The sequence below is a fragment of the Paraburkholderia sp. WC7.3g genome (assembly GCF_050436345.1).
In the GTDB taxonomy this organism is placed as follows: Bacteria; Pseudomonadota; Gammaproteobacteria; order Burkholderiales; family Burkholderiaceae; genus Paraburkholderia; species Paraburkholderia podalyriae.
Map to the genome: position 1 here is coordinate 3211450 of NZ_JBNDMA010000002.1, position 115343 is coordinate 3326792.

Here is a 115343-nt window from a genome sequence, read left to right on the forward strand (position 1 = left end):
CGCGTCTCTGTCGGTGGACGCCCGCAATCAGCAATGGCTGTGCCGTGGCGCTAACATTGGCGTGCGGAAACTGACGAACGTCTTGCGGTTCAACGGATTACCGGGATTTAGAATTTTTCGTCGGCGCTCGGGCACGGCGCGCGGGGTACGTTTGTGCGGCTCCCCACTTACACGGTCCCTGCACGTCTTACCCATACTGACTCGCCGAGCTCGAGCTGGGCTTTACACGTCTGCGCAATCAGCGGGGACGGCGGGCCTTTGAAAGCGGGCGCGCGGTTCGACCGGAACCCGCGCCGCTATCAGGCGCTGCCCTTCTTCCGGTAATCGAACCAGAAAGACAGGCCGACGCTGATCAGAATCACGATCGTCGCGATCACCGTCGAGCGCGTGACCGGCTCGCCGAGCAGCAGCGCGCCCAGCGCGACCGCGACGACCGGATTTACGTACATGCAGCTGCTCGCGATGATCGGGCTCGTGTGGCGAATCAGAAAACCGTACGCGACGTACGCGGCCATCGTGCCGATCAGCATCAGATACAGAAACGCGACGAGCGGCAGAAAATGCAGCTCGAGCATCCGCTCGCCCGACACCCACGCGACCAGCGCCGAGATCGCGCCGCCGAGCCCGATCTGCAGTGCGGTCGACACAAACAGGTCCGACGGCAGCTTCAGCCGCCCGGCCAGATGCGCGCCGCCGGCCCAGAACAGCGCGCCGCACAGAATCGCGAGACTGCCGCTCGCCGAGCCCGGCGTGCTGTCGCCGTGACTCAGAATCACGATACCGGCGAGCCCGAGCCCGACCGCGAACCATTCGCCGCGGCCGATCTTGCGTCCGGCGACGACCGCGATCACGGTCGCGAACAGCGGCACGGTCGCGACCATCACGGCGGCGGTGCCGGTGCCGACCGTGCGCATGCCGTACGCGAGCATGCCGCTCGACAGACCGACCAGCATCGTGCCGACGAGGCCCGCATTGCGGATTTCAGCGAGGCCCGGCCAGATCGGCTTGCGGCGCGCGGCGAACACGAACAGACCGATGCCGGCGAACAGGTTGCGCAAGCCCGACATCAGCAGCGGCGGAAACGAGCCGAGCGCGACGTGCACCGCGAGATAGGTCGAGCCCCACACCAGATAAACGACGGCGAGCGCGAGCGCGATCTGCCCGTTGCGCGACTGCGGCAAACGCAGCGGCCAGCCACGCGGAGAAAAAACTGAGCGTTGCGGCGACATGCGTTCAGCCCGCCGTCGCCACTCGACCCGCGCGATGCGCTCGATGCCCGCAAGGCGCCGAGCCTGCGTCGATACCTTTGGGGCGGGATGGCGGGCACCGCATCGGCGATGCGGTCGGACGGGCGAGGCTGGCGGACATGTTGGTGGAACGGTAAGACGATGGGCGGCGCCGGAAGCGCCAGAAACGGCTGTGGCGGCAGCATCGCTCGAAACGACACGACGCGGCGCGGCCGCGATGCGCGGCGGCAAGGCTGGCCAAGCCGCGACGCGCACCGCATTATGCAGTAAGCGCCGAGTACGCCGCGCGACAGAATCGTAACTTTTTGGTGTTCCTGCAACAGAAAAGCCGGGGAGGCATCCCCGGCTTGCATTCAGTTCCGCATCCCTTCGATGCGCGCTCGCGCATCGGCAGGAGCGCTAAGCACCGTGGCCGCGCACTCAGTTGCCCATCGCGCCCGAGGCCTCGTGCTTCATCGCGTCGCCGCCCTTTTTCATCGAGTCGTGCTTCATCGTGTCCTTTTTCATGCCGTCCTTCGACATGCTGTCCTTGGACATCGAATCTTTCGACATCGCATTCTTCGACATCTCATCGTTGGACATCGCGCCGCTCGCCTGCGCGAAGGCCGTGCCGCCGCTTGCCAGCATCAACAACGCGATCGTGGTGATTGCAATCTTCTTCATGGGATGACTCCTTGGTAGTGGATGAATCGAAGCCGGCGACAGCCGGCGTGCTTCCGAAGCCGCTGCCGCAAGCGAGCGTGCGCCCGCATGCGTCAGGAGCCTCCGAACCAGTTGTAGCCCTGGTCGACCCAATAGCCGCCGGGATACGTGTTGGTGACGAATATTTCGACGATGTGCTTCGGATTCTTGTAGCCGAGCTTGGTCGGCATGCGCAGCTTCATCGGGTAGCCGTATTGCGCGGGCAGCCGTTCGCCGTCGTAGGAAAACGTCAGCAGCGTTTGCGGATGCAAAGCGGTCGGCATGTCGATGCTTTCGTAGTAGTCGTCCGCGCATTTGAAGCCGACGTACTTCGCCGTCGTGTCCGCGCCGACGCGCCGCAGAAAATCGCTGAATGGCGTGCCGCCCCAGCGGCCGATCGCGCTCCAGCCTTCCACGCAGATATGTCGCGTGATCTGCTCCGCATGCGGCAGCGCGTACAGCTCGGGCAGCGTCCACACGCGCTGGCCGGTTACGAGGCCGCTCAGCTTCAATTGATAGTCCGAGCCGTCGACGTGCGGCACGTCGTCGATGCCGTAATACGCGTTGAATGGAAACGGCCGCGTGATCTGCGCTTCGGTGTAGGTCGGCGCGAGCTGCTTCGGATCGAACAGCGCAGCCTGCGCGCGATCGTTCAGCCGCGACACCGCGGTGAGAAAACGGTTCACGGAAGCGTCGTCGCTCAACGAGCAGCCGGTCAGCATCGACAGGCCGCCGAGCGTCAATAGCTGCTTGCCGAACAGGCGCCGCGACGGCATCGCCAGTTCGCGCTTCGCGTCGAGCAGGATCGATGCGCGGTCGAGCGTGTGGCTGACTCGCTGCGCGGGTCGGCCCGCCGGCTTGTCAATCGGCTTTTCTATCGGCTTGTCCATGATTCGCTCTCCGTAACGGGTTCGCGTTGCGTTTGGTTGTGCATCAGCAGGATTGGCCGCGGCTCAACGTCCGCGCAGCATCGCGAGCAGCGAACGCGGCACCAGCGCGACCATCGCCAGATGCACGGCAAGAAACGCGGCCAGCAGCGACATCGCGCTGAAGTGCACGACGCGCGCGTTGTCGTAGCCGCCCATCAGTTCGCGCAGCAGCGGAAACTGCACCGACTTCCAGATCGCGAGCCCCGACAGCACGAGCACGATCAGATCGGCGATCACGAACAGATAGGCGAATTTCTGTACCGCGTTGTACACGCGCAGATCGTCGTGCGACAGCTTCCCGCGCAACGCGGCGACGAAATCGCGCAGCACCGTGCGCGGCGTCAGCGGTAGAAACTTGCGCCAGAAACGGCCGCTCGCGAGATTCAGCGCGATATACACGAGGCCGTTGATCACCAGCAGCCACATCCCCGCGAAGTGCCATTGCAGCGCGCCGCCGAGCCAGCCGCCCAGCGTGATCGCGGCCGGAAAGCTGAACGCCGGGAAGATCGGCGACGCGTCGTAGATGCGCCAGCCCGACAGCATCATCACGATCGCGGCGAGCGCGTTCAGCCAATGTGTGATGCGCAGCCACAGCGGGTGAATGACGCCGCGCTTCGGTGCGGCGGGCGCGGCGGGCGCGGCGGGTGCGCTGGGGCGCAACGCGTGGGGCATGGCCATGGGGCTCTCCTCGAGCAGCGGTGGAAAATGCGGCGTGCGCGATGTCGATCAACGGCACGCGGTAAGGTCGGTCGCTTGCAGCACTTCGCCGCTCGCGTCGCTTTCGACGAAGGCGACCACGCCGAAGCGATCGGCGGCGGCGTCGACGTTGGTGATCGGGGCGGCTTTCACGTCGTCCGGCGCATCGTGTACGTCGATATCCTGCCGAATCCGCGCATGACCCGCGACGAGCGGCACGGGCCCGAACCACGCACGCACGACGCGCTCGTGATGCAGCGTCGCGCCGCGGTTTTCGCCCGCGCCGACCTGCGAGGTCAGCGCGTTCTCATAGACCGCGAGATAGGCGCTCAACGGACCCGCGGTGGCTGCGGCCGTGCTGCTGAACTGCGCATCGACATCGAACGCGCCTGGCGCATGCGGGCTCAGCGCGAGCGCGACGCTCGCCTGCGCGGGTTCCGCGACGAGCTCGTCGATGCGGCGCTCGAAACTGTCGCGTCGCGACCAGTCGCGCAGCTCGCGGCCCGCGACGAAGACTTCCGGCGTATAGATCGTGTGCGCGCCCCCGAGATGGGTCAGCGTCTGTTGACGTTCGGTGAAGCGATGCTGTGAAAAGCGGTCGGTCCAGCCGAGGCTGTTCCAGTAGTCGACGTGCAGCGCGAGCGGCACGACGCCGTGCGCGGCGCCCGCGCTTTTCCATTGACCGAGCCAGCGGTCGGCGGGCGGGCAGCTGTCGCAGCCCTCGCTGCTGTACAGCTCGACCAGCGCCATCCTGTGCGCGGGGCTGTGCGTGGCGCACTGGGGACCGGCCGCGTCGGCCGCACTGATGCCAGAACCGCTCAGCAGAAGCAGCGCGAGACCGGCAGCGGGTGCCGAAAAAGACGTAAAGCGCTGAAGTATCGAGCGACTGTGCGCGGTCGACATGACGTGCTCCGATCGTAATGTGCACGTTTGTCGAACCGCGCGGCCGGTTATGACAGGCTCTTTTAATTTTTTCCGGCGTGGGCGGCGTGGGGTGCGCGAGCGAACTCTCGCCGGCGACTCAGTCGTAACTGACCACCACCGTGACGCGCGTGTCGATATTAGTACGCTGCGCGTTCAGCGACAGCAGCCCGCCCGCGCGACCGACCGCGTAGTGGCCGTCGCGGGCCGTCGTGACGTGCCCGGTGGCATCGACGAAACGCGCCGCCACCCGATCGCGCGACTGCGTGTTGCCGTTCACTTCGAGCGCGACGTCGGCCCCGCTGACGACACCCGGTGGCGCGCTGAACGTCACCGTGCGCGAGAAGCGCTCTCCCGCCACGCTCACGCTATCGACAGCGACGCCCGTGGGCGCCGTATCCATGCTGAACTGCATCTGCGGCGCGACGATCCTGCCTACGAAGCGGATCACCCCGCCCGTCACCGTCGATGCCGCCGGCGCCGCCAGCGGCGCGGCGAGCAACGCCGCCACCGCGATCGTGCGACCGACCGTTCGCCACCGCCTTCTTTCCGCTTTCATGTGCACCTCACTCCGGTCAACCGGCGCGAGTCGCCTCGCGCCCTTCATGCGCCATCCCGCGAATCGCTTCGCCGGAGCGCGGCCTTCGCTGCACTTTCTTTAACGGCAATCTTCCGACTGGCTTGAACGCAATGCGGACCCCGTCACTTTCATCTGGCACCGCGCAAAAACGACAAATCGATGGTGCGCGACGCCGCGAACAGAAGTGCGCGAGACAGCGTGCTAACATGAACCTTTCGTCTCGCTGCTGCCGCGCGACCTCCGGTTTTGTCGCGCGACACCTCCGCGACACCTCCGATTCGCTCTTCTGTCGACACCTGGTTGTTTTGCCCGTGACTTCTCTGCGCCGTCCGACTTTTCGTGCTCTCGCCCGCTTGCGCCCACGCCGCGCAGGCGGCTGCGCGCGCGCGAGCGGCGCCCCGCACAGCGCCGGCGAGACGTCCCCAACGCTCCCGCTTCACGCCGCCCGGCGCCCTCGCTGATGTAGCCCGCTGACACCCAGGGCCGCGTCGCCGGGCTCCGGGCTTTCCCATTCGCTCACTGATCCGCCAACCACCCCGGTTGGGTCGTTGCATGCGGCCTTTCTTCACCGGTCTTATCTGGAGTTCTGATGATGAAGAAGATCAAAACCTGCTATCTGACCGAACTCGACGTGACCCGCCTCGAGAAACTCGCGGCCGCCGACGCCAAGCTGCAGCACATGCTCGACGACGTGCTCGAACGCGCGGTGATCGTCGACTCGCACGACATCCCCGCCGACGTCGTCACGATGAACTCGCAAGCGACGCTGATCGACACGGCGAGCGGCGAGCAGATGACGTGGACCGTCGTCTATCCGCCGAACGCGGATTTCGCGCAAGGACGCCTGAACGTGTTCTCGCCGGCAGGCCTCGCGCTGCTCGGCGCGCGCCGCGGCGAGAGCATCCGCTTCACGCCACCCAGCGGCGATCAGAAAGTGCTCAAGCTCCACAAGATCCTGTATCAGCCCGAAGCCGCCGACGATTTTTCGCTGTAAGCCGGCTGTTCTGCCACTGTAAGTTGCCCTGTCCGATGCGTTCTCAAATTAAGAATAAGGGGCGTGTGACGTCGTCTGGATCAATCTTTTGATCCATTCGGACAGGTTGCCAAACCGTGCGCGGGCGGTGTATCGTGTGCGCTGCTAACGCGGGGGTCCTGCGTAGCGCGGAGCTGGAGGTCCGTGTTGCGTGGGTGAGAAATACCCTTTGAACCTGATCTGGATAATGCCAGCGCAGGGAAGCGTACGGATTTCGCACCCAGCCTCGACGGCCTCACCTCTGCGCGATTTCCGACCACTTCCATCTCAGTCTCCTGCTTAGCCGCCCCACTTTGTACGGAGACTTACATGAACGCCAATCCGAAGTTTATTTCCGCCGAAGCCCACGTGGACGAGGCGGCCGTCGCGCCGTTGCCGAATTCGCGCAAGGTCTACGTGAGCGGCTCGCGCCCGGACATCCGCGTGCCGATGCGCGAAATCTCGCAGGCCGACACGCCCGACAGCTTCGGCGGCGAAAAGAATCCGCCGATCTACGTGTACGACACGTCGGGCCCGTACTCCGACCCGGACGCGAAGATCGACATCCGCGCGGGCTTGCCCGCGCTGCGTCAGGCGTGGATCGAGGAGCGCGGCGATACCGAGCCGCTGAGCGGTCTGTCGAGCAGCTTCAGCCGCGAGCGCGCCGCCGATCCGGCCACCGCGCAGCTGCGTTTTCCGGGACTGCATCGCACGCCGCGCCGCGCGATCGCCGGCGCGAACGTGACGCAGATGCACTACGCGAAACAAGGCATCGTCACGCCGGAAATGGAATACATCGCGATTCGCGAAAACCAGCGCCGCGCCGAGTATCTGGAGAGCCTGAAGACGAGCGGCCCGAACGGCGCGAAGCTCGCCGCGATGATGGGCCGCCAGCACCCTGGACAGGCATTCGGCGCGAGCGCGTTCGGTCCGAACGGCCTCACCGAAATCACCGCGGAGTTCGTGCGCGAGGAGATCGCGCGCGGCCGGGCGATCATCCCGAACAACATCAATCACCCGGAAAGCGAGCCGATGATCATCGGCCGCAACTTCCTCGTGAAGGTCAATGCGAACATCGGCAACTCGGCGGTGACGTCGTCGATTGGCGAGGAAGTCGACAAGATGACGTGGGCGATCCGCTGGGGCGGCGACACGGTGATGGATCTGTCGACCGGCAAGCACATTCATGAAACGCGCGAATGGATCATCCGCAACAGCCCGGTGCCGATCGGCACGGTGCCGATTTATCAGGCGCTCGAAAAGGTCAACGGCAAGGCTGAAGATCTGACGTGGGAAATCTTCCGCGACACGCTGATCGAGCAGGCCGAGCAAGGGGTCGACTACTTCACGATCCACGCGGGTGTGCGTCTGCAATACGTGCCGCTCACGGCGAACCGGATGACCGGCATCGTGTCGCGCGGCGGCTCGATCATGGCGAAGTGGTGTCTCGCGCATCACAAGGAAAGCTTCCTGTACGAGCATTTCGAAGATATCTGCGAAATCATGAAGGCGTACGACGTGGCCTTCTCGCTCGGCGACGGCCTGCGCCCGGGCTCGATCTACGACGCGAACGATGAAGCGCAACTGGGCGAGCTGAAGACGCTCGGCGAGCTCACGCAGATCGCGTGGAAGCACGACGTGCAGGTGATGATCGAAGGTCCGGGCCATGTGCCGATGCAGTTGATCAAGGAGAACATGGACCTGCAACTCGACTGGTGCGACGAAGCACCGTTCTACACGCTCGGGCCGCTGACCACCGACATCGCGCCGGGCTACGACCACATCACGTCGGGCATTGGCGCTGCGATGATCGGCTGGTTCGGCACCGCGATGCTGTGCTACGTGACGCCGAAGGAACACCTCGGTCTGCCGAACAAGGACGACGTGAAGACCGGCATCATCACGTACAAGCTCGCCGCGCATGCCGCGGACCTCGCGAAGGGTCATCCGGGCTCGCAAGTGCGGGACAACGCTCTGTCGAAGGCACGCTTCGAATTCCGCTGGGAAGATCAGTTCAATCTCGGTCTCGACCCGGACAAGGCGCGCGAATTCCACGACGAAACGTTGCCGAAGGATTCGGCCAAGGTCGCGCATTTCTGCTCGATGTGCGGCCCGCACTTCTGCTCGATGAAGATCACCCAGGACGTGCGCGAGTTCGCCGCGCAGCAAGGCGTGACCGACGACGAAGCGCTCAGGAAAGGCATGGAAGTGAAGTCCATCGAATTCATCAGGCAAGGCGCTGAGATTTATCAGCGGCAATAAGCGCGAATAGTGCGAATAAGCGGCTTGCGTGATTCGCGCGAGCCCGCGCAGCCGTATCGAAGCCCGCCCACATGGCGGGCTTTTTTTATTCCGCCGGATCGAGCAGGCACGTTGCGTGCTGCGAGAAAGAGACACCCGTTTCCAACAACGAACGGAGGCAGCATCATGAATTCGATCCGTCAACTCGGTACTTGTCTTGGCACGGTCGCAACCGCCATTTCACTGGTCGCGGGCCTCGCGGCATGCGGCGACATGTCCCCGCGTACACGCGACACCGCGATCGGCGCGGGCGTCGGCGGCGCCGCTGGCGCGGCGATCGGCGGCAATGGCTGGTCGACGCTGGGCGGCGCCGCGGTCGGCGGTGTCATCGGTAATCAGGTCGGTAAGTGAGCGTACGTCCGGTGAGCGTGGAAACAGACTGAAATATGCGGTTGCGGTTTTGCCACAGCTTGCCGCGGCAAGAGCGTAAGCTCCTCACAACGATGTCGCGCGAAGCGGCGTCGGTTCATCCGGGAGCGCGCCATGAAGTCCCGCATCGTCATCCATCTTTGCGCGGTGCGCCTCTCGACGCCACGCGCTTCGTCCCCTCGTTCCGCGAGGTTCGCGCGGTCCGCCGCCGCAATTTCAACGCTCGCGTCGAGCCTCTTTTTGGCAGGCTGTTATTACCCCGTCGGCTACTATCCCGCCGCCTATTACCCGTCGTACTACTCGACCGCGCCCGCGACCGCAGCCGACCAAACCGCACCGGCGGTCGATCCACAGCAGGCAGCTCAAGCCCAGCCGCAAATGCAAGTCGCGCCGCAGGATCAGCCGCCCGCTTATGCGGTGTCCCCGCCCGTGTATGCGGCACCACCGGTCTATCCCGCCTACTATCCGCCGCCGGTTTATCCTTACCCCGCTTACTACGGCTACCCCGCCTATTACGGACCGTCGATCGCGATCGGCGTCGGCGGTTATTGGGGCGGGCACTGGGGCGGTCATTGGGGCGGACACCGGCATTGACGCGTCCTCTGTCGTCGTGAAGCGTGCTCGCGCCGGCACTGCAGTTGCCGGCACGCGCATTTCTTCGTAAGCCGTTTTTCCGCGCGCTTCGCCTGCCAGCGCGCCCACCCCGCCCGTACTTTCCCGGCTTGACGCGCCGGTATGGCGCCCTATGCTTGGAAAGCTTCGCGCAGCACCCGCTTAACTCAGGCGACGCCGCTTTGCCGAGGCCACTTGCGAGCGTCCGCCGTGCCACAGCGACGCGCCGTCATGCGCAGTCCCCCCGCGTCGAATTACACAACAACGAAGGAGACGTGATGTTTCATCAACTACTCACTCCGGTTGGCAATTCGCTTTTTCCGTCGTTCATCGTCGCCGCGCTGCCGATCATCGCCGTGCTCGCGCTGCTCGGCTGGGCGCGCAGGCCCGCGTGGCAAGCGTCGCTCGCGGGACTGATCATCGGTTTGATCGTGGCGATTTTCGTCTGGCAGTTTCCGGTCGGGCTCGCGCTCAACTCGGTCGCAGCCGGCGTCGTGTTCGCATGCTGGCCGGTGATGTGGATCGTGTTTACCGCGATCCTGCTGTACAACATCGCGCAGCGCTCGGGACGCTTCGCGGCCTTCCGCCTGTGGATGATCGACAACCTGCCGAACGACCGGCGCATCGTGCTCGTCGTGGTCGGCTTTTCGTTCGGCGCGCTGCTCGAGGGCATTTCCGGATTCGGCACGCCGGTCGCGATCACGAGTTCGCTGCTGATCATGCTCGGCTTTCCAACGCTCGAAGCGCTGACCTTCTCGCTGATCTTCAACACCGCGCCGGTCGCGTTCGGCGCGCTCGGTGTACCGATCACGGTGCTCGGCGCGGTCACGCATCTGCCGTCCGACACGCTCGCGAAAATGGTCGGGCGTCAATTGCCTTTCTTTGCGGTCCTGCTGCCCTTCTATGTGATCGGCGTGTACGCGGGCTTTCGCAACATGCTGCGGATCTGGCCGGTGCTGCTGGTGTCGGGCGTGAGTTTCGCGCTGACCCAGTTCGTCGTGTCGAACTTCGTGAACTACAGTCTGACCGACGTGCTGTCTTCGCTAATTTCGCTGATTCTCACGGTCGCGTTCCTGCGCGTCTGGAAGCCCGCCGCCGATCCGAAATTCGCGATCAACGTCGATCGCATCAACGACGTGCGCGGCAAGATCGGCGGCGTGCAAGGCTGGTATCCGTGGATCATCGTGTCGGTCGTCGTGATCATCTGGACGCTCGCGAGGATCTTCACGATCGGCGACATCAAGGTGCCGTGGCCGGGTCTCGACAAGGCCGTGTTCATCACGCTGTACAACACGCCGTACGGCGCGATCTGGGACTTCCAGCCGCTCGCGACCGGCACCGCCATCCTCGTCGCGGCGCTCATCACCGCGTTCGTCGTGCGGCTCTCGCCCGCCGAGTTCGGCAAGTCGATCTCCGATACGTGGGTGCAGACGCGCATCGCCATTCTGACCGTGGCAACGATCGTCGGCCTCGCGTATCTGATGAACTACTCGGGACTCAACTACACGCTCGGTCTCGGCGTTGCGTCGGTCGGGCCGCTGTTTCCGCTCGTGTCGGCGTTCCTCGGCTGGGTCGCGGTGTTCCTGTCGGGCAGCGATACGTCGGGCAACGCACTGTTCGGCAATCTGCAGGTGGTCGCGGCCAATCAGCTCAACCTGAATCCGGTGCTGATGGCGGCGACCAACTCGTCGGGCGGCGTGATGGGCAAGATGATCTCGCCACAGAACATTTCGACCGGCGTCGCGACCACCGAGTTGAAGGGCAAGGAAGGCATCGTGTTCGCCAGGACCTTCAAGCATTCGATCCTGCTGACGGTGCTGCTCGGCGTGCTCGTCTGGGCGCAGCAGAACTTCCTGCAGTGGATGATTCCGCACTGAGGCCGCACCGATAACGGCGCAATGCCATTCACATTGTTTCGCACGGCCGCCCGCGCCTCGCGGGCGCTGTTTGAAATCCCGTTTGAAATCCCGTCCTCATTGGAGCTCCGCCGGAGCGTATTTTTTCTCACATATCGGTGAGAATTGCTCGTTTGGCGTGTGTCCTCGCGGCGCTTACCATCGGCCTCATCGGACCCGGCCGTCTCCCGGATCTTGCCGTTTCATCCCGCAATGAAACGATTTGCGCGATCGCGCTGTTACGATGCGCTGACGTCCCGACTCAACTGCGCGCGGCGCCATTCCAATGAAAGCCAGAAACCTGCTGCAACTGCTGATCCTCGCCGCCCTGTGGGGCGCGTCGTTCCTGTTCATCCGCGTCGGCGTCACCGACTTCGGCGTCGCGCCGCTGATGGCGCTGCGCGTCGGCATCGGCGCCCTCTTTCTCGCGATCGTGCTGATCGCGCGACGGCCGCTGCAACAGTCCGCCACGGTGTTGCGCGAGCGCGCGCTGCCGCTGCTGGTGGTCGGCGTCCTCAATTCGGCGGCACCGTTCTGCCTGTTCGCGTATGCGGAGCTGACGCTGTCGGCGGGCGTCACGTCGGTGATCAATGCGTGCGCGCCGCTGTGGGGCGCGCTGGTCGCCTTCCTGTGGTTGCGCGACCGGCTCAGCGCGTTGCGCACGCTTGGTCTCGTGATCGGTTTTCTCGGCGTGCTGATGCTCGTGTGGGATCAGATCGCGGCGCCGGCCGGCTCGGCCGCCTCGCCGCTGACCATCGCGCTCGCGGCCGGCGCCGCGCTCGGTGCCACGCTGCTCTATGGCATCGCCGCCAACTACACGAAGCGTCACCTGACCGGCGTCGACGCGCTGACCGTCGCGACCGGCACGATGATCGGCGCGACGATCGTGCTGCTGCCGCTCGCGATCATCTACTGGCCCACCGCGTCGATCTCGCTACGCGCGTGGGGCGCGGTGATCGCGCTCGGCGTCGCCTGTACCGGTGTCGCGTACATGCTGTTCTTCCACCTGATCGCGGTCGCCGGGCCGACACGCGCGATCACCGTGACCTTCGTGATTCCGATCTTCGGCATTCTATGGGGCGCGTTGTTTCTCGGCGAGACGGTGTCGCCCGGGATGCTCGAAGGTTGCGCGGTGATTCTCGTCGGCACCGCGTTGGCGACCGGCGTGGTCAAGCGCCTGCCGTGGGTGGGGACGCGGCGCGCGGATACCTGAGTGCCCGTCGCGACGAAATGCCTGGCCGTAAAAAAACCGCCCGGATTTCTCCGGACGGTTTTGTCGAACCGGCGGCGTCGGCCGCAAGGCTCTCTTATCAGTGCAACTGGTCGACCATCAGGCTCATGATCTGCCTGGCCTGCGAGCTTTCGTCGAGCTGCCCCTTGTCGTCTACCACGGCTACGCGGGTCTGGTTCGGCGTCACCGCGCGCACGTTCACGCGGTATTGTTTGGCGACCTTCTCCTTCTTGCCGTGGAAGATCTGGCTCCAGAAGCCCTGCTCGGCCGACGACATATCCTTCGGATCGACATAGCGCACGAAATACAGGCCGCGGCTCACGTCGCGGTCGTCGACCGTGAAGTTGCTGCGATCGAGCGCGAGGCCCACGCGCAGCCACGCGCGGTCATACGGCTCGCCGAGTGTGAGTTCGCTCGACGAGATCTGCGCCGACGTGTTCGCCGAATCCGCGTCCGGCACCGGCTGCTGGGCCGACAGCGCGACATTCTGCGCGGCGACCGCGGCCGCCGCCGACTTCGCACCCGCCGTCGCCGCATTCGGCGCGATCTGCGTGCCCGCAGGCGACAGCTCGGCGTTCTGCGCGCCAGCCGCGCTGGTACCCGCGTTGGCACCTGAATCGGCCCGCGCAAGCGAGGCCATCAGACGCTTCAGATATTCCTGCTCGAGTGCCGGGTCGTTCGGCTTGGGCTGCCACTGCGTCGATTCGCTGTTCGTGCCGGTGATCGCCTCACGCATGCCTTTCTGGCTCACGAACACATAGGTGCCGCCGTTCGGCGCCGCTTCGAGGCGCGTGCGGTACTTGTTGCGCTCCGAGTTCACGTAGCTGTTGCCCATCGCCTTAGACAGCGTGTTGCGGATAAAGCCGTCGTTGATCTGCGCGTGGGTTTCGTTCCAGTCGGTTTCCATCACGCCCTTGTCGCGCTGGTCGACGACGAGCAGGAAGCCCTGCTCTTGCCAGAAGCGGCGGATTTGCGGCCAGGCCTGATCGGGCGTTTTGTTGTCGAGCACGAGCCAGCTCTCGGTGCCGTCGCGCTGGATGTGGATGCCCTGCACGGGCGGCACGACCGCGACCGCGTCGCCGGCCGGCGCCTTGGCCTGCACCTGTTTCAGCGTGGACAGCGAGGTTTCGCCGCCCTGCGGCGGCAGCGAACGTTGATCGGCCGTCTCGTCGATCATGTTCGGCGGTACGGCAAGCGATACCTGCTTCGAACGGGAGTCGCTCTTGTAGTCGATTTTGGTCGGCGACGAGGTGCCGCAGCCGGCGACCAGCCCGCCTGCCACGACCATTACTGCAAACCGCTTGGTGAGACGAAGATCAGTCATGTTCGGGGAATCCTTCCGCAACGCCACGGCAAGTTTCCGTGGATCAACCCAACATTTTACCGGTCCGGGCGAGGCGTGTGCAAAAACTGGGGTTTGCCCGCAAATCGCCCGTTATGCTATTTACCTTCTTATGAGGTAAATTTAACACTCAATAACGCTTTCGAGTTGACATCTGGAGTGTTCCCACGATCTCGCCGGATACCTGCCGAATAAGGGCTTCCGGTCTGCATGCGGCTCATTTTTGCGACCGCGGGCGGCCGTGTCCGCAGCGGTTTGCAAAGAACACCAAAAACCGGTGCTAGGTTAAACGATCTGTCTCAATAAAATCCGGCGCCAACGAGGAAGGCCACATATACAGTCGCGTCTCAATCCATCCGCGATCGCATCGGCGATCGCCGTCGTCGCGTGCTGCGCGAGCGTCGGCGCCCATGCCGAATTAGGTGGCACGATGCCGAGTCAGGCGGTGTCGGGCGCGAGCGCGCCGCGCACGCTGCTCAATGGCGCACTGCGCGAGCGCACATGGACCGACGCCGGCAATACGACCATCAACGAATATGCGACCAGCACCGGCCTGATCGTCGCGTATTCATGGCAAGGCCCGACGATGCCGGATCTGCATGCGCTGCTCGGCAAATACGGCGACTCGTACAAGACGGGCGCCTCGGCGGCGGCCAGTAGCGGCAATCTGCACGCGTCGCGGGTCACGCGCCCGGACGTGATCGTCGAGTCGGGCGGACCGATGCGTGGCTACGTCGGACGCGCGTGGCTGCCGGCGGCTTTACCCGCCGGCGTCACCGCCGACGATATCCAGTAACGCGTGCGCCCGCACGCGTCGCTCGCACACCCCTTCACGCCTGAGTTCCGTCCGTCGGACCGCCACGCCATGAAATCCGCCCTGCGTTTCCATGCCCTGCTCGTCATCGTCTGCGCGGCCCTCGTCGGCTGCGGCGGCGGAGGCGGCAGTTCGTCGTCCAGCCCGTCGGGCTCGTCCGGCTCGGGCTCGACGCCGTCCGCGAGCACGCCGAGCTCGTCGACCGGTTCGACGAGCGCGTCGAACACCACGCAGAGCGCGAACGTCCCGCAATCGACCACACCCAACGTGCAGCCGGTCACGGTCGGCGTCTCGCCCGGCAATACGCGCAACATGCTGACGACAAGCGTCACCGTCTGCCAGGCCGGCACCAGCAACTGCGCGACGATCGACGACATCCAGGTCGACACCGGCTCGAACGGCCTGCGCATCCTCGCCTCCGCGTTGCCGACGACCCTGGCGCTGCCGACCATCGCCGCGGGCAGCGGCGTGAGCGCCGAATGCGCGGTGTTCGGCAGCGGCTACGCGTGGGGCTCGCTGCGCAACGCGGACGTGCGTATGGCCGGCCAACAGGCATCATCGATTCCGATCCAGGTGATCGCCGATACCGCGCTGCCCGCCGCGCCCATCGACTGCGCCAACTCCGGCGCGTCGCTGCTGACGGTGTCGAGCCTGCACGCGAACGGCATCCTCGGCGTGGGTCTGTTCCCGGTCGACTGCGGCAGCGGCTGCTCGAATTCCGCGTTGCCGCGCTGGTACTACAGCTGCTCGACGAGCGGCTGCACCGCGACCGCGCAACCCCTCGCGCAGCAGGTCACCAACCCGGTCAGCAGCTTCCCGCTCGACAACAACGGCGTCGTGATCGACCTGCCGGCCGTCGCCGATGCGGGTGCGGCCGGCGCGTCGGGCTCGCTGATCTTCGGCATCGGCACCCAGTCGAACAACACGCTGACGAGCACGAACGTCCTCAAGGCGAACGCGGCGACCGGCTATGTGACGACCGCCTCGGGCGGCCAGACCTATGCGGTGAGCTATCTCGACAGCGGCTCGAACGGCCTCTTCTTCCACTCGACGCAGTTCCCCTTGTGCGGCTTCTGGTACTGCCCGACTTCGACGCAGTCGGCGAACGCGTCGATCACCGGCATCGATGGCGTGTCGAGCACGGTGTCGTTCGACATTGGCAATTCGAGCACGCTGTTCGCATCAACGAACAACGCGTTCGACAATCTCGCCGGCAATTCGAGTCAGGGCTTCGGCTGGGGCTTGCCGTTCTTTTACGGCAAACGCATTTACACGGCGATTGCGGCGCGCAATACGTCGGCCGGCCAGGGGCCGTATTACGCGTTCTGAGGTCGATCGGGTGGATGCGCGGCGACGCGCGTGGCGCGGTTGCGAACTCAGCCGGCCGCGCTAGCCGGTTGCGCGGCCGGCGTGGCGAGCTTCGCCGGCGCGAGCCAGCGGAATACGTCCAGCTCTTCACCGTGGAACGTGCATTCGGCGGCGGCCGGTGTGCTGAACTTCTTCGGCTGGGCCGGCTTCGCGGCCACCTTGACGTCCGACGCCGACGGGACAAGCGCCGCGGAAGCCGCCACCTCGGACGCGCTCACCAGATGCTCGATCGACCCCTCCACCACGACGCGCGAGCCGCGAATCGCGGCCCCGCGATGCGTGACCCGCAGGGTATCCGACGACATCCCCGACGACGCCTCGGCCAGCTTGCTGCGCATCAATTGCTCGCATGCGCTGGAGTTGCGGGTGACGATCGTGCAGGCGGCCAGCAGCGTCGCGGCGCTCGCGATACAGGCGATGGAGAGGATGCGAATATTCATCGATGTTCCGTTGTTCCAGGCGTCGGTCATTGTAGCTTACGGCCCCGTCGCCCGGCTCCGCGGCTGTCGGCCGCTTGACCTTGACGCGGCACATCGGCATCGTGTTGACCGGCCGCGCGGTCGGTGGCGCAATCGTCCGCCTGACTGGCCACATTGCGCGGCGAAATCGAAGCGACTTCCCCCCCAGTATCGACCCCGACTTCTTCATGCTCAGCCTCGTCCTGCTCGCGATCGCCGCCTACGCCGCGACCAATATCGACAACCTGTTCGTGCTGCTCGGCTTTCTGACCGAAGCGGGCGCCCAGCGGCGCAGCGTGGTCGCAGGGCAGTACGCGGGATCATTGATCCTCGTCGCCGCGGCGCTCGTGCTCGCGGCCTTGCTCACGCGCCTGCCGGCCGGTTATGTGGGCCTGCTCGGCTTACTGCCGATCGTCGTCGGCTTGCACAACGCATGGCAGCGCTTCGGTCCCGGCCATGCGCAGCGCAACCCTGGCGAGGCTGGCGAGGACAGCCTCCCAAGCGCACCGACATCCATTCGCGGTTCATCGAGCTGGACCGTCGCAAGCGTCGCAATCGCCAACGGCTCGGACAACCTCGCCGTCTACGTGCCGCTGTACGCGAGCCATACGGCTGCCGCGAACGCGCTCGTTTCGCTGGTGTTCATCGTCATGATCGGGCTGTGGTGCGCGGGCGCGGCATGGCTCGTCGATCATCCGTTGCTCGGCGCGCCGATCCGGCGGTACGGCTCGGCGCTGCTGCCGCTGATCCTGCTCGCGATAGGCGTATCGGTGATCGTGAACAACGATACGCTGCGGCTTTTGTTCGGCGGATGAGCAACGCGGGGCTGGGTCGCGGCACTGACCGGGCCGTTCGCCCGCTTCTGCAGCCGGGCATGTCGCGGCCCATCCCACCTCGGCCCTTGACGCACTCTCAATAATATGGTCCCATTGCGCACTATGTACCGCGCCCAGACCACCCTATCGCTACTACTAGCCCGCTCTACCGGGCTAGGTCTGCTGCTGCGCGCGTCCGCTTCTCTCTGAAACACCGAAGCATCGCTTGAATCCCCAGTAACTGACCCAGCCCCGGTTTCCGACCGGCGGCCCAGTATCGCGTTTTCGTCGTCCGGTCGACACCCGTTCCACGGTCTCTCCCCCGGATGATGAAAATGTTGAAAAACCCTGCTACCAAGTACCGTTCGTTCAAGCCGATCAATTTGACGGATCGCCAGTGGCCGTCGCGCACAATCACGCGCGCGCCGATCTGGATGAGCACCGATCTGCGCGACGGCAACCAGGCGCTGTTCGAGCCGATGAACGCCGAGCGCAAAATGCGCATGTTCAAGACGCTGGTGCAGATCGGCTTCAAGGAAATCGAAGTCGCGTTTCCGTCGGCGTCGCAGACCGATTTCAACTTCGTGCGCGAGCTGATCGAGGGCGGCCATATTCCCGACGACGTGACGATCGAAGTGCTCACGCAGGCGCGCGACGATCTGATCGAGCGTACTTTCGAATCGTTGCGCGGCGCCCCCCGCGCGATCGTCCATCTGTACAACGCGACCGCGCCGGAATTCCGCAAGATCGTGTTCGGCCTCGAAAAGAGCGGCGTGATCGAACTCGCGCAGAAGGCCGCGCGCACGATGAAACGCCTCGCCGACGCTCAGCCGCAAACGCACTTCACGCTGCAGTACAGCCCGGAAGTGTTCAGCGGCACCGAGCTCGAATTCGCGAAGGAAGTCTGCGACGCGGTGTTCGACATCTGGCAACCGACGCCCGGGCACAAGGCGATCGTCAATCTGCCGGCCACCGTCGAAATGGCCACGCCGAACGTCTACGCGGACCAGATCGAATGGATGCACCGCAATCTCGCGCGCCGCGATTCGCTGATCGTCTCCGTCCACCCGCATAACGACCGCGGCACGGCCGTCGCGGCCGCGGAGCTCGCGGTGATGGCGGGCGCGGATCGCGTCGAAGGTTGCTTGTTCGGCAACGGCGAGCGCACCGGCAACGTCGACCTCGTCACGCTCGCGTTGAATCTGTACACGCAGGGCGTCGATCCCGAACTCGATTTCTCGAACATCAACGAAGTCGCGCGCACCGCCGAAGAATGCACGCAGTTGCCGGTGCATCCGCGTCATCCGTATGTCGGCGATCTGGTCTTCACCGCGTTCTCGGGCTCGCACCAGGACGCAATCAGGAAGGGCTTCGCCGCGCAGAAGCCGGACGCGATCTGGGAAGTGCCGTACATGCCGATCGATCCGAGCGACCTCGGCCGTACCTACGACTCCGTGATTCGCGTGAACAGCCAGTCGGGCAAAGGCGGTATCGCGTATCTGCTCGAGCAGAGCTACGGCGTCGTGTTGCCGCGCCGTCTGCAGGTGGACTTCAGCTCGGCCGTGCAACGTTTCACCGATCAGAGCGGCCAGGAAGTCACGCCCACGCAGATCTGGGAACTGTTCCAGCAGGAATACGTGCGCACGGCGGAGCCGCTCCGCTATATCAGCCACAGCCTGTCCGAGCATGAAGGCCGCGAGCACATCAAGCTCAACGTCGAAATCAACGGCACGCCGCGCGTGCTGACCGGCGCCGGCAACGGCCCGCTCGACGCGCTGATGCACGCTTTCGACGTGCCCGTGCGCATCCAGCACTACGAGGAGCGCGCGCTCACGCAGGGCGCCGATGCGCGCGCGATCGCAATCGCCGAAATGGCCGGCGCCGATGTGGCCGGCAGCGCGTTCGGCGTCGGTGTCGATGCGAATCTGATCACCGCGTCGATTCGCGCGGTGATCAGCGGTGTCAACCGCGCCTATGCACGCGTGAACGCGGATGCCCAGCAGCGCTTCTTCGACGCCGCGCTGAGCGACGCGACGGTGTAAGGCCGCGGTCTGCCGCGTTGAATCTGCGGCGCGCCGCAGGTTCGTCGGGCTGACGGCAACAGACAAGGGGCGCTTCGACGCCCCTTGTTTTTTAACGTAGGTTTATCCGCGTCAGCGTCGGCCGACGTTCAGTGAAACACGTCCCGGCCGAAGTACTTCAGCGAAATGCGCTGATAAGTACCGTCTTTTCTGATGCCGGCGAGCGCGTCGTCGATCGCCACCCGCAGCTTCGGATTGCCCTTGCGCATCAGTACGGCCGACTTGTCGCTGCTGTCAGGCGACGTATCGACCGCGACGACTTTGATCTTCGCGTCGGGCTCGCGCTTCCTGTAGTCGAGAAACGACAATGAATCGTTGACGGTCGCGTCGACGCGGCCCGCTATGAGCAGATCGATCGATTCGTCGAAGCCCAGCGCCGGAATCACCTGCGCACCGTGCGCCGCCGCGATCCTGCCGACGTTGCTGGTCGGCGTATTGGCCGATTTCCGGCCCTTCAGGTCATCGAAAGATTTGATCGTCGTATTGTCCGACGCGACGATCAGCACCGCATGCGATGTGATGTACGGGTCCGAGTAATCGTATTTGAGCTTGCGATCGTCGGTGATCGCGACCTCGTTGATCACCGCGTCGTAACGATTGACGTCGAGACCGGCGATCAGCCCGTCCCATTTGCTTTCGATGAATTGCGGCCTGACGCCGAGACGCTGCGCGATCGCGCTGGCGAGTTCGACGTCGAAGCCGGTCAGCTTGCCCGCGTCGTCGTGGTAGGTGAACGGTGCGTAAGTGCCTTCGGTGCCGATCCGGAACACGCCCGATGCCTTGATCTTCGCCAGATCGTCGGCGCTCGCCGGATGCGCGAGTGCGGCCTGCAACAGCGCGATCATCGCGAGTGAACGAATCGGCTTCATCGGACGGCTCCGGCTCAGTGGCTGCGCAGATCGCGGACTGCCGCGTTTGGCGGGCGATACCGACGCGCGGCCGGCTGCGTGGGCCGACTGTAGCAAACCATCCGCGATTTTCAAAGCGCTTCGCGCGTGGCCGCGCCGGCGCCCGCTCAGTACGTCTCCAGATGCAAGCGCCCTTCGCGCTTCAGCTTCGCCCACAACGCTTCCCAACCGAGCCGATGCTGCTCGCCGATGTCCTTGAGCGCCTGCAGCACGCCGTCCTCCATGCCTTTGAGGCCGCACACGTAGATATAGGTGTTGTCGTCCTTCAGCAGGTTCGCGACGTCCGAGCCGCGTTCACGCATCGCGTCCTGCACGTAGCGCTTCGTCTGCCCCGGCGTGCGCGAAAACGCGAGCGTCGTGTCGATGAAATCCTTCGGCAGATTGGTCAGCGGTCCAAAGTACGGCAGCTCCTGCTGGGTGCGCGCGCCGAAGAACAGCATCAGCTTGCCGGTCGCGCCTTTCAGACGCTTGCGCCGGCGATACTCGGTCATCGCGCGCATCGGCGCGGAACCGGTGCCCGTGCAGATCATCAGAAGATGCGAGTTCGGATGATTGGGCATCAGGAAGGTGCTGCCGAACGGGCCGATCACGTTGACCACGTCGCCCTTCTTCAGATCGCACAAATAGTTCGAGCAAACGCCGTCGATTGCGTCGCCGTGCTGCTGCGACACACGCTTGACCGTCAGCGACACGTTGTTATAGCCGGGCCGCTCGCCGTCGCGCGGACTGGCCACCGAGTACTGGCGCGCGTGATGCACGCGGCCGTCGGCGGCAACTCCCGGCGGCAGAATGCCGATCGACTGGCCTTCGAGCACCGGAAACGGCATCGAGCCGAAATCGAGCACGATGTGATGGATGTCGCTCGATGTCGCGCCGTCGGTGAGCCGGTAGTTGCCGACCACCGTCGCGGTGGTCGGCGCGTGGTGCGTGTAGAGATTCACGTACGGCTTCGCGGCCGACCACGGCGGCACGACCGCGCCGCGCATGGTGTCGACTTCGATGCCGTCCGCCTCGGCGGAGGCGTCGCCCGAAGCGCAAACGGCCGCCGCTTCTTCCGCCGGCACCGCCATCGTGTTCTGCTCCGGCAGCACGTCCCACTTGAACTGCTCGTCGATCGAATACGCGTCGGCCTTCGGCACCGTGCGCCAGTTGTCGATCGCGCCGGTCGGGCACGGCGGCACGCAGGCCATGCAGCCGTTGCAGACTTCGGCCTTCACGACGTAGTTGTTGTCGTCGTGCGTGATCGCGTCGATCGGACAAGTCTCTTCGCAGGTATTGCAGCGAATGCAGATCTCCGGATCGATCAGATGCTGCCGCATGACTTCGATCGATACTGGGCCGTTCATGACTTCCTCCACCTGGTAATACGGCGCGCGCGGCGTGCCTTTCGTGCGTCGCCTGCTTCAGTTGAAGCGCACGTATTCGAAATCGACCGGCTGACGGTTCACGCCCATCGCGGGCGGCGCGATCCAGTTCGCGAACTTGCCTGGCTCGGCGACGCGGCCCATCAGCGACGCGACGAACGCGCGGTCTGCGGGCGTCGCGAGCCAGTTCGCTTCGTTCGCGGCCCATTCGGCTTCGCTGAGCACGCGGCCATCGGGCGACACCCGCGTGCCCGCGAACGTGCCGATCTGCCGGTTGAACGCCTTGTGCGGCACCGTCATCCGAAAGTCGATGCCGGCCTTCTCGAGCACCTTGTTCCAGCGGCCGACGCCCGCGACCGAGTCCTTGATGTAATCGTCGCGCAGTACTTCGTTCATCGCGTTGAGCATCGGCACCTCGCGCTCGACGAGCCTGCCGTCCTTCACGTCGAGCAGCTTGTAGCCATGCTCGTTCAGGCGATGATCGTCGTCGCGCTTGCCTTCCTCGTAGCGGCCCTTCAGACCCGAGCTATAGAACGTCGCCGCGTTCGACGAATGATCGGCGCCGAACAGGTCGATCGTGACCGAATAATGGAAGTTCAGATAGCGTTGGATGGTCGGCAGATCGATCACGCCGGCCGCGCGGATCTTCGCGGCATCGTCGGTGCCGAGCTCGTTCATCACCTGAGCGCTGCGCTGGATCACGCGCGACACGCCCGATTCGCCGACGAACATGTGATGCGCTTCCTCGGTCAGCATGAACTTCGTCGTGCGCGCGAGCGGATCGAAGCCCGACTCCGCGAGCGCCGACAACTGGAACTTGCCGTCGCGGTCGGTGAAGTACGTGAACATGTAGAACGCGAGCCAGTCCGGCGTTTTCTCGTTAAACGCGCCGAGAATGCGCGGATTGTCTTCGTCGCCCGAGCGACGGCCGAGCAATGCTTCGGCCTCCTCCCGGCCGTCGCGCCCGAAGTAGCGATGCAGCAGATACACCATCGCCCACAGATGACGGCCCTCCTCGACGTTGACCTGGAACAGGTTGCGCAGATCGTACAGCGACGGCGCGGTCGAGCCGAGATGACGCTGCTGCTCGACCGAAGCCGGCTCCGTATCGCCCTGCGTGACGATGATGCGACGCAGGTTCGCGCGATGCTCGCCGGGCACGTCCTGCCACGCGGCTTCGCCCTTGTGCTCGCCGAAGTGGATCTTGCGATCCTGCTCGCCCGGCGTGAGGAAAATGCCCCAGCGGTACTCCGGCATTTTCACGTAATCGAAGTGGGCCCAGCCGCCCGCGTCGACGCTGACCGCGGTACGCAGATACACGTCGTAGCCGTGCGAGCCTTCCGGGCCCATATCGCCCCACCATGACAGAAAGTTCGGCTGCCATTGCTCGAGCGCGCGTTGCAGCGCGCGGTCGTCGGCGAGGTTGACGTTGTTCGGAATCTTTTCGCTGTAGTTGATCGAGGACATGGTCGGTTCCCTGGGACGGTTCCTATTCGAAAGCTGCACTGGCGTGAGGCGCGTATCGGCAAGCGACGTCGTTCAGTCGGAGTGAGCGCGGCGCATCTCACACGCGCGACACATCGAATTGCGCCTTGCTGCCCTTGCCGTACACCTTGAGCGCACCTTTCTCGCCCACTGCGTTCGGCCGGTTGAAAATCCAGTTCTGCCAGGCGCTCAGACGGCCGAAAATGCGCGTCTCCATCGTCTCCGGCCCGTTGAAGCGCAGATTCGCTTCGAGGCCCGTCAATGCATCGGGCGACATCGCCGCGCGCTCCTCGAGCGCGATGCGGATTTCATCAGCCCAATCGATGTCGTCCGGCGACGCGGTGACGAGACCGAGCCGCTCGGCGTCGAGCGCCTTGACCGGCTGGCCGATCAGCGCGCGTACTGCGTCGAGCGGCTCGGCTTCTTCGTAGAAGCGTCGCGCGAGCCGGGATTGATGCGTGACCATCGGATACAGACCGAAGTTGACTTCCGTCAGCGTGATCGCCGGCTCCTCGTCCTCGTTCTCGGGCAGCGCGGCCATGTAGGTGCGATCGGCGGCGAACGCGAGTTCAGCGAACGTACCGGCAAAGCATGAGCCAGCTTCGACCAGCGTAAAGACGGAGCGCGACGACACATCGATGCGCGCGAGCGTGCGGCGCAGCATGCCGATCGTTTCGCGCACGAACCAGTGATCCTTGTGCTGCAGCAGCGTCGCGTCGACCGCGAGCAGGTGGCGCGCGTCGCCTTCGGTCTTGAACACCCAGGTGCCGATGTCGAGCGCGTTGGTGCGCATCGACAGGATCGCGTCGTCGAGTTCGCGCGCGAATTGCAGCGGCCACCAGTTCGCGCCGGCCGCGACGATCGCGGCGAGTTCGCCCGGTTGCTCGGTGTGCGGCGCGCGCGCGGTGAAGGTCGCCACCCGTTTCGCGCGATCGATCGTGACGTCGACCGTTCGATAGCCGATGCCATCTTCGCGATCCGTGCGTTCGATGCGCGCGAGCGCGACGCCTGGCGCTCCGGCTGGACGATCGCTGTGCGCGGCCAGTTCGAGCGCGCGTGCCTGAATCGCCTCTTCGAACCGGTTCGGCTTCACGACTTCGTCGACGAGACGCCAGGCCTTCGCGCGTTCGCCGCGCACGCCCTCGACCACCGTGCAGAAGATATCCGCGCGATCGTGGCGCACCTTGCGCTTATCGGTCACGCGCGTGAGTCCGCCGGTGCCGGGCAGCACGCCGAGCAGCGGCACTTCCGGCAGCGACACCGAAGAGGAACGATCGTCGATCAGATAGATTTCGTCGCAGGCGAGCGCGAGTTCATAACCGCCGCCCGCGCAGGCACCGTTCACCGCGGCGAGAAACTTCAGACCCGAATGGCGTGACGCGTCTTCCAGCCCGTTGCGGGTTTCGTTCGTGAACTTGCAGAAGTTGACCTTCCATGCGTGCGACGACAGCCCCAGCATGAAGATATTCGCGCCCGAGCAGAACACTCGATCCTTCAGGCTCGTCACCACCACCGTGCGGACTTCCGGATGCTCGAAGCGAATGCGCTGAATCGCGTCGTGCAGCTCGATATCGACGCCGAGATCATACGAATTGAGCTTCAGCTTGTAGCCGTCGCGAATGCCGCCGTCCTCGGCGATGTCGAGGCCGAGCGTCGCGACCGGACCGTTGAAGCTGAGCTTCCAGTGCTGGTACTGCGACGGATCGGTGCGGTAGTCGACCGGCGCGGCCTGAGCAACGGCGGGGGGTGCTGTGGACATGGGGCGTCTCCTGACTGGACGATGCAATCTGTGATTGCACAATAGTGCATCGTCATTATCCACGCAAAGCACTTTAATGCCTTTTACGGGGAAACCCTGGCGTGTGCGCCTCGTCAGTTCAAGCGCGCTTCGTCGGGCGCTTGCGCCGCGAGACGCGCGGCGAGACGGTCCCGCAACTGCAGGTAGGCATCGGCGAGCGTCTTCTCGCTGGTGTCGAACGTCATGTCCGCGCGCCCGTATAGCTCGGCGCGCCCGGCGAGGATGCGCTTCAGGTCGTCCATTGCCTCGCGGCTTCCGGACATCGGCCGCAGATCGCCTTGCGCGACGACGCGGCGCATATGCTCGTCGGGCGTCGCCTGCAGCCACACGGTGAAGCAGCGCGACAGCAGCACGTTGAACGTGCCCGATTCCGACACGAGCCCTCCCGGCGACGCGATCACCGCGTGCGAATGCTCATGGACCACCGCCTCGAGCGCACGATGCTCGTAACGTCGATACGCGCTCGCGCCGTACAGCGAATGGATCTCCGACGGCGGACAGCCCGCGAGCTGTTCGATCACGCGCGTCAGCTCGATGAACGGCACCTTGCGCTCCTGCGCGAGCATGCGTCCGAGCGTCGACTTGCCGGCGCCACGCAGGCCGATCAGCGCGATGCGGTCGTTGCGGTGCGGGTCGCGCGGCGCCTGCGCGAACATCTCCGCGAGCGCGATGCGCGCACGTTGCAGCGCCGCCTGGTCGCGGCCCTGCAGCAGCTCGCGAATCAATAGCCATTCGGCGGACGCGGTGGTCTCATCGCCGATCACCTCGGCGAGCGGGCAGTTCAGCGTGATCGCGAGCTGCCGCAGCACCAGCACCGACGCATTCCCGACGCCCGATTCAAGGTTCGCCAGATGTCGCTCCGACAAACCGGTTTCGGCCGCCAGCGTCTTGCGCGTCATGCCGCGGCGCGCGCGCAGCAGACGCACGCGCTCGCCCATCGCGGTCAGGAACGGGTCGCGCTCTTCACGCTCGCCGCCACGTTCGGCCGTGCGCTCACCCGCGCGCTGGGGGCGTTCGACGCGGGCTGCGTCGTCGGCGGCTTCGTCCAACGGTGCGGGAGGGTACTTTTGATTCATGTTTTGCGACCTCGTGACTTCGATACATGTACTATAGTGCTTGACACGCATCAGGTGAACGGTTTAATTTTCGCCAAAAGCTGATCGAATCACAAACACAGTCATGCGTCGCCTGGCGTTCCGGCGGCGTCACGCAGACAGCGCCGCAACACGCGTGAGCGCTCCTGGAGTCTCGCATGTCCGCACAGGAATTCCAGCGCCTGATCGCAGGCGTCACTGGGCAACTCGCCGGGCGGCCGCTCGACGATTCGCTCGCGACCTGGCTGAACGACACCTGGGCCGCCGACAGTCCCACCTTCGACGAACTGGCAAACGCCTGTCGCAACGGCGTCGCCGAAGGCTGGCTGTGCAACCGGGCGGCCGGCGGCATCCGCTACGGCCGCATCTTCAACGCGCTGCCCGACACGCATGGCTTTTCCGTCGACGTCGTCGACATGCAGGACATTGTCGGTCCGCACCACGTCCATCCGCACGGCGAAATCGATCTGATCATGCCGCTCACCGCAGGCGCGACGTTCGACGGCCATCCGGCCGGCTGGTGCGTGTACGGCCCCGGCTCGGCGCATCGTCCGACCGTCGCGAACGGCCAGGCGCTGGTGCTGTATCTGCTGCCGCAAGGGGCGATCGAATTCACGCGCGCGTGAGCAGCGACTGGCAAGCATCGAGCGGTTCACGAGCAAACAACAGCCGGACCGTGCCCACGGATGGAGGAGACATATGGAAGCCCTGCAGGAAACGAGCGCGCCGCAGCCGGTCGCGCCGCCGCCCCCGCTGTTCAACTTCGCGACGCATCTGTTCCAGTTGAACGAAGCGCGCGCGAGCAAGCTCGCCTATATCGACGACCACGGCGCGATGACCTACGGCGAGCTGGAACAACGCGCGCGGCGCTGCGCCACCGCACTGCGCGCGCTGGGTGTGCATCCCGAGGAGCGCGTGCTGCTCGTGATGCTCGACACCGTAGCGCTGCCGGTCGCGTTTCTTGGTGCGCTGTACGCCGGCATCGTGCCGGTCGTCGCGAATACCCTGCTGAGCGCCGCCGACTATACGTACATGCTGACGCATAGCCATGCGCGAGCGGTCATCGTTTCGCAACCGCTGCTACCTCACGTGACGGACGCGCTGTGCAGCAGCGACGACGACGGCTGCCAGCTGATCGTCTCGCAGCCTGCCAGCTCCGCCGAGGCGCCGCTTGCCCCGCCTCGCTTCGAAACGCTGGTCGACGCCGCAGCGCCCGCGGCCAAGGGCTGTGCGAGCAACGCGGACGACATCGCGTTCTGGCTCTATTCGTCGGGCTCGACCGGCAAGCCGAAAGGCACCGTCCACACGCACGCGAATCTGTACTGGACCGCCGAACTGTATGCGAAGCCGGTGCTCGGCATCGTCGAGAGCGACGTGGTGTTCTCGGCGGCGAAACTGTTCTTTGCGTATGGGCTCGGCAACGCGCTGACGTTTCCGCTGTCGGTTGGCGCGACCGCGATCCTGATGGCCGAGCGCCCGAGCGCCGATGCGATCTTCGCGCGCCTCGTCCGGCATCGTCCGACCGTGTTCTACGGGGTCCCGACCTTGTACGCGAACATGCTGGTGTCGCCCAATCTGCCCGCGCGCGCCGACGTCGCGATACGCGTGTGCGCGTCGGCGGGCGAGGCGTTGCCGCGCGACGTCGGCGAACGCTTCACCGCGCACTTCGGCGCCGAGATTCTCGATGGCATCGGCTCGACGGAAATGCTGCACATCTTCCTGTCGAATCGCGCGGGCGAAGTCGAATACGGCACGACCGGGCGCCCCGTGCCGGGCTACGAAGTCGAGTTGCGCGACGAAGCGGGGCGGCCGGTACCCGATGGCGAAGTCGGCGATCTGTTCATCAAGGGGCCGAGCGCGGCGCTGATGTACTGGAGCAATCGCGAGAAAACGCGCGCGACCTTTCTCGGCGAATGGATCAGAAGCGGCGACAAATATCGGCGTCTCGCGAACGGCTGCTATGTCTACGCGGGCCGCAGTGACGACATGCTGAAAGTGAGCGGCCAGTACGTGTCGCCGGTCGAGGTCGAGATGGTGCTCGTCGCGCATCCCGCGGTGCTCGAGGCCGCGGTGGTCGGCGTCGATCATGGCGGGCTCGTGAAATCGCGCGCGTTCGTCGTGCTCAAGCGCAACTTCATTCCGTCCGACGTGCTCGCGGACGAACTGAAGGTCTTCGTCAAGGAGCGGCTCGCGCCGCACAAGTACCCGCGCGATATCGTGTTCGCCGACGATCTGCCGAAAACCGCCACCGGCAAGATTCAACGCTTCAAGCTGCGCGAACAGTCATAGGTGATTCATTGATGCAGAACCGAGCTACCGCCGCTGCCGCTTCCCGCGCGAGTGCCGCCAGCAGCTTTGCCGAACTGCCCGCCACCGCGTCGCATGGGCCGCTGCGCATCGAGTACCGCTGGGTCGACGAGCAGGCGAATGCTCAGGCGGACGATCCGCCGATCGCGGTATTCCTGCACGAAGGTCTCGGCTCGATCGCGATGTGGCGCGACTGGCCGCGGACGATGTGCGAGCGTCTCGGCATGCGCGGGCTCGTCTACTCGCGGCCCGGCTACGGACTCTCGACACCGCGTGCGCCTCACGACAAATGGCCGGTCGATTTCATGACCGCGCAGGCGCGTGACATCCTCCCCGCTCTGCTCGACGCGCTCGATGTCGAGCTGCGGCAACGTCAGCGCATGTGGGTGATCGGCCATAGCGACGGCGCGTCGATCGCGCTGCTGTACGCGGCGCTCTTTCCCGATGCGCTCGCGGGCGCGGTCGTGATGGCGCCGCACGTATTCGTCGAAGACATCTCGGTGCAAAGCATCGCCCAAACGAAACAGCTTTACGAAACCACCGAGTTACGCGCGAAGCTCGCGCGCTATCACGCGGACGTCGATTCCGCGTTCTACGGCTGGAACGATATCTGGCTCGATCCCGAGTTCAGGCGGTGGTCGATCGTCGAGGCGCTCGCGCCGATCCGTCGACCGCTGCTCGCGATCCAGGGCCACGACGACAACTACGGCACGATGGCGCAGGTCGACACGATCGCCGCGCACGTGCCGCACGCGCAACTCGTCAAGCTCGACGCATGCGGACACTCGCCGCATCGCGACGCGCCCGCCGCGCTCAACGACGCGATCGCGGCGTTCGTGCGCGCGCACCGATAAGCGGCACCCTGCCTGTTACCGATACTTCATAAAAATTACATGGATCGGCGATTATGCTGCGGCATCGCTGACCTCGGCACATCGATGGCGAGGCATCCCTTCCCCGCCCGGAGACAGTGCCATGCCCTTCGTGTCGAAGCCGATCCGTGCGCCGCGGCGCAAACGATTGACGCTCGCTGTGGCCGTCATCGCGCTGTGCGCGCTGGCGAGCGCATGCAGCAACGACGACCCGCCCGCCAGCACGACTACGATCAGTTCCACAGGGCATGCCGCCGCTAACCCCGGCGACCCATCGAACGCCACGCCGCCGGCCGACTCCGCGCCGCCGACGCTGACGGTCCAGACACCGGCGGCGCCCGCGTCCGAAGCCGCCACGGCGATGTCCGCCACCTCGCCGCCGCTGGCCAGCCCCGTCATCCATAGCGTCGATTGACAATCGCGCCGCGCGCGGCCGCTAGCCTGGCTTCGCGCGGCCGACGCAGCAGCGCCGTTCCAGTACCGCAATTCCTTGTCCCCGTGCCGTTCTCGTCCACCGAAGATCAAAGCCACAACCATGACCTCAAACAATCGCCGTGATTTTCTGCGCTCGGCCGCGCAAGCCGCCGGTTCCTTCACCGCGCTAAGCATGCTGCCGCCGGGCATCCGCAATGCGCTCGCGATTCCGGCCAACAACCGGACCGGCACGATCCGCGACGTCGAGCACATCGTCGTGCTGATGCAGGAGAACCGCTCGTTCGACCACTACTTCGGCACGCTCAAAGGCGTGCGCGGCTTCGGCGACACGCGCGCGATCAACCTCGCGAACGGCCAGCCGGTGTGGTATCAGCCGCTCACCACCGACACCGCCGGCGCCAGCTACGTGCTGCCGTTCCGTCCCGCCGCGCCGAACCTCGGTCTGCAATTCCTGCAGGATCTCGCGCACGACTGGGGCACCACGCACGCGGCATGGAACGGCGGCCGCAACGATCAGTGGGTGCCATCGAAAGGCGCGACCACGATGGCTTACCTGACCCGCGACGACATCCCGTTCCACTATCAGCTCGCCGACGCATTCACGATCTGCGACGCGTATCACTGCTCGCTGATGGGCCCGACCGATCCGAACCGCTACTACATGTGGAGCGGCTGGGTCGGCAACGACGGCAGCGGCGGCGGTCCGGTGATCGACAATTCGGAACTCGGCTACGGCTGGTCGACCTACCCCGAAGTGCTGCAAAACGCGGGCATCTCGTGGAAAATCTATCAGGACATCGGAACCGGGCTCGACGCGAACGGTTCGTGGGGCTGGACGCAGAACGCGTACATCGGCAACTACGGCGACAACTCGCTGCTCTATTTCAACCAGTACCGCAACGCGCAGCCGGGCAACCCGCTGTACGACAACGCGCGAACCGGCACCAACGCGGCGAACGGCGACGGCTACTTCGACATCCTGAAGCGCGACGTGCAAAACGGCACGCTTCCGCAAGTGTCGTGGATCGTCGCGCCCGAAGCGTACTGCGAGCATCCGAACTGGCCCACCAACTACGGCGCGTGGTACATCGATCAGGTGCTGCAGATCCTCACGTCGAACCCGGACGTGTGGAGCAAGACCGTGCTGCTGATCAACTACGACGAAAACGACGGCTTCTTCGATCACATCGCGGCGCCGTTCGCGGCCGCGTCGAGCGCGAACGGTCTGTCGACCGTCAACGTCACGCACGACATCTATGCCGGCGATGCGAAGAACGTCGCCGGGCCCTACGGGCTCGGACCGCGCGTGCCGATGCTGGTGGTCTCGCCGTGGTCCAAAGGCGGCTACGTGTGCTCGGAAGTGTTCGACCATACGTCGGTGATCCGCTTCATCGAAAAGCGCTTCGGCCAGCAGCACAATCTCGGCGAATCGAACATCACGCCGTGGCGTCGCGCGGTGTGCGGCGATCTGAGCTCGGCGTTCAACTTCGCGAATCCGAACGCTTCGGTGCCGTCGCTGCCGAGCACGAGCGGCTACGTGCCGCCCGACCAGAACCGTCACCCGGATTACGTGCCGCAACCGCCGACGGTGCAGACGGTGCCGAAGCAGGAACCGGGCGTTCGCCCGGCGCGCGCGTTGCCGTACGAACTGTTCGTGCGCGTCGACGAAGGTTCGAACGGCAAGCTGGCGATGCGCTTCGTCAACACGGGCCGCGCGGGCGCGGTGTTTCTCATGTACGCGGCGAACAGCGCTGACGCGCCGCGCAGCTATACCGTCGAAGCGGGCAAGCATCTGCAGGACTCGTTGCTGGTCAATGCCGATGGCAGCTACGACTTCAGCGTGCACGGCCCGAATGGTTTCCTGCGCCGCTTCGCGGGCAAGCTGGTCGCGCGCAATGGGTGGAATGGTTCGGATACCGCACGACCGGCCGTCGCCGAAGGCTACGATGTCGCGAACGGCAATCTGCAACTGCGCCTCGAGAACGTCGGCAGCGCGCGTTGCCAGTTCACGATCGTCAACGCCTGCGACGCGAACCACGTGATCACGCATTCGGTGCGCGGCGGCGACACCGACAATGTGTACCTCGATCTGCGCAACGCCTACGGCTGGTACGATCTGACGATCACCGTCGACACCGACCCGACGTTCGCGCGCCGCTTCGCGGGTCACGTGGAGACCGGCAGTCAGAGCATGAGCGATCCGGCGTTGGGCGGCTGAGCGTCGCTGTCACCCAACTGTGCAACAGCAACGGCCGCTGGCTCCTCGAACACAGCGGCCGTTTTTTATCCAGCTCACGAACGCAAACCCGCAGACGCGCGCGCGTCTACGACTCGAAATCGAGCCCGCCAATCAGCGTCACCGGCTCACCCTGCGTATGCGTGGAGAAATCGAGTTCGCGCGCCTGGGTCCACGCATTGAGCTTGCGCGGCAGCGCGGCCAGATATCGGGCGAAACGCGTCGCACCGTGCTCACCCATCAGCCCTTCTATTTCGCCGCTGTCCCAGGTCAGATACAGATTCAACGGATGCGGGTAATGGCCGAGTTCATCGAGCGGGGCAGCATGAATTCGCACGCGGGTGGGCTGCCCGTGTGCGCCGTGCGGCAACACGTCGGTTTGCACGGTCTTCGCGAAGCACGCGGCGATCGCCTCGGCAATACGCGGCGCGAACTCCTGGTCGAAACGAATTGCACTGTCCGGGCGCATGCAACTCTCCGTTGTGATTCTCATCGTGGGTCGGTCATCGTAGCAGACTCAGTTTTTCGCCGGTGGAGTCGCGTCCGGTCCATGCGTCACCGCCTCGCGCAGCGCCTTGCGGATCACCTTGCCGGTGGCCGTCATCGGCAGGCTTTCGACGAAGCGAATCTCGCGCGGATATTCGTGCGCGGCCAGACGCGTCTTCACGTGCTGCTGGATCTCGCGCACGAGCGCGTCGTCGCCGACGAAGCCGGCTTTCAGCACGACGAACGCCATCACGATTTCGGTGCGCTCGCGATCGGGCGCGCCGACCACCGCAGCCATCGCGACGGCCGGATGACGCAGCAGCGAATCCTCGATCGACGCCGGCCCGATCCGGTAGCCGGCGCTCGTGATCACGTCGTCGCCACGGCCGACGAAGCGAATGAAGCCGTCCGCGTCACGCGTGCCGAGATCGCCGGTCAGCAGAAACTTGCCGCGGAATTTGTCGTTGGTGGCCGCAGCATTGCGCCAGTAGCCGACAAACATCACCGGATCGGGCGCGGCCACCGCGATATCGCCGATCGCGCCGGGCGGCAGTTCGTTGCCGGCGGCATCGATGATCGCGACATGGTGCCCCGGCACCGCGCGCCCCATCGCGCCGGGGCGCGGCTCGAATAGCGCCGCGCACGACGACACCACGACGTTGCACTCGGTCTGCCCGTAGAACTCGTTGATCGTCACGCCGAGCGCCTCGCGCCCCCAGCCGATCAGTTCCTCGCCCAGCGATTCGCCGCCGCTCGCGACCGATTGCAACGCGAGACGCAGATGGGCGGGCCGCTCGACGCCGCGCATCATCTTCAGCGCGGTCGGCGGCACGAACGCATGGGAGACCGCGTGACGCGCGAGCAGATCGAACGCGGCGTGGCCATCGAATTTCGCAAAGCGGCGCGCGAGCACCGCGACACCGTGATGCCACGATGGCAGCAGCACGTCGAACAGACCGCCGATCCACGCCCAGTCCGCGGGCGTCCACATCAGCGTCGCGTGCGCGGGAAAGCCCTGCTGCGACATCTCGACGCCGGGCAGATGTCCAAGCAACACGCGATGCGCGTGCAACGCGCCCTTCGGTTTTCCCGTCGTGCCCGATGTATAGATGATGATCGCGGGATCGTCGGCGGCGGTATCGACCGGCGTGAAATCAGCGGGGGCGCTATTCAACGCATGCCAGAACGACCGCACGGGCGCGTCCAATGCTTCGTCGTCCTGCTCGATATCGACACTGAACACGTGCCGCAACCCGGGCAGCGCGCCGCGAATTTCGTCGACCTTTTGCACGCCGGCGTGATCGGTGATCAGCGCCACCGCGCCGCTGTCGCCGAGCCGATGCTCGATCGCGTCCACGCCGAACAGCGCGAACAGCGGCACCGCGACCATGCCGGCCTTGTACGCGGCGAGATGCGCGATGGCCGTTTCGATCGATTGCGACAGAAAGATGCCGATGCACTCGCCGCGCCGCGCGCCGAGCGCGAGCAACGCATTGGCGAAGCGGTCGGATAGCGCTTTCAGTTCGTCGAACGTATAGCGGGTCGCGCGGCCATCGGCGTCTTCGGAGATCAGCGCGACACGCCCCGTGCCATCGGCCCATTTGTCGCAGGTGTCGACGCCGATGTTGTAGCGCGACGGAATACGCCATGTGAAATTGGCCGTGAGCGAATCGTAAGTCTCGTCGTCGAGGTTCATCACGTCTCCTTGATATCGTCTTTATCTCTGCGTGGCGCGCATGCATGGCTCATTGGTTGCTATACGTACGCGTGGTCGGTCTTCTGCAGTTTAGCCGACGATCCCGCGCTATTCGTTGATGCATCACCACCCGCAACTGAATTCGCCACATACGACATAGTCCCGCCCATAATCGCCGACATGGTGCGAGGAACTCAACGTTTCGCGACAACTCCTGTGCGATTCAAGCCCTTTACGTATGACCTGTGCGATGCCCGTCTAGGATCGTTACACCGGTCCGGCGCGCATGTTGCGCTGCATGATCGTTACCCTGGATGACATATGCGCAAGGCAAGATTTGCATCGTTCTGGCACGGTCCCGAACTTTCTCCTTACGAAATCGCCTGTCTCAAATCGTTCGCGCTGTACGGCAGCGAGGTCGCGCTTTATAGCTATGAGCCGATCGCCGGTCTGCCGCCCGGCGTGATCGCGAAGGACGCGACCGCGATACTGCCGCGCGATTCGCTTCACGATTTCCCGATTCACGGCGTACCGTCGATGGCGCATTTCACCGACTATTTCCGCTTTGTGATGTTCACGAGGACCGACGAGATCTGGGTCGATACCGATCTGCTGCTGTTGCGGGATTTCGATCTCAACGCCAAGGGCGACCTGATTGGGCGAGAGACCTCATCAAGCATCTGCACGGCGATGCTGCGGCTCGACCCGGATCAGCCGCGCTTGCACGAACTGATCGAACGTGTCGAAGCAATGAAGGGCACGGCACTGAAGTGGGGCGACACGGGCCCGCGTCTGTTGACCGCCGTCTACGGCGTGAAGGCGGGTCTTCCCGAAAGTCTGTTCTATCCGGTGCATTTCAACGATTACTACAAGGTGTTCCTGCCGCGCTATTTCGACGAGTGCGCGGCGCTCTGTTCCGACGCGTACACGCTGCATCTGTGGAACAACCGTGTCGTCAAGATGGGACTCTTCAAGCGCATCGGGCCGCCCGTTGGCTCGTTCCTGCATCACGTGTTCGAGCAAACCGGCGCGAACGAGCTGTTTCGCGAGTTCTATCCGGCGAGCGTGATGCAGGCGATGATCGACAACGCGGTGGGCAAAGTCGGCAGCGATGAAGGCGTGCGCAAGCTGCTGCGCGTCGGCGTGCCGATGGTCACGACGGCCATCGCGCGCAGACTCGGCGCCTGAGTTCGCCGCTTCAGTTCGCGCCGCCCGCGCCCGAGCCCTGCGCCTGCTCCAGCACGAAGTCGATGAACGTCGCCGCCGCGCGCGTGTGATGCCGGTTCGCCATGTACAGCATGTACATGGGCGTGCCGAAGATGCTGAGCCGCCACCCATCGAGCGCGGTCAGCACGGCGCCGCGCTTCAAATCGTCCTGCACCACGTAGTCGCAACTGCCTGCCGATCACGGCCGCGGTAATCAGCGGCGCGGTGCGCAGGTCGTCGAGCGTCGCCGGCAGGCTGTGTATCCGTGCGAGTTCGGGGGACGCGCAGGCCACGTACGCGGCAGCGATGCACAGAAACGTCACTAGCTGCCACGCATTCTCGATGGTTCCGACTGGCGGTGCCAAGGTTATTCGGAGCCGGGCGCGGGCTCCGATCTTGCGTCGGTCAGCACGACGGCGGTGCGCGGCAAGGACGCGAAGGGCGAGCACTACATCGTCAATGGCCAGAAGACCTGGACCACGCTCGGTCATTACGCGAACATGATCTTCTGCCTCTTGCGGACCGCGACCGGCGTGCGCAAACAGGAAGGCATCAGCTTTCTGCTGATCGACATGAACACGCCGGGCGGCGACGCGCAGAAGGCGGTGCTGGGGTCGTTGATCGACGGCTCGCGGCTCGTTGCGCTTGCGCACGACGAACCGGACAGCCATTACGCACTGGCTCGGGTCGCCATGACGCGCGCGCGGCGCAGCGTCATGGGCAACCGCGGCGCGTGGACGTTAAACGGCGCAAAGGCCGGCGTTCAGCATGGCGAGCATGCTCAGATGTTCCTCGTCTCGACACGCACGAGCGGCAATGACGATGCCAAAGCCGGCATCACGCTGTTTCTGGCGCCGACGGATGCGGCGGGTATCAGCGTGCGCGGCTATCGCAAGATCGACGGAGGACGCGCGGCCGAAGTGATGTTCGACAACGTCACGCTCGGCGACGACAGCGTGTTCGGCTCAGTGGACCAGGGCTTTGCGACGCTTGAATATGCGGTGAATTGCGGCGTACTCGCGCTGTGCGCGGAAGCGGTCTGGAGCGGTTTGTGGCGCTGGGGGCTCGAGGGTGATGATTCGCGTGCGCGGGCGCGTGCGAATACGGCACGCCTCGCGCCGGCCTTTTGAAAATCAACAGTGATCAGCTTTTCGCGCGTCACTCTTTTTTGTTTGTCGCCGAGGTCGGTTCACTGCCAAGCGAATCAAAAAAGTTGAGCAATGCCGGATGGACTGCCTTGCGGATTCGTGAGGGTGCGGTCCTTCGCTACCACAACGACGTAGCGAACAATTGCACCTTCGGGCAACCGGCAGTGCGTGTGCCGGACCTGGTCATTCGCCGCCGTTATTAGCAGTTCGGCACTGGCGGCCGCATCCAATCCAGCCGACATCGTCGCGAACCGCAGCGGACTGCCCATGAGCGAAGTCGACGCGGCACTCGCGCATTGCGACGCGATTCAGTCGAGCATGAGTCTTTGCGCGTGGCGCGATCAGATCGTTGCGGAACAGAAGCTGGAGCGAGTCGTGGAGGTCAAGGTCCGTTCATCAGAGACTTGCAAAGCCTCGCTCGAGAAAGGACCCACCGCGTGGAAACAGCGCCGTGACGCCAAGTGCGAAAAATCGGCTTCGCGAGAATGGGCCGGCGGCTCGATGCTACCCACGGCAGTTGCGATGTGTAAAACCGCCGTGACCGAGCGGATGAGCAAAGCGATCAACAACGCGAGATGCCGATGAGGGTGCGCAACGCTCTAACCGAGGACCGCAGGCACTTCCTGACGTGCTGACAGACTGGAGGCAACGCGGCCACTTGTTCGGCGACCAAGAAAAAAGGACTTACGGCTTCTACCGTAAGTCCTTTCTGATCTTGGTCGGGGCGAGAGGATTTGAACCTCCGACCACCTGCACCCCATGCAGGTACGCTACCAGGCTGCGCTACGCCCCGAACAGAAGAAAAATTATAACAGACACTTCATTCGATTAGAACTGCCCGACTCGAACAAAGCGGACCGGCGCATGAACTAGTGGCCCAGCAGATCGATCACGTTCTGCAGTTCCTTGCGCAACTTCTCGACATCGACCGCAATCGTGGTCGATGCTGCCTGCACCTGCCCCGCGGCACCCTCGCGCTCCTCGATCACCTCGTCCGGCCCAGCCCCGTGAGGTGAATCGAGCCGGTTGCGTGCCCCGTTGATCGTAAAACCCTGCTCGTACAGCAACTCTCGAATCCGCCGGATCAGCAGCACCTCATGATGCTGATAATACCGACGATTGCCGCGCCGCTTCACCGGCCTCAACTGGGTGAACTCCTGCTCCCAGTAACGCAGCACGTGAGGCTTCACCCCGCAAAGTTCGCTGACCTCGCCAATCGTGAAGTACCGCTTCGCCGGAATCGGAGGCAAGACGACTTTCTCGATCGTCGCTGTCATCGTCAGTTAGCCGTGATGGGTTGCCCGGAAGCGCGCCAGTCGATCAGCGCGCGAAGCTCGCTTCGGCGCCGTTTTCGACGAGCGCCTTCAACTTCTGACTTGCATGAAACGTCACCACGCGACGCGCGGCGATCGGAATCGCCTCGCCGGTCTTCGGATTTCTGCCGGGACGCTGCGGCTTGTCGCGCAACTGGAAGTTGCCGAAGCCCGACAGCTTCACGCTGTCGCCGCTCTCGAGCGCATCGCGGATCACCTCGAAGAACGCCTCGACCATGTCCTTCGCTTCCCGCTTGTTGAGCCCGACATTGTCGAACAGCAACTCGGCAAGTTCCGCCTTGGTGAGCGTCGGCGTTTCATTCGAAACGACCGCGGGTGATGTCGGAATTTCTCGAATCATGGCGCTGCGTTGCGCCGTAAGAAGGGCTTCGAAATCACTCGAGTTCATTTCATTCATATCTATCAAATGGCGCGCCAAGCGTAAAACAATGGATGCGGAAACAGCCGTGCAATTGTTGATTGCGGGTTATCCGCGCAACCGTGCGCCATATACTCGAGCCAGACGTTCCACCAGAGTTTGAATAGCCAGATCGACCGTTTCATCCTGAAGGGTTCCGCCAGTATCTTGCAAGGTCACCCGGAACGCAAGGCTTTTCTCGTGCGCGGCCAGACCACCGGAAGTGTTTGATTTTGGACGAAATTCGTCGAAAAGCGCAACCTTCTGGACGGCCTTGCAGGCCGGTTCGGACAGTGCCTTCTGAAGCTCGTCGAGCAGCGCCTGAACCTCGATTTTCTGATCCACGACCACGGCGATATCACGTCGTACCGGCGGAAATTTTGAAACTTCCGACGGAATCGGCAATACCCGCTGCATTAATGCTTCCGCTTCGATTTCAAACAGAATCGGCGCATGCGGCAAATCATATTTTTGCATCCAGCGCGGATGCAATTCGCCAATCCAGCCCACTGCGCGACCATTCAATTCGATACGCGCGCTGCGTCCCGGATGCAGCGCCGGATGCTCGGCCTTCGCGAACCGCGCCACCGCCGGCGCGACCAGCGCTTCGAGGTCGCCCTTCACGTCGAAGAAGTCGACGGTACGCGTCGACGCGCCCCACTGCTCGTCGAGCGCGGGACCATAGGCGAGCGCGCCAATCATCTTCGGCTGCGCGAAACCTGCGACGGTCAACTCGCCGGCTTTGATCGACGGATCGTGCAGGAACACGCGTCCCGCTTCGAACACGCGCACGCGGTCCGCCGCGCGACGGCTCAGGTTCGTGCGCAGCACATGAATCAGGCTGCCGAACAGCGTCGTGCGCATCACCGACAGTTGGCTCGCGATCGGGTTGATCAGACGCACCGGGTTGCTGTTGCCCGCGAAATCCTGCTCCCACTCGGCGTCGACGAAGCTGAAGTTCACCGTTTCCGCGTAGTCGCGCGCGGCGAGCGCATGACGGATCGCGTGGATGGAGCGTTGCGTCTCGTTGGTCGCGCGCATCTCGCTGGTCGCGACCGGCGGGCGCGCCGGAATGTTTTCGAAGCCGTAGATGCGCGCGACTTCTTCGATCAGGTCCTCTTCGATTTCGATATCGAAGCGGTACGACGGCGGCATCACCGAGAACGTATCGCCGTCACGCTCGAACGACAGGCCGAGGCGCGTGAAGATCTGCGCGATTTCACCGGCGCCGATCGCGACGCCGATGATGCGGTTCGCGCGCGAAACGCGCATCGTCACAGGCGCGCGCTTCGGCACGTTGACGATCTGATCGTCGACCGGTCCCGCTTCGCCGCCGCAGATGTCGAGGATCAGTTGCGTGATCCGCTCGATATGATCGACGGTGCTGGCATAGTCGACGCCGCGCTCGAAGCGATGGCCCGCATCGGTCGAGAAGTTGTACTTGCGCGAGCGGCCACGGATGCTATCGGGCCACCAGAACGCGGCTTCGAGATAGATGTTGGTGGTGTCGAGCGTGACCGCGGTGCTGTCGCCGCCCATGATGCCCGCGAGGCTTTCGATGTGCTGCTCGTCGGCGATCACACCGACCGTTTCGTCGAGCTCGACCGTGTTGCCGTTCAACAGCTTCAGCGTTTCGCCCTTGCGGCCCCAGCGCACGTCCATGCCGCCGTGGATCTTGTCGAGATCGAACACGTGCGACGGACGCCCCAGCTCGAGCATCACATAGTTCGAGATGTCGACGAGCGCGGAGATGCTGCGCTGGCCCGAGCGCTCGAGACGCTCGACCATCCATTGCGGCGACTTCGCGCGCGCATTGACGCCGCGGATCACGCGGCCCGAGAAACGGCCGCACAGATCGGACGCCGAAATGTTCACGGGCAGCGTTTCATTGAGCGTGACCGGTGCTGGCTCGATTTCGAGCGGGCGCAGCGGCGCGCCGGTAATCGCCGACGTTTCCCGCGCGACGCCGAATACCGACAGACAGTCGGCCTTGTTCGGCGTGAGCTTGATTTCAAAAACGGTGTCGTCGAGGTTGAGCGTCTCGCGGATGTCCTGGCCGATCGGCGTGTCTTCCGGCAGGATCATCAGACCGCTGTGATCTTCGGAGAGCTTCAGCTCGCGCGCCGAGCACAGCATGCCATGGCTTTCCACGCCGCGCAGCTTCGACAGCTTGATCGTGAACGGCGCGCCGCCCTCTTCGGCCGGCGGCAGTTGCGCACCGACCAGCGCGACCGGCACCTTGATGCCGGGCGCAACATTCGGCGCACCGCACACGATGTTCAGCGTCGCGCCGGTGCCGGCGTTGACCTGACACACGTTGAGCTTGTCCGCATCCGGGTGCTTGACGACTTCCAGCACCTGGCCGACGACGATCTTCGAGGTCGGCGGCGCAGCCGGCCGCAGGTCTTCGACTTCGAGACCCGCCATCGTCAACGCGTGCGACAGCTCGTCGGTGGTCAGTTGCGGATCGACAAAAGTTCTGAGCCAGGATTCCGGAAATTGCATGGTTCTGTGTACGTTGTGATCAGGTTAGGTCCACGTCCGGCAGATGCTTCGTAAAGCCCGCTGGTCTTGCGCCGGTTCAGCGAACTCTGCCGGGGACGCACGCGGCACGCACCGGGTGCGCTACCGCGTTCTATGCTTGGTCGCGCTCTCGCGCGCCGGTTCATGCGAATTGACGCAGAAAGCGCAGGTCGTTTTCGAAGAACAGGCGCAGGTCCTGCACGCCGTAACGCAGCATCGTGAGACGCTCGAGGCCGCTGCCGAATGCGAAGCCGATGTAGCGCTCCGGGTCGAGACCCATGTTGCGGATCACGGTGGGATGCACCTGGCCGGAGCCCGAGATTTCGAGCCATTTGCCCGCGTTCTTGCCCGTTTCGAACTGCATGTCGATCTCGGCCGACGGTTCGGTAAACGGGAAATACGATGGACGGAAACGCACGAGAATGTCGTCGCGCTCGAAGAATTTCTTCAGAAAGTCGGTATATACGCCCTTCAGGTCCGCGAAGCTGATGTTCTCGTCGATCCAAAGGCCTTCGACCTGGTTGAACATCGGCGAATGCGTCGCGTCACTGTCCACGCGATACGTGCGGCCCGGTACGATTACCTTGATTGGCGGCGTGTTCGTGCGCGCGTAGCGCACCTGCATCGGGCTCGTATGCGTACGCAGCAGCAGCGGACGGCCGTCGGCATCCTTGCCGTCGACGTAGAAGGTGTCCTGCATCGAACGCGCCGGATGGTTTTCCGGGCTGTTCAGCGAAGTGAAGTTGTACCAGTCAGTTTCGATCTCGGGGCCGTCGGCCACGTCGAATCCGATCGTACGGAAAATCTGTTCGACGCGCTCCCAGGTGCGCATCACCGGGTGCAGGCTGCCTGCATTGGCGCCGCGGCCCGGCAGCGTGACGTCGATCGCTTCGGCGGCGAGGCGCTGGTTCAGCAGCGCGTCGGCGAGCGCTTGACGGCGTGTCGTCAGTGCGGCTTCGACCTGTTGCTTGACGAGGTTGATCCGTGCGCCTTCGGTCTTGCGCGTTTCGGGATCGAGTTTGCCAAGGCCCTTCAACAGCTCAGTGAGCGCACCCGCTTTACCGAGAAAGCGCGCTTTTTCGTTCTCGAGGGTGGTGACGTCGGGGGCTTCTGCGAAGGCTTTTTGCGCGTCGGCGACAATCTGGTCCAGATCCATTGATCCCATCATTTCAACGTCAGTGTTCTATCGAAACAAAACTGGTTCTGCCAACAAAAACGGGGCTCGGTGAGGAGCCCCGTTTTTGTTGCAGCGTCACCGAGACTACCGGATGTTCGCTGCAACGAACCACGCAGTTTTAATTGCCAGAAGCGCAATCAGGCTGCAACGGCGGCTTTCACCTGCTGAACGATCGCAGCAAAAGCAGCCTTGTCGAACACAGCCATGTCGGCCAGCACCTTGCGGTCCAGTTCGATCGACGCCTTCTTCAGGCCGTTGATGAACACGCTGTACGTCATGTCGTGTTGACGCACCGCCGCGTTGATACGCGTGATCCACAGTGCGCGGAACACACGCTTCTTGTTGCGGCGGTCGCGGTAGGCGTACTGGCCTGCGCGCATGACCGCCTGCTTGGCGATGCGATAGACGTTATTGCGACGGCCGCGGTAACCCTTGGCCAGCTTGATGATCTTCTTGTGACGGGCCCGTGCGGTAACCCCACGTTTTACTCGAGGCATATTTCGCTCCTATGAGTGTCGGTTAAGGGTTAAGCGAACGGCAGCATCGCGCGAACGGAGTTCAGATCGGAATCATGAACTGCCGTGGAGCCACGCAGATGGCGTTTGTTCTTGGTGGACTTCTTGGTAAGAATGTGACGCTTGAAGGCCTGACCGCGTTTGACGGTACCGCCCGGACGCACCACGAAGCGCTTTGCAGCGCTCTTCTTGGTCTTCATCTTCGGCATGACAACTCCATTATTAGATGGACATGGGTGTGCGGTCAGCCAGATGGCCAATTCCCGCCCTTCGAAACCCATTCCACTTGGTATGCAGACCGCCGATACCGCTAGCGGACGCTTTTCGGGAACGACTGCGCAATTGCATGCGCACCGTTCCGAAACCTTCCAACACGGCGCCGGGCATCCAGGACCCGGCACAGCGTCAAACAAATTCACGACACCGGAGCGCGCGCCACATGGCGCGCCGTCGCTCCGGCCAACTGATTCACTTACTTCTTTTTCTTCGGAGCAAGCACCATGATCATCTGGCGCCCTTCCATTTTCGGCATCTGCTCGACCTGACCGACTTCGTCGAGGTCGGTGCGCAGGCGTTCGAGCATGCGCATGCCGATTTCCTGGTGAGCCATTTCACGGCCACGGAAACGCAACGTGATTTTCGTCTTGTCGCCATCTTCGAGGAAGCGCACGAGGTTGCGCAGTTTGACGTTGTAATCACCGTCGTCGGTACCCGGGCGGAATTTGACTTCCTTGACCTGGATAACCTTCTGCTTGAGCTTGGCCTCGTGTTGCTTCTTCGCTTCCTGGTACTTGAACTTGCCGTAGTCCATCAAGCGGCAAACCGGCGGAACCGCTTGCGGAGCGATTTCGACCAGATCCACGTCCTGCTGTTCCGACATTCGGAACGCATCAGCGAGTTTCACGATGCCGAGCGGTTCGTTCTCGACGCCGACCAGTCGCACCTCGGGTGCTGTAATTTCACCGTTGATGCGGTGCGCAGACTTATCAGTAGCGATGTTACGTTTCCTCTAAAAATTAAAAAAACGAGCCGGGGTACCGAGTGGTTCAGTTGAACGACTGCACGTCCTGGCGCAGACGCTCAATGAAGGCGTCGACAGGCATCACACCCATATCGACACCACCACGGGCACGCACGGCTACCGTTTGCGCTTCACGCTCCTTGTCACCAACCACTAGCAGGTAGGGGACCTTTTCCAGCGTGTGCTCTCGTATTTTATAGCTAATCTTCTCGTTGCGCAAATCGGCCTCGACTCTAACCCCTTGTTTTTGCAACGATTGGGCTAGCGCCTGCGCATATTCGGCCTGACTTTCCGCGATATTCATCACAACGACCTGCATCGGCGCGAGCCATGCGGGCATTGCACCCGCATGGTGCTCGATCAAAATCCCGAGGAAACGCTCCATCGATCCGACAATCGCCCGGTGCAGCATGATCGGGCGACGGCGGCTGTTGTCTTCAGCGACGTACTCAGCACCCAGCCGCTCCGGCAATACCATGTCGAGCTGCAGCGTACCGCACTGCCACGAACGGCCGAGCGCGTCCTTGATGTGATACTCGACCTTCGGGCCGTAGAACGCGCCCTCGCCGGGCAGCTCTTCCCACGTGACTCCGCAGGCCGTCAGCGCCTCGCGCAGACCCTGCTCCGCGCGATCCCACGTATCGTCGGTGCCGGCGCGCGCATCCGGGCGCAGCGACAGCTTGATCTCGACGTTATCGAAGCCGAAGTCGCGGTAGACGCTCATTGCCAGCGTGTTGAACGCGATCGATTCGCTGATGAACTGATCTCCGGTACAAAAAATATGCGCGTCGTCCTGCACGAAGCCGCGCACACGCATCAGTCCATGCAGCGCGCCCGACGATTCGTTCCGATGGCACGACCCGAACTCCGCGTAACGCAGCGGCAGATCGCGATACGAGCGCAGATCGTGGTTGAACACCTGCACGTGACCGGGGCAGTTCATCGGCTTGATCGCGTAGTCGCGCTTTTCCGATTCCGTCGTGAACATGTTTTCACGATAGTTCTGCCAGTGACCCGACGCTTCCCACAGTGAGCGGTCCATGATCAACGGCGTCTTGATTTCAAGGTAGCCGGCGTCGTTCACGCGGCGGCGCATGTACTGCTCGACTTGCTGCCACAGCGTCCAGCCGCGCGGATGCCAGAACACCATGCCCGGCGACTCGTCCTGCATGTGGAACAGGTCGAGCTGCTTGCCAAGCTTGCGATGGTCGCGCTTCTCGGCTTCTTCAAGCATGTGGAGATACGCTTCCTGGTCTTCCTTCTTCGTCCAAGCCGTGCCGTAAATGCGCTGCAGTTGCTCGTTCTTCGAGTCGCCGCGCCAGTACGCGCCCGCGACTTTCATCAGCTTGAAGACCTTCAGCTTGCCGGTGGACGGCACGTGCGGACCGCGGCACAGGTCCGTGAAGCCGCCATGCGAGTACAGCCTGATTTCGTCGCTAGCGGGGATCGATTCGATGATCTCGGCCTTGTACTTTTCGCCGATGCTCTTGAAGTACTCGACCGCTTCGTCGCGCGACACCACGCGACGCGACACCGGCTCGTCCCTCTTCGAGAGTTCCTGCATGCGCTTTTCGATCTTTTCGAGATCTTCCGGCGTGAAAGGACGGTTGTAGGAGAAGTCGTAATAGAAACCGTTGTCGATGACCGGGCCGATCGTGACCTGCGCTTCCGGGTACAGATCCTTCACCGCGTACGCGAGCAGGTGCGCCGTCGAGTGGCGGATGATATCGAGACCGTCTGCGTCCTTCTCCGTGACGATGGCGAGCGCCACGTCGTGATCGATCAGCATGGACGTATCGACCAGCTCCCCGTCGATCTTGCCGGCGAGCGCGACTTTCGCGAGACCGGGGCCGATCGAGGCGGCCACTTCGGCGACGGTCACCGGATGCTCGTACTGTCGAACAGAACCGTCAGGCAAACGTATCGAAACCATTGCGTTCTCCGTGGTGCCGACCGGCGGCGGCACATACAACCAAGGTCAAAAAGATAAAAAAAATGCGGCCCCGCTTTCGAGGGGCCGCATTCACATTTTATGCAAACTTCACTGGCGAAATTGGTCCTCGACTAGCGTCGCTCCGAAGTGGTTTCGGTCAACGTTCGCGGTGTCATAACCGTGTTCGCCTTTTTGCGCTCAAAGCGCTTACTGCAGTTTGCGAAACCCCGACGAGGCCCGGGATTTCATTTTCGTTGGTAGGCTCGATTGGACTCGAACCAACGACCCCCACCATGTCAAGGTGGTGCTCTAACCAGCTGAGCTACGAGCCTGAAGAACCGGGATTATATGGGGTACAGCGCAGCTTGGCAAGCACTTTTATGCAGCGGCTTTAATTCCTCGCGCCGCTAGTGTCCCAATCGAAGTTCTTCCAGGCACGGTTATGGTCATGCAGGGTCAAGTAGAGGAGCGCGAGGACGGCATCGTCAATGGCGGCGGTGTTGATGTCCACGGCGTCCATTCCGAGACTCTTTGGACCCGCGCGCAAAACCGTTCGAGGCTGCCGAGAATTTCGTCGGCCGATTTGCTCTAGGTGAACGGCCGAGAGGCTCCGCGTTACAGACATCGAGGTAATGCCGGATCGCCTCTTCAAGTTGCCGTGTCGAGCGATGCGTGCCACGTCGAATGTACTTCTCAGTGAGCCTGGCGAATCAGCGTTCGACCTGATTGAGCTACGACGCGGAAGTCGAGGTGAAAACTGGAAGCGCGGATGACGAGTGAACCAGTTTTTAATCGAAGGCGTCTTGTGCGTACCGTAGTTGTGTTTGCTGCGTGACTCGCAGTTTCGCCGCGACAGTCTTGTTGTCGATGCCATCGGCGCAGGCCAGCACGATCCGCGCTCGCAATGCCGCCGCCTGCGCTGTTTTGCGGCGCATCGTCAGGGCCATGAGTTGCTCGCACTCAGCTTCCCTCAGCTCGAGTTTCGCCTTGGGTCTTCCGCTCATCGCCGCCTCTTCGAGTCCGTGGCATTCACTACACGGCACTACAGACGGCAAATTATTCAATGAAGTTACAACTCAGCGCACCGCCAGCCCTTTTTCCAATCGCCTGCGCCTCAGTTCTTGCGCGTCGCCCGCACCACACCCGTGATCTCGCCCAGCAGCGTGCACGCTCGCTGAATCTGCACGGAGCTCGACACCTCGACGGTAAATTGCATGAACGCGGCATTGCGGCGCGATTGCGTCTTCACGCCGATCACGTTCATTTTTTCCCGCGCGAATACTTCGGAGATATCGCGCAGCAGACCTTGCCGGTCCGTCGCCTCGATACTGAGGTCGACTGGGTAGACGGAGTGGCCGCGGCCGCTCATCACGTCTGCCGACCACGCTGTCTGCAGCACGCGCTCCGGCGCGCGCTCCGCCATGCGGCGGAACGTCGCGCAGTCGCTGCGATGAACCGACATGCCCTTGCCGCGCGTCACGAATCCGCAGATGTCGTCGGGCGGTGCTGGCCGGCAGCAGCGCGCGAGTTGTGTGAGCAACGCATCGACGCCGACCACCAGCACCCCCGTGGATGCGCCGCGCGCAACGCTCGCGCCGCTGCTGCGTTTCTCGAATTTCTCCGGCGCATCGACTTCGGGCTCGGGCGGCGGCGCATCCTGCAGCGCCTGCTCGACGAGCCTCAAGCTGAACTCCTCCTTGCCGACCACGGAGAACAGATCGTCGGTGGCCTTGAAGCCGAGCCGCGTAGCCAGCTGATCGAGATTGACCGAGGTCTTGCCCTCGCGCTGCAGGGTTTTTTCGACCATCGCGCGACCGTTCGCGATGTGCTCCTGTAACTCGACCGCGTTGAACCACGCGCGCACCTTCTGCCGCGCGCGCGAGCTTTGCAGATAGCCGAGCTGCGGATTGAGCCAGTCGCGCGACGGACCGCCCTCCTTCACCGCGACGATCTCGACCGTCTGGCCGTTCTGCAATGGCGTGTTGAGCGGCACCATCACATCGTCGACACGCGCGCCGCGGCAGCGATGCCCAAGCTCGCTGTGCAGGTGATACGCGAAGTCGATCGGCGTCGCGCCGTGCGGCAACGGAATCACGCGCGCCTGCGGCGTCAACACGTAGATGTGATCGTCGTCGAGCGTGGCCTGGCGCAACTGCTCCCACGGCTGCGCCGCAGTCGCTTCGCCGTGCTCGCCCTCGGACACCTCGTCCTTCCACGCGAGCAGCTGCCGCAGCCATGCGATCTTCTCGTCGTATTTCTCGTTCGCGCTGAACGTGCCGCCATAGCCGCGCGCGCCCGCTTCCTTGTAGCGCCAGTGCGCGGCCACGCCGTATTCGGCGAAGCGATGCATTTCCTGCGTGCGGATCTGCACTTCGAACGCACGGCCGTCGTCGCCGATCACGACCGTGTGCAGTGACTTGTAGCCGTTAGGCTTCGGCCGGGAGATGTAGTCGTCGAATTCCTTCGGCACCGGCTGCCACAGGTTGTGCACGATGCCGAGCACGGTGTAGCAGTCCTTGACGTCCGGCACGATCACGCGAAACGCGCGCACGTCGTACAACTCGGCGAACTCGAGCTCCTTGCCGCGCATCTTGCGCCAGATGCTGTAGATATGCTTCGGCCGACCGCTCACTTCCGCGCGGATGTGCGCGGCGGCCAGCTCCTGCTGTAGGCGTTCGATCGCCTGCGCGACATAGCTCTCGCGCTCGACGCGCTTCTCGTCGAGCAACTTCGCCACGCGCCTGTAGGTGTCCGGCTCCTCGAAACGGAACGCGAGGTCTTCGAGTTCCCACTTCAATTGCCAGATGCCAAGGCGGTTCGCAAGCGGCGCGTAGATATCAAGCGTTTCGCGTGCGACGTCGGGCGACGGCGTGATCTTCGCCGCCGCGTAGTAGCGCAGCGTCTGCAGCCGCGAGGCGAGGCGGATCAGCACGACGCGAATGTCCTGCGCGAATGCGAGCAACATTTTGCGCAGCGCCTCGACCTGCGCGCGACGCGCGGCCTGCGCGTCACGCCCGGCCTCGGGCATCGCGTTTTGCGCCGCACGCAGACTGACCGTGCCGAGGCGCAGCAGCTTGCGTACGTCGCCGACCAGTTGCGCGACCTCTTCGCCGAAGTTGTCCGCGATCACGCGCTCCGGATCGCGCAGATGCGGTGTCAACGCAAACAGCGCCGCGGCCAGCACAGCCGGCGGGTCGACGTTGAGCTTGCGCATGATCGACGCGGTGCCCGCCGCGTGATCCGCGAGCAATTCGCCCGACGACAGCCGCACGTCACCCGCATGTTCGCGCACGAACGCCATCGCTTCGTCGAAGGAACGATGGGGATGAGGCGCGTTCGAAACGGTTTCGGTGTTCATAGTGCGACGGCCCGCCGGGCCAGACGATTCAACGGAAAATCAACAACGATGCTGCCTGACGACCGCGACTCAGCTGCGCTGCGCGGCGATCACGACGATTTCGACGAGGCACTTCGGATTCGCGAGCTTGGCCTCGACGGTTGCGCGCGGCGGCGTATCGCCCTGCGCGACCCACTCGTCCCACACGGCGTTCATGCCGGCGAAATGCACCATGTCCGAGATATAGATCTGCACCGACAGCAGCAGCGATTTGTCGCTGTTCGCTTCAGCGAGCAGACGGTCGATGTGGCCGAGCACTTCGCGCGTCTGGCCGGTGATGTCCTGATCGTCGTCTTCGGCGATCTGACCCGCGAGGTACGCGGTGCCGTTGTGCACGGCCATTTCCGAAAGACGCTTGCCGACGTGGTAACGAATGACTGCCATGAAAAGTCCTGAGCTGAGGGGTTAGTCGAACCGCATCCCGCACGACACTGCCAATCGCAGCGTCATGCTGAACTCAATATTATGACGCGTTCGCGGCTGGACCGAAGAACTCCCGCGCGAGCGCGATCTGGTCAGCCTCCAGAAACGCCGGCGCATGCCCGACGCCCGCGATTTCCACGCTCGATACCGCACGCCCGGTCGCCACCATCTTCGCGATCGTTTCACGCGACAGCAAATCCGACTGCTCGCCGCGCACCACGAGCACCGGCCCCTGGAACGACGCGAGCGAATGCCACAGCGCCGCCTCGCCCTGCTTCGCCGCTTCCTCGGTGACCGCGGCGAACGGCTGCGCGATGCGCGGGTCATAGCGCAACACCCACCCGCCGCCCTCCTCGCGCAGCAACGGCGTATTGATTTCGCGCCATTCGTCCGGCGTCAGCGGGCCGAAGCTCTGCGCGAGCTGCGCGGCGTAGTCGACACCCTGCTGCAGCGTATCGAAGCGCGCGGGCTTGCCGAGGTAATCGCCGATGCGCTTGACCGCGGCCGGCTCGAGATGCGGCCCGACGTCGTTCAGCAGCAGCTTGCGGATCGGCGTATGCGGCAGACCGGCGAGCCCCATGCCGATCAGGCCGCCCATCGAGGTGCCGAACCAGTCGACGGTGTCGACATCGAGCCGCGCGATCAGCGTGACCATGTCGGCGACGTACTGCGGCACCGCGTACAAGTTGGGGTTCGCGAGCCACGACGACAAGCCCCGGCCGACCACGTCCGGGCAGACCACGCGATAGGTCCCGGCGAAGTCGGCGGCGAGGCGGTCGAAATCGCGCCCCGATCGCGTGAGTCCGTGCACGCATAGCAGCACGCGCGGATTGTCCGGTTCGCCCCACTCGGTGTAGGCGACGCGATGCAGGCCGGCAGCGCTCGCGCACTGCACGTAACGTTGACGCGGCGCGGGCCGCCCGACGGTGGAAGCGGAGGTCGTTGCGGTCATACGGGATCCTTGCAATGGCGCCGCGGATTGGGCCTGCGAACGATTGTAAACCGCTTCGTCGCGCGGCAAGCATCGGCCAGAAGGCTTAGGAAGGTCGACCCAACCGCCCCGCGCATCCGGTGCCGCGCGCAAAAACAAAACGGGCGAGACTCACGCCTCGCCCGTCCGAACGGCACCGTTGCCGCCGCGCCGTCGCATCGACTCGCGCGGCGCGTTTGAACCGCGTCAGCTCACCGCGCTCACATCGAGCGGCGCGCCGGTCTTCGCCCTGATTTCGTCGACGCTCACGCCGGGCGCGAGTTCGGTCACCTTCAGGCCGTTTTCGGTCACTTCGATCACGCCGAGATCGGTGATGATCTCGTCGACCACACCCACGCCGGTCAGCGGCAGCGTGCATTCTTCGAGGATCTTGTGCTGATCGCCTTTCGCGACGTGCTCCATCAGCACGACCACGCGCTTGACGCCCGCGACCAGGTCCATCGCGCCGCCCATGCCCTTGATCATCTTGCCCGGGATCATCCAGTTCGCGAGATCGCCCTTCTTGCTGATCTGCATCGCGCCGAGGATCGCCAGATTGACGTGGCCGCCGCGAATCATCGCGAACGAATCCGCCGACGAGAAAATCGACGAACCCGGCAGCGTCGTCACCGTCTGCTTGCCGGCGTTGATCAGGTCGGCGTCGACTTCGTCTTCGGTCGGCGACGGGCCGATGCCGAGCAGGCCGTTCTCCGACTGCAGCCACACCTCGACGCCCGGCGGCACGTGGTTCGCGACCAGCGTGGGCAGGCCAATGCCGAGGTTCACGTAAAAGCCGTCCTGCAGTTCCTTCGCCGCGCGCGCGGCCATTTCCTCACGAGTCCATGCCATGATCAGTCTCCTTTCGCGCGGACGATGCGTTGTTCGATGCGTTTTTCCGGATGCGCATTCAGCACGATGCGCTGCACGAAGATGCCAGGCGTGTGGATCGCGTCGGGATCGAGTTCGCCCACTTCGACGATCTCTTCGACTTCGGCGACGGTAATGCGGCCGGCCATCGCGCACATCGGATTGAAGTTGCGCGCGGTGCGGCGATAGATCAGGTTGCCAGACTTGTCGGCCTTCCATGCCTTGACGAGCGCGATGTCGGCGGTCAGCGAATGTTCGAGCACGTAATAGTTCGCGCCGAACTGGCGGGTTTCCTTGCCCTCGGCGATCTGCGTGCCGTAGCCGGTATTGGTGAAAAACGCGGGGATGCCCGCGCCGCCTGCGCGCAGCTTCTCGGCGAGCGTGCCTTGCGGCGTGAATTCGAGCTCGAGTTCGCCGGCCAGATACTGGCGCTCGAACTCCTTGTTCTCGCCGACGTACGACGAGATCATCTTCTTGATCTGGCGAGTCTCGAGCAGCAGGCCAAGGCCGAAACCATCGACGCCCGCGTTGTTGCTGATGCACGTGATGCCCTGCACCTTCGAATCGCGCAGCGCCACGATCAGCGCCTCAGGAATGCCGCACAATCCGAAGCCGCCGACGGCGAACGTCTGCCCGTCCTTGACGATGTCCTTCAGCGCCTCGGCGGCGCCTGGATAGACCTTGTTCATCTGAATGTCCCTTCCTCTATGGAAACCCGAAACCTGTACGCCTGCCGCCGGATCATTGCGGCTGATATCGCAGTTGGCGAACTTAACGTCGCCTCGCGATACCGGTACGTCATTCTAGTCATACGCGGCAAGCGCCGCGCTGTCATGTGCCCGGAAGAGTACGCTGGGCCCACCATACGGCACAATACGCAAAAATACATAAGTACTTACCGCCCGCCCATGCCCGCCCTGGATTACCGCACTGCGTTTCACCTCGCGCCGATCGGACTCGCCCTGTCGCGCGAACGGACCATCGAAGACTGCAACGACCAGCTCGCGTCGATTTTCGGCTATGCGCGCGACGCGCTGATCGGCCAGTCGTTCCAGGTGTTGTATCCATCGGCGGATGAGTTCGAGCGCATCGGCGTGCGCATTCCGCCGATCATGACAGCGCAAGGCAGCTACGCGGACGACCGCATCATGAAGCGCGCGAACGGCGAGCTGTTCTGGTGTCACGTGACGGGCCGCGCGCAGCGGCGCACCGACCCGCACGCGGCGGGCGTCTGGACCTTCGAGGATCTGAGCGCGACCCGGCGCGTCGCGGTGGAGCTCACGCCGCGCGAGCGCGAAATCGCCGCGCAACTGGTCACCGGTAAAACCAGCAAGCAGATCGGCCGCGTGCTCGACATCAGCCCGCGCACGGTAGACGTCTACCGCGCAAGGCTCATGCGCAAATACGGCACAGGCAATGCGACCGAGCTGTTGCAGCGGCTGCTCGGCAATTGACAGAGAGGGAGTTGGCGGCGCGCGGTCGCGCACCAGGCCGCACTGGCCGCGCGCTCAGGCCGCCTTGACGAGCGCCGCGCCCTCGATGGCCGCGCGCAGCACGTCGGGCACCGGCATCGACTTGCCCCCCGCGTAGTCGATCCACACGCATCGCGCGGCGCCCCGCGCATAGAGCGTTTCCGGTTCATCGGCGCGCAGCAGCTCGAAAGCCGTATCGAAGCTGCTGCGCCCCGGCGTCGCCACCGACATCCGGCCGATCACGTCGCCCGGATAGTGCAGTTGCCTCAGAAACTCCATCGACGCATTGACGATCACCGGCCCTTGCCCGTCCATGCGCTGGTCGAGAAAGTCCATGTGCTCGAACCACGAGATCCGCACCTGCTCCATGTAGCGGAAATAGACCGTGTTGTTCACGTGACCGAAGGCGTCCATGTCACCCCAGCGGATCGGCATCGTCATTTCGAAGACTGCGTGAAAATCGCTCATTCTGTACTTCCGTTCTTCCTTTGCTTCCTGACTTTTGAAACCTTGGACGACCCGCTCACGCGAGCCCGAAACCGTCGTCGGCGACGATCACCGAGCCGTTGATGAACTGCGATTCGTCCGCCGCGAGCAGCAGCAGCAGCCCGTCGAGATCCTCCGGCTTGCCCACCCGATGACGCGGCAGCATCGCAACGAGTTTCTGCCCCTGGTCGGTCGACCAGTGGTGATGGTTGATCTCGGTATCGATATACCCCGGACAGATCGCGTTCACATTGATGCCGTGCTTGCCCCACTCGAGCGCCATCGCCTTGGTCATGTGAACGACCGCCGCCTTGCTCATCGAATACAGGCCGATTTGCGGCAGCACGCGCAAGCCCGCCATCGACGCGATGTTGATGATCCGGTACGACGGCTTCTGCGCGTTGTTGCCGCGCATGATCATGCGCTTGGCGACTTCCTGCGCGACGAAAAACGCGCCGCGCGTATTCGTGTCGAACACATATTCGAAGTCCGCTGGCGTGACCTCGGACAGCTTTTGCGTGGTCGACACGCCCGAGTTATTGACGAGGATATCGATCGTGCCGGCCTCGGTCTCCGCGTGCGCGACCGCCGACTTGATGCTCTGATAGTCGGTCACGTCGAGCGACACGACATGCGCGGCGCCGCCGGACGCCTCGATTTCCGCGCGCAGCTCCTTCAGCCGCTCCGTTCGTCGGCTCGCCAGCACGACCTTTGCACCCGCCTGCGACAGTACCTGCGCGAAGCGCTTGCCCAACCCGCTCGAAGCGCCCGTAATCAGCGCGACCTTGCCTTCCAGATTGATCGAACGGCCCATTGTCTTTCCTTGTTCGGTTGTATGACAACTGCGGTTGACGGGGTTCGGTAGGACCGCCACTAAGGGTCGATACCGTGTCATTAAATAGTACGATCGTGCTAATCTTTGGCTTTTGGGTTGCGGCACTGGGATCGAACGCCCACAATACGAACCCGAAAAAAGTATTCTAACGGTAAGAGGAGCATCAATGACCCCCGCAAGTCTCATTGAGCAGCACGGCCCGCGCGAGTCGATGGAGTATGACGTCGTGATCGTCGGCGGCGGCCCTGCGGGCCTGTCGGCCGCCATTCGTCTGAAGCAGCGCGCTGCCGAACAAGGCGTCGAGCTTGGCGTGTGCGTACTCGAAAAAGGCTCTGAGATTGGGGCGCATATCCTGTCGGGCGCGGTGATGGACCCGCGTGCGTTGAATGAACTGATTCCTGACTGGAAGGAAAAAGGCGCGCCGCTGACGGTCGACGTGACCGAGGACCGCTTCCTGTTTCTGTCGGAAACGGGCGCGAAGAGCGTGCCGAACTGGGCGCTGCCGGACAATTTCAAGAACCACGGCAACTACGTGATCAGCCTCGCGAACGTGACGCGCTGGCTGGGTCAGCAGGCCGAGGCGCTCGGTGTCGAAATCTTTCCCGGCTTTCCCGCCGCTGAAGTGCTGTACAACGACGACGGCTCGGTCAAGGGCGTCGCGACCGGCAACCTCGGCATCGGCAAGGACGGCCAGCCGACCGAGAACTTCCAGCTCGGCATGGAACTGCACGCGAAGTACACGCTGTTCTGCGAAGGCGCGCGCGGCCACCTCGGCCGTCAGCTTAACGACCGGTTCAAGCTGCGCGACGGCGCCGATCCGCAGGTCTATGGCCTCGGCATCAAGGAGTTGTGGGAAATCGATCCCGCGAAGCACAAGCCGGGTCTGGTGATGCATACGGCCGGCTGGCCGCTCGAAAACGACACCTACGGCGGCTCGTTCCTCTACCACATGGACAACAACCAGGTGGTGGTGGGCTTCGTGGTCGGCCTCGGCTACACGAATCCGTATCTGTCACCGTTCGAGGAGTTCCAGCGCTACAAGACGCATCCGGCGATCCGCGCGATTCTCGAAGGCGGCAAGCGCGTGTCGTACGGCGCGCGGGCGATTACCGCAGGCGGCCTGATGTCGCTGCCGAAGCTGGTGTTCCCGGGCGGTGCGCTGGTCGGCGACGATGCGGGCTTCCTGAACGCATCGCGCATCAAGGGTTCGCATGCGGCGATCAAGACCGGCATGCTCGCGGCCGATGCCGCGTTCGACGCCGTGCAGGCCGGCCGCCAGTCGGACGAGCTGAGCGCGTACCCGGAAGCGTTCAAGACGTCGTGGCTCTACACCGAGCTGTATCGCGCGCGCAATTTCAAGCAGTGGATGAGTAAGGGTCTGTACCTCGGCACGCTGATGGTCGGTCTCGAGCAGAAGCTGCTCGGCGGCAACGTGCCGTGGACGCTCCATCATCAGCATTGGGATCACGAGATGCTGAAGCCGGCGTCGCAGTGCAAGCCGATCACGTATCCGAAGCCGGACGGCAAGCTCACGTTCGACCGGTTGTCTTCGGTGTTCATCTCGAACACGAATCATGAAGAGAATCAGCCGGCGCACCTGACGCTGAAAGATCCGACCGTGCCGGTCAACGTGAACTGGCAGACCTATGCGGGACCGGAGTCGCGCTATTGCCCGGCCGCAGTGTACGAGTTCGTCAAGAACGACGATGGCAGCGAGCGGCTCGTCATCAATGCGCAGAACTGCGTGCACTGCAAGACCTGCGATATCAAGGACCCGACGCAGAATATCGTGTGGGTCACGCCGGAAGGTGGCGGCGGTCCCAACTATCCGAACATGTGATGGGTGTGCTGCTTGCCTTCGCGGTGCTGTGCGATAACCGGCAGCGTCGTGAAGGCAAATTCCGATGGCGCGTTCGCGCTTTCGTCTGCGCGCTTTCTTGCGCGTTTCGTTCGTCCGCTTCCCTATTCTTTTTGGCGGCTCATTTACCGCCAATCGCCGGGCCGCGTCAGCGTTACGGCGCGCTTGCCGCGATCTTCGGCGTGCTCACGGCCACGTCGCCGCATTGCGCGCGATGACGCAACGCGTGATCGATCAACACGAGCGCGAGCATCGACTCGGCGATCGGCGTCGCGCGAATGCCGACGCACGGGTCGTGTCGCCCGAAGGTTTCGACGACCGCCGGCTGCCCCGCCTTGTCGATCGAACGGCGCGGCGTGCGAATGCTCGAGGTCGGCTTGATCGCGATCGACACCGTGATGTCCTGCCCCGTCGAAATACCGCCGAGCACACCGCCCGCGTGATTGCCGACGAAACCCTCCGGCGTCAGTTCGTCGCCATGCACCGAGCCGCGTTGCGCGACGCTCGCGAAACCCGCGCCGATCTCGACGCCCTTCACCGCGTTGATGCCCATCATCGCGTGCGCGATGTCGGCGTCGAGGCGGTCGAACAGCGGCTCGCCTAGGCCGACCGGGACCCCGGACGCGACCACGTTGATGCGTGCGCCGATCGAATCGCCGTCCTTGCGCAGCGCGTCCATATACGCTTCGAGTTGCGCAACGATCTGTGCGTTCGGCACGAAGAACGGGTTTTCGCGCACGTGCGCCCAATCGACGAACGGCACGTCGATCTCGCCGAGCGCGGCCATATACCCGCGAATCTCGGTGCCGAACTTCTCGCGCAGCCACTTCTTCGCGACCGCGCCAGCCGCGACCGTCGGCGCCGTCAGCCGCGCCGACGAGCGGCCGCCGCCGCGATAATCGCGAATGCCGTATTTTTGCCAGTACGTGTAGTCGGCATGGCCGGGGCGGAACGTCTCGGCGATGTTGCCGTAGTCCTTGCTGCGCTGGTCGGTGTTGCGGATCAGCAGCGCGATCGGTGCGCCGGTGGTTTGATCTTCGAACACGCCTGACAGGATCTCGACCTTGTCCTCTTCCTGGCGCTGCGTCACATGGCGCGACGTGCCCGGCTTGCGGCGATCGAGCTCCGACTGGATGTCGGCTTCGTTGAGCGCCATGCCCGGCGGGCAGCCATCGATCACACAGCCGATAGCGGGGCCGTGCGATTCGCCGAAGGTCGTGACAGTGAAAAGCGTACCGAGCGTGTTGCCGGACATGAGCGTCGTCCAAAGAAATACGGGGAGAACGCCATTATGCCAGCCCGCTCGCCGCGAAGCCCGGGCCTGGCGACGGCGATGGCGATGGCCGCTATTTCCGCGCGCCGCGCAGCTCGGTCACGACCTGCTGCAGCTTCTCCGGCGTCGCGAGCGCCGGGTCGATCGGCTCGCCCACCGCGAGGCTCAGCCGGCTCATCACGCCTTTTCTGAGCGGACGCGGCCAGTGGGCATCGACCGCGCGCGAGAACACGCTGCCCCACAGACCGCGCAGCGCCATCGGGATAACCGGCGCCGGCGTGCGCCTGACGATGTCGGCGACGCCGTGGCGAAATGGATTCAGCTCGCCCGTGCGCGTCAGCTTGCCTTCGGGAAAGATGCAGACGAGTTCGCCGGCCGCAAGCGCCTGCGCGCACAGATCATACGCGCGCGCGAGCAGCGCCGCGTCCTGATGGGCCGGCGCGATCGGAATCGCCTTCGCGTGCCGGAACAGCCAGCCGACGACCGGCGAGCGGAAGACCTGATGGTCCATCACGAAGCGGATCGGCCGCGGGCTTTCGGCCATGATGACGATCGCATCGACGAAACTGACGTGGTTGCACACGAGCACCGCCGCGCCCTCCTCCGGAATCCGCTCCGCATGCACGAGCCGGATCCGGTACAACGTATGCACGAGCAGCCACGCAATGAAGCGCAGCAGGAACTCGGGCACGAGCGAATAGATGTAGCCCGCGACGACCACGTTCAGCAGCGCGGTGACGAGGAAGATCGCCGGAATGCCGAAGCCCGCTGCGGTCAGGCACATCGCCATCAGCGCCGACACGATCATGAACAGCGAATTGAGGATATTGTTCGCGGCGATGATGCGCGCGCGATGGCTCGGCTGACTACGGCTCTGGATCAGCGCATACAGCGGCACGCTGTAGAAGCCGCCGAACATCGCGAGCAGGAACAGATCGGCGAGCACGCGCCAATGCGCGAGCCGCGCGAGAAATTCGCCGACGCTCAGCAAATGCCCCGCCGGCGGCAGCGCGTGGCTGGCGAAAAAAAGATCGATCGCGAACACGCTGATGCCGATCGAGCCGAGCGGCACGAGCCCGATCTCGATCCGGCGCTTCGACAGCCGTTCGCACAGCAGCGAGCCAATGCCGATGCCGATCGAGAACGTGGCCAGCAGCACGGTCACGACGTCGGGATCGGCGGACAGCACGTCCTTCGCGAAGTTGAAAAACGACGCGAGAAATGTCGCGCCGACGAACCACAGCCATGAAATGCCGAGCAGGCTCAGAAACACCGTACGGTTCTCGTGCGCGAGCTTCAGATTGCGCCACGTTTCGCTGACCGGATTCCAGTTGATGCGCAAGCCGGGCTGCGGCGCGGGCGTAGCCGGCACGAAGCCCGACACGACACGCCCGAGCAGCGCGATCGCGATACACGCGCAAGCCAGCACCCCCGCGCCATGCTCGGCGAACCCCGCGCCCGCGCCGCCGACGATCGTGCCGATCAGGATCGCGACGAAGGTGCCCATCTCGACCATGCCGTTGCCGCCGACCAGTTCCGCCTGCGACAGATGCTGCGGCAAATACGAGTACTTGACCGGCCCGAACACGGTCGAATGCACGCCCATCAGGAACGTGCACAGGTACAGCAACGGCGCGCTATGCAGCCAGAACCCCGCGCCGCCGACCAGCATCACCGCGATCTCGAAAGTCTTGACGACGCGCGTGAGCAACGCCTTGTCGTACTTGTCGGCGATCTGGCCGGAAGTGGCCGAGAACAGCACGAACGGCAGAATGAAAATCGCGGAGATCAGGAACGCCGCGGTTTTCGGGTCGACGCCCGAAAACCGCGCCGCCTGATACGTAACGAGCGACGTAAAGCCGATCTTGAACACGTTGTCGTTCATCGCGCCGAGAAACTGTGTCCAGAAGAACGGCGCGAAACGGCGCTGGCCGAGCAGGCGGAACTGGGATTCGTGCGCTTCGTGCGCGCGAGCGGCGCGGCGGGCGGCGGGCAACGGACGATCGTTCATGAAGTCTGGAGAACGGCGCGGAAAAATGGCCACGAAGCGGGCGGCACGGCCGGCAAGCGGATCGCCGCGACACGCGCACGCGGCTCCCGCAATCCGCCCGCACCAGTTCCAGACACAAAAAAAGCGCCCGCTTGCGCGCGCGCCCTGTCGGCGGATTTGCGCTCGCGGCAACGGCCGGAGCGCGACGTTCGAGCCACGCGCATCAACGCGCCGGCTGCTGGTCCTGTCCTTCCTGTTCTTCCGGCCAGTCGCGGATATACGCCTTCAGCATGCGGTTCTCGAACCCCTGCTCCTCGACCACCGCCTTCGCGACGTCGTAAAACGAGATCACGCCCATCAGCGTGCGGCTTTCCATGACGGGCAGATAGCGCACGTGATGCTCGAGCATCATGCGGCGCACTTCGTTGACGTCGGTTTCGGGCGTGCAGGTGAGCGGATGGTCGTCCATCACCTTGCGGATCGTCGAGGTGCCGACGCTGCCGCCGTTCTCGCGCAAGGTCAGAATGATTTCGCGAAACGTCAGCATGCCGACGAGGTCGCCGTACTCCATCACGACAAGCGAGCCGATGTCGCGCTCGGCCATGGTATTGACGGCGTCATGCAGTGTGGTTTCCGGCGTGACCGTAAAAAGGGTATTGCCCTTGACTTTAAGAATGTCGCTGACTCGCATGATCTATCTCCTGATGCCGCCAATCTTGCAGTGCATGAAATGTTTTTTCGATCCTATCGGAAAGGCCCGTAAAAGGAAAGCCGGCCGCCAGCCAAGGCTCGGCGGCCTTCCGGGTCCTCCCATTCATCTGACTTCCAGATAGCGAGCATGCCCCGCTCCCGGCACACGCCGCACGAAGCCATAGACCAACCGGGTACAAACCCACGGGAAAACCGCGCTTGAAGCGGCGCGCGCCAATGATAGGATGGCCGGCCCACCCTGTTCTTTCGCGAGGCCGCCGCACGCGGCCCCGCCGCCCACGATGTCCGCCAACCGTTTCGATACGCTCGCGCTGCACGCCGGCGCAGCCCCCGACCCCGCCACCGGGGCGCGCGCGACGCCGATCTACCAGACCACGTCGTTTTCGTTCCGCGACTCGGACCACGCCGCCGCGCTATTCAACATGGAGCGCGCCGGCCACGTCTACTCGCGCATCTCGAATCCGACCGTCGCCGTGTTCGAGGAGCGCGTCGCCGCGCTCGAAAACGGCGCCGGCGCGATCGGCACCGCGAGCGGCCAGGCCGCGCTGCATCTCGCGATCGCGACGCTGATGGGCGCAGGCTCGCACATCGTCGCGTCGAGCGCGCTGTACGGCGGCTCGCACAGCCTGCTGCATTACACGCTGCGGCGCTTCGGCATCGAGACGACCTTCGTCAAGGCCGGTGACCTCCCCGCGTGGCGCGCCGCGCTGCGCCCCAACACGCGCCTGCTATTCGGCGAAACGCTCGGCAATCCGGGCCTCGATGTGCTCGACATCGCCGCGCTCGCGCAGATCGCGCACGCGCACCGGGTGCCGTTGCTGGTCGATTCGACCTTCACGACGCCTTACCTGCTGCGCCCGTTCGAGCACGGCGCCGACTTCGTCTACCACTCGGCGACCAAGTTTCTCGGCGGCCACGGTACGACGATCGGCGGCGTGCTGGTCGACGGCGGCACGTTCGACTTCGAGGCTTCCGGCCGCTTTCCCGAATTCACCGAGCCGTACGACGGTTTCCACGGCATGGTGTTCGCCGAGGAAAGCACCGTCGCGCCGTTCCTGCTGCGCGCGCGCCGGGAAGGCTTGCGCGACTTCGGCGCGTGCCTGCATCCGCAGGCCGCGTGGCAGCTGCTGCAAGGCATCGAGACGCTGCCGTTGCGCATGGAGCGTCACGTCGCCAACACCCGGCGCGTGGTCGAATTTCTCGCCGGGCATGCGGCGGTCGAATCGGTCGCCTATCCCGAGTTGCCGACGCATCCCGACCACGCGCTCGCCAGGCGGCTGCTACCGCGCGGCGCCGGCGCGGTGTTCAGCTTCAACCTGCGCGGCGACCGCGCGGCCGGGCGCGCCTTCATCGAAGCGCTCACGCTCTTCTCGCATCTCGCGAACGTCGGCGACGCGCGCTCGCTGGTGATCCATCCGGCATCGACGACGCATTTCCGCATGGATACCGCCGCGCTCGCGGCGGCCGGTATCGCGGAAGGCACGATCCGTCTGTCGATTGGTCTCGAAGATCCGGATGACCTGATCGACGATCTGAAGCGCGCGCTGAAGGCCGCGCAAAAAGCCGCGCAACCGGCGGGCGGCAGCCGTACCGAAACGCCAGACGCCAGCGCCTCGCAGCAAACCGCCACTGCCGCGCCCGCCGGCACCAGCGCCCCCGCCCGCCCGGAGTCCGCATGATCGTCACCGTTCAAGGCAAACCGGCCTACGCCTACACAGGCGGCAAACCCTTCGATGCGAGCCTGCCGACAGCGGTATTCATTCACGGCGCCGAACACGATCACAGCGTGTGGGCGCTGCAAAGCCGCTACTTTGCGCATCACGGCTTCGGCGTGCTCGCGGTGGATCTGCCGGGCCACCGCCGCAGCGCCGGACCCGCGCTCGCCAGCATCGCCGCGCTGGCCGACTGGCTCGCCGCGTTGCTCGACACCGCGGGCGTCACGCGTGCGTTCGTCGCCGGTCACAGCATGGGCTCGCTGATCGCCCTCGACTTCGCCGGCCGCTATCCGCAGCGCGCGACGCATCTTGCGCTGCTCGCGACCGCGCTGCCGATGACCGTCTCCGACGCGCTGCTCGACGCCGCGCTCCATCGCGAGCCCGAGGCGATCGCCATGGTCAACCAGTGGTCGCATTCGACGCTCGCCGCGAAGCCGTCCTGCCCCGGCCCCGGTTTCTGGCTGCACGGCATGAACCAGCGGCTGATGGAGCACGTCGCCTCTAGCGGTGAACCGCATCTGTTCCACACCGATTTCACCGCCTGCCACACCTATGCGGACGGCCTCGCCCGCGCGGCGCAGGTGCGTTGCGCAACGCGTCTGATCGTCGGCCGGCGCGACGCAATGACCCCGCCGCGTGTGGCGAAAGCGCTTGCCGATGCGCTCGCGCAAGCGGGTATGCCGGTCGACACCGTCACGCTCGATGCGGGCCATGCGTTAATGACCGAGCAACCCGACGCGACGCTCGATGCGCTGTACGGCTTCGCTTCGCGGCCGCCGCACGAAGCGCGTTGAGTGGGCGTGCGATTGCGGCTCTGCGTGCACCTCGGTGGTCCGCGGGCGGTCGCCGCAAAGGCGTCGCGAATGGCCAGGTTGCGTTAGGCAGGCGATCGCCGGAGAATGATTGAAGCTGTCTTTTTCAGCCTCCGGAGGCCGTCATGGCTCATACAGCACATACCGATCACTTCGCGAGCTTCGCGGAGTTTTATCCGTACTACCTGAGCGAGCATCGCAACCTCGTGTCGCGGCGGCTGCATTTCGTCGGCTCGCTCGGCGTGATTGGCTGTCTCGCGATGGCGCTCGCCACCGGCGGCTGGCTATGGTTGCCGGCGGCCGTGGTGTGCGGCTATGGCTTCGCGTGGGTCGGCCATTTCTTCTTCGAAAAGAACCGGCCGGCCACCTTCCGTCATCCGTTTTACAGCCTGATGGGCGACTGGGTGATGTTCAAGGACATCTGCGTGGGCAAGATTTCGTTGTAGTTCTACCGGGGCGGCTCGAAGTCGAGCCGCCCTGTCACGCTGCCTGGTGCGGCATCGAAGCCGCCGCTCGCTCGCCGTCTCCGGGTCGCGCCGCCCTTGCCGCCGCGCGCGAGGCGAGCAACGCGGCGAGCGTCACCTTCAGCTGGTCGTTGTCGAGCGCGGCAAGCAGCATGCCGCTGTCCACCCGCGTTGAGTCGAGTTCGAGCTGATACGTGAGCTCCGCACGGTCGATCACGAACAGGTCGTACAGCCGCTGCACGGTCACCTGCGCCGGGTTCGCGAGCAACACGAAGTGCGGGCCGGTATGGTCCTCCTCCAGCCGCGCGATCCACTCGATCTCCTCGAGACGCTGCAACAGCATCAGCGTCGTATCCATGTCGCGGCGAAGCATGCGCGCAAGCTCGGGCATCGTGTAGCCGCGCCTGCCGGCCTCGCGCGCTTCGCACAGCCGCGCGAGCAATTCGAGCGAATCGAACAGATTGCTGCCGTAGAACACGGGGCGGTGAAACTGACCGATGCGAATCGCCGGCAACGCCGATGCAATCATCGCGCCGGTCAGCGTGATGAACCAGCACAGGTACATCCACAGCAGGAACAGCGGCACCGCGGCGAACGCGCCATACACGGCCGTATAGGTCGGAATACGGCGCACGTAGTAGCCGAAGCCGCGCTTGGCGAGCTCGAACGCGACCGCCGCGATCACGCCGCCGACCACCGCGTCGCGCCATTCGACGCGGCAATTCGGCAGATAAACGTAAAGAATCGTGAACGCGAGCATCGTAAACGGCAGCGAGGCGCTCGCGAGCGCCCATTCGATCAGCGGGGTGATGCGCTGCGCGGCACTGAACGACATCGATTGCGTGAACAGATACGACGAGATCGACAGACTCACGCCGATCAGGATCGGACCGAGCGTGATGATCGCCCAGTAGACGAGAATGCGCTGCGCGACGGGCCGCGCCTTGCGTACGCGCCAGATCACGTTGAACGCGGACTCGACGGTCATCATCGTCATCACCGCGGTGACGAACAGCACGATCATGCCGATCGTGGTCAGCCCTTTGGCCTTCGACGCGAACTGGTTCAGATACTTGAAGATCTGATCGTTCAACTGCGCGGGCATCAGGTGGTCGGCCAGAAAAAACTGCAGCGACGCCTGGAACGAGCTGAAGATCGGAAACGCGGTGAACAGCGCAAACGCGACGGTGGCGAGCGGCACGAGCGCGAGCATCGTCGTGAACGTCAGACTGCCCGCGACCTGCGGAATCCGGTCCTCGCCGATGCGTTGCGCGGCGAATTGCGCAAGCCGTTTGAGCGTGTCGAGATCGAAACGCACCCTAACCAACAAACCTGCCTCCTTGCTTGCTGAACCGCCAGACCGGGACTGCGGGAACCCCGCCCGGCACCTTGCCGAACGGCTGTGAGCGGCCTGTGCAACGGACCGAACCCCTATAATACCCGTTCAATGATGAGGCCTATGAAAGACATTCTCGTGCTTTATTACAGCCGTCACGGCGCCACGCGCGAGCTCGCGCTGGCGATCGCACACGGCGTCGATAGCGTCCCCGGCATGCAGGCGCGCGTGCGCACCGTGCCGGCGGTCTCCACCGTCTGCGAAGCGAGCGAGCCGGACATCCCCGCCGAGGGACCGCCGTACGTCGAACTGCGTGACCTCGAAGAATGCGCGGGCCTCGCGCTCGGCTCGCCGACCCGCTTCGGCAATATGGCGGCCGCGCTCAAATACTTCCTCGACGGCACTACGCCGCAGTGGCTATCCGGTACGCTGTCGGGCAAGCCGGCCTGCGTGTTCACGTCGACCGGCAGCCTGCACGGCGGCCAGGAATCCACGCTGCTGTCGATGATGCTGCCACTGCTCCACCACGGCATGCTGATCATCGGCATTCCGTACACCGAGAGCGCATTGTCCACCACGCAAACCGGCGGCACGCCGTACGGTGCATCGCATTTCGCGCGGGCGGGCTCGGCCGGCCAAGGCATCTCCGCCGAAGAACGGACGCTTGCAATTGCGCTCGGTGCTCGCGTCGCGCGCACGGCGGCGTCGATGAGCGAAAGGCCATGAGTACCAAGCCGTGAACGAACCCATGCCCGTGCAGCCGAAAGCCGCCGCCGCGCTCGTCGCCGCGTTCACGCTGGTCGCGATGATCGCGCTTGCGATCGCGTGGGAATGGTGGCTCGCGCCGTTGCGGCCCGGCGGCTCGCTGCTCGTGCTGAAGGCGTTGCCGCTGCTCTGCGCGTTGCCGGGAGTGTGGCGACGCCGGCTTTATACGATGCAATGGGCTTCGATGCTGATCCTGCTGTACTTCGCCGAAGGCGTCGTGCGCGGCTGGAGCGACCATGGCTTGAGTGCGCGGCTCGGCTGGCTGCAAGCGGCGCTGGCCGTGATCTTCTTCGCTTGCGCACTCGCGTACGTCGGGCCGTTCAAGCGCGCGGCTAAACGGGCCGCAAAACGGGCCGCAAAGCAGGCTACCAGCGAACCCACCCCGCCCGCCTGACGGCCTAGCCCCGACACGCTGCCCGCCCCTAAACCGCCAATCGACCCAGATGACCCACACCGCTTTTCTCGCCGCCTGCCGCGACGCCATCGGCGCGGCTCACGTACTGACCGACCCGCACGACACGGCGCCCTTTCTGACCGACTGGCGCGGACGTTACACCGGCGCGGCCTGCGCGGTGCTCGCTCCGGCCACATCCGCCGAAGCTGCCGCGCTCGTCAAGCTCGCGGTCGAACATCGCGTCGCGCTGGTGCCGCAGGGCGGCAACACCGGCCTCGCGGGCGGCGCGACACCCGACGCGAGCGGCACGCAGGCGGTCATCAGCCTGCGCCGCCTGAATCGCGTGCGCGACATCGATCCGCACAACAACACGATCACCGTCGAAGCCGGCGTGATCCTCGCCGAGGTGCAGAAGCACGCCGAAGCGGCCGGGCGTCTGTTTGCGCTGAGCCTCGCCGCCGAAGGCAGCTGCACGATCGGGGGCAATCTGTCGACCAACGCGGGCGGCACCGGTGTACTGCGTTATGGCAACACGCGCGAACTATGTCTCGGCCTCGAAGTGGTGACGCCGCAAGGCGAACTATGGGACGGCCTGCGCGGGCTGCGTAAGGACAACACTGGCTACGATCTGCGCGACCTGTTCATCGGCGCGGAAGGTACGCTCGGCCTGATCACCGCGGCGGTGTTGAAGCTGCATCCGCAGCCCGCCGCGCGAGTCACCGCGCTTGCCGCGCTCGCGTCGCCGCATGCGGCGCTCGATTTTCTCGCGCTCACGCAGCGCGTCGCCGGGCCGCTGTTGACCGGCTTCGAGCTGATGTCGGATTTCTGCCTGCGCCTCGTCGGCCGGCATTTCGAGCAGATGCCTTATCCGTTCGCCGAACCGCATGCGCAGGTCGTGCTGCTCGAACTGTCGGACAGCGAAAGCGAAGTCCACGCGCGCACGCTGTTCGAGGGGCTGATGGAGACCGCACTCGAACAGGGTCTCGTCGAAGACGCCGTGGTCGCGGAAAACCTCGCGCAGTCGCGCGCGTTCTGGAATCTGCGCGAGCACATTCCGCTCGCGCAGGCCGAGGAAGGGCTTAACATCAAGCACGACATCGCGGTGCCGATTTCACGCATCGGCCATTTCATCGAGGCGACCGACGCCGCGATCGCGCAAGCCGCACCGGGCGCGCGCATGGTCACGTTCGGCCATCTCGGCGACGGCAATCTGCACTACAACGTGCAGACACCCGAGGGCGTCGACGCGAAGGCGTTTCTGCGGGAATACCAAAGCCCGATCAACCAGATCGTCTACGACAGCGTGGCCGCGCATCGCGGCAGCATCAGCGCGGAACATGGACTCGGCCAGCTGAAGATCGACGATGCCGCGCACTACAAGCAGGACGTCGAAGTGCGGATGATGCGCGCGATCAAGCAGGCGCTCGATCCGCTGAACCTGATGAATCCGGGCAAGGTGCTACGCTAATGTCTGAAGCCTCCGCGATCCGGCGCGCAGGCGTTTCGCAGGAGTCGCGTCCGTGAAGATTCGCGTGCTGTCCGATCTGCATCTGGAAAACGACGAACCTGAACTGATCCCGCATGCTCAGGCGGATCTGGTCGTGCTGGCGGGCGACATTCACAATCATGCGGCCGGCCCGCGCTGGGCCGCGCAGGCGTTCGACGACGCGGTGCCGGTCGTCTACGTGCCGGGCAATCACGAGTATTACGACGGTGAGTTCGGCGCGCTGGAGAGCGCGATGCTCGACGCGGCCGCGCAGGTCGACAACGTGCATGTGCTGAACAACGCCGCGCTCGTCGACAGCCACGGACGCTGGCGCGTGCTCGGCACGACGTTGTGGACCGACTTCGCGCTGTACGGCGCGACGCCCGATGCGATCGAGGAATCGATCGCCGCCGCGCGCCGGGTCATGCTCGACTATCGCGGGTTGATCCAGATGAACTGGCCGCACGACCCGCGCGACGCCGCGCGCGACTTCACGCCCGCAGATTCGCTCGCGCTGCACCGGCATGCACGCGCATGGCTCGAAAGCGAGCTTGCGAGGCCGTTCGCCGGCCAAACGATCGTGGTCACGCACCATGCGCCGCATCGGCTGAGTCTGGCCGGGCGCTTTGCCGAGGACCGCGTATCCGCGGGCTTCGTCAATCATCTGCCGGAGCTGGTGCGCGCGCCTGTCGCGCTGTGGATTCATGGCCACACGCACACATCGTTCGACTACGTGGTGGACGGCACGCGCGTCGTGTGCAATCCGCGCGGCTATTTCAACCGACGCACGCGCCAGTGGGAAAATCCGCTGTTCGCGTGGGACAAGGTTGTCGAGATCTAGCGAGCCCGTTGCATCGGATCAGCCCGCTGCCGCGCCTCACCGCTCTCGCCGCCGCGCATCCTGTGACTCGACCTCGACCGGCACGAGTTGCGGCTGCTGTTCGCGGATGCGGCGCAGCAGATCGCGCGACGCGGCGACCCCGATCAGACCAAACATGACGGCCAAGCCGATCATCAGGTGCGTATCCATGGATGTGTCGTCCTTCAGTGGTTGCGAGGTGCCGAACGGTGGCGAATCCAGCGCGTCCGGCCAGAGCGGCGGCGCGTGAACGACACGTTAGCAAATCGACTGCGCGGGAGAAGTAAAGAAATGTTGCGGCGCGGCGAGCGTGTAACAGGCTGTCACGCCACGCACCGGCCGAACGTCAACGCATGGCAAGCACGCGCTCAGGTCCGCGCGAACTGCCGCAACTCTTCCTGATCCGCCGCCAGCGTGGAGGGCAACTCGTCGCGCAGGAATTCGACCCACGTGCGGATCTTCGCGTCGAGATACTGCCGCGACGGATACAGCGCATACAGATTCATCTGCTGCGAGGTGTACTCGGGCATCAGCCACACCAGCTCGCCGCTGCGCAGACGGCTGATCGCCGAGTAGATCGGAATCAGCGCCACGCCCATCCCCTGGCAGACGGCCACGACCATCGCCTCGGCCACGTTCACCTGAAACGTCGTCGCGCCGAGCGAGACGGTTTCCTCGCCGTTCGGGCTGTCGAAGGTCCATTTGTCCGGCGGATTCACCGGCGTCACCATCTGCAGGCAGGTGTGCCGCGCTAGGTCCGCAGGCGTTTGCGGCACGCCGTGCCGCTCGAGGTAAGCCGGCGACGCGCACGCAATGCTAAACGCGCTGCCGAGGCGCTGTGACACGAGGCCCGAATCCGGCAGGCCGGTCGCGAGCGTCAGCGACACGTCGAAGCCTTCGTCGAGCAGATCGGGCATGCGCTGCGCGAGCGTCAGTTCGATATGCACGTCCGGGTAGCGCTGCTGGTAACGGCCCACGGCCGGTACCACGTAATGCTGGCCGAAGCTCGTCATAGCGTGAACCTTGAGCTTGCCGGATGGGCGCGCGTGCGCGTCGCTCGCCTCGGCCTCCGCCTGATCCACATACGCAAGAATCTGCTCACAGCGCTGCAGATAGCGCTCGCCAGCTTCGGTCAGCGCGATGCGGCGGGTGGTCCGGTTCAGGAGCCGCGTGCGCAGATGCGCTTCCAGATCGGAAACCGCGCGCGACGCGTAGGCCGTCGTCGTATTCAGGTGCTGCGCGGCGCCCGTGAAGCTGCCCGCTTCGACGACGCGGACAAAAACGCGCATGTTTTGGAGCGTGTCCATACCTATCCTCAGAAAATCGGCAGCGATTGTTACACGATCAGCAATGGCGATTATGTCATGTTACGTAAAAATGCCTTGCATCCTTACCGGTTATTCCGCAATCGATCGAAAAATATAATTGCGCACAAGCTTCTATAGTCAATTTTGGAGGAAATCGTGCAGTCTCCGGTACCCAAAGGGATCGCCGCAGCCGCGGTTCTTACGATCCTATTAACAATCGCCGGATGCGCAAGTCCCGGAGGCGTCGCGCCGCAAACGCACACGATCAATCCTGCGTCGCTCGATGCGGGCAACGCAATCCGCGCCGCCAACGCCGATGCGCAGTGGCCCGCCGCCGACTGGTGGCGCGCCTACAACGATCCGCAGCTGGACCGTTGGATCGCGGACGCTCAGGCCGGCAATCCCAGTCTCGCGGTCGCCCAGGCGCGCGTGCGCGAAGCGGCGTCGATGGCCGGCGTCGCGCGCGCGGCGCTCGCGCCGCAAGTCAACGGCAGCCTGTCGATTCAGCGCCAGCAGTGGGCCGACAACGTGTTCTACGGTCCGGGGCCGCTGGCGGGCGCGCAGTCGTGGAACAACACCGGCACGCTCGGCCTCGCGTATCACCTCGATTTCTGGGGCAAGGACAAGAACGCCGCCGAGCGCGCGCTCGACCTCGCGCACGCCAGCGCCGCCGATGCGCGCGCCGCGCAACTCGAGTTGCAGGCGAACGTCGTGCGCACCTATATCGAGATGTCGCTGAACTACGCGTTGCTCGACATCGCGAAGGCCACGTTGCAGCAACAGCAGCAGATCGTCGACCTCGCGAACCGGCGCCTGAAGGGCGGCATCGGCACGCAGCTCGAAGTGAGCCAGGCCGCAACGCCGATGCCAGAGTACGAGCGTCAGATCGACGCAATCGACGAGAAAATCGCGCTCGGCCGCAATCAGTTGGCCGCGCTCGCGGGCAAGGGTCCGGGCGCCGGCGACGCGATCCAGCGTCCGGCGCTGTCGCTCGCCGCGCCCGCTGGTCTGCCGGCTGCGCTGCCCGCGGATCTGATCGGCCACCGCCCCGACGTGGTCGCGGCGCGCTGGACGGTCGCCGCGCAGGCGCGCGGCATCGACGTCGCCAAGGCCGGGTTCTATCCGGACATCAATCTGCTGGCGTCGATCGGCGGCTATGCGGCGATGGGGCCGCTGTTCCAGTTCCTGAAGAGTCCGTCGCATAGCTGGAGCGTGGGTCCCGCGCTGACGCTGCCGATCTTCGACGGCGGCCGGCTGCGCTCGCAGCTCGGCGCGGCGTCGGCGGGCTACGACGAGGCCGTCGAGCGCTACAACCAGTCGATCGTGGGCGCGCTGAAGGACATCTCCGACCAGCTGATCCGCATCCGTTCGCTGACCACTCAGGCCGACGACGCCGACCGCTCGGTCGCCGCCGCGCGGCGGAACTACGAACTGTCGCGCGAAGGCTACCGGCGCGGCTTGACCGACTATCTGAACGTGCTGGTCGCGCAAAACCAGTTGCTGCGCGCGCAGGAAGGCGTCGCCAAAGTGCAGGCCGAGCGGCTCGGCGCGCATGCGTCGTTGATGACGGCGCTCGGCGGCGGTCTCGACGATCCGGCCAACGGTCCGCGGGATAACGAAACGTTGCCGGCGCATGGCAAGGGCAGCGGCGAGAGCAAGAGCGGCGCGGCGAGTAGCGACACGGCAACAGCGGATGCGAACGTCAACGCCAAGACCAACGCAGCCATCACCGCCGCCACCACCGCCTCGCGCGCCCCGAACGCGCCCACGTCCGAGTAAGGAAGGCCATGTCCTCCTCGCCCTCCCCGTCGAGCGCGCGCCCCGCCTCGCTCGCCGCGCTCTACGAAGCCGCCGCCCACTGGGCGCGCACCGACGGCCTCGTATGGATCTATCTGTTCAAGTCGCTCGCCGCATGCTTCCTCGCGCTCGGCATCGCGATGAAGCTCGATCTGCCGCAGCCGCGCACCGCGATGACCACCGTGTTCATCGTGATGCAGCCGCAAAGCGGCGCAGTGTTCGCGAAGAGCTTCTATCGGATCTGCGGCACGCTGGTCGGTCTCGTCGTGATGCTCGCGCTGATCGGACTGTTCGCGCAGCAGCCCGAGCTGTTCCTCGTCACGACCGCGATCTGGGTCGGCATCTGCACCGCCGGCGCCGCGCGCAATCGCAACTTCCGTTCGTACGGCTTCGTGCTGGCGGGCTACACGGCCGCGCTGATCGGCATCCCCGCTTCGCAGCATCCGGACGGCGCATTCCTGAGCGCGCTCACGCGGGTCGCGGAAGTGGTGATCGGTATCATCTGCGCGGGCGCGGTCAGCGGCCTCGTGTTTCCGCAGTTCGCCGGCCTGCAGATGCGCGGCACCGTGCGTGCGCGCTTCTCGGCGTTCGTCGAGTACGTGTCGGCATCGCTTGCCGGGCGCAACGACCGCGCGCAGATCGAGGCGACCAATGCGCGCTTCGTCGCCGACATCGTCGGCTTCGAGGCCGCGCGCAGCATCGCCGTGTTCGAAGGCCCCGAATCGCGGATGCGCGGCGGGCGCCTCGCGCGTCTAAACAGCGAGTTCATGACCGCGTCGACGCGCTTTCACGCGCTGCATCAGCTGATGAACCGTCTGCGCGACAGCGGCACGCACGGCGCGGCGATCGCGATCGCCGCGCTCGAACCGTACTTCAAGGAGATCGCGCCGTTGCTCGCGAAGTCGGGCGAGCCGGTGCTGAGCGCGGCCGACGCCGCGCACGCCGCGGCCCAGCTCGACACCTACAGAAGCGAGTTGCCCAAACGCGTGCGCGCAACGCGCGACGAGCTCGAAACGCACCCCGACGCGCCGTTGCTCGATTTCGACACGGCCGCCGAGCTGCTGTACCGCTTCATCGACGACCTGCATGCGTACGCGGCGACCTACGCGTCGCTCGCCGTCGACACGCACGCGCGCGAACGCTGGATCGAGCGCTACGAGCCGAAAACCAACGCGATCGCGGCCGGCGTCGCGGGCCTGCGCGCGGCCATCGTGATGATGGTGCTCGGGGCGTTCTGGATCGCCACCGCGTGGCCGAGCGGCTCGACGCTGACGCTTGACGCGGCGGCCGTGTGTGCGCTCGCGTCGGCGTCGCCGGATCCGAAGCGCACCGCGTTCCAGATGGCCGGCGGCACCGTGCTCGCGACGCTGATGGGCATGATCGCGATGTTCGGCGTGTATCCGCACATCGACGGCTTCGTGATGTTGTGCGTCGCGCTCACGCCGTTCCTGCTGCTCGGCGTGTTGATGACCACGCGTCCGACGCTCGCGGGCTACGGCGTCGGCTACTGCATCTTCTTCTGCTTCCTCGCCGGCCCCGACAACGTGGTTCACTACGACCCGAGCGCGTTCATGAACGACGCGCTCGCGCTGGTGCTGTCGATGCTGGTGTCGTCGATCGCGTTCGCGGTGCTGCTGCCGCCGTCGACGCCGTGGCTGCGCAACCGCCTGCTCGTCGACCTGCGCCGCCAGGTGGTGCTGGCCGGCCGCGCGAGTCTGGCACGCGTGCGCTCGCGCTTCGAAAGCGGCGCGCGCGATCTGATGTTCCAGATCAACGCGCTGTCGCAGAACGAGCCCGAAACGAAGCGCGACACGCTGCGCTGGCTGTTTTCGGTGTTGGAGGTCGGCAACGCGGTGATCGACCTGCGCCGCGAAATCGCGACGCTGCCCAACGAGCCGCGCTACCACAAAGCGGCACCGTGGCGCGTCGCGCTGCGCGCGCTGCGCGATGCGCTCGCCGCACTGTTCGAGCGGCCGCGGCAACGGCACTTCGAGCGCGCGCTCGCGGCGACCGCCGATGCAATCGCGCAAGTGCAGCAGACGATGGCCGGCTTCACGTCATCGCGCGAAGAACGCCATCAACTGCTGCGCATCCTCAGTCAACTGCATTTCATCCGTACCGCGCTGCTCGATCCGCAGTCGCCGCTCGCCTCGGCGATCGGCGCGCGCGCGGACGCATCAGAAGAAGGAGCTCCTCATGCCGCGTGATATCGCCGTGCTCGATGCCTATGTGCCGGCCATTGTGCTGCTGTTCATCGCGGGCGCCGCGCTGACCTGGCTCGTCGATCGCGTGATCGCCTATACCGGCCTGTATCGCGTCGTGTGGCACCCCTCCCTGTTCCGGGCCAGCTTGCTCGTGTCCGTGTGCGGCCTTCTCGGCCTCGCCGTTTATCGTTGATCAGAGTCGAAACATGACCATCCGAAATCTTGTGGGCTTCATCGCGACAGCCGTCATTTTCATCGTCGCGATCCTGATTGGGCGCGTGCTGTGGGTCCATTACATGGACGAACCGTGGACCCGCGACGGCCGCGTGCGCGCCGAGATCGTCAACGTCGCGCCGGACGTGTCGGGCGCAATCGTCGCTCTGCCGGTCAAGGACAACCAGTTCGTGAAGAAGGGCGACCTGCTGATGCAGATCGATCCGTCGCACTATCAGATCGCGGTCGAGCAGGCGCAGGCCGCCGTTGCCGCGCGCAAGGCCGAATTGCAGATGAAGCGCGACGACGCGCAACGTCGTGCCGATATGGATTCGCAGGTGGTGTCGAAGGAAAGCCGCGAAAACGCGACGCATACCGCGTCCGCCGCCGATGCCGCCTATCAGCAGGCGCTCGCCGCGCTCGATGCCGCGAAGCTGAACCTCGAGCGCACCCGCGTCGTGTCGCCGGTCGACGGCTACGTGACGAACCTGTCGGTGTTCCGCGGCGACTATGCGAGCGCCGGCGCCGCGAAGCTCGCGATCGTCGACAGTCACTCGTTCTGGGTGTATGGCTACTTCGAAGAAACCAAGCTGCCGCACGTGCGCGTCGGCGATCAGGCCGAAGTGCGCCTGATGAGCGGCGGCACGCTGCAGGGCCATGTGGAGAGCATCTCGCGCGGCATCTACGACCGCGACAATCCGCAAAGCCACGAGCTGCTCGCGGACGTGAATCCGACCTTCAACTGGGTGCGCCTCGCGCAGCGCGTGCCGGTGCGCGTGAAGATCGACTCGGTGCCCGCCGACGTGATGTTGGCGGCGGGCACGACCTGCACGGTGATCGTGCGGCCGGGCTCGGGGTCCAGCGCCGGGTCGGCCAGCGCGGGTTGACGTCCGCGCCGCTTTTTACAGCCTGAACTGCCCGACCATCGCCTTCAGCCCGCGCGCCTGATCGTCGAGCGAGCGGGCCGCGGCGGTGGCCTCCTCCACCAGCGCGGCGTTCTGCTGCGTGCCCGCGTCCATCTGCGTGACCGCGAGATTGATCGCCTCGATACCGGCGCTCTGCTGGGACGACGCCGCCGAAATCTCGCCCATGATGTCGGTGACGCGCTTCACAGCCTTCACGATTTCGTCCATCGTCTGACCGGCGTCCGCGGCGAGCGTCGAGCCGTTGGCGACGCGCTCGACCGAGGTCTGGATCAAGCCCTTGATCTCCTTCGCGGCCGCCGCGCTGCGCTGCGCGAGGTTGCGCACTTCCGCCGCGACGACCGAAAAGCCGCGTCCATCCTCGCCCGCGCGTGCCGCCTCGACGGCCGCGTTCAACGCGAGAATGTTGGTCTGGAACGCGATCCCCTCGATCACGCCGATGATGTCGCCGATGCTGCGCGCGCTGTCGTTGATGTCGTTCATCGTCGCGACCACGCGGCTCACGACCGTACCGCCTTGCTCGGCGATCGCCGACGCGTTGTTCGCCAGCGTGCTCGCCTGCTTCGCGTTGTCGGCGTTCTGACGCACCGTCGAGGTCAGCTGCTCCATGCTGCTCGCTGTGCGCTCGAGCGCGAGCGCCTGCTGCTCGGTACGCTGCGACAGATCGAGATAGCCCATCGAAATCTGCCCGGAGGCGGTCGCGATCGCATCGGCGCTCGACGCGATGTCGGCGACCGTCGTCGCGAGTCCGCTTTGCATGTCGGACAGCGCGAATAGCATGCTCGCACGGTCCTTGCCGCCGAGCGCGATGCGGTTCGACAGATCGCCCGCGGCGATGCGGCGCGCGATCTCCTTCGCGTACGCGGGCTCGCCGCCGAGCTGCGCGGTAAGCCGCCGCACGACCCACGCGGCGATGCCGAACGCGAGCACGATCAGCGCAAGCGTCATCACCGCGATCATCACGAAGGACGAACGGTAGATGAAGCCGGACGCGTCGATCGTTGCCTTCGCGGCGGTGCCGCGCTGCGCGACGAGTTCGTCGACGAGCTTTTCGAGCTTGCCGGTCTCGACGAGCAGCGACACGTCCTGCGTGCCGACCTGCCAGTTCATCTGCGACAGATCGAGCGGCTGCGCTTTCACGAGCGTGACGAAGTCGCGCAGATGGTTGCTCCATGCCGCGACCGCCACGGCGAAGGCCTTCTGCTCGCCGACCGCTTTCGCGTCCGACGTATCGACATACTGCTGCAGCGTGCGCAGTTGCGCGTTGAGACCGGCAAGGCCGCGCTCGATGTCGGCGCCGAGTTCGTCGCGCTCCTTCGCGGTGGTCGCGGTCAGCAGCATCTTTTGCGCGCGGCTCGCGCGCAGCATGTGGCCGCGCGCTTCCTCGGCGGCGCGGCTCGCGACGTGGCCCTGGTCGTAGATCGATTGCGCGGACGCGTTCAGCCGGCCGATCTGCAGCAGCGAAAACACGCCGATCAGCAGCGTGCCGGCGAGCAGGATCGCGAACGCGAGGCGCAGCGTCGCCTTCACCGACAGGCCGTTGAACCTGGTTGCCGCTGCGCTGTGTGCCACTGCTTTCATTGTCCCAATCCCCACGTGTCGACGCGCCGGAAAGGTCGGTTCCGGCGTTCCCGCTTGTCTCTCCGGGTCTACGGCAACCTGGTGCGCGATCTTGAGCGTCGCGCGATCAGACTGCGGCGGGTCGTGCGCCGCTTGCCGTTCCCGGTCCCATGCTCGACGCGCCGCTTCGTGAGCCGCGCAGTCGCGAGCGCTTTATACCGTAGACAAAAAACCGCCAATAGTCGGTCGACGGGTCGAAGCAGATCGTTAGCCATCCGGCCCGTGTCCGATTCGCGACAAAAGTTGTCCTCACATTTCGCTCCGGCCACATTAAACTTCCGCTAAATACTGAAAACGCCGGTTGCCGCGACGAAACGCTGCGGAGCTTCGCGAAACGCGGCTTCGAACCGTGCCTTTGAAGCACGCCTGGAAAGCGCGCTGCCCCAACGGCTCAGCGTCGATTTTTCATCTCACCGTTTGCCTGATCTTTTTCTTCTAGCGTATGGAAACGAGCCTCGATAAAATCGCCCTCGCCGCCGCGCCGGCGGCCGCCAAGGTCCAGCGCACGGCGTATTCCGTGCTCGGTGCGATCAGCTTTTCGCATCTGCTCAACGACATGATCCAGTCGCTGATCCTCGCGATCTATCCGATGTTCAAGGACAACTTCTCGTTGTCGTTCGGGCAGATCGGTCTGATCACGCTGACCTACCAGATCACCGCGTCGCTGCTGCAGCCGCTCGTCGGCAGCTATACCGACAAGCATCCGAAGCCGTACTCGCTGCCGGTCGGCATGGGCTTCACGCTGGCCGGCCTGTTGCTGCTGTCGGTCGCGCCGAACTTCGGCGTGCTGCTGGTCGCCGCGGCGCTAGTCGGCTGCGGGTCGTCGGTGTTCCATCCGGAATCGTCGCGGGTCGCGCGGATGGCGTCGGGCGGCCGTCACGGTCTCGCGCAGTCACTGTTTCAGGTCGGCGGCAATGCGGGCTCCTCGCTCGGGCCGCTGCTTGCCGCGCTGATCGTGATTCCGCACGGCCAGCGCAGCATCGCGTGGTTCTCGGCCGCTGCGCTCGTCGCGATCGTCGTGCTCACGCAGATCGGCCGCTGGTACAAGCGTCATCCGTCGGTCAGGAAGGCGCGCGGCCAGATTGCGCATGCGGCGCTGCCGCGCAACAAGGTCATGCTGGCGATGAGCGTGCTGGTGCTGCTGGTGTTTTCCAAATACTTCTACCTTGCGAGCATTAACAGCTACTTCACGTTCTATCTGATCGACAAGTTCCATCTGTCGGTGCAGGCCGCGCAGATCCATCTGTTCGTGTTCCTCGCGGCGGTCGCGGCGGGCACGGTGATCGGCGGGCCGATCGGGGACAGGATCGGGCGCAAGTACGTGATCTGGGTGTCGATTCTTGGCGTCGCGCCGTTCACGCTGTTGCTGCCGTATGCGAATCTGTTCTGGACTGGTGTGCTGACTATTGTGATCGGCGTGGTGCTTGCGTCGGCGTTCTCGGCGATTCTTGTTTATGCGCAGGAGTTGATTCCTGGGAAGGTTGGGATGGTGGCGGGGTTGTTTTTTGGATTTGCGTTTGGGCTTGGCGGGGTGGGGGCTGCGGTGCTCGGGCAGCTTGCTGATGCTACGAGTATTGGGTTTGTTTATAAGGTTTGCTCGTTTTTGCCGTTGATTGGGGTGCTCACCGTGCTGCTGCCGGATGTTGAGGGGAAGCGCGGTAGGGGTTGATGTTTGCGGGGGCTTGGGGTTGTTGTCTTGGTCTTAGGGTGTTGGCCTTTCCTTGCTTTGTTATCGGTCTATTGGCGTTGCCCCTGTGCGGGGCGGCACCTACTTTGCTGCTGCAAAGAAAGTAGGCAAAGAAGACAGCTTTAAACCGCCAGCTCATAAGCGGGTCCCTTGGCTTGGAAGGGGTAGTGGTGCATCTGGAATCCGTGCTCCTGCACATTCGGCGCTAGTGACAACGCAGTCATTCTTCCGGCGGCGCTACGCGCCCCGAAGCCCCGTTCCCAAACCACCCGTTGTTTCGGCGCATCGCCGAGGCGCAGCCGACGGCCCCCGCTGCGCGGGCGACACCATTGGTTTGCCTGGCAGACACGTCCGCGACGCACGCAGTGCGGAGTGGGAGCGGATGACGGCTTTGTCACCATGGTGGAATGTGCGGGGGCACCGACTCCAGATGCACCACTACCTCACGCAGACCGAGGGACCCGCTTATGAGTTGGCGGTTTGAGCTGTCTTCTTTGCCTACTTTCTTTGCAGCAGCAAAGAAAGTAGGTGCCGCCCCGCACAGGGGCACCGCTAATAGACCGACAACAAAGCAAGGAAAGGCCAACACCGCAAAATTAACGACATCGCCTTAGACCCGCGTCCGTCTCCACAGAAAAAAACCCCCAGCAACCACGACGACCACAACACTGTCGACGACAGCCAGAACCGGTAAAGGATCGCTCCACTTATCCATATTCGTCGTGCGAGAAAAATAGGGCTCACCGCTGCCATACGCTTCGTTCAGGTTGACCACGTTGAACGCAACAACCGCGATGACGATGACGAGGGCAGGTACAACGACGCCAGCAAAAAGACGGACAACGTCACTGCGCTCGGACGAGTATCGATCGGACATGCAAACCTCAATATCTGGAACAAAAAATAGATGTGTCATGCTAGCCGCCTATACCCTACCTGGCAGTGAAAAAAGAAGAAATGGGCGACGGATGAATTGACGAGGAACGACGTTTTTCTGTTGCCCTTCGCCCTCGTCTCGAACTGCTTGCCCGCCCCCTCGTCCGTGGCTATGCTTGTGCCGATAACCCACGCCGCCCCAGGCGCACAATTTGCACGCTTTCCTGCGTCCCCCCGCACGAGGATCGCCGCCGATGACCCGCTACCGCGATTTCCACCGCCGCTCGATCGACAACCCCGAAGCCTTCTGGCGCGAAGAAGCACAGCGCATTCACTGGCACACTCCATTCGGCACCGTGCTCGACCGCTCGAAGCCGCCGTTCGCGCGCTGGTTCGTCGGCGGCCGTACGAACCTCTGCCATAACGCGGTCGACCGCCATCTGCCCGAGCGCGCGCAGCAAAATGCGCTGGTCTACGTATCGACCGAAACCGGCATCGAGCGGCGCTACACGTATGCCGAGCTGTACGCCGAAATCAACCGGATGGCCGCGGTCATGCGCTCGCTCGGCGTGAAGCGCAGCGACGTCGTGCTGATCTATCTGCCGATGATCCCCGAGGCGCTGTTCGCGATGCTCGCGTGCGCGCGCCTCGGTGCGATCCACTCGGTCGTGTTCGGCGGCTTCGCGGCGCCGAACCTCGCCGCGCGTATCGACGACGCGAAGCCGGTGCTGATCGTGACCGCCGACGCCGGCGCGCGCGGCGGCAAAGTGGTCGACTACACGCCGCTCGTCGACGAAGCGCTCGCGCGCGCCATGCACAAGACGCCGCACGTGCTGCTGATCGACCGGCAGCTCGCACCCGAACGCCTGAACGCACCCTACCTGGTCGCCTACGAGCCGCTGCGCGAGCGGTTCTACGACGCGCATGTGCCGTGCGAATGGCTCGAATCGAACGAGCCGTCGTACGTGCTGTACACGTCGGGCACGACCGGCAAGCCGAAGGGCGTGCAGCGCGATGTCGGCGGCTATGCGGTCGCGCTCGCGGCATCGATGGAATACATCTTCGAGGGCAAGCCCGGCGATACGATGTTCACCGCGTCCGACGTCGGCTGGGTGGTCGGCCACAGCTATATCGTGTACGCGCCGCTAATCGCGGGGCTGACCACCGTGATGTACGAGGGCACGCCGATTCGCCCGGATGGCGGAATCTGGTGGCGGCTCGTCGAGCAGCACAGGATCAACCTGATGTTCACCGCGCCGACCGCGATACGCGTGCTGAAGAAGCAGGACCCGGCGCTGATGAAGGCAGCCGATCTGTCGAGCCTGCGCACGCTGTTTCTCGCCGGCGAACCGCTCGACGAACCGACCGCCGCGTGGATCACGAACGCGCTGAACAAACCGGTGATCGACAACTACTGGCAGACCGAAACCGGCTGGCCGATGCTCGCGATTCCGCGCGGCATCGAGGCACTGCCGACCAAGCTCGGCTCGCCGGGCGTGCCCTCGGTCGGCTATCGCCTGACCGTGCGCGACGAGCTGACCGGCGAGCCCTGCGCGGTCGGCGAAAAAGGCGTGCTGACGCTCGACTATCCGCTGCCGCCGGGCTGCATGTCGACGGTGTGGCGCGACGACAAACGCTTCGTCAGCACCTACTGGTCGAGCGTGCCGAACCAGCAGGTCTATTCGACGTTCGACTGGGGCGTGCAAGACGAGGACGGCTACGTGACGATCCTCGGCCGCACCGACGACGTGATCAACGTCGCGGGCCATCGCCTCGGCACGCGCGAAATCGAGGAGGCGCTGTCGAGCCACGCGGCCGTCGCGGAAGTTGCGGTGGTCGGCGTGACCGATCCGGTCAAGGGTCAGGCGGCGATGGCCTTCGTGGTGCTGCGCGGCGCGCAAGCCGAAGTCGACCCGAGCGAGCGCGCGCGGCTCGCAGCCGAGCTGACGATGACGGTCGACCGCCATTTGGGCTCGATTGCGCGGCCCGCGCGCGTGGTGATGGTATCGATGCTGCCGAAGACGCGCTCCGGCAAGCTGTTGCGCCGCGCGATCGCCGCACTCGCCGAAGGGCGCGAGCCGGGCGATCTGCCGACGATCGAAGATCCGGCCGCGCTGCAACACGTGCGCGACGCGCTCGACGCCGGCGGCAAGAAATAAGCGGGCGAATCAGCCGACGAACAGGCGGCGCTCAGCTCGCGGTGTGCTGCGTGCCGAGAAAGCGCGCGAGGATCGCGTTCGAATACGTGCCCGCGATTCCCCTCAGGAACGACATGAACGATCCCGGCGCGTGGTCGTCGGCGGTATCGGAGATCGTGCGCACGACCGCGCACGGCACGCCGTACTCGTAGCAGACCTGCGCGATCGCCGCGCCTTCCATCTCGACCGCGAGCGCGTCGGGCAGCGCGTCGCGCAACGCCGCGACGGCCGCCGCGCTGGCGACGAACTGATCGCCGCTGACGATCAAGCCGCGATGCACGCGCGGCTCGCGCGTGCCGAACCGGGCCGCGCAGGCCGCGCCTTCCTCGGCGACGAACTGTTCGCATGCGGCGGTGAGACGGTCGGCGAGCGCCGCATCGGCGGCAAAGCGCGACATGCCGAGCAGCGGTACCTCGAAGCGCGGAAACAGCGGCGATGCGTCGATATCGTGCTGCATCAGCGTACTCGCGACGACGATATCGCCGACATGCACGTCGCCGCCGACACCCCCCGCAACGCCGGTGAACACAATGGCTTCGACATCGAACGCGTGAATCAGCGCGCTGACCGTCGCGGCCGCCGCGACCTTGCCGACGCGCGCAAGCGTGACGACGCACGTCGTGCCGTGCACGGTGCCGACGTGGTAATCGCGCTGGCCGTGCGTGAGCGTGCGCACGCCGGACTCGGCGCGCATCGCCTCGATCAGGTCGCCGAGTTCCTGCGGCAACGCGGCCAGGATGCCGAGCGGCCGCCGCACTTCGTGGCTCGTGTTCAAGGGCGCGCTCACTCGACCGCCTGCAATTTAGCCACCGCGAGCGCCAGCCACTTCTCGCCGTGCCGCTTGAAGCGGACCTGCGCCTTCGCGTCGGTGCCGCTGCCTTCGAGCGCGGTGATCGTGCCTTCGCCGAACTTCGTGTGGAACACCTGCTGGCCGACCCGGAAGCCCGTTTCGGCCGCGCGCTGCTCGTTCGCGAACGCGGGCGCCGGCGCGGAGGCCACCGCCGCCGAACCGCCGCCGTAGCCCGGCCGCGCGAACCAGTCGCGCCCGTAGCCGGCGTTGTCCGAGCGGCCGCCCCAGCGCGAGCCCGCCTCGACCTTCGGCGTGAGCCACTTCAGCGTTTCCTGCGGCAATTCGTCGAAGAAGCGCGAGCGGATGTTGTAGCGGGTCTGGCCGTGCAGCATCCGGCTTTGCGCGAACGACAGGTACAGCCGCTCCTTCGCGCGCGTGATCGCGACGTACATCAGGCGCCGCTCTTCTTCGAGGCCATCGGTTTCCATCGCGCTGTTCTCGTGCGGGAACAGCCCTTCTTCGAGACCGGTGATGAACACCGCGGTAAATTCGAGCCCCTTTGCCGCGTGCACCGTCATCAGCTGCACCGCTTCCTGGCCGGCCTGCGCCTGGTTATCACCCGCTTCGAGCGACGCGTGCGACAGGAAACCCGCCAACGGCGTCATCGTGTCTGGGTTTTGCGCCGGATCGGCGATGCCCGGCGCGTCGAGGACCACCGTGTTCGGATCGTCGGTCGCGACCGCGAGTTCGGGCGCGGCGCTGGCTCCTGGGCGCAGCGGAATCGAGCGGGCGGGCGTATCGAGCCCGTAGCCTTCCTCGCTGACGAACGCGGCGGCCGCGTTGACGAGTTCCTGCAAGTTTTCGAGCCGCTCCTGGCCCTCGCGCTCGTTCTGATAGAAGTCCGCGAGACCGCTCGCGCGGACCACGTACTCGACGGTCTCGGGGAGACTCATCTGCTGCGTGTCGGCGCGCATCTTGCCGATCAGGTTCGCGAACGCGGCGAGGCTCGATCCCGCCTTGCCCGCGACGTACGGAATCGCCGCGGCCATCGAGCAATTGTACAGACGCGCGGCGTCGGCGAGCTGTTCGATCGAACGCGCGCCGATGCCGCGCGTGGGGAAATTGACGACGCGGCCGAACGCGGTGTCGTCGTTCGGGTTGTCGATCAGGCGCAGGTATGCGAGCGCGTGCTTGACTTCCTGACGTTCGAAAAAGCGCAGGCCGCCATACACGCGATACGCGATGCCCGCGTTGACGAGCGTGTGCTCGATCGTGCGCGACTGCGCATTGCTGCGGTAGAGCACCGCGATTTCGCTGCGCGACAGGCCGGTGTTGATCAGCGCGCGGATCTCTTCGACGATCCAGCCGGCTTCCTGCGAATCGCTCGCCGATTCGTACACGCGCACCGGTTCGCCGTGCCCCGCATCGGTGCGCAGATTCTTGCCGAGGCGCCGCGAGTTGTTCGCGATCAGCTGGTTCGCGGCATCGAGAATATGGCCGTGCGAGCGATAGTTCTGCTCGAGCTTGATCAGATTGCGCACGTTGAACTCGTGCTCGAAGTCGCGCATGTTGCCGACGTTCGCGCCGCGGAACGCGTAGATCGACTGGTCGTCGTCGCCGACCGCGAAGATCGCGTTGTGCTGACCCGCGAGCAGCTTGAGCCACGCGTATTGCAGCTTGTTGGTGTCCTGAAACTCGTCCACCAGGATGTGCCTGAAGCGCGCCTGGTAATGCGCGCGCAGCGGCGGATTGTGCGCGAGCAGTTCGTAGCAGCGCAGCAGCAGTTCGGGGAAGTCGACGACGCCTTCGCGCTGGCATTGCTGGTCATAGGCTTCGTAGAGCTCGACGAACTTGCGGTTGAAGTTGTCGGTGGCGTCGACGTCTTTGGGGCGCAGGCCCTGCTCTTTTGCGTTGTTGATGAAGTACTGGAGATTTTTCGCCGGGTACTTTTCATCGTCGATGTTGAGGCCCTTCATCAGGCGCTTGATCGCCGACAGTTGGTCCGCGGTATCGAGAATCTGGAACGTGGCGGGCAGCCCGGCGTCGCGGTGATGCGCGCGCAGCATGCGGTTGCACAGGCCGTGGAACGTGCCGATCCACATGCCGCGCGTGTCGATCGGCAATAGCGCCGACAGGCGCGCCATCATTTCGCGGGCGGCTTTGTTGGTGAAGGTCACCGCGAGGACGGTCGCGGGGGACGCGAGGCCTTGCTGGATCAGCCACGCGATGCGGGTGATCAGGACGCGGGTTTTGCCGCTCCCCGCGCCCGCCAGGATCAGGGCGGGCTCATTCGGGAGCGTTACGGCGGCGTGTTGTTCGGGGTTTAGATTGGAGAGGAGGTCGGGCATTTTTTCGCGGTGGCGCAGTTCGGGGGACATTATATGCCCCGGCGGGGGCGACGCTTTTTTGGTTTTTTTCGTTCTTCTGGATATGCGTGGGGTTTTTTCGTTGTTCTGGACTTGTTGGCCTTTCCTTGCTTTGTTATCGGTCTATTAGCGTTGCCCCTGTGCGGGGCGGCACCTACTTTCTTTGCAGCAGCAAAGAAAGTAGGCAAAGAAGACAGCTTTACACCGCAAACTCTTAAGCGGGTCCCCTGGTCCGCAGGCGGCAGTGGTGCATCTGGAATCCGTGCTCCCGAACATTCGGCGCCAGTGACAACGCAGTCATTCTTCCGGCGGCGCTGCGCGCGCCGAAGCCCCGTTCCAAAACCATCGGTCGGTTCTCCTGGCAGACCCGTCCGCGACGCACGCAGTGCGGAGTGGGAGCGGATGACGGCTTTGTCATCAGGGTGGAATGTGCGGGGGCACCGACTCCAGATGCACCACTACCCCTTCCAAGCCAGGGGACCCGCTTATGAGCTGGCGGTTTGAGCTGTCTTCTTTGCCTACTTTCTTTGCAGCAGCAAAGAAAGTAGGTGCCGCCCCGCACAGGGGCAACGCTAATAGACCGATAACAAAGCAAGGAAAGGCCAACAAGTCCAGAACAACGAAAGCCGCCAGCCGGCAAAAAACCCTCCCCAGCTATAATCAACCCTTCCCCGCCTCCAAAATCCTGCCTTTAACAGAAACATGAGCGACACCCCAAGCGACACCCCAAGCGACCCGACCTCGACGCTTGCAAAAAGCTTCGAACCCCACACCATCGAAGCCCACTGGGGCCCTGAATGGGAAAAGCGCGCCTACGCCGCGCCCTCCTTCGACGCGAACCGCAAGGATTTCTCGATCCAGTTGCCGCCGCCGAACGTCACGGGCACGCTGCACATGGGCCACGCGTTCAACCAGACCATCATGGACGGCCTGACCCGCTATCACCGCATGCTCGGCGAGAACACGCTGTGGGTGCCGGGCACCGACCACGCGGGCATCGCCACGCAGATCGTCGTCGAACGCCAGCTCGACGCGCAGGGCGTGTCGCGCCACGACCTCGGCCGCGAGAAGTTCGTCGAGCGCGTGTGGGAGTGGAAGCAGCAATCCGGCTCCACGATCACGAATCAGGTGCGTCGTCTCGGTGCATCGATCGACTGGTCGCGCGAATACTTCACGATGGACGACAAGACGTCGGCCACCGTGCGCGACGTGTTCGTGCGTCTGTATGAACAGGGCCTGATCTATCGCGGCAAGCGCCTCGTGAACTGGGACCCGGTGCTGCTCACCGCCGTATCCGACCTCGAAGTGGTCAGCGAGGAAGAAAACGGCCACCTGTGGCACATCCAGTATCCGTTGACCGACGGCTCGGGCCATCTGACCGTCGCCACGACCCGTCCGGAAACCATGCTCGGCGACACCGCCGTCATGGTGCATCCGGAAGACGAGCGCTACGCCCACCTGATCGGCCAGACCGTCACGCTGCCGCTGTCGAACCGCGAAGTGCCGATCATCGCCGACGATTACGTCGACCGCGAATTCGGCACCGGCGTCGTCAAGGTCACGCCCGCGCATGATTTCAACGATTATCAGGTCGGCCTGCGCCACAAGCTGCCGCAAATCGAAATCCTCACGCTCGACGCGAAGATCAACGGCAACGCGCCCGAAAAGTACCGCGGCCTCGACCGTTTCGAAGCCCGCAAGCTGGTGGTCGCCGATCTCGAGGCGCTCGGCATGCTCGAATCGGTGAAGCCGCACAAGCTGATGGTGCCGCGCGGCGACCGCACCGGCGTCGTGATCGAGCCGATGCTGACCGACCAGTGGTTCGTCGCGATGAGCAAGCCGGCGCCCGAAGGCACGTTCAATCCGGGCAAGTCGATCACCGAGACCGCGCTCGACGTCGTGCGCAACGGCCAGATCAGGTTCGTGCCGGAAAACTGGACCACCACGTACTACCAGTGGCTCGAAAACATCCAGGACTGGTGCATCTCGCGTCAGTTGTGGTGGGGTCATCAGATTCCGGCGTGGTACGGCGAGAACGGCGAAGTGTTCGTCGCCAAGACCGAGGAAGACGCGCGCGCGAAGGCCGTCGCGGCCGGCTACATGGGCGCATTGAAGCGAGACGAAGACGTGCTCGACACGTGGTTCTCGTCGGCTCTCGTGCCGTTTTCGTCGCTCGGCTGGCCGAACCAGACGGAAGAGCTGAAGCACTTCATGCCGTCGTCGGTGCTCGTCACCGGCTTCGACATCATCTTCTTCTGGGTCGCGCGCATGGTCATGATGACCACGCACTTCACGGGCAAGGTGCCGTTCGAAACGGTCTATATGCACGGCCTGGTGCGCGACGCCGAAGGCCAGAAGATGTCGAAGAGCAAGGGCAACACGCTCGACCCGATCGACATCGTCGATGGCATCGACCTCGACGCGCTCGTCGCGAAGCGCACCACCGGCCTGATGAATCCGAAGCTGGCCGCGTCGATCGAGAAGAAGACCCGCAAGGAGTTTCCGGACGGCATTCCGGCGTTCGGCACCGACGCGCTGCGCTTCACGATGGCGTCGATGGCCACGCTCGGCCGCAACGTCAATTTTGACCTCGCGCGCTGCGAAGGCTATCGCAACTTCTGCAACAAGCTGTGGAATGCCACGCGCTTCGTGCTGATGAACTGCGAAGGCCATGACTGCGGTTTCGGCCAGCCCGCGCAATGTGGTGAATGCGGGCCAGAAGGCCATCTGCATTTCTCGCAGGCCGACCGCTGGATCGTATCGCAACTGCAGCGCGTGGAAGCCGAAGTCGTCAAGGGTTTTTCCGACTATCGTTTTGATAATGTGGCCAACGCCCTATACAAGTTCGTATGGGACGAATATTGTGACTGGTACCTCGAACTCGCCAAGGTGCAGATCCAGACGGGTCAGCCGAACCAGCAGCGCGCAACGCGACGCACGCTGCTGCGTGTGCTCGAAACGGTGTTGCGTCTCGCGCATCCGGTCATCCCGTTCATCACCGAAGCGCTGTGGCAGAAGGTGGCGCCGCTTGCAGGGCGCTACCCCGAAGGCAAGGCGGACGGCGAGGCGTCCATCATGGTGCAGCCATACCCCGTCGCGGAGCCGTCGAAGCTCGACGAAGACGCCGAGCGGTGGGCGGCCGACCTGAAAGCGGTGATCGATGCGTGCCGGAATCTGCGCGGTGAAATGAACCTGTCGCCGGCGGTCAAGGTGCCGTTGCTCGCCACTGGCAACGCGGAGCGCCTTCGCACTTTCGCGCCTTACGCTCGAGCGTTGGCACGGCTGTCCGAGGTGCAGATCATCGCTGACGAGGCCGCGCTCGACAACCAGGCGGCTGGCGCGCCGATTGCTATCGTAGGAACCGACAAGCTTGTATTGAAGGTCGAAATCGACGCGGCGGTCGAACGCGAGCGCCTGTCGAAAGAGATCACGCGATTGAGCGCCGAAATCGTCAAATGCACCGGCAAGTTGCAGAATCAAGCGTTCGTTGCGAAGGCGCCGGCGGCGGTCGTGGAACAGGAGCAGAAACGGCTTGCCGATTTCGAGGCTACCGTCGGCAAGCTGAAAGCGCAACTGGCCCGCTTGCCGGTCTGATCGACGCGCCCGCCCACCTCACAGGCGGGCAAGGACTTAAACCAGAGGACTCAGGGTATTCACATGCTAAAAGTTACGAAGGCGGTTTTTCCTGTAGCCGGTCTTGGCACCCGCTTCCTCCCCGCCACGAAGGCTAGCCCGAAAGAGATGTTGCCGATCGTCGACAAGCCGCTGATTCAGTACGCTGTCGAAGAAGCCATGGCGGCCGGCATCACCGAGATGATCTTCGTCACGGGCCGCAGCAAGCGCGCGATCGAAGATCATTTCGACAAGTCCTATGAGATCGAGGCCGAACTCGAGGCGCGCGGCAAGGACAAGCTGCTCGAACTCGTACGCAGCATCAAGCCGAGCCACGTCGACTGCTTCTACGTGCGCCAGGCCGAGGCGCTGGGTCTCGGCCATGCGGTGCTGTGCGCCGAGAAGCTCGTCGGCGACAACCCGTTCGCCGTGATTCTCGCGGACGACCTGCTGTACGGCACGCCGCCCGTGATGACGCAGATGATCGAGGTGTTCGATCACTATCACAGCTCGGTGATCGGCGTCGACGAGATTCCGCCGCAGGACACGAAGTCGTACGGCATCGTCGACGGCAAGGAGTGGGAAGATTCGATCGTCAAGATGTCGGGCATCGTCGAAAAGCCGGAGCCGAGCGCGGCGCCGTCGAATCTCGGCGTGGTCGGCCGTTATGTGCTGAAGCCGCGCATTTTCGATCACCTGCGCTCGATCAAACCGGGTGCGGGCGGTGAGTTGCAGCTGACGGACGCGATCCAGTCGCTGCTCGCCGACGAACAGGTGCTCGCATACAAGTATCACGGCACCCGTTTCGACTGCGGCAGCAAGCTCGGCTACCTGAAGGCGACCGTCGAATTCGCGCTGCGTCACCCGGAAGTGGCCGCCGATTTCGAAGAATATCTGCGCACCCGCTCGCCGGTTCTCGAAGGCTGACACCAAAAGATCGGCTGAAACGAAGAAGGCGCTGTGCCCCAAATAAAGGGGACGGCGCCTTCTTTTTACATCGGACGGACAGTTTTACCGAATGCCGCTCAACGGCGCCGCATCAGAAACGTAAACACCTTGTCGTGCGCCGAGCTTTCGACAATCTCGTTGCCGGTCTGCTTCGCGAACGCGGCGAAATCGCGCTGCGAGCCGGGATCGGTGGCGAGCACCTTGAGAATCTGGCCGCTTTCCATGTCGGCGAGCGCCTTTTTGGCGCGCAGGATGGGCAGCGGGCACATGAGCCCGCGCGCATCGACTTCCTTGTGAATCTGAATTTGCATCGACGATGACCTTCGGGACGAGGCGTCGCTGACGACGCCGGACAGAGGGTCAAATTCTACAGCAGGCTGAGCGCCGCCGCCGGGCAGCGCGCGGCGGCAAGCGCCGCGACGACGCCCGTTTGCGCGCCCCGCTACAGCGTCACTGCCTCGCCGCTTTGCAGCGACTCGCGCAGCGCCACGCCGATACGCGTCGCTTCGAGTGCATCGGCAAGCGTCGCGCCGCTCGACGCCCCATCGCCCTTGCCTGCCCCGTTTTGCACCGACGCGACGAACGCGCGTGCCTCGTGCAGAAACGCGTCCTCGAACCGGTCGAAAAAGTTCGGCGTGCACTCGTTGCGAATGCCGGTCGCGTCGTAGATCTCGACGCGATTCGCGCGCGGATTGCGGCCGACCGTCAGTGCGCCCGCCGTGCCGATGACTTCGCTATGCGTATCGTTGCCGTGCGCCTGCGTGCGCGACGCATAGAACATCGCGAGCTTGCCGCCCTCGAACTCGCAGATCGCGACGCCGTTGTCGACGTCGCCGAATTCGCGCAGACCTTCGTGCAGCGCGACCGTGCCCGCCGCGAACACGCGCGTCGCGCGCGGCTTGCCGAGCAGCCAGCGGGCGACGTCGATATCGTGCACCGTGCAGTCGAGAAAGATGCCGCCCGAGGTCGCCGCGAAGCGCACGAAGAAGCCGTCGGTGTCGTTTTTATCAGTGGTTTGCGAGCGCACGAGGAACGGCCGGCCGATCTGACCGGCAGCGATCTTCTCGAACGCGTCGCGGTAGCTCGGGTCGAAGCGGCGCATGAAGCCGATCGTCGCCTGCAGATGCGGATAGCGCGCCGCTTCGGCCATCACGCGTTCGCATTCCGCGACCTCTAGCGACAGCGGCTTTTCGCAGAACACATGCTTGCCCGCCTGCAATGCGTCGACGATCTGCTGCGCGTGCAGCGACGACGGCGTGACGAGCCATACCGCGTCGACGTGCGGATCGGCGAGCAGGTCCGCGTAATCGGCGTAGAGACGCGGCTCGGGCAGCGCATCGCGCGCCCACGCAAGCTCGTCTTGCAGCGGGCTGCACGCGGCCGCGAGCGTCGCGCCCGGCACGCGATACGCGAGATTCTCCGCATGCCGCTTGCCGAGCCGCCCAAGGCCGGCCACGCCGAGCCGCAAGCGTTCCGTGGCGGGCTTCATCACGCTGCCTCGCCGAGTTTGATCGCGCGGCCCTCGCGCCACGAACGCGTCGCGGCTTCCGCGAGTTCGAGCGCTTTCAGGCCATCGGCGACGGTCGCGCGCACCGGCGTACCGTGCGTGAGCGCGTCGAAGAAATGTGCGATTTCGAGCGCGTACGCCGTGCGATAGCGTTCGAGAAAAAACGCCTCGGGCACGTCACTCGACACTTCCGTCTTCGAGTACGCGGTGACTTCGGTCGGCCGCACATTGCCCGCCTGCAGCATGCCGGTGCTGCCGAGCACTTCGAAGCGCTGGTCGTAGCCGTACGCGGCGCGCCGCGCGGTGTTGATCTGGCATAGGCGCCCGCCCTTCGTGCGAATCGTCACCGCGGTCGAATCGATGTCGCCCGCGTCGGCGATCGCCGGTTCGGTCAGGCAACTGCCGGTGGCGTGCAGCGTGTCGGCTTCGTCGTCGAGAATCCAGCGAAAGATGTCGAAATCGTGAATCAGCATGTCCTTGAAGATGCCGCCCGAGTGCCGGATGTACTCGAGCGGCGGCGCGCCCGGATCGCGGCTCGTCACGACCAGCATTTCCGGCGTGCCGATCTCGCCCGCGTCGATGCGCGCCTTCAACGACGAAAACGTCGGATCGAAGCGCCGCTGAAAGCCGATCATGCAGACGACCCCCGCGCGCTCCACGGCTTGCGCGCACACCCGCGCGCGCTCCAACGTCAGATCGACGGGCTTCTCGCAGAATATGTGCTTCTTCTGCGCGGCCGATTTGACGATCAGGTCCGCATGCGTGTCGGTGCTCGAACAGATCACGGTCGCGCCGATCGACGCGTCGCCGATCGCGCCATCGATGTCGGCGACCTGCGCGCCATGCTGCGCGGCCAACGCGGCCGCCGCCTCGCGATTCACGTCGACCACGTATTTGAGCCGCACGCCGGGCTGCCGCGCGAGATTCGCCGCATGGATCTTGCCGATGCGTCCCGCGCCGAATACAGCGATGTCGATCGTATTTACCGCGTCAGTCATCGTAGCCTCCAGTGTCGTTGGATTCTTCAACGTTCAGTTCGAGCTTGTACGCGAGCGCGATGAAGAGCGCCTGGCACAGGCAGATCGTGCTGGTCAGCGAGCGGAACGCGAACGCGCTGCCCTCTTTCACGTACAGCTGCGTGCTCGCGTAGCGCGCGAGCGGCGATAGTTGGCTATCGGTAATGACGAGCGTCTTCGCCTGATGATGATGCGCGACCCGCAGACAGTACTGCGTCTCCTTGCCGTACGGCGCGAAGCTGATCGCGATCACCACGTCGCCCTTCCTGACGCTGCGGATCTGCTCGCGATACATGCCGCCGAAACCGGACACCAGATGCACGCGCTTATGCGTGTGCTGCAACGCGTAGACGATATAGCTCGCGACCGGAAACGAGCGCCGCACGCCGATCACGTAGATGTTGTCGGCCTGCTGCAGCATCTTCACGGCGGCGTCGAACTGCTTGTCGTCGAGGCCAACTTCGAGTTCTTCGAGCCCCCCGCGCGACGCGGCGATGAACTCGCGCGCGACCACGCCGCCCGACAACGTGCCGGGCTTCTCGTCGATCAGCTTGCGGATGCGCTGCTGATAGCTCGACGACGACACGCCCTGCCCCGTATACGCCTGACGAAACACCGCCTGCAGATCCGAAAACCCGGAAAAGCCGAAGCGCTGCGCAAAGCGCACGACCGCCGACGGATGCACACCGCAACTCGCGGCGATATCGCTCGTGCGATCCATCATCACGCTCGCGCGATGCTGCTCGATGTACGTCGCCACGCTCTTCAACTGGCGCGGCAACGATTCGTAGGTATCCGCGATGCGCTGCATCAATTCGTCGACGCCCGGCACCGCCTCTTCGGTGATCTGTTCCGCCATGACTGCCTCTCGGGGTTTCCTGCAATGCGGCAGACGCGCCCGCGACCCGCCGCAACACGCATCCGACGTTGCCGATTATAGGCAGCGGTCCTGTCAAAATGGAATGTATTTTCCATTTTTATTTTTCATGAAATTTTCTTTGCAAGGCTTCGGAAGATGACCTAATCTTGGTCGTGAGCGATGGCGCTTCGGCCTCGTTGGGTGGGTCATCGGAATGAAAAGCCGCCCGCCATGCGCTCCCTCAATAACGAACGACAGACCGAGAAAGGTGGAGACAATGAGACTTTGCAGAGGCAAGGCAACGCTCAGGATTCTGGTGACGGCGTTGACGTTGGCGACGGGATTCGGCGCGGCCTCGGCCGCCCGCGCGGCGGACGCGCACTTCGTGCTGATCAGCCACGCGCCGGATTCGGACTCGTGGTGGAACACGATCAAGAACGCGATCAAGCAGGCCGACGAGGACTTCAACGTTCAGACCGACTACCGCAACCCGCCGAACGGCGACATCGCCGACATGGCGCGTCTAGTCGAACAGGCGGCCGCGCGCAACTACGACGGCGTGATCGTATCGATCGCCGACTTCGACGTGCTGAAGAGCTCGATCGGGAAGGTCACCGAGAAACACATTCCGCTCGTCACGATCAATTCGGGCACCGAGGAGCAAAGCGCGAAGCTCGGCGCGATCATGCACGTCGGCCAGCCCGAGTTCGCGGCCGGCAAGGCGGCGGGCGAAAAGGCGAAGGCCGCCGGCATCAAGTCGTTCCTGTGCGTGAACCACTACGCGACGAACCCGGCCTCGTTCGAACGCTGCCGCGGGTTCGCCGAAGCGATCGGCGCCAACTTCAAGACCTCGACGCTCGACGCGGGCCAGGACCCGACCGGCGTGCAGTCGAAGGTCAGCGCGTTCCTGCGCAATCATCCGGACACCCAGGCGGTGCTGGCGCTCGGTCCGCTGTCGGCCGACCCGACGCTGAAGGCGCTGCAACAGATGGGCCTCGCGGGCAAGATCTGGTTCGCGACGTTCGACTTCGACAGCGACATCGCGAAGGGCATCCAGGACGGCACGATCCAGTTCGCGATCGACCAGCAACCGTACTTGCAGGGCTATATCCCGGTTGCCGTACTCGCGATCGTCAAGAAGAACCACACCACCGATCCCGCGAAGATCCGCGAGATCCTGCAGGCGAATCCGAAGTTCAAGGAGCGTCTTGCGACCTATGGACTCGCGCCGTCGTACGGGCCGCGCAATATCGGCTCGGGCCCGGGCTTCATCACGAAGGCCAATGTCGACAAGGTACTGAAGTACGCGGGCCAGTACCGCTGAACGCACGGCAACGCATCGCATCGCGTGCCTAAGCCGCCGCGCCGGCGGCAAGGTTGAAAAGGCAGTGACCGGCGGGACGCATGGCGTCTTGCCGGCGCTCGCCCGCTCAGCGGATTCGCAAACGCCCACGGCATTGCGCCGAGCCGCCGGTCGCGGGCGTATCAAGGAGAGCTTCAATGGGTGTCGCCGACCTGTTTCATCCCCATCACCGCAAGCAACCGCCGCCTGATCCACAGGACCCGGCGAAGGGTGCTGCGACGACCGCTTCGCAGTCCGCCGCCGTCGACGAACGCGTACGCAAGGAATCCTGGTCCCGCCATCTGCTCGGCCGACCGGAATTCGCGGCGCTCGCCGGCACCGTGATGGTGTTCATCGTGTTCGGCGTGGCGGCCGGCAACTCGGGGATGTTCAATCTCGACGGCGTGATGAACTGGTCGCAGGTCGCCGCCTATCTCGGTCTGATCTCGGTCGGCGCGTGCCTGCTGATGATCGCCGGCGAGTTCGATCTGTCGATCGGTTCGATGATCGGCTTTGCCGGCATGATGGTCGCGCTGCCGACCATGTACTTCCACTGGCCGATCTGGCTGGCGATCGTGTTCGCGTTCGTCGGCTCGATGCTGCTCGGCGCGCTCAACGGCTATCTGGTGATGCGCACGCGCCTGCCGTCGTTCATCGTCACGCTCGCGTTCCTGTTCATTCTGCGCGGCCTCACGCTCGCGCTGTCGGTGATGTTCGCCGATCGCACGATCATCTCCGGCGTCGGCGACGTCGCGCGTCAGGACTGGTTCGCGCACACGTTCTTCCAGGGCGTCGCGTTCAAAGGTCTGTTCGTGTGGCTCGGCCACCTCGGCCTCGTGAAGATGCTCGACAACGGCACGCCACTCGTGCCGGGCATTCCGAAAGTACTGCTGTGGTGGCTCGTGCTTGCCGTGGTGTGCGCGTTCACGCTCGCGAAAACGCGCTTCGGCAACTGGATTTTCGCGGTCGGCGGCGATGCCAACGCGGCCAAGAACGTCGGCGTGCCGGTGCGTCGCGTGAAGATCTCGCTGTTCGTGCTGACCGCTTTCTGCTCGGCCCTGTACGCGGTGCTGCAGGTGTGCGACATCGGTTCGGCCGCGGCCGACCGCGGTTTGCAGGCGGAATTCGAGGCGATCATCGCCGCGGTGATCGGCGGCACGCTGCTGACGGGCGGCTACGGCTCGGTAATCGGCGCGTGCTTCGGCGCGCTGATCTTCGGCGTCGTGCAGATCGGCATCACGTACACCAATGTCGATTCCGACTGGTTCCGCGTGTTCCTCGGCGTGATGCTGCTGTTCGCCGTGCTGTTCAACCACTACGTGCGCGGCCGCGTCGCGGCATCGCGCTAGAAGGAGGTTCACGATGAGCACCCCCGAACAGAACGCCGACGACATCATCTTGTCGCTCGAAGGTGTCAGCCGTTATTTCGGCAACATCATCGCGCTGAACGACATCACGCTGCGGCTCAAACGCGGCGAAGTGCATTGCCTGCTCGGCGACAACGGCGCCGGCAAGTCGACGCTGATCAAGACGCTCGCGGGCGTGTATCAGCCGAGCAAAGGCACCTACCGGGTGGACGGCAAACCGGTGCACTTCACGTCGCCGAAAGACGCGCTCGATCTCGGCATCGCCACCGTCTACCAGGATCTGGCGCTGGTGCCGCTGCTATCGGTCGCGCGCAATTTCTTCATGGGCCGCGAGCCGCAGAAAAAGCTGTTCGGCCTTCTGAACGTGATGGACCTCGAAACCTGCGCAACCACCGCGCGCGACAAGCTCGCCGAAATGGGCATCAACGTGCGCGACCCGCACCAGCCGATCGGCACGATGTCGGGCGGCGAGCGTCAATGTCTGGCCATCGCGCGTGCGATTCACTTCGGCGCGCGCGTGCTGATTCTCGACGAACCGACCGCCGCGCTCGGCGTCAAGCAGAGCTTCAACGTGCTGAAGCTGATCCATAAGGCGCGCGCCAAAGGCATCTCGGTGATCTTCATCACGCATAACGTGCACCACGCCTATCCGATCGGCGATTCGTTCACGCTGCTCAATCGCGGCCGCTCGCTCGGCACGTTCACCAAACAGACCATCAGCAAGGACGAAGTGCTCGACATGATGGCCGGCGGCGCCGAGATGCAGAAGATGATCGGCGAACTCGAAGGCGCGACGATCTGACCGATTCGCGCGGCACGGCCGGCCTCGACGCGTTTCGCGTGGCCGGCCACCGCGCACCCACCGCGCACTGTTACTCAGGACTATTCATGGCTCACTCCAGCACCTCTAGCGGCATCGCAGCAGGCAGCCGGTTCGCGCCGGGGCGTGCCCTCGACATCGTGTGCCTCGGCCGGCTGGCCGTCGATCTGTACGCGCAGCAGGTCGGCGCGCGACTCGAAGACGTGTCGAGTTTCGCGAAGTATCTCGGCGGCTCGTCGGCGAACATCGCGTTCGGCTGCGCGCGGCTCGGACTCGACGCGGCCATGCTCGCGCGCGTCGGCAACGATCACATGGGGCGCTTTCTGACCGAAACGCTCGCGAAGGAAGGCTGCGACGTGAGCCACGTGCGCATCGATCACGAACGGCTGACCGCGCTCGTGCTGCTCGGGCTGAAGGATCGCGACACGTTCCCGCTGATCTTCTACCGCGAGAACTGCGCGGACATGGCGGTCGACGAGGCCGATTTCGACGAGGCGTTCATCGCGTCGTCGAAAGCGCTGCTGATCACCGGCACGCACTTCTCGACCGGGCAGGTCAATCGCACGAGCCGCCGCGCGCTCGACTACGCGCGCCGCAACGACGTGCGCACCGTGCTCGACATCGACTACCGCCCGGTGCTGTGGGGACTCACGGGCAAGGCCGACGGCGAGACGCGTTTCGTCGCGAGCGAGGGCGTCAGCGCGCATTTGCAGCGGATTCTGCCGCTGTTCGATCTGGTGATCGGCACCCAAGAAGAGTTTCGCATCGCCGGCGGCAAGACCGACCTCGCCGACGCGCTCGCGGTGGTGCGCGCCGTGACGCCGGCCACGCTCGTGCTGAAACGCGGGCCGCTCGGCTGTCAGATCATCGACGGCGACGTGCCCGCATCGCTCGATGCGGCGCCGCTGCACGGCGGCGTCGAAGTCGACGTGCTGAACGTGCTCGGCGCGGGCGACGCGTTCGCTTCCGGCTTCCTGTCCGGCTGGTTGCGCGATCAGCCGCTCGACGCCTGCGCGCGCGCCGCGAACGCGAGCGGTGCGCTGGTCGTGTCGCGGCACGGTTGCGCTCCGGCGATGCCGACACCGGCCGAGCTCGACTACTTCCTGCGCGAAGCGCAGGCCGATCCGCAGCGCATGCGCCGCCCCGACCTCGACGCGAAGCTCGCAAGACTGCATCGTGTGTCGCCGGCGCGCAAAGCGTGGCACGAAGTGCTCGGCTTCGCGTTCGATCATCGCAATCCGTTCTTCGAACTCGCGCAACAGACCGGCGCCGACGAAGCGCGCATCGCCTCGTTGAAGGGCCTGTTCGTCGAAGCGGTCGCGCAGACCGAACGCGCGTTGAACCTGCAGGGACGTATCGGCGTACTGATCGACGACCGCTATGGTCAGGACGCGCTGAACGCCGCGACCGGCCGCGGCTGGTGGATCGGCCGCCCGGTCGAGTTGCCCGGCTCGGTGCCGCTGGAATTCGATCATGGCCGCTCGATCGGCACCACGCTGATTGCGTGGCCACAGGAACACGTCGTCAAATGCCTCGTGCAGTTTCATCCCGACGAGCCGATCGAGCAGCGGCTCGAACAGGAAGCGCAACTGCGCGCGCTGTACGACGCGACGCAGGCAAGCGGCCATGAATTGCTGCTCGAAGTGATCCCGCCGAAGCATGCGTCGCTGCCGCAAGGACCGGACATCGTGTATCGCGCGTTGAAGCGCCTGTACAACCTCGGCATCTACCCCGAGTGGTGGAAGCTCGAACCGATGGACGCCGCGCAATGGCAGACCATCGACGCGCTGATCGCCGAGCGCGATCCGTATTGCCGCGGCGTCGTGCTGCTCGGTTTGTCGGCGGCGGTCGAGCAATTGAGCGAAGGCTTCCGCGCGGCCGCGCAAGCGGCGACGTGCCGCGGCTTCACGGTCGGCCGCACGATCTTTCACGAACCGAGCCATGCGTGGCTCGCCGGCGACATCGGCGACGACGAATTGATTGCGCGCGTGCGCCAGACCTTCGAAACACTGATCGCCGCGTGGCGCGGCGCGCGCGGCGATCCGACGGCACGCAATTCGCCTCGTCGCGCTCACCAGGAGCAGGCCGCATGAACGAGCGCATCATGCATGACGACACCCCAGCCAGCACCGGTGGCACGATTCGCCTGACGATGGCGCAGGCGCTCGTGCGCTATCTGGCCGCGCAACGCGTCGCCAGCGAAGACGGCCACGACGTCGAACCGCTGTTCGGCGGCGTGTTCGCGATCTTCGGCCACGGCAACGTCGCGGGCATCGGCGAGGCGCTGCATCAGCATCGCGACGCACTGCCGACTTTGCGTGCGCACAACGAGCAGGCGATGGCGCACAGTGCGATCGCTTACGCGAAGGCGCACTTGCGCCGCCGCATGATGGCCGTGACGACGTCGATCGGCCCCGGCGCCACGAATCTGCTGACCGCGGCCGCGCTCGCGCACGTGAACCGTCTGCCGGTGCTGCTGCTGCCCGGCGATATCTTCGTGTCGCGCGCGCCCGATCCGGTCCTGCAGCAACTCGAGGATTTCACCGACGGCGGCGTGTCCGCGAACGACGCGTTCAAGCCGCTGTCGCGCTACTTCGACCGCATCGTGCATCCGGCGCAATTACTGAGCGCGTTGCCGCGCGCGATCCGCGTATTGACCGATGCCGCGTCGTGCGGCCCCGTCACGCTCGCGTTGCCGCAGGACGTGCAGGCACAGGCGTGGGACTTTCCGGAGGACTTCTTTACGCCGCGTGTCGTGCGCTTTCATGCGCCCGCGCCACGTAGCGACGATATCGACGCCGCGTGCGCGCGCCTGCGGCACGCGAAGCGTCCGCTGATCGTCGCCGGTGGCGGGGTGCTGTATAGCGGCGCGGCCGATGCGCTGCACCGCTTCGCGAGCGCGCATGGCGTGCCGGTCGCGGAAACGCAGGCCGGCAAAAGCGCGCTCGCGTGGAACGATCCACTGAACGCCGGCGCGCTCGGCGTGACTGGCTCACCGGCCGCCAACGCGCTCGCGCATGACGCCGACTGCGTGCTCGCGCTCGGCACGCGCCTGCAGGACTTCACGACCGGTTCGAACACACTGTTCACGCAAGCGGACGTGATCGCGATCAACGCGAACGGGTTCGACGCGCTCAAGCATCGCGGCGTCATCGTCGAAGCGGATGTGAAGCTCGCGCTCGATGCGCTCGCCGGGCCGCTGCAAGGCTGGCACGCCGAGCGCGGCTGGACCGCGCGCGCGCACAAGCTCGCGGCGAACTGGCGCGACACTGTGCACACGCTCACGCATGCGCCGCAACGCGACGCGGTGCTGCCCTACGAGGGCGACGTGATCGGCGCGGTGCAGCGCTCGAGCGCGCACTCGCCGACCGACGACATCGTCGTCTGCGCGGCCGGCACGCTGCCCGCCGATCTGCACAAGCTGTGGCGCGCGGGCCGGCCCGGCGCGTATCACGTCGAATACGGCTACTCGTGCATGGGCTACGAGATCGCGGGCGGCCTCGGCGTGAAGCTCGCGCGGCCCGAGCGCGAGGTGATCGTGATGGTTGGCGACGGCAGCTATCTGATGATGAACAGCGAGATCGCGAGCTCGGTGATGCTCGGCGCGAAGCTGATCGTCGTCGTGCTCGACAATCGCGGCTTCGGCTGCATCAATCGACTGCAACAGGCTTGCGGCGGCGCACCGTTCAACAATCTGCTCGACGATTGCGTGCACGCGCCGGAAGGCGCGCCGCGCATCGACTTCGCCGCGCATGCGCGCGCGCTCGGCGCCGAGGCCGAGCATGCGGGCAATCTCGCCGAGTTCGAAGCGGCGCTGCAACGGGCGCGCGCGGCGAAACGCACGTACGTGATCAGCATCGACACCGACCCGGCGCGCAGCACCGAAGACGGCGGCTGGTGGTGGGAAGTCGCGGTGCCCGAGGTGTCGGCGCGCGCGCAAGTGCGCGACGCCCGCGCGAAGTACGACGCGCAGCTGGCCGCGCGCGCCGCGCCGCCTGCACCGCCTGCACCGCCTGCGCCGTCCCAGGGCACCGATCACGAGTGACAACCACGAGGACTCCGGCATGACTGCTTTCGACGTACGCATCGGCATCAATCCGCTATCCTGGATGAACGACGACCTGCCGTCGCTCGGCGGCGAGACGCCGCTCGAAGTCGCGCTAACCGAAGGTCGCCAGATCGGCTATCAGGGCTTCGAACTTGGCAACAAGTTTCCCCGCGAACCTCAAGCGCTGAAGACCCTGCTCGCGCAATACGACCTCGCGCTCGTGTCCGGCTGGTACTCGGGACAACTGGCTAAACGCAGTGTCGCGGAGGAAATCGACGCGGTCGGCCCGCATCTCGAGTTGCTTGCGCGCAACGGCGCGACCGTGATGGTGTATGGCGAAGTCGCCGATTCGATCCAGGGCGCGCCGCGCCCGCTGTATCAACGGCCGCGCTTTTTCAGCGACGCGCAATGGGCCGCGTACGCGGCACGTGTCGATGAATTCGCACGCTATACGCTGAGCCGTGGCGTTCGGCTCGCCTATCATCATCATATGGGCGCGTACGTCGAAACGCCGGCCGACGTCGATCAGTTGATGGCACGCACCAGCGACGCCGTCGGCCTGCTGTTCGACGCCGGGCATATCACGTTCGCGGGCGGCGATCCCGTTGCCGTGCTCGACGCGCACATCGCGCGCGTCTGCCACGTGCATTGCAAGGACGTGCGCCCCGCCGTGACGAGGCTCGCGCGCAATCGCAACTGGAGTTTTCTCGATGCGGTGATCGCCGGTGCATTCACGGTGCCCGGCGATGGCGCGGTCAATTTTCCGGCGCTGATCGAGCGTTTGAAGCGGCATGGTTATTGCGGCTGGCTCGTCGTCGAGGCGGAGCAGGACCCGGTGGTCGCGCCGCCGTTCGACTATGCGCAGAAGGGATACGGAACTTTGCGGGCGCTCGTCGATGCGCCGCTCGGCAAGGAGGCAGCATGAGCTTATTGGTGAAGGCAGAGCGCGAAGGCCAGACGATCGCGCGCGTGACGCCGCAGTCGGCCTGCTGGCGCTATGTGGGATTCGCCGCGTACCGGCTGGGCGCGAACGAACTCGTGTACGTGTTCGAGCCGGCGCGCGAAAGTTGCATCGTCGTGCTGAGCGGCGCGGTCGATATCGAAACGGCAGATACGACGTGGCGTTCGCTCGGTTCGCGCGATAGCGTGTTCGAAGACGCGGCGCCCTACGCGGTATATCTGCCGCCGAATCTGCGCGCGACGGTGCGCGCGTGCCGCGACGCGGAGATTGGAGTCGCGAGCGCGCCGGCCACAGGCGAGTATCCGGCGCGGCTGATCGAACCTGCGTCGATGACGCGCTCGACGCGCGGCAAATCGCTGAATACGCGCTATGTGTGCGATATTCTTCCGCAGACCGAGCCGGCGGAATCGCTGCTGGTGGTCGAAGTGAGAACGCCGGGCGGTCACGCGTCGAGCTATCCGCCGCACAAGCACGACACCGACAACGTTCCGCTCGAAAGCTCGCTCGAAGAAACCTACTACCACCGGCTCGATCCGCCGCAAGGCTTCGCGTTCCAGCGGGTGTACACCGACTCGCGCGATATCGACGAATCGATGGCCGTCGAGGATCGCGACGTCGTCATGGTGCCGCGCGGTTATCACCCGGTCATCGTGCCGTATGGCTACGATTCGTACTACCTGAACGTGATGGCGGGCAGCCAGCGGCTCTGGCATTTCCATAACGATCCGGCGCATGAATGGATCATCAACAAGGATGCTTGACTGACTTGTCCATGATGCGCGTCAGCCAATCCCGAGCCATTCGCGCATCACATCGTCACGCGACAGAAACGACGCCAGCGCGCCGTCGAACACAATCTCGCCGTGCCCCATCACCGCGACGCGGCTCGCGATGTCCTGCGCGATCACGAGCCGCTGCTCGATCAACAACATCGCGACGCCACGCTCGCGCAGCGTGCGCAGACAGCCGGCGACCTGTTGCATCACGAGACGCGCGAGTCCTTCGCCGGGCTCGTCGATCAGCAGCAGATCGGGATCGCCGAGCAGCGCCCGCGCGAGCGCGAGCATCTGCTGCTCGCCGCCCGACAGCGCGCCGGCGCGCGTGCGCTTGCGCTCGGCGAGCACCGGGAATAGCGCGTACGCGTCGTCGAGCGTGAAGCGTGGTGCGCGGCCGCGAACGCGTGACGCGGCAGCCGGCGCAATGCCTAGCAGCAGGTTTTCGTGGACGCTCAGCGCGGCGAACACGTCGCGACGCTCGGCCACATAGCCGAGCCCGAGCCGCGCGATCTCGAACGTGCGCAGACCGGCGAGCGAGCGTCCCGCGAAACACAGTTCGCCCTCGCAGCGCACGAGGCCCATGATCGCGCGTGCGAGCGTCGAGCGGCCCGAGCCGTTGCGGCCGACCAGCGCGACCGCTTCGCCGGGCTCGATGCCGAGCGTGACGCCGTGCAACGCCTGGCTCGCGCCATACCACGCGTTCAGACCGCGGATGTCGAGCAGCGCGCTCATCGGCCCGCTCCGTGGTCCGGTTCATCACCCGCCCGCGCGCCTGAGCCGAGCTCGACGCGCTCGCCCAGATACGCGGCACGCACCGCCGCGTCAGCGCGAATCGCAGCTGGCGACCCGCTCGCGATGATGCGCCCCTGCACCAGCACCGAAATGCGATCGGCGATCGCGAACACCGCCTCCATGTCGTGCTCGACCATCAGCAGCGTGCGGCCCGCGGTGGTGTCGCGGATCAGTTCGATCGCGCGCGCCGCTTCCGCGCGGTTCATGCCCGCCGTCGGTTCATCGAGCAGCAGCGTGTGTGCGCCGCCCGCCAGCGCGATGCCGAGATCGAGCGCGCGCTGCTCCGCGTAGCTGAGCGTGCCGGCTGCGACGTCGCGGCGCGAGCGCAGGCCGACCGCGTCGAGTACGGCGGCGGCGCGCACATCGACCGCGGGCGTGCCGGTCAACCGCTGCCACCAGCGCGTGCGATCGCGCTCGGCAAGTTGCGCCGCGCAGCGCAGGTTGTCGAACACGGACAGACGCGGGAACACGCTGGTGCTCTGGAAGCTTCGCGCAAGGCCGCGGCGCGCGATCGCGGCCGGCGCGAGCCGCGTGATGTCCGAGCCGAACAGGTGGATGCGTCCCGCGCTGGGCCGCGCGCCGCCGCCGATCAGGTCGAACAGCGTCGACTTGCCCGCGCCGTTCGGGCCGATCAGCGCGTGCCGCTCGCCGGGCTCGATCGCGAGATCGACGCCGCGCAGGATCGGGGTTGCGCCGAAACGCTTTTCGACACCGTAGAGCGCGAGCGCGGGGATCATCGTGCGGCTCCGGCGGATCGCTCCGTGCCTGCCTGGGCGGTGGCGCGTGCATGCGTGCGCAGCGCATGGCGTGTGGTCAGCGCGGCGAGCGCAACGAGCGCCAGCGCGACAGGAAGCGGCGAGGCGCCGAGCATCGCGAGCAGCGGCGCACCGGCTGCATCCGCACCCGCGCCCGCGCCGGCACCGGTGCCGAACAACGCGCCGAACAACGCCCCTGAAGCCGCGCCTTGGTCCGAGCCGAACTGCGCCGCATAGGCCCACTGCACCGCGAACACGACGGCCGCGAGCCACAGCGACAGCGCCGCCGCGCTCCACAGATAGGCGGCGCGGCAACGTCGCCAGCCATAGGCCGCAATCCGCGCCATGTGACGCGACGCAAAGCCCGCGAGCCCATCCGGCGCGGCCATCACGACGACGACGAAGAACAGTCCGAGATAGAACAGCCAGGCCCGCGTGACACTCGCGACCACGACGCTGAAAAACGTCAGCACGATCGCACCCGCGACCGGCCCGAAAAACGTCGCCGTGCCGCCGATCACGGTCGCGATCAGCACCGCGCCCGAGCGCATCATGCCGACGCTCTCGGTCGACACGAGTTCGAGATTGATCAGTCCGAGCGTCCCCGCGATGCCCGCAAAAAACGCCGACAGCACCACCACGCCATAGCGAACCCGCCGTGGATAGCAGCCGATCGCCGCCGCGCGCGCCGGGTTGTCGCGCACCGCGTTCGCCAGCCGTATGAACGGCGTGCGCGACAGCGCGAACATCGCGACACTCGCGGCGACGCACCACAGCGCGATCAGCGCATAGGCCTCGCGCACCGGGCCGAAGCTCCAGCCGGCGAGCGGCGCACCGCTCGCGCGATCGATCGCGACGCCCGCCTCGCCGCCGAACCAGCCCGGCAGCGTCCACGCGGCCGCGACCACGAGCTCGCCCAGACCGAGCGTGATCATCGCGAACGCGGTGCCGGCGCGGCGCGTCGCGATGAAGCCGAACAGCACGCCGCACAGCGCGCCGCCGATGCCGCCGACGAACGGCAGCAGCACCAGCGGCATCCCGCTCGCGTTGAACACGCGCGCGGCGATCAGCGCACCGAGCCCGGCATACGCAGCATGGCCGAACGACAGCAGCCCGGTCGCGCCGAGCAGCAGGTCGTACGACAGCGCGAATACGATCATCGTCGCGCTTTGCGCGAGGTACGCCAGCAGCCAGCTGTGCGGCCAGATGAAAGGCGGTACGCCCAGAAAGGCGACGAGCGCGAACCACGGCGCGAGCGCGCGGCCGCGCCTGCGACGCGGCAGCCCGCTTTCCACCGCGACCGACGCCCCAACCCGCTTACGCATGATCGTCACGCCGTCCGAAGAGCCCGCGCGGCCTCATCGCCAGCATCGCGACGAGCAGCAGATACGGCAGCAGCGGTGCGAGTTGCGCGAGCGTCAGCGCGTCCCATTCGGGCGGCAGCACCGCGCCGGCGAGCGACACCACGTCGCCCAACGACAGATCGCTGGCGACCGCCAGCGTCTGCACGCACCCGACCAGCAGCGACGCGGCCAGCGCCCCGCTCAGCGACCCCAGGCCGCCGATCACGACCACGACGAACACGATCGAGCCGAGCGACTCCGCCATCGCCGGCTCGATCACGAAGAGCGGCGCGCCGATCACACCAGCCAGCGCGGCAAGCGCGGTGCCGGCTGCGAACACGCCGGTGAACACCCGTGGCACGTTGTGGCCGAGCGCTTCGACCGCCTGCGCATGCGTGAGCGCGGCGCGCACGATCAAGCCCGTCTTCGACGCGCGCAGGATCGCGACGAGCGCCGCGAGCATCGCGAGCGACACCGCCATCATGAACGCGCGATAGCGCGTGAAGACCGCGCCGTACAGCGAGAACAGTGGACCGTCGAGCACGGCCGGAATCGGTGCCGACAGCGGACTGAGCCCCCAGCCGAGCTTGACGAGTTCGCCGAGCAGATAGGCGCGGCGCCGAACGTCAGCAGCAGTTCGGGCAGATGGCCGTGCCCGCGCACCCGCCGCAGCAGCCAGCGCTCGAGCGCCGCGCCCAGCAGACCGACGACGAGCGGCGCGATCACCAGCGCGCTCCAGAAGCCGGCGCGCGCCGCCACTGAAAAGCCGACGTACGCGCCGAGCATGTAGAAGCTCGCATGGGCGAAGTTGAGCACGCCGAGCATGCTGAAAATCAGCGTCAGCCCGGCCGACAGCATGAACAGCAACAGCCCGTAGCTCAGGCCGTTGAGCACTGTGACGATGAACGACTGCACGCGACTATTGCGCCGGCCCGGCGACGCACAGCGGTTCGAGCGCCGCGCGCAGTGCCGCCGGCAGGTTCACCGGACGGCGCGTCGCGCGATCGACGTAGACGTGCACGAAATGTCCCTGCGCGGCGGGCGCGGCCTCGCCGTCGCGGAACAGCCCCACCTGGTAGCGCACGCTCGAGGTGCCGAGCCGCGTGACGCGCAAGCCCGCGTCGACCCGATCGGGAAACACGAGCGGCGCGAAGTAGTTGCACTGCGTCTCGACGACGAGGCCGATCGTCGCGCCGTGCTCGAAATCGAGCACGCCCGCGCGGATCAGATACTCGTTCACGACGGTGTCGAAATAGCTGTAGTAGACGACGTTGTTCACGTGGCCGTAGACGTCGTTGTCCATCCAGCGCGTGGTGATCGGCAGCATATGCGGATACGCGGCGCGGCCGGCGGGGGCGGGTTTGTTCATCGGATGTGGCGGTTGGTGGATGGTGACGCCGTCACAGCGACTCGGTCAGCATGCGGCGATAGTCGTCGGCACTCGCCTCGCGCGGATTCGTGCGATGGCAATGGTCGACCAGCGCGCCCTGCACGACCTTGTCGAACATGCTTTCGTCGACACCCATCTGTTTGAGGCCGGTCGGCAGACCGAGCCGCGCAGTCATGTCAAACAGCGCCTGCGCCAGATCCGCATGCTCGGGCACCCCCATCACGCGACGCATGCGCGCATAGCGACGCTCGGCCACCACGCTAGGCGCGCGCTCGTTGAAGCGCAGCACCGCGGGCAGCACGACCGCGTTCAGCGTGCCGTGATGCAGCGACGTGCGGCCGTTCACCTTCAGGCCGCCCAGCGGATGCGACAGCGAGTGCACGCAGCCGAGGCCCTTCTGGAATGCCATCCCGCCCTGCATCGACGCACTCATCATGTTCAGGCGCGCTTCGCGATCGTTGCCATCCGCGCACGCGCGCTCGATGCTGGCCCATGCGCGTTCCAGACCGTCGAGCGCGATCCCGTCGGCGGGTGGATTGAAAGCCGGCGCGAGGAAGGTTTCGATGCAGTGCGCGATCGCGTCCATGCCGGTCGCGGCGGTCAGCCCCGGCGGCAGGCCGAGCGTGAGGCCCGGATCGCACAGCGCCGATTTCGGCAGCAGATTCCACGAATGAAAGCCGAGCTTGCGGCCGTCGTTCAGAATCACGATCGCGCCGCGCGCGACTTCGCTGCCGGTGCCGGCCGTGGTCGGAATTGCGATCAGCGGCGCGACCGCGTCGGTGATCTTCGCGCTGCCGCCTTCGATCGTCGCGTACTGCGTGAGCGGCCCCGGATGCGTGGCCGCGATCGCGACGCCCTTCGCGAGATCGATCGACGAACCGCCGCCCACCGCGATCAGCCCGTCGCAGCGCTGGTCGCGATACGCCTGGGCGGCCGCAAGCACCATTTCCTCGGTCGGGTTCGACGGCGTGTCGTCGAACAGCGGCACGTCGCCGAGCTTCAGCGCGTCGAGCGCCTGCCGCGCGATGCCGGCCGCGACGACGCCCTTGTCGCTGATCAATAGAGGCCGCTCGATGCCGATCCGCGCGCACTCGGATGACAGTTGCGACAGGGCATCGAAGCCCAGATGAATATGGGTCAGGTAGTAGATGTAGGCCATGCCGTTGCTTCTCCCTGAGCGTGCGCTCATTGACCGCTGATGGTTCACTGCCCCGGCCGCTCGACGAACTCGAACGGCAAACCGCGCCGCCGCATCCATTCGCCGAGCGCCTGGCCGGTGCCCGCGCGCCACGGCCGCAGCTTCGCGGGCTCGACGAGCCGGTATTCGAGCAGTTCGGGCGACAGCGCAATCGCCCCGTGCGCCTTCACGTGATACGCGATGATCAGCTCGTTCTTGCGGATGAATTCGTACACGCCGATCAGCTCGACCGATTCCGTGTGCAGCGACGTCTCCTCGAGCACTTCGCGCGCGATCCCCTGCTCCGGCGTTTCGCCGTTTTCGAGGAAACCGGTGATCAGCGCGAACATCCCCTCGGGCCACGCGGCATTGCGCGCGAGCAGGATCTTGCCCTCGTACTCGACGATCGCGGCGACGACCGGCAGCGGGTTATTCCAATGGACGTAGCCGCACGCGGTATCGGGACAGCTCTGACGAACGCGGCCGCCCTCGTGCTCGGGGTCGCTGCGTTCGGTCAGCGGCTTCGCGCAGCGGGGACAGAATCGGTACTCGGTCATGGTGGGGGACGTCTCTTTGGTCTTTTGCATCACGCGGCGCACGGCTCGCGCGCATCGCCTTCGCGGCAAGCGGCGGCAGCTGCGCGAATACCGCGTTCGATTCGCTCGGAAACATGATGCGCACGGCGAGGATTTCCTGCAACCGCCCGGCGACAGGCGCGAGGAGATGACGGAAAGCGGTCATTTTAGTGCGCTCGTGCGAGATTTGTTTTTAGCGTTAGTTGCAACCGCAATCCGGCATGCGGCCCCGGCCACGCGGCATGCGCGTCACCGCGATCAGCCCCGCCGCCCCTGCCAGCAGCGCGCCTGCGGCGAGGCACAGCGCCAGCGAAAACGATCCCGTGTGCGCGGCGATCGGCGCGGCCACCAGCGGACCGGCAATCTGCCCGATGCCATAGGCCGCCGTTGCGTATCCCATCAGCCCGGCCGCGTCGTCGCCGCGCAGACGCCGCGCCTCGCGCATCGCGAATAGCGTGATCGCGGTAAACGGCAGGCCGATCAGGATGCTGCCGAGCGAAAAGCCCGCCGCCGTCGGCCACACGATGCCCAGCGCAATGCCGAGTGCCTGCAGCACATACGAGCCCGCGAGCAGCACGCGGTTGTCCCAATGCACGGGCAAGCGCGCGGCGAACAACGCGCCGACGATCAGCGCGGCGCCCAACATCGGCCAGAACAGGTCCGGCCACGCCGAGCCAGGCAACGCGTGGCGCGCGATGACCGGCAGAAAGGTCGCGGTGATGATGTAGCCGAAGCCCGGGATGCCGTACAGCAGCACCAGCCAGAAGGCGTCGGCGCGGTGGACCGCAGGGCCGGCTTGAACGCCGGCCGTACCGGGCGGCTGCTTTGCGCTGGCGCGTGGTCCGATGGCGGGTTTGGGCACCGCTGAGCTTTCGTCAGCGGGGGCCGCGGCCTTCGCACGTGGTGCGTCGCCAAACACCGGCCACACCAGCACCGACAGCACCGCGCCGATCGCCGCAAAGCCAATCCATCCGATCACCGCGCCATAGCCGCCCGCGACGCTGACCAGCAAGCCGGTCCCGACGATCCCCACGCCCGGCCCCGTATAGATGACCCCGCTCCACGCATGCGCGCCGAGTTCGGCGAGCCGCCGCAAGCCCCATTGCGACGCGAACACGAACGTCCATGCGCTGACCGCGCCCGCGACGAAGCGAACCAGCGCCCACACCCAGAACTGCCCGGTGACGCCCATCGCGAGCGTCAGCAGCACGGTCGCGACGAGCCCGACGCGCACCATGCGCGAGGGCTTGACCCGCAGCGCCGCGCACGTGAGCGCACCGGCGAAATAGCCGGCGTAGTTGAACGATGCGAGCCAGCCGCCGTGCTGGATGTCGAGCTGCGGCTGACCGAGCGATGCGCTGTGCAGCATCAGCGGCAGCAGCGGCGTGAATGCGAAGCGCCCGATGCCGAGCGCGACGGCCAGCGTCACCATGCAGGCGAGCGCCGCGCGCCGGGCGGCGTGCGGTTCGTGGAAGCGCTGGTACGCGCGCGAGGCAAGGTCGTTCATGATCGGACGGTCAAACGGCGACGATATGAATCCATCTTAGCTTGACCTTTTGATCACAGAAAATGAATAATTAGGATGCCAACCATCGCCAGGAGAGAATCATGGATCTGGCCGCTCTCACCATCTTTCGCGCGGTCGTGCGCGAAAACGGCGTGACACGCGCGGCGGCGAAGCTCAATCGCGTGCAATCGAACGTGACCACGCGCATCAAGCAGCTCGAGGAGCAGCTCGGCACCGAGTTGTTCATCCGCGATGGCCGCCGCCTCGTGCTGACGCCGGCCGGCGAGACGCTACTGCCCTACGCGGAACGGCTGCTCGCGCTTGCCGACGAAGCGCGCCATGCGGTGCGTGAGGATCGTCCGAGCGGCCGTCTGCGTCTCGGCACGATGGAAAGCGTCGCGGCGACGCGTCTGCCCGGCCTGCTCGCGCAATATCACCAGCAATGGCCGGCCGTCGCGCTGGAGCTGGAAATCGGCACGACCGGCAAGCTGATCGAGCGGGTGCGCGAGTTCGAGGTCGATGCGGCGCTGATCGCGACACCCTTCGATCCCGCCGCGATCGGCGAGCTGTTCGAGACCGTGCCGGTGTTCCGCGAAGAGCTCGTGATGCTGACGCCGCGTGGTCATCGGCCGATCCGCGAAGCGCGCGACATCGCGCTATCGACGCTGATCGCGTTCGAGCCCGGCTGCGCTTACCGGGTGTATATCGAAAAGTGGTATCTGGAGCACGGCGTGCGGCCGGCGCGCGTGCTGGAACTCGGCTCGTATCACGCGATCGTCGCGTGCGTGGCGGCCGGCGCGGGCGTCGCGGTCGCGCCGCGCTCGGTGCTCGATCTGCTGACCGATACGAGCAATATCGCGGTACACGAGTTGCCCGCTATCGGCATGATCGACACGCTGCTGGTCTGGCGACGCGGCCATTTTTCGTCGGCGCTCAACGCGCTGCGGCGCACGCTGGTGGCGTCGCACGAAGCGACGGCCGACGCGGATGCGGCGGCGTCCGTGGATGCGAATGCGGCCTGATGATTGAGCCCCCGCCGGCAACCGGGTCCGGCGCAACCCGACCGGCTTCGGCAAAAGCGAAGGGGCCACGCAACACGCCAATCCTGCTGGCACGTCGCGTGGCCCCTTCGTCGAACCCGGCTCGACTGCGGGTCGAGCCGGACTCAACCGATCATCGAAATCAAAGCTGGCCTTCGACCCAGCCCTTGACGCCCGCGAGCGCCGCCGGCAAGTTGGCCGGCTCGGTACCGCCAGCCTGCGCCATGTCCGGACGGCCGCCGCCCTTGCCGCCGACCTGCTGCGCCACGAAGTTGACCAGTTCGCCCGCCTTGACTTTCTTACTGGCGTCGGCGGTCACACCGGCGATCAGGCTGACCTTGCCACCTTCGACCGACGCGAGCACGATTGCCGCGCTCTTGAGCTTGTCCTTCAGCTTGTCGACCGTTTCGCGCAGCGTCTTCACGTCCGCGCCTTCGAGCGTCGCAGCGAGCACGTGCACGCCGGCGACTTCGATCGCCTGGCCCGCGAGTTCGTCGCCCTGGCTCGACGCCATCTTCGACTTCAGCGCGCCCAGTTCCTTCTCGAGCGCCTTCACCTGGTCCTGCACCTGGCCGATGCGCTGGGTGAGTTCCGCCGGTTGCGCCTTCAGCACCGCTGCGGCCGCATTGACGCGCGCTTCCAGCTCCTGCACGTAGCGCACCGCGTTGTCGCCCGTGATCGCTTCGACGCGACGGATCCCCGCCGCGACGCCGCCTTCCATCACGATCTTGAACAGGCCGATGTCGCCCGAGCGATTCACGTGCGTACCACCGCACAGCTCACGCGAGAAGCCGAGGTCGAGCACACGCACTTCGTCGCCGTACTTTTCGCCGAACAGCGCCATGGCGCCGCCCTTCACCGCGTCGTCATACGACATCACACGCACGATGCCGGGCGCGTTCGCCAGCACTTCGGCATTGACGATTTCCTCGACGCGGCGGATCTGCTCGTCCGTCATCGGCGCGTTATGCGCGAAGTCGAAGCGGGTCTTCTCGGCGTCGACGAGTGAGCCCTTCTGCTGCACGTGCGCACCGAGCACCTCGCGCAGCGCCTTGTGCATCAGGTGCGTGGCCGAGTGGTTGCGCGCCGTGCGGGCGCGGCGGACCGCGTCGATTTCCGCCTTGACGATGTCGCCGAGCTTCAGCGTGCCCTGCTCGAGCGTGCCGTGATGGCCGACCACGTCGGCCTGAACCTTCAGCGTATCGACGACCGCAAAGCGCGTGCTGGCGTTGGCGAGCACGCCCTGGTCGCCGACCTGGCCGCCCGACTCCGCGTAGAACGGCGTGTGATCGAGCACGACGACCGCCTGCTGGCCGGCCTGCGCCTGCTGCACCGACGCGCCGTCCACGTACAGCGCGACGACCTTCGCGTCGTCGAAGACGATCTCTTCATAGCCGTGGAAGGTGGTCTTCGCGCCCGAGTATTCGAGGCCCTGCGCCATCTTGAACTTGCCCGCCGCGCGAGCCTGCTCGCGCTGACGCGCCATCGCGTCGTCGAACGCGGATTCGTCGACCGTCACTTCGCGCTCGCGGCAGACGTCCGCCGTCAGGTCGAGCGGGAAGCCGTAGGTGTCGTGCAGCTTGAACGCGAGTTCGCCGTCGAGCGTCTTGCCACCCCTGGCGTCGAGATCGGCCAATGCGGCCTCGAGAATCGACATGCCGTGCTCGATCGTCTCGAAGAAGCGCTCTTCTTCCTGACGCAGCACGTCGGTCACGCGCTGCTCGGCCTGCTTCAGTTCAGGGTAAGCGTCGCCCATCTGCGCGACGAGGTCGGCGACGAGGCGATGGAAGAACGAACCCTTCTTGCCGAGCTTGTAGCCGTGGCGGATCGCGCGGCGCACGATACGGCGCAGCACGTAGCCGCGGCCTTCGTTGCCCGGAATCACGCCGTCGACGATCAGGAACGAGCACGCGCGGATGTGATCCGCGATCACCTTCAGCGAATTGTTGCCCAGATCGGTCACGCCGGTTTCGCGGCCAGCGGCTTGGATGAGCGCCTGGAACAGGTCGATCTCGTAGTTGCTGTGCACGTGCTGCAGCACGGCCGCGATACGCTCGAGGCCCATGCCGGTGTCCACGCATTGCTTGGGCAGCGGCGTCATGTTGCCCTGCGCGTCGCGGTTGAACTGCATGAACACGAGGTTCCAGATTTCGATGTAGCGGTCGCCGTCTTCGTCGGGTGATCCCGGCGGCCCGCCCCACACGTCCGGGCCGTGGTCGTAGAAGATTTCCGAGCACGGGCCGCACGGGCCGGTATCGGCCATCTGCCAGAAGTTGTCCGATGCGTAGCGCGCGCCCTTGTTGTCGCCGATGCGGATGATGCGCTCGACCGGCACGCCCACTTCCTTCGCCCAGATGTCGTGCGCTTCGTCGTCTTCCTGGTAGACGGTGACCCAGAGCTTGTCTTTCGGCAGCTGGTAGACGCCGGTCAGCAGTTCCCACGCGTAGTGGATCGCGTCGCGCTTGAAGTAGTCGCCGAACGAGAAGTTGCCGAGCATCTCGAAGAACGTGTGATGACGCGCGGTGTAGCCGACGTTCTCGAGGTCGTTGTGCTTGCCGCCAGCGCGCACGCTGCGCTGCGCGGTCGTGGCGCGCGAATACGGACGCGATTCCGCGCCGAGGAACACGTCTTTGAACTGCACCATCCCCGAATTGGTGAAGAGCAGTGTCGGGTCGTTGCCGGGCACGAGGCTCGACGAACGGACGATCGTGTGGCCCTTCGATTCGAAGAACTTGAGGAATTTCTCGCGGATTTCAGCGGCTTTCATAGCGGGCGGGGGACGGTCCTGACGGTTCCTGACGGAGACTGGCGGTCGATGGGATGCGCCAACTGTCTGTTTCTTAAACGACTGATTATACGGGATCGGCAAGCGTGCGAGGCACTGTGTGCCGCGCGTTGCGAGCCGCGCTACGACGTTCGGCTGACTGCGCCCGCGAGCGGGAATCGCTTAAGATGGCTTGCACGAAACGGCGCGCTAAATCACGCAGTGCAACTCGCGCGCCGCCTGCATACCTGAGGAGACATTGAACGATATGGGCGCTCTCAGTCACATCCGCGTGCTGGATCTCACGCGCGTGCTCGCTGGCCCGTGGTGCACGCAGACGCTCGCCGATTTCGGCGCCGACGTCATCAAGATCGAACGCCCCGAGGTCGGCGACGACACCCGCCACTGGGGGCCTCCCTATCTGAAAACGCCGGACGGCGCGGACACGCGCGAAGCCGCCTACTATCTCGCGGCGAACCGCAACAAGCGCTCGGTCACGCTCGACATCGCGTCGCCCGAGGGCCAGCGGATCGTGCGCGAACTGGCCGCGCAAAGCGACGTCGTGCTCGAGAACTACAAGGTCGGCCAGTTGAAGAAGTACGGCCTCGACTATGAATCGCTCAAAGAGGTCAAGCCCGACCTGATCTACTGCTCGGTGACGGGCTTCGGGCAGACCGGACCATACGCGCAGCGCGCCGGTTACGACTTCATCGTGCAAGGCATCGGCGGCTTCATGAGCATTACCGGCGAGCGCGACGCTCAGCCGGGCGGCGGCCCGCAGAAGGCCGGCGTCGCGATCGCCGACCTGATGACCGGCATGTACGCGACGATCGCCGTGCTGACCGCGCTCACGCACCGCGACCGCACCGGCATTGGCCAATACATCGACATGGCGCTGCTCGACGTGCAGGTCGCGATGCTCGCCAACATGAATTCGAACTATCTCGCGAGCGGCCAGCCGCCGGCGCGCTGGGGCAATGCGCATCCGAACATCGTGCCCTACCAGACATTCCAGACGAGCGACGGCTGGATCATCGTCGCGGTCGGCAATGACGGGCAGTTCCGCAAGTTCGTCGAGGCGGGCGGTCGCCCGGCGCTCGCCGACGACGACCGTTTCGCGACCAACCCCGCGCGCGTACGCAACCGCGAACTGCTCGTGCCGATTCTTGCGGACATGGTCCGTCTGCAGGGAAAGCAGCAATGGATCGCGGCGCTCGAAGCGGCCGGCGTGCCGTGCGGGCCGATCAATAACCTCGCCGAGGTGTTCGACAACGAGCAGGTGGTCGCGCGCGGCATGCAGGTGGATCTGCCGCATCCGTCGGGCGGCAAGGTCAAGCTCGTGCGCAATCCGATCAACATGACCGGCACGCCGCCGCAGGCGCTGAGCCATCCGCCGCTGCTCGGCGAGCATACCGAGCGCGTGCTGCGCGACGTGCTCGGATACGACGCGCAGAGGATCGCGGAGTTGAAGCGGAAAGCGGTGATTTGACCGACGAGGCGGCGAGCCTCAGCCCACCGTCGTCAGCGAAGCCAGCCAGCGCCGGCCCTCGTCCCAATCGCCGAGGCCGCTATCGGCATTGATATGGCCGCGCGCGCCGATACCGATCCAGCGGCTGCCCCACGCGTTCGCGCAGGTTTGTGAAAACGGCACGCCGCCATACGGATCGTCGCTGCTCGCCACGACGATCGTCGCAAACGGCAGGCGCGTGAGCGGCACCGGCGCAAAGCCGGTCGCGTCCTCCGGGAAATCCGCTTCGGCCGGATCGGGCACGGCGACCAGCAGCGCGCCGGCCACTTTCGCGAGCTGCGTCGCGCTCGCGTACCGCGAGGCCCAGAACGCGGTGGTCAGGCAGCCGAGACTGTGGGCGGCGAACATGACCGGCGAATCCACGGCGTCAAGCGCGGCGGCGAGCGTGCGGCACCAGGCGTCGCGCGAAGGGTGGTCCCAGTCCGGCATCTGCACGCGCACGAACGCGGGATCGAGCGCTTCCCAGCGCGTTTGCCAGTGGCCTGGACCGGAGCCCAGATAGCCCGGCAGTACGAGTGTGGTTGGTTTTTGTTCGCTCATCGCGCTTCCCGTGTTCGGCTGATCGCCCGCTCGCGACAGAGCGCGGCGGGCCGGCTACCGTATCACGCGTGCCACGCCGGCACCGCGGGGATCGCTGCCGGGCTCGGGCGTAGTGCCATTCACGCGGATCATCTGCACGTCGCCGCTGAACGACTGCTGCTCGACCGTATAGGCGAGCGCCTTCAGCTGCGCGGCGAGTTCGTCCGGCGCGGGACGGAACGGCTCGAAGTAGATCGTCTTTTGCGGCAGCAGTTGATGATGGAAACGCATCGCGGCGAGCGCGTCCGTCGGTGGCATCTCGAAGTCATACAGGTTCGTCATGACCTGGAAGATCGTCGTCAGGATGCGCGAGCCGCCGGGCGTGCCGATCGCTAGCGCGATCTTGCCGTCCTTCAGCAGCAGCGTCGGCGTCATCGACGAAATCGGCCGGCGGCCTGGCGCGATCGTGTTCGGCTCCGCATCGGCGGCGCCGGCTGTCGAGGCCACGCCGGGTGTCGAGGCCGGGCCGGTGCCCGACGGCTTGATCACGAAATCGTCCATCGCGTCGTTCAGCAGGAATCCGCCGCCATCCACCACGACGCCCGAGCCGAAATCGCCGTTCAGCGTGTAGGTATTCGAGACCGCATTGCCCCACTTGTCGACCACCGAGAAATGCGTGGTTTGCGGCTTCTCCGTCGCCTCGGCGCCGTCGGCAGCGGGCTTCACCGACGCGGCGCCGGGCGCGTCGTCGGCCTTGACTTCGGCCGCGCGTTGCGCGAGGTAGGCGTCGTCGATCAGCTTCGCGGTCGGCACTGGCGACGCGTCCGGGTCGCCGATATAGCGCTGCCGGTCCGCGAACACGCGATCCTCGATCTGCGCGATCAGATGGATGTACGGCGCCGAATTCAATGCGAGACCATCGAACGCCGGCTGCAGGTCGGCCCGCATCTTCAGCATCTGGATCAACCCGAGGCCGCCCGAGCTCGGCGGCGGCGCGGTGATCACGCGGTAGCCGTGCCAGTCGGCGGCGAGCGGCTCACGCCACAGCGCCTTGTACTGGCTCAGATCCTGGCTGGTGATCAGGCCGTGGCCGTACATCTGCGAGGCGATCATGCCGGCGGTGCGGCCCTCGTAGAACTCGCGGCCGCCGTCGCTCGCGATCCGCCCGAGCGTCTGCGCGAGCTCCGGCTGGCGCAGCGTCGCACCCGCCTTCAGGTTCGGAAAATAGGCGTCGAAATTGGTCTTGCCGGCGAAACTCTTCGCGGCCGCGTCGCGCCGCTGCTGCAGCCGGGGGTCGACCTGGAAGCCGTCGGTCG

The 115343-nt window shown here is 65.1% G+C and carries 99 protein-coding genes, 2 tRNA genes, 5 pseudogenes and 1 riboswitch (1 of these 107 running past the window's edge); of the genes and pseudogenes, 43 read left to right on the plus strand and 63 right to left on the minus strand.

Annotated features, from left to right (window positions below):
• Nucleotides 1-299 precede the first annotated feature (299 nt).
• The 6 genes from OKW43_RS26150 to OKW43_RS26175 form a co-directional block, all read right to left on the minus strand.
• On the minus strand, nt 300-1229 hold the full coding sequence (locus tag OKW43_RS26150; protein ID WP_187638996.1) for an EamA family transporter: 930 nt from the start codon (nt 1227-1229) through the stop codon (nt 300-302).
• 438 nt (nt 1230-1667) lie between these two features.
• Nucleotides 1668-1910, minus strand: a complete 243-nt coding sequence (locus OKW43_RS26155; protein ID WP_187638995.1) for a pentapeptide MXKDX repeat protein — start codon at nt 1908-1910, stop codon at nt 1668-1670.
• Nucleotides 1911-2002: 92 nt separating this feature from the next.
• Nucleotides 2003-2806, minus strand: coding sequence for a molybdopterin-dependent oxidoreductase (locus OKW43_RS26160; RefSeq protein WP_429451788.1), 804 nt, complete (start codon nt 2804-2806; stop codon nt 2003-2005).
• A 75-nt stretch (nt 2807-2881) separates the two neighbouring features.
• The gene (locus OKW43_RS26165; RefSeq protein WP_429450645.1) at nt 2882-3535 is read right to left on the minus strand and encodes a cytochrome b/b6 domain-containing protein; all 654 of its coding nucleotides are present in this window, start codon (nt 3533-3535) and stop codon (nt 2882-2884) included.
• Between the two features lie 48 nt (nt 3536-3583).
• The gene (locus OKW43_RS26170) at nt 3584-4456 is read right to left on the minus strand and encodes a DUF1223 domain-containing protein (RefSeq protein WP_429450647.1); all 873 of its coding nucleotides are present in this window, start codon (nt 4454-4456) and stop codon (nt 3584-3586) included.
• A gap of 118 nt (nt 4457-4574) precedes the next feature.
• Nucleotides 4575-5033 (minus strand): hypothetical protein, encoded by a 459-nt coding sequence (locus OKW43_RS26175; RefSeq protein ID WP_187634953.1) that lies wholly within the window; start codon nt 5031-5033, stop codon nt 4575-4577.
• 613 nt (nt 5034-5646) lie between these two features.
• On the opposite strand from OKW43_RS26175, the gene OKW43_RS26180 reads away from it, so the two are divergent.
• From OKW43_RS26180 to OKW43_RS26205, 6 genes are all read left to right on the plus strand, one after another.
• Nucleotides 5647-6048 carry a GreA/GreB family elongation factor gene (locus tag OKW43_RS26180; protein ID WP_187634965.1) on the plus strand — a complete coding sequence of 134 codons (402 nt, stop codon included), beginning with the start codon at nt 5647-5649 and terminating at the stop codon, nt 6046-6048.
• A 141-nt stretch (nt 6049-6189) separates the two neighbouring features.
• A riboswitch (TPP riboswitch) is annotated at nt 6190-6307 on the plus strand.
• A gap of 89 nt (nt 6308-6396) precedes the next feature.
• The gene (gene thiC / locus OKW43_RS26185) at nt 6397-8328 is read left to right on the plus strand and encodes a phosphomethylpyrimidine synthase ThiC (protein ID WP_187634952.1); all 1932 of its coding nucleotides are present in this window, start codon (nt 6397-6399) and stop codon (nt 8326-8328) included.
• Nucleotides 8329-8493: 165 nt separating this feature from the next.
• A complete protein-coding gene (locus OKW43_RS26190) occupies nt 8494-8718 on the plus strand; it encodes a glycine zipper 2TM domain-containing protein (protein WP_187634951.1) in 225 nt (74 codons plus the stop codon).
• 132 nt (nt 8719-8850) lie between these two features.
• On the plus strand, nt 8851-9330 hold the full coding sequence (locus OKW43_RS26195) for a hypothetical protein (protein ID WP_187634950.1): 480 nt from the start codon (nt 8851-8853) through the stop codon (nt 9328-9330).
• Between the two features lie 296 nt (nt 9331-9626).
• A complete protein-coding gene (locus OKW43_RS26200) occupies nt 9627-11225 on the plus strand; it encodes an L-lactate permease (RefSeq protein ID WP_429450650.1) in 1599 nt (532 codons plus the stop codon).
• Between the two features lie 304 nt (nt 11226-11529).
• Entirely contained in the window at nt 11530-12456 is a 927-nt protein-coding gene (locus OKW43_RS26205) for a DMT family transporter (RefSeq protein WP_429450652.1), read from the plus strand.
• Between the two features lie 97 nt (nt 12457-12553).
• Here the strand turns inward: OKW43_RS26205 and bamC are convergent, their stop codons facing one another.
• Nucleotides 12554-13798, minus strand: coding sequence for an outer membrane protein assembly factor BamC (bamC, locus tag OKW43_RS26210; RefSeq protein WP_429450654.1), 1245 nt, complete (start codon nt 13796-13798; stop codon nt 12554-12556).
• A 352-nt stretch (nt 13799-14150) separates the two neighbouring features.
• On the opposite strand from bamC, the gene OKW43_RS26215 reads away from it, so the two are divergent.
• Entirely contained in the window at nt 14151-14612 is a 462-nt protein-coding gene (locus tag OKW43_RS26215; RefSeq protein ID WP_429451790.1) for a DUF2844 domain-containing protein, read from the plus strand.
• 69 nt (nt 14613-14681) lie between these two features.
• The gene (locus tag OKW43_RS26220) at nt 14682-15959 is read left to right on the plus strand and encodes a DUF3443 domain-containing protein (RefSeq protein ID WP_429450656.1); all 1278 of its coding nucleotides are present in this window, start codon (nt 14682-14684) and stop codon (nt 15957-15959) included.
• A 47-nt stretch (nt 15960-16006) separates the two neighbouring features.
• Here OKW43_RS26220 and OKW43_RS26225 read toward each other — a convergent pair whose 3' ends face one another.
• Nucleotides 16007-16438 carry a hypothetical protein gene (locus OKW43_RS26225; RefSeq protein ID WP_429450658.1) on the minus strand — a complete coding sequence of 144 codons (432 nt, stop codon included), beginning with the start codon at nt 16436-16438 and terminating at the stop codon, nt 16007-16009.
• Between the two features lie 206 nt (nt 16439-16644).
• Here OKW43_RS26225 and OKW43_RS26230 point away from each other — a divergent pair, with 206 nt between their 5' ends.
• Together OKW43_RS26230 and leuA are read left to right on the plus strand one after the other, a co-directional pair.
• Entirely contained in the window at nt 16645-17271 is a 627-nt protein-coding gene (locus OKW43_RS26230) for a cadmium resistance transporter (RefSeq protein WP_187634944.1), read from the plus strand.
• Between the two features lie 335 nt (nt 17272-17606).
• Nucleotides 17607-19313 carry a 2-isopropylmalate synthase gene (gene leuA / locus OKW43_RS26235; protein WP_429450660.1) on the plus strand — a complete coding sequence of 569 codons (1707 nt, stop codon included), beginning with the start codon at nt 17607-17609 and terminating at the stop codon, nt 19311-19313.
• Between the two features lie 128 nt (nt 19314-19441).
• Here leuA and OKW43_RS26240 read toward each other — a convergent pair whose 3' ends face one another.
• The 5 genes from OKW43_RS26240 to OKW43_RS26260 all read right to left on the minus strand — a co-directional run bounded on the left by OKW43_RS26240 (nt 19442) and on the right by OKW43_RS26260 (nt 25983).
• A complete protein-coding gene (locus OKW43_RS26240) occupies nt 19442-20221 on the minus strand; it encodes an amino acid ABC transporter substrate-binding protein (RefSeq protein ID WP_187634942.1) in 780 nt (259 codons plus the stop codon).
• A 146-nt stretch (nt 20222-20367) separates the two neighbouring features.
• A complete protein-coding gene (gene boxA, locus OKW43_RS26245; RefSeq protein WP_429450662.1) occupies nt 20368-21606 on the minus strand; it encodes a benzoyl-CoA 2,3-epoxidase subunit BoxA in 1239 nt (412 codons plus the stop codon).
• Between the two features lie 57 nt (nt 21607-21663).
• Complete coding sequence (gene boxB / locus OKW43_RS26250) at nt 21664-23091, minus strand: benzoyl-CoA 2,3-epoxidase subunit BoxB (RefSeq protein WP_187634940.1); 1428 nt, start codon at nt 23089-23091, stop codon at nt 21664-21666.
• 97 nt (nt 23092-23188) lie between these two features.
• Nucleotides 23189-24868 (minus strand): 2,3-epoxybenzoyl-CoA dihydrolase, encoded by a 1680-nt coding sequence (gene boxC, locus OKW43_RS26255; RefSeq protein WP_187634939.1) that lies wholly within the window; start codon nt 24866-24868, stop codon nt 23189-23191.
• Nucleotides 24869-24981: 113 nt separating this feature from the next.
• Nucleotides 24982-25983: a helix-turn-helix transcriptional regulator gene (locus tag OKW43_RS26260; protein WP_429450664.1), complete on the minus strand. Its 1002-nt coding sequence runs from the start codon at nt 25981-25983 to the stop codon at nt 24982-24984.
• A 176-nt stretch (nt 25984-26159) separates the two neighbouring features.
• Here OKW43_RS26260 and OKW43_RS26265 point away from each other — a divergent pair, with 176 nt between their 5' ends.
• From OKW43_RS26265 to OKW43_RS26275, 3 genes are all read left to right on the plus strand, one after another.
• Nucleotides 26160-26627, plus strand: coding sequence for a DUF4863 family protein (locus OKW43_RS26265; protein ID WP_429450666.1), 468 nt, complete (start codon nt 26160-26162; stop codon nt 26625-26627).
• 73 nt (nt 26628-26700) lie between these two features.
• The gene (locus OKW43_RS26270; protein WP_429450668.1) at nt 26701-28290 is read left to right on the plus strand and encodes a benzoate-CoA ligase family protein; all 1590 of its coding nucleotides are present in this window, start codon (nt 26701-26703) and stop codon (nt 28288-28290) included.
• 11 nt (nt 28291-28301) lie between these two features.
• Nucleotides 28302-29162, plus strand: a complete 861-nt coding sequence (locus OKW43_RS26275) for an alpha/beta fold hydrolase (RefSeq protein ID WP_429450670.1) — start codon at nt 28302-28304, stop codon at nt 29160-29162.
• Between the two features lie 51 nt (nt 29163-29213).
• On the opposite strand, the gene OKW43_RS26280 is transcribed toward OKW43_RS26275, so the two are convergent.
• A complete protein-coding gene (locus tag OKW43_RS26280; RefSeq protein WP_429450672.1) occupies nt 29214-29711 on the minus strand; it encodes a hypothetical protein in 498 nt (165 codons plus the stop codon).
• Nucleotides 29712-29715: 4 nt separating this feature from the next.
• On the opposite strand from OKW43_RS26280, the gene OKW43_RS26285 reads away from it, so the two are divergent.
• A complete protein-coding gene (locus OKW43_RS26285) occupies nt 29716-31833 on the plus strand; it encodes a phosphocholine-specific phospholipase C (protein WP_429450674.1) in 2118 nt (705 codons plus the stop codon).
• 106 nt (nt 31834-31939) lie between these two features.
• Here OKW43_RS26285 and OKW43_RS26290 read toward each other — a convergent pair whose 3' ends face one another.
• Together OKW43_RS26290 and OKW43_RS26295 are read right to left on the minus strand one after the other, a co-directional pair.
• Nucleotides 31940-32320 carry a DUF5594 family protein gene (locus tag OKW43_RS26290; protein ID WP_187634932.1) on the minus strand — a complete coding sequence of 127 codons (381 nt, stop codon included), beginning with the start codon at nt 32318-32320 and terminating at the stop codon, nt 31940-31942.
• Nucleotides 32321-32368: 48 nt separating this feature from the next.
• Nucleotides 32369-34033: an acyl-CoA synthetase gene (locus OKW43_RS26295; protein WP_429450677.1), complete on the minus strand. Its 1665-nt coding sequence runs from the start codon at nt 34031-34033 to the stop codon at nt 32369-32371.
• A gap of 321 nt (nt 34034-34354) precedes the next feature.
• Between OKW43_RS26295 and OKW43_RS26300 the strand changes: the two genes are divergently transcribed.
• Entirely contained in the window at nt 34355-35221 is an 867-nt protein-coding gene (locus OKW43_RS26300; RefSeq protein WP_187634930.1) for a hypothetical protein, read from the plus strand.
• Between the two features lie 10 nt (nt 35222-35231).
• On the opposite strand, the pseudogene OKW43_RS26305 reads toward OKW43_RS26300, so the two are convergent.
• Nucleotides 35232-35535 (minus strand): annotated as a pseudogene (locus OKW43_RS26305) (LysR family transcriptional regulator); the annotation flags it as partial.
• A 30-nt stretch (nt 35536-35565) separates the two neighbouring features.
• Here OKW43_RS26305 and OKW43_RS26310 point away from each other — a divergent pair.
• Nucleotides 35566-36279: pseudogene (locus OKW43_RS26310) on the plus strand (acyl-CoA dehydrogenase family protein); the annotation flags it as partial.
• Between the two features lie 164 nt (nt 36280-36443).
• On the opposite strand, the gene OKW43_RS26315 reads toward OKW43_RS26310, so the two are convergent.
• The gene (locus OKW43_RS26315; RefSeq protein ID WP_429450679.1) at nt 36444-36656 is read right to left on the minus strand and encodes a hypothetical protein; all 213 of its coding nucleotides are present in this window, start codon (nt 36654-36656) and stop codon (nt 36444-36446) included.
• Between the two features lie 49 nt (nt 36657-36705).
• Here OKW43_RS26315 and OKW43_RS26320 point away from each other — a divergent pair, with 49 nt between their 5' ends.
• Nucleotides 36706-36972, plus strand: coding sequence for a lysozyme inhibitor LprI family protein (locus OKW43_RS26320; protein ID WP_429451792.1), 267 nt, complete (start codon nt 36706-36708; stop codon nt 36970-36972).
• A gap of 131 nt (nt 36973-37103) precedes the next feature.
• Here the strand turns inward: OKW43_RS26320 and OKW43_RS26325 are convergent.
• The 18 genes and pseudogenes from OKW43_RS26325 to OKW43_RS26410 all read right to left on the minus strand — a co-directional run bounded on the left by OKW43_RS26325 (nt 37104) and on the right by OKW43_RS26410 (nt 51633).
• Nucleotides 37104-37180 (minus strand) — tRNA-Pro (locus tag OKW43_RS26325).
• A 76-nt stretch (nt 37181-37256) separates the two neighbouring features.
• Entirely contained in the window at nt 37257-37664 is a 408-nt protein-coding gene (locus OKW43_RS26330) for a MerR family transcriptional regulator (protein WP_429450681.1), read from the minus strand.
• A 43-nt stretch (nt 37665-37707) separates the two neighbouring features.
• Nucleotides 37708-38118 carry an integration host factor subunit alpha gene (locus tag OKW43_RS26335; protein WP_176108086.1) on the minus strand — a complete coding sequence of 137 codons (411 nt, stop codon included), beginning with the start codon at nt 38116-38118 and terminating at the stop codon, nt 37708-37710.
• Nucleotides 38119-38187: 69 nt separating this feature from the next.
• The gene (gene pheT, locus OKW43_RS26340) at nt 38188-40623 is read right to left on the minus strand and encodes a phenylalanine--tRNA ligase subunit beta (RefSeq protein ID WP_429450683.1); all 2436 of its coding nucleotides are present in this window, start codon (nt 40621-40623) and stop codon (nt 38188-38190) included.
• A 160-nt stretch (nt 40624-40783) separates the two neighbouring features.
• A complete protein-coding gene (gene pheS / locus OKW43_RS26345; protein WP_187634925.1) occupies nt 40784-41797 on the minus strand; it encodes a phenylalanine--tRNA ligase subunit alpha in 1014 nt (337 codons plus the stop codon).
• A gap of 158 nt (nt 41798-41955) precedes the next feature.
• Nucleotides 41956-42315: a 50S ribosomal protein L20 gene (rplT, locus tag OKW43_RS26350; RefSeq protein WP_006052502.1), complete on the minus strand. Its 360-nt coding sequence runs from the start codon at nt 42313-42315 to the stop codon at nt 41956-41958.
• Nucleotides 42316-42344: 29 nt separating this feature from the next.
• Nucleotides 42345-42542 carry a 50S ribosomal protein L35 gene (gene rpmI, locus OKW43_RS26355; protein ID WP_027198217.1) on the minus strand — a complete coding sequence of 66 codons (198 nt, stop codon included), beginning with the start codon at nt 42540-42542 and terminating at the stop codon, nt 42345-42347.
• Between the two features lie 263 nt (nt 42543-42805).
• Nucleotides 42806-43330, minus strand: coding sequence for a translation initiation factor IF-3 (infC, locus tag OKW43_RS26360; RefSeq protein ID WP_075643713.1), 525 nt, complete (start codon nt 43328-43330; stop codon nt 42806-42808).
• Nucleotides 43331-43379: 49 nt separating this feature from the next.
• A complete protein-coding gene (thrS, locus tag OKW43_RS26365) occupies nt 43380-45287 on the minus strand; it encodes a threonine--tRNA ligase (RefSeq protein ID WP_429450686.1) in 1908 nt (635 codons plus the stop codon).
• Nucleotides 45288-45542: 255 nt separating this feature from the next.
• Nucleotides 45543-45619 (minus strand) — tRNA-Val (locus tag OKW43_RS26370).
• Nucleotides 45620-45699: 80 nt separating this feature from the next.
• Nucleotides 45700-45777, minus strand: a pseudogene (locus OKW43_RS26375) (DUF6429 family protein); the annotation flags it as partial.
• Nucleotides 45744-46107: pseudogene (locus OKW43_RS26380) on the minus strand (hypothetical protein); the annotation flags it as partial. The pseudogenes OKW43_RS26380 and OKW43_RS26375, both read right to left, overlap by 34 nt.
• On the minus strand, nt 46076-46291 hold the full coding sequence (locus OKW43_RS26385; RefSeq protein ID WP_429451840.1) for a hypothetical protein: 216 nt from the start codon (nt 46289-46291) through the stop codon (nt 46076-46078). The pseudogene OKW43_RS26380 and the gene OKW43_RS26385, both read right to left, overlap by 32 nt.
• A 110-nt stretch (nt 46292-46401) precedes the next feature.
• Nucleotides 46402-48645 (minus strand): RelA/SpoT family protein, encoded by a 2244-nt coding sequence (locus tag OKW43_RS26390; RefSeq protein WP_429450688.1) that lies wholly within the window; start codon nt 48643-48645, stop codon nt 46402-46404.
• A gap of 69 nt (nt 48646-48714) precedes the next feature.
• Nucleotides 48715-49068, minus strand: coding sequence for a RidA family protein (locus OKW43_RS26395; protein ID WP_429450690.1), 354 nt, complete (start codon nt 49066-49068; stop codon nt 48715-48717).
• Between the two features lie 79 nt (nt 49069-49147).
• Nucleotides 49148-50059: an alpha/beta fold hydrolase gene (locus OKW43_RS26400; protein WP_187634921.1), complete on the minus strand. Its 912-nt coding sequence runs from the start codon at nt 50057-50059 to the stop codon at nt 49148-49150.
• 225 nt (nt 50060-50284) lie between these two features.
• A complete protein-coding gene (locus tag OKW43_RS26405) occupies nt 50285-50926 on the minus strand; it encodes a CoA transferase subunit B (RefSeq protein ID WP_187634920.1) in 642 nt (213 codons plus the stop codon).
• Between the two features lie 2 nt (nt 50927-50928).
• Complete coding sequence (locus OKW43_RS26410; protein ID WP_187634919.1) at nt 50929-51633, minus strand: CoA transferase subunit A; 705 nt, start codon at nt 51631-51633, stop codon at nt 50929-50931.
• Between the two features lie 219 nt (nt 51634-51852).
• On the opposite strand from OKW43_RS26410, the gene OKW43_RS26415 reads away from it, so the two are divergent.
• Nucleotides 51853-52398 carry a LuxR C-terminal-related transcriptional regulator gene (locus OKW43_RS26415; RefSeq protein WP_187634918.1) on the plus strand — a complete coding sequence of 182 codons (546 nt, stop codon included), beginning with the start codon at nt 51853-51855 and terminating at the stop codon, nt 52396-52398.
• Nucleotides 52399-52452: 54 nt separating this feature from the next.
• On the opposite strand, the gene OKW43_RS26420 is transcribed toward OKW43_RS26415, so the two are convergent.
• Nucleotides 52453-52884, minus strand: coding sequence for an acyl-CoA thioesterase (locus OKW43_RS26420; RefSeq protein WP_187634917.1), 432 nt, complete (start codon nt 52882-52884; stop codon nt 52453-52455).
• A 55-nt stretch (nt 52885-52939) separates the two neighbouring features.
• A complete protein-coding gene (locus OKW43_RS26425) occupies nt 52940-53716 on the minus strand; it encodes an SDR family oxidoreductase (protein ID WP_018421159.1) in 777 nt (258 codons plus the stop codon).
• 187 nt (nt 53717-53903) lie between these two features.
• Between OKW43_RS26425 and OKW43_RS26430 the strand changes: the two genes are divergently transcribed.
• Nucleotides 53904-55577 (plus strand): electron transfer flavoprotein-ubiquinone oxidoreductase, encoded by a 1674-nt coding sequence (locus OKW43_RS26430; RefSeq protein ID WP_429450694.1) that lies wholly within the window; start codon nt 53904-53906, stop codon nt 55575-55577.
• Nucleotides 55578-55749: 172 nt separating this feature from the next.
• Here the strand turns inward: OKW43_RS26430 and aroC are convergent, their stop codons facing one another.
• From aroC to OKW43_RS26445, 3 genes are all read right to left on the minus strand, one after another.
• Nucleotides 55750-56850: a chorismate synthase gene (gene aroC, locus OKW43_RS26435; protein WP_187634915.1), complete on the minus strand. Its 1101-nt coding sequence runs from the start codon at nt 56848-56850 to the stop codon at nt 55750-55752.
• Between the two features lie 91 nt (nt 56851-56941).
• Nucleotides 56942-58879, minus strand: a complete 1938-nt coding sequence (locus OKW43_RS26440; protein ID WP_429450696.1) for an MFS transporter — start codon at nt 58877-58879, stop codon at nt 56942-56944.
• Between the two features lie 202 nt (nt 58880-59081).
• Nucleotides 59082-59549: a CBS domain-containing protein gene (locus tag OKW43_RS26445; RefSeq protein ID WP_187634913.1), complete on the minus strand. Its 468-nt coding sequence runs from the start codon at nt 59547-59549 to the stop codon at nt 59082-59084.
• A gap of 301 nt (nt 59550-59850) precedes the next feature.
• Between OKW43_RS26445 and OKW43_RS26450 the strand changes: the two genes are divergently transcribed.
• The 3 genes from OKW43_RS26450 to OKW43_RS26460 all read left to right on the plus strand — a co-directional run bounded on the left by OKW43_RS26450 (nt 59851) and on the right by OKW43_RS26460 (nt 62542).
• Complete coding sequence (locus tag OKW43_RS26450) at nt 59851-61248, plus strand: O-acetylhomoserine aminocarboxypropyltransferase (protein ID WP_429450699.1); 1398 nt, start codon at nt 59851-59853, stop codon at nt 61246-61248.
• The gene (locus OKW43_RS26455; protein ID WP_187634911.1) at nt 61245-62078 is read left to right on the plus strand and encodes an alpha/beta fold hydrolase; all 834 of its coding nucleotides are present in this window, start codon (nt 61245-61247) and stop codon (nt 62076-62078) included. Before OKW43_RS26450 ends, OKW43_RS26455 begins: the two co-directional genes overlap by 4 nt.
• A gap of 143 nt (nt 62079-62221) precedes the next feature.
• The gene (locus OKW43_RS26460; RefSeq protein ID WP_187634910.1) at nt 62222-62542 is read left to right on the plus strand and encodes an Mpo1-like protein; all 321 of its coding nucleotides are present in this window, start codon (nt 62222-62224) and stop codon (nt 62540-62542) included.
• A 34-nt stretch (nt 62543-62576) separates the two neighbouring features.
• Here OKW43_RS26460 and OKW43_RS26465 read toward each other — a convergent pair whose 3' ends face one another.
• Complete coding sequence (locus OKW43_RS26465) at nt 62577-63890, minus strand: YihY family inner membrane protein (RefSeq protein WP_187634909.1); 1314 nt, start codon at nt 63888-63890, stop codon at nt 62577-62579.
• A 129-nt stretch (nt 63891-64019) separates the two neighbouring features.
• Between OKW43_RS26465 and wrbA the strand changes: the two genes are divergently transcribed.
• Genes wrbA through OKW43_RS26485 form a run of 4 tightly spaced genes read left to right on the plus strand, consistent with a single transcriptional unit; the run spans nt 64020 to nt 67382 of the window.
• Nucleotides 64020-64622 (plus strand): NAD(P)H:quinone oxidoreductase, encoded by a 603-nt coding sequence (wrbA, locus tag OKW43_RS26470; RefSeq protein ID WP_187634908.1) that lies wholly within the window; start codon nt 64020-64022, stop codon nt 64620-64622.
• A 22-nt stretch (nt 64623-64644) separates the two neighbouring features.
• Complete coding sequence (locus tag OKW43_RS26475; protein WP_429451794.1) at nt 64645-65055, plus strand: DUF2069 domain-containing protein; 411 nt, start codon at nt 64645-64647, stop codon at nt 65053-65055.
• 49 nt (nt 65056-65104) lie between these two features.
• Nucleotides 65105-66523 (plus strand): FAD-binding oxidoreductase, encoded by a 1419-nt coding sequence (locus OKW43_RS26480; protein WP_429450702.1) that lies wholly within the window; start codon nt 65105-65107, stop codon nt 66521-66523.
• Nucleotides 66524-66575: 52 nt separating this feature from the next.
• A complete protein-coding gene (locus OKW43_RS26485; protein ID WP_187634906.1) occupies nt 66576-67382 on the plus strand; it encodes a metallophosphoesterase in 807 nt (268 codons plus the stop codon).
• Between the two features lie 36 nt (nt 67383-67418).
• On the opposite strand, the gene OKW43_RS26490 is transcribed toward OKW43_RS26485, so the two are convergent.
• Together OKW43_RS26490 and OKW43_RS26495 are read right to left on the minus strand one after the other, a co-directional pair.
• On the minus strand, nt 67419-67571 hold the full coding sequence (locus OKW43_RS26490) for a hypothetical protein (protein WP_187634905.1): 153 nt from the start codon (nt 67569-67571) through the stop codon (nt 67419-67421).
• Between the two features lie 197 nt (nt 67572-67768).
• Complete coding sequence (locus OKW43_RS26495; RefSeq protein WP_429450705.1) at nt 67769-68707, minus strand: LysR family transcriptional regulator; 939 nt, start codon at nt 68705-68707, stop codon at nt 67769-67771.
• A gap of 156 nt (nt 68708-68863) precedes the next feature.
• On the opposite strand from OKW43_RS26495, the gene OKW43_RS26500 reads away from it, so the two are divergent.
• From OKW43_RS26500 to OKW43_RS26515, 4 genes are read left to right on the plus strand one after another with little or no spacing between them, the layout of a single operon-like run.
• A complete protein-coding gene (locus tag OKW43_RS26500; protein WP_187634903.1) occupies nt 68864-70486 on the plus strand; it encodes an efflux transporter outer membrane subunit in 1623 nt (540 codons plus the stop codon).
• Nucleotides 70487-70494: 8 nt separating this feature from the next.
• Nucleotides 70495-72711 carry an FUSC family protein gene (locus OKW43_RS26505; RefSeq protein ID WP_187634902.1) on the plus strand — a complete coding sequence of 739 codons (2217 nt, stop codon included), beginning with the start codon at nt 70495-70497 and terminating at the stop codon, nt 72709-72711.
• On the plus strand, nt 72701-72901 hold the full coding sequence (locus OKW43_RS26510; RefSeq protein WP_018421177.1) for a DUF1656 domain-containing protein: 201 nt from the start codon (nt 72701-72703) through the stop codon (nt 72899-72901). The genes OKW43_RS26505 and OKW43_RS26510 overlap by 11 nt, the downstream gene beginning before the upstream one ends.
• Nucleotides 72902-72914: 13 nt before the next feature.
• A complete protein-coding gene (locus OKW43_RS26515; protein ID WP_187634901.1) occupies nt 72915-73808 on the plus strand; it encodes an efflux RND transporter periplasmic adaptor subunit in 894 nt (297 codons plus the stop codon).
• 15 nt (nt 73809-73823) lie between these two features.
• Here the strand turns inward: OKW43_RS26515 and OKW43_RS26520 are convergent, their stop codons facing one another.
• Nucleotides 73824-75425 (minus strand): methyl-accepting chemotaxis protein, encoded by a 1602-nt coding sequence (locus OKW43_RS26520; protein ID WP_429450708.1) that lies wholly within the window; start codon nt 75423-75425, stop codon nt 73824-73826.
• Between the two features lie 481 nt (nt 75426-75906).
• On the opposite strand from OKW43_RS26520, the gene OKW43_RS26525 reads away from it, so the two are divergent.
• Nucleotides 75907-77133: an MFS transporter gene (locus tag OKW43_RS26525; protein ID WP_429450710.1), complete on the plus strand. Its 1227-nt coding sequence runs from the start codon at nt 75907-75909 to the stop codon at nt 77131-77133.
• A 628-nt stretch (nt 77134-77761) separates the two neighbouring features.
• On the opposite strand, the gene OKW43_RS26530 is transcribed toward OKW43_RS26525, so the two are convergent.
• Nucleotides 77762-78067: a hypothetical protein gene (locus tag OKW43_RS26530; protein WP_429450712.1), complete on the minus strand. Its 306-nt coding sequence runs from the start codon at nt 78065-78067 to the stop codon at nt 77762-77764.
• 214 nt (nt 78068-78281) lie between these two features.
• On the opposite strand from OKW43_RS26530, the gene OKW43_RS26535 reads away from it, so the two are divergent.
• The gene (locus tag OKW43_RS26535) at nt 78282-80186 is read left to right on the plus strand and encodes a propionate--CoA ligase (protein ID WP_429450714.1); all 1905 of its coding nucleotides are present in this window, start codon (nt 78282-78284) and stop codon (nt 80184-80186) included.
• A gap of 31 nt (nt 80187-80217) precedes the next feature.
• Here the strand turns inward: OKW43_RS26535 and OKW43_RS26540 are convergent, their stop codons facing one another.
• Together OKW43_RS26540 and OKW43_RS26545 are read right to left on the minus strand one after the other, a co-directional pair.
• Nucleotides 80218-81012: a 5'-methylthioadenosine/adenosylhomocysteine nucleosidase gene (locus OKW43_RS26540; protein ID WP_429450716.1), complete on the minus strand. Its 795-nt coding sequence runs from the start codon at nt 81010-81012 to the stop codon at nt 80218-80220.
• Complete coding sequence (locus tag OKW43_RS26545) at nt 81009-83363, minus strand: UvrD-helicase domain-containing protein (RefSeq protein WP_429450718.1); 2355 nt, start codon at nt 83361-83363, stop codon at nt 81009-81011. Before OKW43_RS26545 ends, OKW43_RS26540 begins: the two co-directional genes overlap by 4 nt.
• Before the next feature lie 720 nt (nt 83364-84083).
• Here OKW43_RS26545 and OKW43_RS26550 point away from each other — a divergent pair.
• Both OKW43_RS26550 and galU read left to right on the plus strand, forming a co-directional pair.
• Nucleotides 84084-86975 carry a valine--tRNA ligase gene (locus OKW43_RS26550; protein ID WP_429450720.1) on the plus strand — a complete coding sequence of 964 codons (2892 nt, stop codon included), beginning with the start codon at nt 84084-84086 and terminating at the stop codon, nt 86973-86975.
• Nucleotides 86976-87038: 63 nt separating this feature from the next.
• On the plus strand, nt 87039-87920 hold the full coding sequence (gene galU / locus OKW43_RS26555) for a UTP--glucose-1-phosphate uridylyltransferase GalU (RefSeq protein ID WP_187634894.1): 882 nt from the start codon (nt 87039-87041) through the stop codon (nt 87918-87920).
• 98 nt (nt 87921-88018) lie between these two features.
• Here galU and OKW43_RS26560 read toward each other — a convergent pair whose 3' ends face one another.
• The 4 genes from OKW43_RS26560 to OKW43_RS26575 all read right to left on the minus strand — a co-directional run bounded on the left by OKW43_RS26560 (nt 88019) and on the right by OKW43_RS26575 (nt 91323).
• Nucleotides 88019-88246 (minus strand): sulfurtransferase TusA family protein, encoded by a 228-nt coding sequence (locus tag OKW43_RS26560; RefSeq protein ID WP_026225937.1) that lies wholly within the window; start codon nt 88244-88246, stop codon nt 88019-88021.
• Nucleotides 88247-88383: 137 nt separating this feature from the next.
• On the minus strand, nt 88384-89430 hold the full coding sequence (locus OKW43_RS26565) for a Gfo/Idh/MocA family oxidoreductase (protein ID WP_429450723.1): 1047 nt from the start codon (nt 89428-89430) through the stop codon (nt 88384-88386).
• On the minus strand, nt 89430-90446 hold the full coding sequence (gene iolG / locus OKW43_RS26570; RefSeq protein WP_429450725.1) for an inositol 2-dehydrogenase: 1017 nt from the start codon (nt 90444-90446) through the stop codon (nt 89430-89432). Before iolG ends, OKW43_RS26565 begins: the two co-directional genes overlap by 1 nt.
• Entirely contained in the window at nt 90439-91323 is an 885-nt protein-coding gene (locus OKW43_RS26575; protein WP_187634891.1) for a MurR/RpiR family transcriptional regulator, read from the minus strand. Before OKW43_RS26575 ends, iolG begins: the two co-directional genes overlap by 8 nt.
• 277 nt (nt 91324-91600) lie before the next feature.
• Here OKW43_RS26575 and OKW43_RS26580 point away from each other — a divergent pair, with 277 nt between their 5' ends.
• From OKW43_RS26580 to iolB, 7 genes are all read left to right on the plus strand, one after another.
• On the plus strand, nt 91601-92647 hold the full coding sequence (locus OKW43_RS26580; RefSeq protein WP_429450727.1) for a sugar ABC transporter substrate-binding protein: 1047 nt from the start codon (nt 91601-91603) through the stop codon (nt 92645-92647).
• Nucleotides 92648-92823: 176 nt separating this feature from the next.
• Nucleotides 92824-94014, plus strand: a complete 1191-nt coding sequence (locus OKW43_RS26585; RefSeq protein WP_187634889.1) for an ABC transporter permease — start codon at nt 92824-92826, stop codon at nt 94012-94014.
• A gap of 13 nt (nt 94015-94027) precedes the next feature.
• Nucleotides 94028-94834, plus strand: coding sequence for an ATP-binding cassette domain-containing protein (locus OKW43_RS26590; RefSeq protein WP_187634888.1), 807 nt, complete (start codon nt 94028-94030; stop codon nt 94832-94834).
• Nucleotides 94835-94920: 86 nt separating this feature from the next.
• Complete coding sequence (locus OKW43_RS26595; RefSeq protein WP_429450730.1) at nt 94921-96945, plus strand: bifunctional 5-dehydro-2-deoxygluconokinase/5-dehydro-2-deoxyphosphogluconate aldolase; 2025 nt, start codon at nt 94921-94923, stop codon at nt 96943-96945.
• Entirely contained in the window at nt 96942-98897 is a 1956-nt protein-coding gene (gene iolD / locus OKW43_RS26600; RefSeq protein ID WP_187634886.1) for a 3D-(3,5/4)-trihydroxycyclohexane-1,2-dione acylhydrolase (decyclizing), read from the plus strand. The genes OKW43_RS26595 and iolD overlap by 4 nt, the downstream gene beginning before the upstream one ends.
• 19 nt (nt 98898-98916) lie before the next feature.
• The gene (gene iolE / locus OKW43_RS26605; protein WP_187634885.1) at nt 98917-99825 is read left to right on the plus strand and encodes a myo-inosose-2 dehydratase; all 909 of its coding nucleotides are present in this window, start codon (nt 98917-98919) and stop codon (nt 99823-99825) included.
• Entirely contained in the window at nt 99822-100622 is an 801-nt protein-coding gene (iolB, locus tag OKW43_RS26610; protein ID WP_187634884.1) for a 5-deoxy-glucuronate isomerase, read from the plus strand. The genes iolE and iolB overlap by 4 nt, the downstream gene beginning before the upstream one ends.
• 21 nt (nt 100623-100643) lie before the next feature.
• On the opposite strand, the gene OKW43_RS26615 is transcribed toward iolB, so the two are convergent.
• The 8 genes and pseudogenes from OKW43_RS26615 to OKW43_RS26650 all read right to left on the minus strand — a co-directional run bounded on the left by OKW43_RS26615 (nt 100644) and on the right by OKW43_RS26650 (nt 108176).
• Nucleotides 100644-101369, minus strand: coding sequence for an ABC transporter ATP-binding protein (locus OKW43_RS26615; RefSeq protein WP_187634883.1), 726 nt, complete (start codon nt 101367-101369; stop codon nt 100644-100646).
• On the minus strand, nt 101366-102166 hold the full coding sequence (locus OKW43_RS26620) for an ABC transporter ATP-binding protein (RefSeq protein ID WP_187634882.1): 801 nt from the start codon (nt 102164-102166) through the stop codon (nt 101366-101368). Before OKW43_RS26620 ends, OKW43_RS26615 begins: the two co-directional genes overlap by 4 nt.
• On the minus strand, nt 102163-103509 hold the full coding sequence (locus OKW43_RS26625) for a branched-chain amino acid ABC transporter permease (RefSeq protein ID WP_187634881.1): 1347 nt from the start codon (nt 103507-103509) through the stop codon (nt 102163-102165). Before OKW43_RS26625 ends, OKW43_RS26620 begins: the two co-directional genes overlap by 4 nt.
• Nucleotides 103502-104385, minus strand: a pseudogene (locus OKW43_RS26630) (branched-chain amino acid ABC transporter permease). Before OKW43_RS26630 ends, OKW43_RS26625 begins: the two are co-directional and overlap by 8 nt.
• 61 nt (nt 104386-104446) lie before the next feature.
• A complete protein-coding gene (locus OKW43_RS26635; RefSeq protein ID WP_187634879.1) occupies nt 104447-104896 on the minus strand; it encodes an acyl-CoA thioesterase in 450 nt (149 codons plus the stop codon).
• 31 nt (nt 104897-104927) lie between these two features.
• Nucleotides 104928-106076, minus strand: a complete 1149-nt coding sequence (locus OKW43_RS26640) for an iron-containing alcohol dehydrogenase (protein WP_187634878.1) — start codon at nt 106074-106076, stop codon at nt 104928-104930.
• A gap of 44 nt (nt 106077-106120) precedes the next feature.
• Nucleotides 106121-106651, minus strand: a complete 531-nt coding sequence (locus OKW43_RS26645; RefSeq protein WP_187634877.1) for an NUDIX domain-containing protein — start codon at nt 106649-106651, stop codon at nt 106121-106123.
• 217 nt (nt 106652-106868) lie between these two features.
• On the minus strand, nt 106869-108176 hold the full coding sequence (locus tag OKW43_RS26650) for a YbfB/YjiJ family MFS transporter (protein ID WP_429450736.1): 1308 nt from the start codon (nt 108174-108176) through the stop codon (nt 106869-106871).
• A 101-nt stretch (nt 108177-108277) separates the two neighbouring features.
• Here OKW43_RS26650 and OKW43_RS26655 point away from each other — a divergent pair, with 101 nt between their 5' ends.
• Complete coding sequence (locus OKW43_RS26655; RefSeq protein WP_429450738.1) at nt 108278-109198, plus strand: LysR family transcriptional regulator; 921 nt, start codon at nt 108278-108280, stop codon at nt 109196-109198.
• A gap of 160 nt (nt 109199-109358) precedes the next feature.
• On the opposite strand, the gene alaS is transcribed toward OKW43_RS26655, so the two are convergent.
• Entirely contained in the window at nt 109359-111983 is a 2625-nt protein-coding gene (alaS, locus tag OKW43_RS26660) for an alanine--tRNA ligase (protein WP_187634874.1), read from the minus strand.
• Nucleotides 111984-112248: 265 nt separating this feature from the next.
• Between alaS and OKW43_RS26665 the strand changes: the two genes are divergently transcribed.
• Nucleotides 112249-113469: a CaiB/BaiF CoA transferase family protein gene (locus OKW43_RS26665; protein ID WP_429450741.1), complete on the plus strand. Its 1221-nt coding sequence runs from the start codon at nt 112249-112251 to the stop codon at nt 113467-113469.
• 18 nt (nt 113470-113487) lie between these two features.
• Here the strand turns inward: OKW43_RS26665 and OKW43_RS26670 are convergent, their stop codons facing one another.
• Both OKW43_RS26670 and ggt read right to left on the minus strand, forming a co-directional pair.
• Nucleotides 113488-114048 (minus strand): RBBP9/YdeN family alpha/beta hydrolase, encoded by a 561-nt coding sequence (locus tag OKW43_RS26670; protein ID WP_429450743.1) that lies wholly within the window; start codon nt 114046-114048, stop codon nt 113488-113490.
• Nucleotides 114049-114102: 54 nt separating this feature from the next.
• Nucleotides 114103-115343, minus strand: partial view of a gamma-glutamyltransferase gene (gene ggt / locus OKW43_RS26675; RefSeq protein ID WP_429450745.1) — the 3' portion only. Its footprint extends 565 nt past the window's final position; only the last 1241 of its 1806 coding nucleotides appear in the window; the start codon falls outside the window, past its right edge; its stop codon occupies nt 114103-114105.

Excerpts from the sequence above, each read along its gene's own strand:
- OKW43_RS26150 (WP_187638996.1), bottom strand. The coding sequence starts at position 1,229 with ATGTCGCCGCAACGCTCAGTTTTTTCTCCGCGTGGCTGGCCGCTGCGT.
- OKW43_RS26155 (WP_187638995.1), bottom strand. The coding sequence starts at position 1,910 with ATGAAGAAGATTGCAATCACCACGATCGCGTTGTTGATGCTGGCAAGC.
- OKW43_RS26165 (WP_429450645.1), bottom strand. The coding sequence starts at position 3,535 with ATGGCCATGCCCCACGCGTTGCGCCCCAGCGCACCCGCCGCGCCCGCC.
- OKW43_RS26170 (WP_429450647.1), bottom strand. The coding sequence starts at position 4,456 with ATGTCGACCGCGCACAGTCGCTCGATACTTCAGCGCTTTACGTCTTTT.
- OKW43_RS26175 (WP_187634953.1), bottom strand. The coding sequence starts at position 5,033 with ATGAAAGCGGAAAGAAGGCGGTGGCGAACGGTCGGTCGCACGATCGCG.
- OKW43_RS26180 (WP_187634965.1), top strand. The coding sequence starts at position 5,647 with ATGAAGAAGATCAAAACCTGCTATCTGACCGAACTCGACGTGACCCGC.
- thiC (WP_187634952.1), top strand. The coding sequence starts at position 6,397 with ATGAACGCCAATCCGAAGTTTATTTCCGCCGAAGCCCACGTGGACGAG.
- OKW43_RS26190 (WP_187634951.1), top strand. The coding sequence starts at position 8,494 with ATGAATTCGATCCGTCAACTCGGTACTTGTCTTGGCACGGTCGCAACC.
- OKW43_RS26195 (WP_187634950.1), top strand. The coding sequence starts at position 8,851 with ATGAAGTCCCGCATCGTCATCCATCTTTGCGCGGTGCGCCTCTCGACG.
- OKW43_RS26200 (WP_429450650.1), top strand. The coding sequence starts at position 9,627 with ATGTTTCATCAACTACTCACTCCGGTTGGCAATTCGCTTTTTCCGTCG.
- OKW43_RS26205 (WP_429450652.1), top strand. The coding sequence starts at position 11,530 with ATGAAAGCCAGAAACCTGCTGCAACTGCTGATCCTCGCCGCCCTGTGG.
- bamC (WP_429450654.1), bottom strand. The coding sequence starts at position 13,798 with ATGACTGATCTTCGTCTCACCAAGCGGTTTGCAGTAATGGTCGTGGCA.
- OKW43_RS26220 (WP_429450656.1), top strand. The coding sequence starts at position 14,682 with ATGAAATCCGCCCTGCGTTTCCATGCCCTGCTCGTCATCGTCTGCGCG.
- OKW43_RS26225 (WP_429450658.1), bottom strand. The coding sequence starts at position 16,438 with ATGAATATTCGCATCCTCTCCATCGCCTGTATCGCGAGCGCCGCGACG.
- OKW43_RS26230 (WP_187634944.1), top strand. The coding sequence starts at position 16,645 with ATGCTCAGCCTCGTCCTGCTCGCGATCGCCGCCTACGCCGCGACCAAT.
- leuA (WP_429450660.1), top strand. The coding sequence starts at position 17,607 with ATGTTGAAAAACCCTGCTACCAAGTACCGTTCGTTCAAGCCGATCAAT.
- OKW43_RS26240 (WP_187634942.1), bottom strand. The coding sequence starts at position 20,221 with ATGAAGCCGATTCGTTCACTCGCGATGATCGCGCTGTTGCAGGCCGCA.
- boxA (WP_429450662.1), bottom strand. The coding sequence starts at position 21,606 with ATGAACGGCCCAGTATCGATCGAAGTCATGCGGCAGCATCTGATCGAT.
- boxB (WP_187634940.1), bottom strand. The coding sequence starts at position 23,091 with ATGTCCTCGATCAACTACAGCGAAAAGATTCCGAACAACGTCAACCTC.
- boxC (WP_187634939.1), bottom strand. The coding sequence starts at position 24,868 with ATGTCCACAGCACCCCCCGCCGTTGCTCAGGCCGCGCCGGTCGACTAC.
- OKW43_RS26260 (WP_429450664.1), bottom strand. The coding sequence starts at position 25,983 with ATGAATCAAAAGTACCCTCCCGCACCGTTGGACGAAGCCGCCGACGAC.
- OKW43_RS26265 (WP_429450666.1), top strand. The coding sequence starts at position 26,160 with ATGTCCGCACAGGAATTCCAGCGCCTGATCGCAGGCGTCACTGGGCAA.
- OKW43_RS26270 (WP_429450668.1), top strand. The coding sequence starts at position 26,701 with ATGGAAGCCCTGCAGGAAACGAGCGCGCCGCAGCCGGTCGCGCCGCCG.
- OKW43_RS26275 (WP_429450670.1), top strand. The coding sequence starts at position 28,302 with ATGCAGAACCGAGCTACCGCCGCTGCCGCTTCCCGCGCGAGTGCCGCC.
- OKW43_RS26285 (WP_429450674.1), top strand. The coding sequence starts at position 29,716 with ATGACCTCAAACAATCGCCGTGATTTTCTGCGCTCGGCCGCGCAAGCC.
- OKW43_RS26290 (WP_187634932.1), bottom strand. The coding sequence starts at position 32,320 with ATGCGCCCGGACAGTGCAATTCGTTTCGACCAGGAGTTCGCGCCGCGT.
- OKW43_RS26295 (WP_429450677.1), bottom strand. The coding sequence starts at position 34,033 with ATGAACCTCGACGACGAGACTTACGATTCGCTCACGGCCAATTTCACA.
- OKW43_RS26300 (WP_187634930.1), top strand. The coding sequence starts at position 34,355 with ATGCGCAAGGCAAGATTTGCATCGTTCTGGCACGGTCCCGAACTTTCT.
- OKW43_RS26315 (WP_429450679.1), bottom strand. The coding sequence starts at position 36,656 with ATGGGCAGTCCGCTGCGGTTCGCGACGATGTCGGCTGGATTGGATGCG.
- OKW43_RS26320 (WP_429451792.1), top strand. The coding sequence starts at position 36,706 with ATGAGTCTTTGCGCGTGGCGCGATCAGATCGTTGCGGAACAGAAGCTG.
- OKW43_RS26330 (WP_429450681.1), bottom strand. The coding sequence starts at position 37,664 with ATGACAGCGACGATCGAGAAAGTCGTCTTGCCTCCGATTCCGGCGAAG.
- OKW43_RS26335 (WP_176108086.1), bottom strand. The coding sequence starts at position 38,118 with ATGAATGAAATGAACTCGAGTGATTTCGAAGCCCTTCTTACGGCGCAA.
- pheT (WP_429450683.1), bottom strand. The coding sequence starts at position 40,623 with ATGCAATTTCCGGAATCCTGGCTCAGAACTTTTGTCGATCCGCAACTG.
- pheS (WP_187634925.1), bottom strand. The coding sequence starts at position 41,797 with ATGGATCTGGACCAGATTGTCGCCGACGCGCAAAAAGCCTTCGCAGAA.
- rplT (WP_006052502.1), bottom strand. The coding sequence starts at position 42,315 with ATGCCTCGAGTAAAACGTGGGGTTACCGCACGGGCCCGTCACAAGAAG.
- rpmI (WP_027198217.1), bottom strand. The coding sequence starts at position 42,542 with ATGCCGAAGATGAAGACCAAGAAGAGCGCTGCAAAGCGCTTCGTGGTG.
- thrS (WP_429450686.1), bottom strand. The coding sequence starts at position 45,287 with ATGGTTTCGATACGTTTGCCTGACGGTTCTGTTCGACAGTACGAGCAT.
- OKW43_RS26385 (WP_429451840.1), bottom strand. The coding sequence starts at position 46,291 with ATGAGCGGAAGACCCAAGGCGAAACTCGAGCTGAGGGAAGCTGAGTGC.
- OKW43_RS26390 (WP_429450688.1), bottom strand. The coding sequence starts at position 48,645 with ATGAACACCGAAACCGTTTCGAACGCGCCTCATCCCCATCGTTCCTTC.
- OKW43_RS26395 (WP_429450690.1), bottom strand. The coding sequence starts at position 49,068 with ATGGCAGTCATTCGTTACCACGTCGGCAAGCGTCTTTCGGAAATGGCC.
- OKW43_RS26400 (WP_187634921.1), bottom strand. The coding sequence starts at position 50,059 with ATGACCGCAACGACCTCCGCTTCCACCGTCGGGCGGCCCGCGCCGCGT.
- OKW43_RS26405 (WP_187634920.1), bottom strand. The coding sequence starts at position 50,926 with ATGGCATGGACTCGTGAGGAAATGGCCGCGCGCGCGGCGAAGGAACTG.
- OKW43_RS26410 (WP_187634919.1), bottom strand. The coding sequence starts at position 51,633 with ATGAACAAGGTCTATCCAGGCGCCGCCGAGGCGCTGAAGGACATCGTC.
- OKW43_RS26415 (WP_187634918.1), top strand. The coding sequence starts at position 51,853 with ATGCCCGCCCTGGATTACCGCACTGCGTTTCACCTCGCGCCGATCGGA.
- OKW43_RS26420 (WP_187634917.1), bottom strand. The coding sequence starts at position 52,884 with ATGAGCGATTTTCACGCAGTCTTCGAAATGACGATGCCGATCCGCTGG.
- OKW43_RS26425 (WP_018421159.1), bottom strand. The coding sequence starts at position 53,716 with ATGGGCCGTTCGATCAATCTGGAAGGCAAGGTCGCGCTGATTACGGGC.
- OKW43_RS26430 (WP_429450694.1), top strand. The coding sequence starts at position 53,904 with ATGACCCCCGCAAGTCTCATTGAGCAGCACGGCCCGCGCGAGTCGATG.
- aroC (WP_187634915.1), bottom strand. The coding sequence starts at position 56,850 with ATGTCCGGCAACACGCTCGGTACGCTTTTCACTGTCACGACCTTCGGC.
- OKW43_RS26440 (WP_429450696.1), bottom strand. The coding sequence starts at position 58,879 with ATGAACGATCGTCCGTTGCCCGCCGCCCGCCGCGCCGCTCGCGCGCAC.
- OKW43_RS26445 (WP_187634913.1), bottom strand. The coding sequence starts at position 59,549 with ATGCGAGTCAGCGACATTCTTAAAGTCAAGGGCAATACCCTTTTTACG.
- OKW43_RS26450 (WP_429450699.1), top strand. The coding sequence starts at position 59,851 with ATGTCCGCCAACCGTTTCGATACGCTCGCGCTGCACGCCGGCGCAGCC.
- OKW43_RS26455 (WP_187634911.1), top strand. The coding sequence starts at position 61,245 with ATGATCGTCACCGTTCAAGGCAAACCGGCCTACGCCTACACAGGCGGC.
- OKW43_RS26460 (WP_187634910.1), top strand. The coding sequence starts at position 62,222 with ATGGCTCATACAGCACATACCGATCACTTCGCGAGCTTCGCGGAGTTT.
- wrbA (WP_187634908.1), top strand. The coding sequence starts at position 64,020 with ATGAAAGACATTCTCGTGCTTTATTACAGCCGTCACGGCGCCACGCGC.
- OKW43_RS26475 (WP_429451794.1), top strand. The coding sequence starts at position 64,645 with ATGCCCGTGCAGCCGAAAGCCGCCGCCGCGCTCGTCGCCGCGTTCACG.
- OKW43_RS26480 (WP_429450702.1), top strand. The coding sequence starts at position 65,105 with ATGACCCACACCGCTTTTCTCGCCGCCTGCCGCGACGCCATCGGCGCG.
- OKW43_RS26490 (WP_187634905.1), bottom strand. The coding sequence starts at position 67,571 with ATGGATACGCACCTGATGATCGGCTTGGCCGTCATGTTTGGTCTGATC.
- OKW43_RS26495 (WP_429450705.1), bottom strand. The coding sequence starts at position 68,707 with ATGGACACGCTCCAAAACATGCGCGTTTTTGTCCGCGTCGTCGAAGCG.
- OKW43_RS26505 (WP_187634902.1), top strand. The coding sequence starts at position 70,495 with ATGTCCTCCTCGCCCTCCCCGTCGAGCGCGCGCCCCGCCTCGCTCGCC.
- OKW43_RS26510 (WP_018421177.1), top strand. The coding sequence starts at position 72,701 with ATGCCGCGTGATATCGCCGTGCTCGATGCCTATGTGCCGGCCATTGTG.
- OKW43_RS26515 (WP_187634901.1), top strand. The coding sequence starts at position 72,915 with ATGACCATCCGAAATCTTGTGGGCTTCATCGCGACAGCCGTCATTTTC.
- OKW43_RS26520 (WP_429450708.1), bottom strand. The coding sequence starts at position 75,425 with ATGAAAGCAGTGGCACACAGCGCAGCGGCAACCAGGTTCAACGGCCTG.
- OKW43_RS26525 (WP_429450710.1), top strand. The coding sequence starts at position 75,907 with ATGGAAACGAGCCTCGATAAAATCGCCCTCGCCGCCGCGCCGGCGGCC.
- OKW43_RS26530 (WP_429450712.1), bottom strand. The coding sequence starts at position 78,067 with ATGACACATCTATTTTTTGTTCCAGATATTGAGGTTTGCATGTCCGAT.
- OKW43_RS26535 (WP_429450714.1), top strand. The coding sequence starts at position 78,282 with ATGACCCGCTACCGCGATTTCCACCGCCGCTCGATCGACAACCCCGAA.
- OKW43_RS26545 (WP_429450718.1), bottom strand. The coding sequence starts at position 83,363 with ATGCCCGACCTCCTCTCCAATCTAAACCCCGAACAACACGCCGCCGTA.
- OKW43_RS26550 (WP_429450720.1), top strand. The coding sequence starts at position 84,084 with ATGAGCGACACCCCAAGCGACACCCCAAGCGACCCGACCTCGACGCTT.
- galU (WP_187634894.1), top strand. The coding sequence starts at position 87,039 with ATGCTAAAAGTTACGAAGGCGGTTTTTCCTGTAGCCGGTCTTGGCACC.
- OKW43_RS26565 (WP_429450723.1), bottom strand. The coding sequence starts at position 89,430 with ATGAAGCCCGCCACGGAACGCTTGCGGCTCGGCGTGGCCGGCCTTGGG.
- iolG (WP_429450725.1), bottom strand. The coding sequence starts at position 90,446 with ATGACTGACGCGGTAAATACGATCGACATCGCTGTATTCGGCGCGGGA.
- OKW43_RS26575 (WP_187634891.1), bottom strand. The coding sequence starts at position 91,323 with ATGGCGGAACAGATCACCGAAGAGGCGGTGCCGGGCGTCGACGAATTG.
- OKW43_RS26580 (WP_429450727.1), top strand. The coding sequence starts at position 91,601 with ATGAGACTTTGCAGAGGCAAGGCAACGCTCAGGATTCTGGTGACGGCG.
- OKW43_RS26585 (WP_187634889.1), top strand. The coding sequence starts at position 92,824 with ATGGGTGTCGCCGACCTGTTTCATCCCCATCACCGCAAGCAACCGCCG.
- OKW43_RS26590 (WP_187634888.1), top strand. The coding sequence starts at position 94,028 with ATGAGCACCCCCGAACAGAACGCCGACGACATCATCTTGTCGCTCGAA.
- OKW43_RS26595 (WP_429450730.1), top strand. The coding sequence starts at position 94,921 with ATGGCTCACTCCAGCACCTCTAGCGGCATCGCAGCAGGCAGCCGGTTC.
- iolD (WP_187634886.1), top strand. The coding sequence starts at position 96,942 with ATGAACGAGCGCATCATGCATGACGACACCCCAGCCAGCACCGGTGGC.
- iolE (WP_187634885.1), top strand. The coding sequence starts at position 98,917 with ATGACTGCTTTCGACGTACGCATCGGCATCAATCCGCTATCCTGGATG.
- iolB (WP_187634884.1), top strand. The coding sequence starts at position 99,822 with ATGAGCTTATTGGTGAAGGCAGAGCGCGAAGGCCAGACGATCGCGCGC.
- OKW43_RS26615 (WP_187634883.1), bottom strand. The coding sequence starts at position 101,369 with ATGAGCGCGCTGCTCGACATCCGCGGTCTGAACGCGTGGTATGGCGCG.
- OKW43_RS26620 (WP_187634882.1), bottom strand. The coding sequence starts at position 102,166 with ATGATCCCCGCGCTCGCGCTCTACGGTGTCGAAAAGCGTTTCGGCGCA.
- OKW43_RS26625 (WP_187634881.1), bottom strand. The coding sequence starts at position 103,509 with ATGCGTAAGCGGGTTGGGGCGTCGGTCGCGGTGGAAAGCGGGCTGCCG.
- OKW43_RS26635 (WP_187634879.1), bottom strand. The coding sequence starts at position 104,896 with ATGAACAAACCCGCCCCCGCCGGCCGCGCCGCGTATCCGCATATGCTG.
- OKW43_RS26640 (WP_187634878.1), bottom strand. The coding sequence starts at position 106,076 with ATGGCCTACATCTACTACCTGACCCATATTCATCTGGGCTTCGATGCC.
- OKW43_RS26645 (WP_187634877.1), bottom strand. The coding sequence starts at position 106,651 with ATGACCGAGTACCGATTCTGTCCCCGCTGCGCGAAGCCGCTGACCGAA.
- OKW43_RS26650 (WP_429450736.1), bottom strand. The coding sequence starts at position 108,176 with ATGAACGACCTTGCCTCGCGCGCGTACCAGCGCTTCCACGAACCGCAC.
- OKW43_RS26655 (WP_429450738.1), top strand. The coding sequence starts at position 108,278 with ATGGATCTGGCCGCTCTCACCATCTTTCGCGCGGTCGTGCGCGAAAAC.
- alaS (WP_187634874.1), bottom strand. The coding sequence starts at position 111,983 with ATGAAAGCCGCTGAAATCCGCGAGAAATTCCTCAAGTTCTTCGAATCG.
- OKW43_RS26665 (WP_429450741.1), top strand. The coding sequence starts at position 112,249 with ATGGGCGCTCTCAGTCACATCCGCGTGCTGGATCTCACGCGCGTGCTC.
- OKW43_RS26670 (WP_429450743.1), bottom strand. The coding sequence starts at position 114,048 with ATGAGCGAACAAAAACCAACCACACTCGTACTGCCGGGCTATCTGGGC.